Origin of the sequence: Amycolatopsis sp. cmx-8-4 (assembly GCF_046548675.1) — a bacterium.
Taxonomy (GTDB): domain Bacteria; phylum Actinomycetota; class Actinomycetes; order Mycobacteriales; family Pseudonocardiaceae; genus Amycolatopsis.
In genome coordinates this window covers 1-106,956 of the sequence record NZ_JAEBDZ010000030.1, presented here as the reverse complement: position 1 = coordinate 106,956, position 106,956 = coordinate 1, and the positions used below count along the sequence as shown (strand labels likewise).

Sequence of the window (106,956 nt, the reverse complement as noted above, 5' to 3'; positions counted from 1 at the left end):
CCGGTGGACGATGCGGTGGAAGCCAGTGATCAACGCGTTCGCCATCACGTTCGGTGACCGCTGGCCGGGAGCCGAGACCTACTGATCAACAACGCCGGAAACACCGATCACGGGATAGACCCCACCGTTCGGTCCGGAACGTTCACGCCAACGGCAGATCGGGTGCAACCTTCGAGGTTGATCGACAAACTCGTCACCCTGGCCCGTGATCGCACACAGATGTCCGCTCATGCCGCGACCAGTGCGCTCTCGCCTTGATCTGCGTGCTGGCCGCCAGTTGACAGGGCGGCCGGTACGAGCCACTTGGAGTTGACAGACGGACGCCGCGTCGGTGCAGACGGTGCTCTCGGTGGCGAGGGCGGCCGAACGCTGCAGTTGTTTTGCAGCCGAGCGACTGGCCGAACGGGGCAGGCCATCCTGTCCGGCCAGCTGCCGTCGGGCACTCCGCTGCGCGAAGCCACCGTCGTCGCGGACGTCACCGGGCCGGATGTTGCCGACATCCATGTCGCCCGCACCTCCGTGGAGCTGGCCGGAGTCGACGAGCCGCGAGTCGTGACGAGGCCATAGCGCCGCCCTTTACCGGTCATTCCTCCCGTAGGTGTTCCAGGCTTGTCGTCCGCCACAGGGCTGGGAGGGTCACCGCCGTTACGGCCAGTACTGCGATCGCCGCTGTTGCGGTCAGGAACAGGATCGCCGGGATGTCGACCACCATCTCGCGGTGTCCCACCGATCTCAGCAGCAGCCAGTCGAGGGCGATCCCTTCGATCACCGCGATGACCACCCCCACCGCGACCGGGATCGCCATCTGCCACAGCAGCGAGCGGGCCAGTACGCCGCGCCCGACGCCGTTGGCCATCAACGCGGCCAGGCTGCGGCGCCGTTCCCTCAGTTGCTCCCAGGCCGCGATCATCAGGCTGCCCGCGGCGAGCAGCACCACCAGGATCGACCCCACCGACAGCACGCGGGTGATCAGCGCGTAGGTGCCGTCACGTTCCGTGCCGACCGAGGAGACGATCCCGTTCCAGCCCAGCTGCCCGACCGCGTTGCGCAGCTGCTCCACCAGGTCCGGGCCGGCCGCGGGGATCGTGATGTTCGAGATCAGCCCGACGCTTGTCGCCGGGGCCAGTGCGGCCGGGGTGACGAGCAGGCCCGCCGGTCGTTCCGTTGACACCGCGCGGAACCGGTCCACCGGCACCATCCACTGTGGTGGGACGCCCGGATCGGCGCGCCGGGCGCCGTCGAACCAGGTTCGGTCGCCCGGCGCCGGGCGGTAGGCGTTCGCTTCGGGGGTGCCGACGGCGAACACGTCGCCGTCGCGGCAGTCCCCGGGTGCTCCTTCGGACCGCAGTTCGGCGCAGCTGCCGAGGATGAGCGGGATCTTCGCCCCGGCCACGTTCACCAGCGTGCCGGAGGTCGTCACCGGCACGCCACGCGCTCCGGGCAGCTCCTGGAGGGCGGCGGCGAACGCCTGGACGTCGGTGAGGCTCGACGCGAAGTTGGTCGCCAGCACGCGCACGCTCCCCGGGTCGGGCCGGTCGCTCTCGGCGCGGGCGTAAACCCCTTGCAGGGCAATCGATCCGGCCAGCACCACGGCGATGCCGCTCACCAGGCGCGCCGCGGTCGCGCTGTCCACCTGCAGTCGGCGGACGGCCAGCAGCCAAGCGGGCGAACCGCCGCGCAGCCGGCCCGCGACCCGCTCGACCAGCCACGGCAGCACCAGCGGGACGGTCATCAGGAGCAGGACCACCCCGCCGATCACCGCCGGGTCGCCGGCGTCGGCCGACACCTGCTCCCAGCGGGTCGCCAGCAGGACCACGCCCACGACCGCGGGCAGGGGCCGCCACCAGAACTTCCGCGGGGCCTGGATCCCGCGCCGCACCACGCCGAGCGGCTCGATGACGACCCGCCGCAGCGCGAACGCGGCCGCCGCGCAGGCCAGCACCGGCAGCAGCACCGCGATCGGCACGCCGAGCCGCCAGTCGGGAACGACGTCTTCGCCGAAGATGCCGCCGCGGAAGGCGGACACGGTGATCATCGGGACGAGCGCGCGCACCACCAGGAACACCGCCCCGCCCGCCACGAGCCCGGCGAGCGCGCCGAGCAGCGCCTCCCCCGCGGCGATCCGCACCACCTGGCCGCGGTCGGCGCCGACCAGGCGCAGCGCCGCGAGGCGCCGGTCCCGCGACGCCGCGGCGAGCCGGGTGCTGGCGACCACGAAGACGACGACCGGGACGAGGCAGGTCGTCGCCCCGACCACGACCAGCAGCAGCTCCAGCGCGGTCAGGTCGCGGTGTCCGGTGAGCGGCCCGCCGACGCGGTTCACCGCGACCGCGGTCGGCTGCGCGGCGGCGGTCGCGGACCCGAGGTAGAAGTACAGCTCGTTCGGGCCGGTCAGCCCGGCGTCGCCGATGGTGCCGATCACGTGCTGTGGGAACCGCCCCCGCAGCTCCTCCCCCGCCGGGGACGCCAGGAGGTCGGCGAGCGCCGGCGACAGCACCACTTCACCCGGTTTCGGCAGCTCGCCCACCCCGGGGAACGCGGGAGCGCGCGGCCCGGTCGGCTGCACGAGGACGCCCTGCAGGCCCTGGCCGTGGAACTCGTCCACCAGCCTGACGGTGTAGACCGGGTCCACTCCGGGCAGGGATGCGACGCCCACGGCCCCCATCCGCGCGGCCGCCCGGTCCTCCCGGGCGCCGAGCAGGTGCGGCACCGACGTCGCGGTCAGCAGGACGGCGACGCCGAGGCCGACCCCGGCCGCCGTGAGCGCGAGCCGCGTCAGAGCTGTGCGGGCCCCGCCGCCACCGAGCGCGAGCCGCATCCCGAGCCACAGGTCGTCGCACCAGCGCCGGATCATCGGGTCGCCTCGAGCTGGTGGGTGCGGCCGTCGCGGACGACGACCTCGCGGTCCGAGTAGGCCGCGACGCGGGGTTCGTGCGTCACCAGGACGATCGCGGCGTTCCGCTCGCGGGCCGCCGACGTCAGCAGCTGCATGACCTGTTCGCCGTTGAGCGAGTCGAGGGCACCGGTCGGTTCGTCGGCGAAGACGACCCGGGGGCCGGTCACCAGCGCGCGGGCCACGGCGACGCGCTGCCCCTGCCCGCCGGACACCTCCCCCGGCCGCTTCCCGGCGATCTCCAGCAGGCCGAGCTCGCCCAGCAGCTGCCGGCCGCGCTCCGCGGCGACGCGCCCGCGCCGGCCGTTCAGCCGCAGTGGCAGGGAGACGTTCTCCAGGCAGGTCAGCTCCGGGACGAGCTGGCCGAACTGGAAGACGAACCCGAAGTCGGTGCGGCGCAAGGCGGAGCGGGCGCGGTCGGTCAGCCCGGCCAGGTCGGCGCCCTCGTAGCGGACCACCCCGGCGTCGGGCCGGACGATCCCGGCCAGGCAGTGCAGCAGCGTCGACTTGCCGGACCCGGACGGCCCCATCAGGGCGACGACCTCCCCGGCCCGCACCCGCAGGCTCGCCGCCGCGAGCGCTTCCGTCGGGCCGTACGTCTTCCGGAGATCGGTGGCTTCGAGCAGGACGCCGGTCACGCGATCTCCTTCGCCAGCTGGTCGAGCCGGGCGGCGGTCAGTTCCAGCCAGCGGAGGTCGGCCTCCAGGTGGAACAGCGCGTGGTCGCAGATCAGCTGGTCGACGAGGTCGCCCCGGGTCTTGCGCCTGGTCAGCTCGCGCATCGCGTCGAGGTGCGCCGAGCGCTGGACGTCGAGGACCTCCGACGCGGGCCGGCCGGACAGCAGCGCGAGCACGATCTTGGTGTAGAGCGTGTTCTGCAGGTACGCGTCGGGGTTTTCCGCGGTCGCGAGCCAGCCCGCGACGTCGGCGACCCCGGCCTCGGTGATCGCGTACCGCTTCCGCTCGGGCCCGCCGTCGACCTCGACGCCGTCGGCCTCGACGAGCCCCTGTTTGAGCAGCCGCGCGAGGGTCGAATAGACCTGCCCGTAGTGAACCTGACGGTCGTGCCCGAAGCGGTCGTCGTAGGCGCGCTTCAGGTCGTAGCCGTGACGCGGGCCGCCTTCGAGGAGCCCGAGCAGAGTGAGTCCGATCGACATGCCGAGGACTATACACAGTGTGTATGCCGACCGTTTATACACCCCGTTCATAGTGATCAACGACGGCGTTCGGCGTCCTCCGGAGATCGGAAAGCGGCCACGTCGAACACCACGGTCGTCGTCACGACGGCCCGGACGCACCGCTGCGGACCGGGCACGCACGCGGTCCCGATCCGGCGCACCGAGACCGTGCGCCAGGACCACGAGCAGCCGGTCGCGCAGGCCGGCGCCGCCGCCTCGGCCGGCACCGGCGTGTCGAGCGCGAGAACCACCAGAACAGCCGGCAGCAGCGTCCTCCCCCGCACGCGGCGGCGGCGTCGCTCGCGCGTCAGCGGACCGGTGCCCGGCTCGGCGCCCTGCTCATCCCTCGTGCTCGGCCCATCGGAAACCTCCCCGTCCCCGGCTCCGCGGATCGGAGCGCCGGGCCAGGCTGCCGCGAGGACCGTGCGGATTCCTTGCGCTCACCTGCAACGCGCAGGTCAGCGGGCTACCAGGGCTCCGTCCGCCTTGACCGGCTGCTCGGCGGCCGTCCCGACGGCCGGCGCGATCAGGACGGCGCACAGCGGCACCGCCATCGCGATCGCCGCGAGGACGAACACCGGGAACAGGAACGAGAACACCTCGGTGCCCACCGGGTCCGGGGCGGCCATGTCCATCTGCATCCGCACCGCGGCCATGCCCGTGTAGTGCATGCCGGTGACGGCGACGGCCATCACGAACCCGGCGGCCACGCGCAGCACCAGGCGGTTCAGGACGATCGCGAACCAGAGCGCGGCCGTCGCGGCGACCACGGCGATGACCACCGACAGCACCACCAGCGGCGTGTCGTAGGTGAAGCCGCCCTTCACGCGCAGGGCCGACATGCCCGTGTAGTGCATGACGTTGACCGCGAGCCCGGTGATGAGGCCGCCGAGCAGCAGCCGCCAGCCGATCCGGGCCTGGCTGCCGGCCACCAGCAGCCCGACGAACACGGCCGCGACCGCCAGCAGGGCCGACAGCACGGTGCGGAAGACGTCGTAGCGCACCGGCATGCCCGGCGTGCTGAACCCGAGCATGGCGACGAAGTGCATCAGCCAGATGCCGACACCACCGATCGACACCGCCGCCAGTACCAGCCACCGGAGGCGGTGGCGCGGGTCCGCCGCGTGCCGGGCCTGCACGGCGCAGGCGAGGCCGAGCACGCAGCCGACCACCGAGGTGAGGTAGGCGAGCACGAGCAGCCAGCGTCCCAGCGCGAAGTTCTCCGCGTGGTCCATGGTCAGTCCTTCCTCCGGGGCACGGCCGGGGTCAAAGATCCTTCAAACCGTGCAACACGCGTTCCATCAGGTCGTGGCGCTCGCCCCAGGACGACGTGTCCGAAAGGGTGTCGCGGACGATGACCAGCCTGTCCTCCATCAGGTCCGCGACGAGCACGCGGACCACGCCGAGCGGCAGCACCAGCAACGCGGCGATCTCCATCAGCGACCGGGGGCGGGCGCACAGCTCCATGACCTCGGCCAGCGCACTCGACGAGTGGTAGGCCTCGGTCCGGCCGGCGGCCGTCGTCTCCACGAGCGCCTCGACGGCGATCTCGACCACCGGCGCCGTCCGGCCCTCGGTCCAGGAGTAGGGCCGCGCGAGCGACGGGGCGTGGCGCGGCTCCTCTCCGGCCGGGCCGAACGGCGGGTACTCCGTCACAGGCGGTCCTGAGCCACCGGCATCACACGCGCGGGCACGTCCACCTTCTGCCCGACCCGCTCGACCAGCATCGTCATCTCGTAACCGACGAGCCCGATGTCGCAGCCGGTCGTGGCCAGTACGACCAGGTTGGAGCCGTCGCCGACGCTCATCAGCAGCAGGAAACCCTGCTCCATCTCGATCACCGACTGCACCACCCGGCCCGCCGTGAACAGCTCCGCGGTGCCGAGCGACAGGCTGGACAGCCCCGCCGCGATGGCCGCCAGCTGGTCCGCCCGTTCGCGCGGCAGCGTCTCGTCGGCCGCGACGAGCAACCCGTCGGCGGACACCAGCACGGCGTGCGCCACCCCTGAGACGTCCTGCACGAACCCGTTGACCAGCCAGTTCAGCGTGGCCGTCCGCTCGGGTGGCGGCGGCGAGCCGGGGAACACCCCCAGGGTGCCGCTCAGCGTGCGGCTCGCGGCCTCGGCGCCGGGGGCGCGCCGCTGGTGAACCTCGGGCAGTTCCGTCATCGCGGATCCACTTCGTCCTTTCCGGATTCTTCGGCGCGTGTCGCGGTCTGCTGTCGCGCCGCGCGCATTCCCTGGTAGTGCCGGGACAGGCTGTTCCGGACGGCGGAGGCGTCCCGGAACCCGCCGCCGGGCTCTTCACGCACCCGCGGGACGACCGCGCCGGGCGCGAGCTGCGCACCGGGCCGCCGGGTCGGCAACCCGGCGTCGGTCAGCTTCGGCGCCGCCGGCGGTTCGAGAGCGTCTTCCGCGGCGTGACGCGCGTGCTCCGCCGCCGGGGTCGCCCACTCCGCGGCCGGTTTCGGCTTCGGCGTCGGCGTCACGGCCGCCGGGGGCGGCGCGGGCGTCGGCGCGGGAGCGGGGGCCGGCGGCCGTACCGGGGCGGCCGGCAGGCCGGGCAGGGGTTCGATCGGCTCGGTGAACCAGCTCGTGACGACCTGTTCGAAGATCGGCGTCGGCGCCTGCGGCGGCACCAGGACCGGCCGGGCGGACCCGTTGCGGCGCACGACCGGTTCGGCCTGCCTGCCGGCGCCGATCGGCCGGGCCAGGTCGGCGAGGATCAGCGCGCCCGGCACGTGCACGCTGGCGGTGACGCCCCGGTGCCGGCCGCTCGGGCCGGTCGGGCGCAGCCGCACCGTGACGCCGTGCAGCGAGGCGAGCCGGCCGACCACGAACAGCCCCATCCGCCGGGTCGTCTCGGGACCGACGGACCCCGCGGCGGCGAGCCGCTCGTTGACCGACGTGATCTCCTGGGGCGTCATGCCCAGGCCCTGGTCGACGACCTCGATGAGCAGGCCGCCGTCGGCGCCGCGGTCGGCGGTCAGCGCCACCTTGTGCTCCGGCGGCGAGAACCGCGTCGCGTTCTCCAGCAGCTCGGCGAGGATGTGCACCACGTCCGCGGCCGCCTCGGGCTGCACCGAGCTGCGCGGCGCGTTGCCCATCGCCACCCGCCGGTAGTCCTTGACCTCGGACGTCGCGGCCCGCAGCAGGTCGCGCGTGGGCACCGGCTCGCGGCCCTGGCGGACCGGCCGGCCACCGGCGAGCACGTGCAGGTTCTCGCCGTTGCGGCGCAGCCGGGTGGCGATGTGGTCGATCCGGAACAGCTCCTCGAGGCGGGCCGGGTTCTGCTCCCCCGACTCGAGGTCTTCGATGATCGACAGCTGCTGCTCGACCAGCGACTGGCTGCGCCGCGACAGCGTCATGAACATCTCGCTGACCTGCTTGCGTAGCTCGGCCTGCTCGACGGCGAGGCGGACGGCCTGGCGGTGCATGTCGTCGAAGGCGCGAGCCAGCTGCCCGATCTCCTCCTCGGTCTGGACCGGCACGGCCGGCACGGCGCGCCAGTCGACCTCCTTGCCGTCCCGGACCTGCCGGACGGTCTCCGGCAGCTGCTCGTGGGCGGCGTGCAGGGCCGCCGCGCGCAGCCGGCGCACCGGCCCGACGAGCGACCGCACGACCAGCAGGGCGATGGCGAGCGCGCCGAGCAGCGCGCCCAGGACCAGCGCCGTGTCGCGCAGGGCGTCGGCGCGGGCGCGGTCGGCCGCCGACGAGACGTTGTCGGCCAGCTGCGTCCCGACGTCGTTCAGCACGCCGGTCACCCCGGGGACTTCCGCGGTGATGGACGGGAGGAAGGACGACAGGGCCGCCGTCCCGGTGCTCTCGGGGTCCTGCAACGTGCCGAGCCGGTTCGCGGCGGGGCTGGTCGCGGCGGTGAACCGGGTCCGCAGGGCGCCGGTCAGCTGACGGCCGGCCTGCTCGCCGAGCACCGTCTGCTCGGCCGCGGTCAGCACGGCCGCCGGACGCAGGGTCGCGTCGTCCGGGCTGGCCTGCGCCGCCCGCACGTAGGTCTCCTCGGTCGCCAGCTCGGCCCGCAGGTGCACCAGCAGCCGGGCGGTGTCCGCGGCGACGGCGGTGTCGCTGCCGACGTCGGCCGGGACGAGCGCGGGCACGAGGTCGCCGAGCGAGGCGATGATGTCGTTGTACCCCTCGGCCTTGGTGCGCACGTCACCGTTCGCGGCGCCGGCGGCGCGGATCCCGGCGAGCTTGCCGAGCGCGGTGTTCAGCGAGCGGCCGGTGTCCGCGGGCAGCGGCGCGAAACCGGTTTCGCGCTGGATGGCGGACACTTTCGCGTCCACCGCGGCGGTCAGCGTGTTCGGCGCCCCGCCCGGTACCGCGACGGCGGCGACCATCTCCTGGCTCAGCGACGCCGTCAGGTCGATCGTGTCGTGCAGGACCGGCAGCCGGTCGCGCGCCGCGCTGAGCGTGGTGGCCCGGTCGAGCTCACCCTGGATCCGGACCACCGCCAGCGCGACGGCGACCAGGACGGGCAGCAGGAGGACGACGCTGATCTTGGTACGGACGCTCCAGTGCGCCGGCCACCACGGGGCGTCGGCCGGCCGGTGTGGCGTGGACCCTCGTTCAAGCATGGTGGAACCGCTCGATTCCCAGCCGACGCGCGGCTGACGTCGAACCCGGACAGGACGAGATCACCCCAGGGCCGATCACGCACCGTCTCGAACGATCTTGGACACCGGCACCCGAACCGGTGAAATTGCGGCTTTCCATTGACTTGGCGTGACCGAGCCGGGTTGCAGAGAACATCAACTCCGGCGCCCCTGTCAAGCCCGACACCGACATTTTCGACAGCGCGGCGCGAATTCTTTCCGACACGCCCGCACATATCACGCATCGTGTCCCGCCGACTCCGCGTTGCACACCGTACAAGCAGGTTCGCGCAGCTCCGCGCCTTGCTTAGGCTGGCTCACGATGTGCCCGAAGAGATCTTTTCCGGCGTCGGCAGAATTACCCACAACCGTTACACAGTCGCGACATCGGCACAATTTGACAAAGAGCACCGAGCATTGTTCGTTATTAATTTCCGGCACGCACCGCGAGTGCGTCGCACACTCTCGAACATCACAGCCGGTGACGCACACCACACACCCTGATTTCGGGCAAAACACTCACGGCGCGCACCCGATCAGTCGCGCAGTGTCATGCTGGTGGGACGCAGCGATCTTCGGGAGGGTCACGGATGAGCGGGACGCACCAGCAGTGGGACATCGTCACCAGCGTCGGCCTGACCGCGCTCGCGGTCGCGTCCGCGCGGGCGGTCGCGACGGATTCCGCCGGCGGCCTCGTCGACGACCCGTTCGCGGCCGAGTTCGTCCGCGCGGCGAACCCGCCCAAGCCCCTGCCGACCGGCCCGGCCGACGTGGACGGCGACGAGATGTGGAGCGCGATGGCCGCCTACATGGGCCTGCGCTCCCGCTTCTTCGACGAAGTGGTCGTCACGTCCGACGCCCCGCAGGTGGTCATCCTCGCCGCCGGCCTCGACGCCCGCGCCTACCGGCTGGACCTCGACGGCCGCGACGTCTTCGAGGTCGACCAGCCGCGGGTCCTGGCGTTCAAGCAGCAGGTGCTCGACGACGTCGGCGCGCTGCCCCACTGCCACCGCCACCCGGTCGCGGCGGACCTGCGCCACGACTGGCCGGCCGCACTGGAGCAGGCGGGCTTCGACCGCACCCGCCCGACGGTCTGGCTCGCCGAGGGACTCCTGCCGTACCTGCCCGCGCGGGCCGAGGAGGAGCTGTTCGAGGTGGTCCACGCCCGCTCCGCGCCGGGCAGCCGGTTCGGCGTCGAGCAGGTCCCGGGCGGTGACGTCGAGGGCATGAACCGGAGCATGGAGGCGATGCAGGCCGCCGAACGCCTGGGCATCAGCATGGCGGGCCTGCTCAACACCGAGCCGCGCCGCGACCCGGCGGCCTGGCTGGACGGCCAGGGCTGGCGCGTCACCACCGACATCGCCGACGCGCTCGCCACTCGCTTCCGCCGTCCCCTGCCGGTGTACCTCAACGACACGATGGCGAAAGCGGAACTCATCCGCGCCGACCTGCCGTATTCGCAGTAGCCGTCATTGACAGAAGACTGACACATTCCGCGAACTCCGAGTGACGACCCACTCGGCCATTAGCGTGATCTCTTCGGGCCGCGTAACAAATTCGGTGCCGCACCCGACCGTGCCGGAGCACGGGTGCCAAGATGACACCACGGGTCACCGCGGAACGCACGAGGTCATGCATGCCAGAGAGATTCCGGTCCAAAATCGTCGACGCCAGCGCGTTCGACAAAGGGGACACGTTTTCTTTCGAAACGCAGCCGTACCTCACCGAGCTGTTCGAAGCGGTGCGCGACCGCACCCGCCCGCTGACGATCGTGGTCGGCGCGGGCGTCTCGATGAATTCGAGCCTGCCGTCCTGGCCGTCGCTGATCGCGAAGATGACCGAAGCGATCGACGACGAGGACATCCGCAAGATCGCGCTGGCGGACCGGTCCGACCTGATGCGCAAGGCCGAGATCGTGCTGCAGCTCATCAAGGACGCGAACCGCAACATCCAGGACCACGAGGTGATCCGGGACGCGCTCTACCAGCGGGACCTGCGGGTGACCCCCGGCCTGCTGGCGCAGTCGATCGCCCGGCTGGCCTACACCCGGCGCACCGACTGCCGGCTGCTCACCACGAACTTCGACATCATCCTCGAAGAAGCGCTCCTGGCCTATTTCGCCGAAGCCGACGTCAAAGCGTTCTCGATCCGGCCCGGCGGCAAGAAGGACTGGGCCGCGTGGAACAAGAAAGCCGGCCACATCGGCGTGCTGCACCTGCACGGCCTGGTCCGGCAAGCGCGCAACCCCGAGGAACCGATCATCCTCACCGAATCCCAGTTCCTCAAGTACGGCGCGGAAGTCCGGGCGATCCTCACCGATTCGATCAAGGACTCCTGCACGATCTTCATCGGGTTGAGCATGTCCGACCCGAACCTCGTGGGCCCGCTCTACGGAAGCGCGCCCACGAATTCGCTGCGGTTCTCCCTCGTCGTGCCGCCGGCGGTGAAGAACGTCTCCCCGCCCCGCGCCGCGGCGTACGCGATCAACTCCGCTCGCTACCTCGAGCAGACGCTGGGCCTCAAACCCATCTTCCTGAAGTCGTACTCGCAGCTCAACCAGGCGATCTCCGACCTCGCACTCGCCGTCGTGGAGCCCGAGCGGTACCGGCCGGAGAACGAGGTCGAGGACTCCCTGGTCTACAACCGGCGGTTCGCCAAGGCCCTGGACGACTGCTACACGGCCGTCGGCTGCGAGCCGGACGCCGAGATCCCGGCCGGTCAGGCCGCGGAGGACCTGACCACGAAACTGCACGACGCCCTCAGCATCCCCGGTGGCCCGCTGGACGTGCTCGAAAAGCTCTCCCTCGAGTACGACGACCACGTCCTCGGCGGCAACGCGGGCGAGAACTTCGGGCTCTTCCTGTGGCTGCGCAGCCGGCTGCGGGAGAACGGCCGGCGCCGCTACACCATCAACCTCGTCGGCACCTCCGTCTACACGCACCGCGAAGAATGGTCGCTGCGGCACCACGTGACCATCGACCGGGGTTCCGACTTCGCCGCGGCCCAGGCGGTTTTCACCGGAAACCTCCAGGCGGCCAACCTCAGCCCGTCACCGATCGCGCAGATCTGGCGCGGCATTCTCGCGGCGCCCATTCTCGTTTCGGGAACCGGGAGCGAGAAAATGATCGGGCCCGACGCCGCGGACATCCTCTCGGTCGGCGCGATCACGTTGAATTCGACCTACGTCATCAAGGCCAACGGCGAAGAAGTGCCGCCCGAGCACCTGTCGCTGATCAGCAAACTGGATTCCGAGCGCTACAACCATTTGCTCGTCAGCCTCCAGCGGGCCGCGGAGCACGCCATGGACCTCGGCTGAGCGCTACTTCTTCTTGTGCGGCTTGGCCTTGATCACCGGCACCGGGCCGGGCACGGTCACGTAGACGGAACTGCCGACCTTGCGCCGCGGCGACTGGCCGATGATCGGTTCGCCCGGGCTCGACGTCGGCGAGGCTTCCGGCGCGCAGGCCGCTGCATCCGTGCTCATGGCGTCAGCACACCCTTTCGCGCCGCGTACGGGATTCCTCTGCGGGAACGATGACACAATGCCCTGGAGAAAAGCTCGAACCGCTTCCCAGGTTACGCCGACCGGGGGACGAATCCGTCCAGGCGTTCATGCGATCACCCCTCCACGGCGGTGTCACATTCCGCGCCGATGGTGCTACAGGTCGTAGTAGTGCGCGCAACCGCTCAATGCCGGAGTCGCCGGCCCCGAATCCGGCGTTACAAAAACGGCGGATAGCGGATCGCGTGGTCGTCCGGGTCGGGCTCCACCAGCACCGCGCCCGGGTCCTGCGGGTCGTAGCGGACCCGGACCTTGGTGCCGCGCGCCGGGGACTGCATGACCGGGGTGACCATCGTCGTCACCACCGTGCGCTCGCCCGTCTCCGCCGGGAAGCGGACGTGGACCGTGAAGCGCGGGTTGCCCATAGTCCAGACGTTCGTGAACTCGACGTGCGTGACCTGCCCGGTCACCAGGCGGCCGCGCTGGGCCAGGGCCTGCGCGCGGTCGTCCGCCTCCGCCGTGGTGAGGAACGTCCGCAGCAGGACCACGACCATCACCAGCGCCGCGAGCCCGGCCACGGCCGGCACCAGGTACGGCTCGTAGTAGACGACCCAGTCGACGTCCGACCAGGGCTCGGGCGTGCCTTCGAGGAACGGCAGCCGCTGCCCCACCGCCTCCGGCCGTGTCCACGACGGGATCGCCGCGCCGCTGCCCAGCGCGATGCCGAGGAACGCGGCCAGCGAGCTCGCCCGGAAGCCGACGCCCATCCGGCCCAGCGACACCCCGCCGCTCCACAGCATCGCGAAGCCGAGGGACGACGCCGCCGTGACCGAGAGGCTGAAGAACAGCACCAGGGACGCCGCCGGGCCCGCGTCGGCCCCCCACGCGCCGACGCGGTTCAGCGACATCAGCCGGAACGTGTCCAGCAGCCCGAGGGCGCCCGACCAGCCCGCGACCGCCCAGGCGAGCGTCGTGGGCACCCCGAGCAGCCACAGCCGGCGGCCGGTGCGCCGGGGGTTCTCCGGCAGGCCGAATGCGAACACACCCGCCCCCTAGACGATCGGGCCGAACACGGCGACCTTCGCCGGCTCGGCCGGGTCGACGCGGGCTTCGTGGCGGGTGCCGGGCGCGTACTGCTGGATCGTCGCCTGCGGCGCGATCAGCTGCGCGACCGTCCGGTACGGGACGCCGCCGCTGCGGGTGACCTCCAGCGTGGCGGTGTACTGGGCCTGCCCGGCGATCGTCCGGCCGGTCGGCTCCAGCGCGCGGACGACCAGGGTGGCCGGCTCGCACGTGTCGTAGAGCCGGCGCAGCTCGGTGCCGTAGGCCTGCAGCTCCTGCTGCTGGCGCAGCTGCTCCTCCATCGGCAGCGCCAGGAACGCGGCCATGTCCGGGTCGGCGTTCAGGCTCCGGAACGCCTGCGCGGCCGCCTGCGGCGTCGGCAGCTGCGGGGTGATGTCGTACCCCTGGGCGGCGGCCGCCCGCCGGAACTGCTCGGCGTGCTGCTGGAACTCCTGCGCGCCGCGGGCCGCGCCCTGCTGCGTGGCCTCGTTGACCTTGTCGCGGATCTTCTTGAACATCGGGTCCCTGCCTTTCGCTGTGCGGTGTGTGCACAGCTTCGGCGGCCCGCGCTGCTACCGAACCCAAGTTTGCCCGCCCGCGGCGGCGTCGAGGCAGGTCAGGGCCGCCCAGAAGACCGGCGAGCGGGCCGGCTCGGGCCGCTCGCGCCACCGCGCGAGCCGGGTCCGCTGCCACTCGCACAGCTCGGTGACGGGATCTTCGCCGGCGAGCGCGGTGTCCACGGCGACGACCAGCTCGGCCATCGGGTCCGCGCCGGGCACGGCGGCCGACGTCGGCAGCGCCCAGACGGTCGCGGCGACCAGCCCGGCCCCGGCCGCGACGGCGGCGAGCAGCACGCCGAACGGTTCGGCCAGGCCGAAGTCGCTCGCGCTGGCGCAGCCGATCAGCGCCACCCGCGCCGGCATGGCGTCCACTCGCGACAGTGCGAGATCGGCGGCGGTGAACGGCCGGTGGGCCCCGATCGGCGCGGCCGTGCCGGGCAGCTCGGCCGCGCAGGACAGGTGCAGGGCGGTCTGCGCGCCGTGGGCGTCGCGCACCCGGCTGACGTGCCCGACGAACACCAGCCGCGAGCACGGCCGGGCCAGCAGCTCGGCGAGCAGCCGCCGGTCGGTGTCGGTCCGCCGGACGAGATCGAGTCCTCTCTCGACGGACGGCCGCACCGGACCGGCTTCGAGCTGCGCGTCCAGGTGCCGGATCAGCGGCGAGTCCTCGTGTTGCTTGCCGAGCACGGACCCCAGCTCACCGAAGGCGCTCTGGCCCGGAATCCGCGGATCGAGCAGGTAGCCGGGCGGCCCGTCGGCGGCGGGCGGCTTCCGCGGGATCCCGGCGGGCGCGAGCAACGCGACGTCGGCGACGTCGAGGACGCGGTCGTCGCCGTCGAAACACGAGTCGACCTCGTCGATCGTTCCGCGGGTCGGCCGCCGGTCGGGCAAGGCGAGCAGGCCCCACGGAACGCCGGCGAGGCGGGGCGAGGGCTGGATCCGCAGCAGCGGCCGTCGCCCGGACGCCCGCCGGAGCCTTTCGACGAGATCGGCGGGCAGCAGGTTGAGGGCGAGCACCCGGGCCAGCCGCTGTTCCCCGGCGGCGCTGCCGAGAGCGTCGTCGGCCAGCGACCTTCGCACGGCATCGGCGACGCTCTCCCCTTCGTGCGGCGTCGGCGACGCGGCGGCGAGGAAGCCGCGGGCGGTCTCGACGAGGTGGGCGTCGATGGGATGGGCGTGGACGGTGTCGAGGTCCTCGGTGGTCCGCCAGCTGAGGAAGGTGTGCCCGGCATCGGCGAAGCGCAGGACGAAGGTCTCGCGTCCCGGCTCGGCGGCGGGCCAGGTGGCGACGGTCTCGGTGGCCTGGCGGCGCAGGTGGTACCGCTCGGCGGCGAGGTCGAGCCAGTGGTCCAGTTCCATGGGCCGGCCGGGAGACCAGCGCAGGTCGGGTGGCGGGGCGAGCCGGAGGGGCAGGGTGGCGGTGACGGCGCCGAGCGCGGCCAGGGGCAGCCGGTCGTCGGTCTCGGACCCGCTCGGAGCGGCAGTCACGTCCAGCGTCGGCAAAGTGCCGGTCAGGTCGAGGGAACGGTCCTCCGTGTACGCCCCGACCGCGCAGGAGCGCTCGATCAGCTCCGCCGTCAGCCGCGTTTCGCCCAGCTGGGCCAGGACTGTCATCAGCAGCTCCGTCGCCGGGCCCGCGACGCCGCTCGCCCACGCCGTGCGCGCCTCGGGCGCGGCGAACTCGAAGCGGTACTCCTGCGCCGCCAAGGCCACCGGCAGCAGCAGTTCCAGAGCCGCCCGCGGGTCGTCGCCGCGGGCGTGGTCGATCGTCGCCGTCACGAAGTCGGCGCGCAGGCACTCCAGCCACTCCCCCGACGCCCGCGCCGACTCCTGGGCGCGGGCCGCGTGCTCCTTCGCCGCCGGCCAGTCACCCCCGGCGGCCGCGCAGCGGGCCAGCGCCAGGTCCAGCCGGCGCGCGCCCGGGGTGTCGCCGTTGGCCGTCCACAGCTTTCCCGCGTGCTCGAACTGGTCCCTGGCCTGCGCGACGTCGCCGGCGAGCAGCAGGAGCGTGCCCAACGCGTGGCTCGCCTCGGCCACATCACCGGTCAGGCCCACCGACGCGAGCTCGTCCCGGGCCGCGACGATCGCCGCGATCGCGCCCGGGAAATCCCCGTCGAGGGCCCGGGTTTCCGCCAGCTGGACGTCGAACTTCGCCGCCGTCGGGCCGCCGTGGCGGGCGCTCAGGCGCAACAGGTCCGCCGACGCGTCCGCCTCTTCGCCGCCTGCCTGCCGGACGCGGGCGCGTTCGGCGCGCGCCATCGCCTGCAGCGACCCGACCTGCTCGCGCACCTCGTCGACGTCCGCGATGCGCGCCAGCGCCGTCAGAATGTCCTCGAGTGCGGCCCGCGCGCCGGCCGGGTCGCCCGCCGCCACCTGCACGCGCACGTCGAGGATGCGCAGCTCCAGCTCGTCGGCGCCGTGCGGGTCGAGCTGCTCGCGCGGGAACTGCCCCGGCTCGGCCGCCTTCCGGAACGCCGCCCGGCGGCGCTGGTCCGCGAGCAGCTCGCGCGCCCGCGGCAGGTCACCCTCCTCTGTGGACAGTGAGATGAGCACGCGCTCGGCGATCTCGCGCGAACCTTCGATCATCCGCAGCTCGACGTACTGTCCGAAGTGGACGATGGCCTTGGTGATCACGCCGAAGACGGTCAAGACGGCCTCGGCGCACTGCCGCGCGTTGCGCAGATCGCCGGCGGAGTAGCAGACCGTGGCCAGGTCGCTGACCGCGGCGAGGTCGAGATCGGTCCGATCGAGCCGGTGCGCGAGCTGCCGCATCCGGGCGTACTGCCGCTGCGCGCCCGCGCCGTCCCGCGCCACGGCGAGCCGCTTCGCCACACCTTGGACGTCGACGGCTTCGACGAGCAGTGCGTGGTACTCGGCCTCGGTCAGCGAGCACGCGGGAACCTCGCCGTAGTGCGCCGGATCCAGGCCGAAATGCGTGGCCACGCACCGGCAGTTGTAGCCGTGCGCACTCGACCCGGCCAGTTCGGGCGGCAGCGGCCGGTCCGGCGGGGTGAGCGGGGGCGGGAAGCCGCCGAGCACGTCAGAACTCCTCGGCGGCGTCCCCGGCCGCCGCGCGTTCGGCCAGCGTCCACACCCGCGGCGGTCGCGCCCGCACGAGGGAAACCACGGCCGCCCGGTCCTCCGGCGTCGTGCCCGTGACACCCTCCGCCGCCACACCCACGACGAGTCCGATGTGGCCGGCCGGGGTCGCCGCGAGCCGGGTCGCGGCCGCGTCGAGGTCCACGCTCCCGGTGAACTGGCCGACGCCGAGAGCCAAGGGGACTTCCGCGAACGGCTCGCCGTCGTGGGTCGCGACCGCGGTGAGGACGGCGTCGGCGAACGCGCCGGCGACCTCGACCTCGAGCCGGCCGGCGGCGACGATCCGCCAGGTCACGGTGTTTTCGGCGGCGTCGAGAACACCCGGGGGCACGCGCGCCCAGTCGACGCTCGCGCGGCCCTCGGCCAGCACGCCGGCGCCGTGCGAGCCCGGGCCGGTGCCCGCGGCCAGTGCGTAGGCGCGTTGACCGCCGGCGATTTCCGGTCCGGCCGCGGCCTCGGCGCGCTCGACGTCGTCCTGCGCGTCGAACCAGGCCGACAGCCGGGCGCAGAGGTCGCGGACTTCGTCGGCCGGCCCGGTCAGGGCGCCGCCCGCGATCGCCGCGTCGAAGAGTTCCGCCGGGGTGGCTTCGAAGCCGTCGAGCAGCCCTTCGGCGACGTCCTCGACCGCCGCCGTCGCGACGGCCGCTTCGAGGTCCAGCAGGGCCGGGTCCAGCGACGGAACGCCGAGCCGCGGGCCGGCGGGCCACCAGCGGCGCGCCCAGAGCAGCAGTGCGAGAGTGGCGAGTTCCGGCCGGGCGGGGACGTCGGCGTGCCCCTGCTCCAGCGCGCTTCGGGCGGCCTCGGCCCCGACGAGCCGGGTCAGCCACGGTTCCGCGGCACTCGCGTCAGTGAGTTCGATCCGCATGGACGTGGCCGCGCCGGCGAGGAGATCGGCGAGGGCGAAGCGGACGAGACCGCCGTCCGCGGCGACGACGGGCGTGTGCACCGGGTGCGTCACGACGCGGCCTCCAGCTCCGGCAAGCGGGCGACGAGCGCGCGGCGCACCTTCGTCCGCAGGTCCAGAGAGGTCGAGCGGACGACGCCGGTGACGAGATCGCGGACGTCCGCCGCGTCGGCCGGGGTCTCCCCGCGGACGTCGAAGCCGTGCAGCCGGATCCAGAGGCGGCCGAGGAACTGCTTGGCGAACTCTCGTAGCTCGCGGACGAGTTCGGGGTCGGGCCGCGGGGTGAGCGGGGTGCCGCCGGCCAGGGCGCGGCGGGCGTGCAGGACGTACCCCTCGCGCGCGACCTGGGCGTTGAGCCGCCGCGCGAACTCGGGCACGGCCGGGGACGCGGCGCCGTCGAGCGGCCGCAGCGCCGGCGCGACGACGACGCCGAGCGCGAAGCAGCCGGCGAGGGCGGGCAGGCCGAGCCCGAAACCGGCGGCGACCCGGCTCAGTTCGTCGTCGACGAGGTCGGCGACGGGCGCCCGGCCGTCGGCGGGGGTTCGCCGGAGGGTGGCTCGCACCCGCCGTTCGACGCTGCGTTCGAGGAGCTCGGCGCCGGTTTCGTCCCGCCGGCTCAGCGGCGGCACGGCGGTGTGGTCCCCGCGTTGCAGCCCGAGATCGGGGGCGGTCATGCCGGAGATCTCTCGGACGGCCCCCGCGACGGCGGCCGAACCGCCGGGCCGGCGAAGGGCCAGGCCGAGCGCGTGCCCGGCGCCGGATCCGGCGAGCGCGCGCCAGGCGGAGTCCGCGAGGGTCTCGACGAACACCGCGAGCTGCGGGATGTCCTCGGCGGAGCGCAGGTCGCCGGCCGGGGTGCCCGCGTGCCAGCGGCGGTGCAGTTCTTCCGTCAGGTCGGCCGCCACCCGCGGGTCGGCCAGGTAGGCCGCCAGGTCGTCGGCTCCCGTCGCACGCTCGCCGTGCAGATCGCGCAGTGCTGCCGCCGCCGTCTCCGCCGCTTCCGCGCCAGGGGTGCCGAAGCCCGTTGCCAGCTCGTAGGCCAGCGGGAAGCACACGTCCTGGACGTTGCCGGCCGTGATGCGCAGTGCTCGGCGCTGCTTCTTCAAGTGGGTGAACCACTCCGCCGTCGCGTGCAGGCGGGGCGCGTCGGCGAGCAGCAGCTGCGTCAGCTCCGCGGCCGACGCCTCGTCCAGGAGGGGGCGGCCCAGGCGGGGACGGGCCGCGGTGCGGACGACCAGGGGGTCGATGATCTTCTTGACCGTGCGGGTCAGCGGGCCGCCGTCGGGCGCGGACAGGACGGCCACGCCGGGGATCCGCTGCCAGGCCTGAGCCAGCACCGCCGAACGCAGCTGCGGCTTCACGATCACCCTCCCCCTCTCCGATCGCACCCTATCCGAGCCGCAGTGCACAATCTCGGCTGTGACCGAAGAGCAGGACAGCGCCGGGCACGGCAGACGCGTCGGGTGGGTCGAGCTGTACTTCGACCTGATCTTCGTGTTCGCCGTCAGCCAGGTGACGCACGCGATCATCGCCGAGCCGAAGTGGGTGCACGTCGGCGCCTCGCTGGGCCTGTTCGCCACGCTCTGGTGGACGTGGATCGGCTTCGCGCTGCTCTACAACCGCGTCGGCGACGACACCCGCGTCGTCGACCGGCTGTTCGTGCTGGCCGGCACCGTGCCGTGCGCGATCGCGGCCACCCAGGCGCACCACGTCTTCGAGGGGCACCCGGCGGGGTTCGCGGCGGCACTGGCCGGAGTCCGCCTGATCCTGGCCGCGGCCCACCGGTGGTCCGGCCGGAGCAAGGCCGAGGTCCGCCGGATCGCCTGGGGCTACACGGCGTCGGCGGTGCTGTTCACGATCTCGGCGTTCACCCCGCGGCCGTGGGTGTTCGTGCTGTGGGCGTTCGCGCTGATCCAGGAGGCGGGTTTCCTGCTGCTGGACGGCGGGCGCGACCGGCGGCGCGGCGGCCACGACACTCCCCGGCCGTCGCGGGCCGCGAAGATGCGCTCGCTGCTCGCGCCGTCGAGCAACCCGGGGCGGGCGGTCGATTCGGGGCACCTGGCCGAGCGTTTCGGGCTCTTCATGATCCTGCTGCTCGGCGAGCTGGTGATCACGGTCGGCGGCGCGGCGCTGGACCGCCCGGTCGACGACCTCGGCTACTGGCTCGCCCTGATCGGCGGCCTGGTCCTCGCCGGCGCGCTGTGGTGGGTGTACTTCACGTCGGCGGCGGAGATCTACGAGCGCATGCTCGGCCTCTCCGGCGGCAACCCCGCGCTGGCCTACTTCCTGTACGCGGGCGGGCACCTGATCCCGGCGTTCTCGCTGCTGCTCGTCGCGGCCGGGGTGGACCTTTCGCTGCACGAGTCCCCGCCGGTCTCGGCCGCGTGGTTCGTCACGGCCGGCCTGACGGCCTACCTCACCGGGACGCGTGTGTTCTCGATGCAGCCGCGGAAGTGGTACCTGAACCTGCTCCAGATCGCGGCGCTGGCCGCCACGGTCAACCTCGCGCTGCTGCGCCACGTGCTGTCGGCGCCGGCCGTGGTGGCGGTGATCGCGGTGTGGGCGGTCATCAGCGCCGCCATCTCGGCGCGGGTCCGGCACGGAGTGCTGGAGAACCTCTCGGCCGACCCGGCGGGCTTCTTCCACGCCTCGGAACGCGACGCGGGAATCTGACCCCGGGCGGCGCTCACCGGGCGGCACTCGTCGGGCGGCGCTACCCGGACGGCTGCCGGACGCGATCGAAGCGGCGACCTCACGCTGCTCGGTCCGGCATCGCGCCCGCACTCACCCTGGCCGCGGCCGCGACGCACGCATGAACCCGGTCACGACGGCCGGGCCACGATGCAAGCACGAGCCCGGCTGCAGCCCGCTGCACAAGCACGAACCGGCGCGCGAGCGTGACCGGGGCGCCGGTGCGAACGACAGCCCCGCCGTGCCCGTGCGAGCGGCAGCCCGGGCGTGCGTGACCGGGGCGTGCGTGGCCGACTGCGGCGGCGCGAGCGACAGCCCGGGTGCGCGACCGCCGTGCCCGTGCGAGCGGCGGCCCGGGCGTGTGGCCGGCTGCGGCGGTGCGGCTTGGTGGCAGTCGCGACCATCGCCCCGGAGCCATCCGTCGAATGACCCCTCTATCGCGCTTCGGCGTGTCCTCAGCGGTGGTCACCGGCTCCCGCGAGACGTCGTCACTGTGCGCGGTCCCTGGTGAACACAGTGGCATCGCCTTTTCGTCGCCGCCGTCATCGATGCGACATTGCGTCTTCTCGACGGTCGCAACGAGTGCTACTTTTCTCCTGGTGCAGGTCGTTCCGACCCGAGGAGCCGTGATGCCGCTTTCTCCCAGCGCTCACACCGACTCGTTCTGCCGCGATCGGCTGCCGCCCGAGGCGCAGTGGCCGCGGCTGGTGTTCGACCTGCCGGAGCTGCGGTATCCCGATCGGCTCAACGCCGCCACCGCGCTGCTCGACCACACCGTCGCGCGCCTCGGGCCGGATCGGCCGTGCCTGCGGTCGCCGCACGAGACGTGGACCTACGGGGACGTGCTCGCGCGCGCCAACCGGATCGCGCACGTGCTCACCGCCGACCTCGGCGTCGTGCCCGGCAACCGCGTGCTGCTGCGCGGGGCCAACACCCCGTGGCTCGCGGCGTGCTGGCTGGGCGTGCTCAAGGCCGGGGCGGTCGCCGTCACGACCATGCCGATGCTGCGCCGCGGCGAGCTCGACAAGATCGTCGAGCGCGCGGCGCCCAGCGTCGCCCTCTGCGACGAGCGCCTGCTCGACGAGCTGCCGCCCGGCCTGCCGGTGGTCTCCTACGGCACGGAGCTCGCCGAACGCTGCGCACGGCACCCGGCGACCTTCGACGACGTGCCGACGGCCGCCGACGACGTCGCGTTGCTCGCCTTCACCTCCGGCACCACCGGGTCGCCGAAGGCGACCATGCACTTCCACCGCGACCTGCTCGCCATCGCCGACACGTTCTCCCGGCACGTCCTGCGGCCTGCCGCGGACGACCTGTTCTGCGGCACCCCTCCCCTCGCGTTCACCTTCGGCCTCGGTGGCCTCCTCGTGTTCCCGTTGCACGCCGGCGCGTCGGTGTTCCTGCTCGAGCGCGCCACCCCGAAGGAGCTGGCCGCGACCGTCGCCGAGCAGGCGGTGACCGTGCTCTTCACCGCGCCGACGGCCTACCGCGCGATCCTCGGTGCCGGCGACGGCCCGCTGCTGGCCGGCGTCCGGCGCGCCGTGTCCGCCGGCGAGACCCTCCCGGCCGCCGTGGCCGAGCAGTACCGCGACGTCGCCGGACGGCCGCTCATCGACGGCATCGGCAGCACGGAGATGCTGCACGTGTTCATCTCCGCCGCCGACGACGCGGCCCGCCCCGGCTCGACCGGCACCGTCGTGCCCGGGTTCCGCGCCACCGTGCTCGACCTCGACGGCCACCCGGTGCCCGACGGCACGCCGGGGCTGCTCGCCGTGCGGGGCCCCACCGGCTGCCGCTACCTCGGCGACCCCCGGCAGGCCGACTACGTCCGCGACGGCTGGAACCTCACCGGCGACACCTACGTCCGCGACGCCGAGGGCTACTTCCGGTTCGTCGCCCGCAGCGACGACATGATCGTGTCCTCCGGCTACAACATCGCCGCCCCCGAGGTGGAAGAGGTGCTGCTGACCCACCCGGACGTCGCCGACTGCGCTGTCGTCGGTACCCCAGACACGGAGCGCGGGTCGGTCGTGACGGCCTTCGTCGTGCTCCGGCCGGGTGCCGAGCCGGGGCCGGACCTCGCGCACGCGCTGCAGGAGCACGCCAAAGCCGTTGCGGCGCCGTACAAGTACCCGCGCCGGGTGCGGTTCGTGGACGCGCTGCCGCGCAACGCCAGCGGCAAGCTGCAGCGTTTCCTGCTGCGCGAGCGCTGACGCGGGTGGTGAACGGGGTGACGGGCCCGCTGCCGAGGTGGGGTGGCGGTGGGCCCGTCACGTTCGTGGGGTGCCGGGGACATGCCTTCAACCTACCTCAGAATCGAACACCTGTTCGCGTCCATTCAGGTGGATTGCGACTACGCAAAGTCAACGCGCCCCGGTAAAACCGCGCCGTTACACCACTTTCGAGCGACAATCAGTCCTCAGTGGACACTAATGGAGCACCGGAAACGTGACACGCACCCCGGACGGGGGCCACGTCACGCACCCGTTGACCCCCGCCGGGCACCCCGGTGACCGCACGGGCGGCGCGCGGTAGAACTCCTGGCACCGCCCTGACCTGGCCTCCGGGACCATCACCCTGCCGTGCCGCGGAGGCGGTGACCGGCCCCGCGACCCGACCCCATAAAGTCTTCGCGCAGCCATCCGGAGGTGAACGCCAGCGTGCCCGAGGTCGACTACTACGAGGTGCTCGGCGTCCGCCGCGACGCCACGGCGTCCGACGTCAAGACGGCCTACCGCAGGCTCGCCAAGACCATGCACCCGGACGCCGGCGGCACGGTCGGCACGTTCCGGCTGCTCCGCGAGGCCTACGACGTCCTGAGCGACCCCTTCAGCCGCGACCGCTACGACGCGGGCGGCGCCACCGTCGCGCCGGTCCCGGTGCGGCCGCGGCCCCGGCGGCGCTTCGGCGACGAGCCCGGCTTCGTCCCCGACCTGCCCGACCTCGACGCCGAAGACCTGACCTGGTGGCACTTCGCGGGCGAAGACACCCGGATGCGGCACGGCCGCCGCCGCGGCCCCGGGCACACGCCGGTCGTCGTCGCGGTGGGCGGCATGGTGCTGGTGCTGCTGCCGCTGGTCAGCGGGGTCGAGTTCTCGCCGCCGGTGCTGATCGTCTGGCTCATCCTCACCGCCGGCACCGCGCTGCTGGTGCAGCGGCTGGCCCGCGGCTACCTGCGCGCGTCCCGCGCCCGGGACGCCTTCGCCGAGGAGTTCGGCGGCCGCACCGTCTTCGGCGCCCCCGGCACCGAGCGCGACGAGCTGGCCGAACGGCTCACCGCCGAACTGCTGGAGACCTACCTGACCCGGCTGCCCGGCGCCCGGATCTTCCACGGCCTCGCCTGGCCGGGCTCGGTCTTCGCCGACGTCGACCACGCCGTGCTGTGCGGGAAGCGCCTGGTGCTCATCGAGTCGAAGATCTGGCTGCCCGGGCACTACGAAACCGCCGAGGACGGCCGGCTGCTGCGCAACGGGCGGCCGTTCCGCGGCGGCGGCAGCCGGCTCGCCGAGAGCCTCGCCGCCTACCGCGACCTGCTGCCCGGCGTCGCGCTGCGCGGCGCGATGATCGTGTACCCGAGCCGCAGCGGCGACCTGACCACGGCCGACCCGGACGACGTGGCCGCCCCGCCGATGACGCCGGAGACGTTCCTGCACGAGATCGGCGACTGGCTCGCCGCCGAACCGTCCACTGTGGACCACGACGCGCTGCGAGCCGTGCGCGACCAGGTCGTCGGCGGGGGCGGCCGGGCGGCGTGAGCCCCGCCGCCACCCTCGGCACGGTGCTGCTGGCCTACCTCCCCGCGGCCGTCTCCCCCGGCCCCAACTTCGTCCTCATCGCGCACACCGCGGCGGCCGGCACCCGGCGCACCGCCGTGTCGGTCGCGCTCGGCGTCGTCGCCGCGGGCGGCTTGCTCGCCGCGGTCGCCGTCTTCGGGCTGGGTGCCGTGCTGGCACGCACGCCGTGGCTGGCGACGGCCCTGCGCGTCGTCTGCGGCGCCTACCTGGCGTGGCTGGGGATCCGGCTGTGGGTGCGCGCCCGCGCGCCCGAATCCGCCCCACCGGCGGCTCGTGGCGGCGCGTTCCGCCAAGGCGTCGTCAGCAACCTGACCAACCCCAAGGCCGCGGCGTTCTTCGGCAGCGTCCTGACGGCGACGCTCCCGCCGAGCGAACCGGCGGAAATCAAGGTCGCGGCGGTCGCGCTGATCGTCGTGACGTCCGCCGCATGGCACCTGAGCGTGGCGCTGCTGTTCTCGGCCCCGGCCACCCAACGCTGGTACGAACACGCGAAACCGGCCCTCAACCGCGTCGTGGGCACGATCCTCGTCGTCCTCGGCGTCGCCCTGGCCGTAACGCCGTGAAGGCCTCCTTACCAGCCATAAGAGCCGGTAAGGAGGCCTTCACGGACTTCGGGAACTACCGGACGCCGCCCGACGCACGCTGCTTCTGCGCGTGCGCGGACCGGGTGCAGACCTCACCGACGTCGACCGTCTGGCCGCGGTCGGCGAAGACGTCCGCCACACCGACGAGCTGGCCCTTCGGCGACGTGCAGGTCAGCTGGTAGGCCTCCTTCGTCCCGTAGGTCGGCGGGACGGGCGACGAGAACGAGACGTCCCCGGTCCAGTCGTCGACGGCGTTCGGGTCGGCCTGGTCGTAGTTGACCACCACGGCCTTGTAGTCGCCGGCGGGCGGGTCGAACAGCACGGCGTGCTCGGACGTCGTGCCGCCGTTCGCCGACGAGCTGACCAGGTTGCCGGCCGAGTCGTAGATGAACAGGTCCCAGTCGGTTGAAGTACTGGCCCAGTTGATGTTGACGCTGAACTTCCCGTTGTCCACCTTCGGCAGGCCGTCGACGTGGAAGGTGAACGAGTCACCCGCGGTGTCGGCCGGGTAGTTCTGGTTGATCGGCGGCACCCCGGCCGGGTTCGTCACCGCGTAACCCTGCTGCGCCGGGCCCTGCGGGTCCCGCCCGTAGCGGCCGGCGACGTAGGGGCGCGTCGACGGGTTGACCGACCACGCGAACCGCCCGCCCGTGGTCGTGAGCTTCGAGTTCAGGTCGTCGGTGACGTAGATCGGCGGCTTGGTGGTGCCGTCGGCCTGGATCACCGGCGACGTCGGCGTCTGGAACGTCTTGTGCAGCTTGAGCTGGTAACCCTTGGGCGCCGAGCCGATCAGCGTCGAGTGCTGCTGCGGGTCGGCGGTGTTGGCCAGCATGTCGAGCAGCGCGCCGCGGTTGCCGCCCTTGCCCGCCCCGGTCGTCGGGGCCAGCCCGGCGTACTCGGCGACGACGGCGGTCTCGTAGGCCTCGTGGAAGCCGGCGCCGCCGACCTCGATGGTGAAGCCCCAGCCGCCGGTGGCCCAGTACGACCAGTCCTCGGTGGTGCCGGTCGTGTCGTAGAGCGCCCAGCTCGGCTCGCTGGTGTAACCGTTGCGCGAGGCCAGCTTGTCGCCGAGCGCCTTGAAGGCCGGCTCCTCCAGCGGCGGCCGCACGTCGGCCACGCCCGGCGGGCGCAGCACCAGAGCGGCGTTGGTGTGCCAGGTGATCAGGTTGGTGACCTGCCGCGACGAGACGATCGAGCGGACGTTGCGCGACTCCGGCTCGGAGAACGGCGCCGAGCCGCGGAAGGTGTCGCCGCTCCAGGCCACCTCGGCCCCGTTGCCGCCCCAGAACCCGGCGTAGTTGCGGTTCGGGTCGGTGCCGCGGATCCGGCCGGCGGGGTTGGCCTTGCAGACGCCGGTGGCGTACTGCGGCGGCGAGTCGTTGACGTTGCAGTTCTTGCGCTTCATCTCGTAGTCGAACCGGGAGAAGTCGCCCTTGTGCTCGGCCTCGCGGGAGATGTCGAAGCCGTCCGGGTTCACGATCGGCACGATGATGTTGCGCGTCTTGCCGACCAGGCCGCGGATCTGGTTGTCGTGGGCGTAGCCGTTAATCAGCTCGTACGCCCATTCCATGACGTGCTCGCCCGCCGGCCACTCCCGTGCGTGGTGCACGCCCATGGTGAAGTCGACCGGCTTGCCGTCGGTGAGGTTCTTGACGTCGGTGGCGATCTCCAGCCCCATGACGTCGCGGCCTTCCCAGGTCGACTCGGGCATGGTGAACGCCGAGACGAGGTTCGGGTTGGCGCGGGCCAGCTCCTTCATCTCGTACTCGTAGTCGTAGAGGTGGCGGTAGCTGGTCCGGCCCGAAGGCAGCACCGACTTGGGAGTCTTGGCCGCGTACGCGCGGTCGGTCTTCGCGTCGGCGACGGACTTGGCCGACAGGTCGGCCTGGACCACCGTCGACTTGAGCCCGCTGTTCTTGAGCGTCTGACGGTCGGCGTCGTCGGCCAGCACGACCTCGACGCCGGTCGCGTCACCCTTCTCGGTGACGTCGAGGCCGAGGCCGGTGAGCTTGCTCTTGTCGGCGCGGGTGGGGGTCTGGACGCGGACCAGCTGCGCCTTCTGCGCGGAGGTCGGCGTGCCCTGCGGGGTCAGCGCCAGGAAGTCGACGCCGAGCTGGACCTGGCCGGCCGAGCCGCCGTAGCGGCAGCCTTGGACGACGAGCTGCTGGCCCTTCTTCACGAAGCTTTCGGCGAGTTCGTGGGAGCGCAAAGCCGTCGAAGCGGCGACGACGGCCCCGGTCGCCTTGTCGAACACGGCGACGTCCCAGTCGCCCTCGGCGCCCGACGTCGCCTTCAGCCGGGCCTGGACCAGACCGTCCACAGTGGACGTGAGATCCCGGCGATCGGTGCCCGAAGTGCCCTTGGGCTGCAGCTTCGCGAAGCACGAGCGGGGTACTGACTTGTCGGCGCGCAGGATGTTCTGCGCTGCCCCGGCGGTGCCGGTCGGCAGCACGGCGAACGTACCGGCCAGCGCGATGGCCGAAGCCAGCAGCACCAGCCGTCTTGGTGAATTCCCCACGGGTAGAGACCTCCTTGACCGAGGCCGGCACAGCACGGACGTACCGGTAGCGAGTGACCGTAATGGACGAAAACCGGCCGGGGTAACCGCCGTAAGTCGTAGTGCCTTCACCCGTTCTTCACACGGACGGCCGCGCAAAAGGACATTTCACCGGGAGTTCAACCACCGGTCGGCTACTCTCGGTTCATGGTCACGGTCCCTGCGCGACTGACGTCCGTCGCGGTTTCGCTGGCGGGCATAGCCGCGCTCGTGGTGGGTGCCGCGCTGGTGCTGTTGCTGCAGGTCATCCCGCCGACCGACGAGATCAGCGCGACCCGCCGCACGATCAGCGAGTACGGCCTGTCCGACCTCAAGTGGCTGTTCGACATCGCGGTGGTCCTGGTGGCGTTCGGGTCGGCCGCCGGGCTCGCGGTGCTGGTCGACCAGCGCCGGCTGCCCGTGGCCGCGACGATCCTGGGTGCACTGTGGACGATCGGCCTGCTGGTGATCGTGGCGTTCCCGAAGCCGGACTGGGCGACGGTCTCCCGCTCGGACTTCGGCGGCACGCTGCACCGCGTCGCGAGCGTGGTGGCGTTCGTCGCGCTGCCGCGGGCGGTGCTGATCGCCTCACGCACGGCGTTCCCGGCGTCGCCGGGCCGGCGGTGGCTCGCGCGAGTACTGGCGATCGTGTCGCTGGGCTGGTTCGCGGTGATCCTGGGCGCGGTCGTGGTGGCGGCGGCCGAGGACGGGCGCTGGTGGACGTTGATCCCGCTGGGGCTGGTGGAACGCGGGATGGCGCTGACGGAGCTGGTCGCGCTGGGTGCGCTGCTGGCACCGGTGACCGCGCGGGAGTAACCATCGGTCCGGCCGCTTGTCCGGTGCCGGACGGGCGGTGGACAGTGACGAGGTGGACGAAACCGGGCCGACTTCGGTAACCCCACCTCCGTGGTGGGAGCTTGCCGGCTGGGAGCGCGTGGCTGCACTGTTCGCTGCCGTGCGGAGCGGGGACGCAACGGCACGCGTGGAGATGCTGGCCATTGCCTTGCCTGTGACCCGGGTCATCGTCGACGCCTCCGGGCTCGGCGAAACGGACCGGACGACTGTCGTCGAAGCGGTCTCCGACAGACTCGCGCAGGAGATCGACCGGATCCACGATGAAGACTCACTGCTGAACTGGCTCATCCGGGCCGTTGTCCTCGAGGTGCGAGCGCAACACTTGCCGTTCACAGAACTGTCCACCTCCCCGGACTACCTTCCCGTCGCCGAACAGAAAGCGCTCTTCACAGGTCCTCTGTTGTGGCTGACAGTTACAGAGAGACAGTTACTACGATCTTTGATCGCGGCCGGCGAGTCTCGAACGATGGCCGGAGATCTCACCAATCCGGCAAACTCAGCCGGACCGGACCGGATACGCATGCTGGGCAAATTACGCCGGCTCATCGACGCCGGACGGCGTTCCGCTCCTGGTCCGGACCTTGATGCCGGATTGCAAGCACATGCTCGCTCCGACGCCCTCGATTCTCGCGAACCCAAGCGCGGTTTGCTCCACTTCCTCGGTCTGACCACACCGGAGCCCTCCCCAAAGACATGCCCGGGTGACCGAACTATCGCAGCCGTCCGCGACGTCACCGGCGCAGGACGAGACGTCCTCCGTGAACTCGTCGAAGTGATGGCAGTACGCGAGGACGTCACCCACCAGGCGGAGGACCGGAAATGACCGAGCCGGCGCCTTCTCTCACCGACGAGTGGCTCGGCATGCAGGTGCTCCACCACGTCCGCCACCTCTACAAAGACAACCCTGACACCGCGGACCGAGTCCTCGGCCTGATCGAACTTCGGCTGGGGCAACGCCACGACGCCGAGATCGTCGAGAGCCGCCATAGGCGCAGACTCGAATGGGCGTGGTTCGGGTTCCGCGTCGCTTCCGCGCTTCTCGGCTTCGGTGCGCTCGTGGTCTTCGCGCTCGTCGCCGTGCAGTTCATCGGGCACGGCGCGCCCGTCGAAGCCGGGGTGTCGCTCGGTGCCGGGGCGGTGTCCGTCGTAGCGATCTTCGTCACCGGGCGAGCTGCCGGGCCGCTGTTCGCGCCGCGGACTCCGCCGGACAAGGAGTAACGCCTAGCGGATCCGTTCGTGCAACGCGGCCATCCGGGCGTCCAGGTCCGCCGCCGTGGCGGCGGCCGCGGACAGTTCGCCCGCGAAGTCCGGGGGGACGCTGTCGCGGTACTTGTACGACAGCTTGTGCTCGACCGCCGCCCAGAAGTCCATCGCGATGGTGCGGAGCTGGACCTCCACCTTGACCTTCTCCACCCGGTCGGACAGGAACACCGGGATGCGCACGATCAGGTGCAGGCTGCGGTAGCCGTTCGCCTTGGGCCGGGCGATGTAGTCCTTGGTGCGCAGTAGTTCGACGTCGTCCTGGGCGGTGAGCATGCGGGCCACCGCGAAGACGTCGTCGACGAACGGGCAGACCACGCGGATGCCGGCGATGTCGTCGAGCGCGCGGGCGGCGGAGACCCAGTCGCTGCCGAGGCCGCGGCGGTGCACCTTCTCCTTGATCGCCTCCGGTCGCTTGACCCGGCTCGTGATGTGCTCGATCGGGTCGTGCCGGTGGACGAAGTCGAACTCCTCGCTGAGGATCCGCAGTTTCGTCATCAGCTCTTCGATGGCGAACTTGTACATCAGCAGGAAACGCGGGAGCTGCCCGGCGACGGCGAGCTCTTCGGCCGCCTCGCTCAAAGAAGCGTGCTCGGCCGCCGGATCGGTGGTCACTGAACCCTCGTCGTAGGAGTCGTCGGTCATTTCCGCGCGTCACGTTACTGCGCTTCACCCGATCAACGGGCGGCGACGGGCCGGAGTTCCCGCCGGTCACCGGATCGTGGAGTCCCGCCGGTCCCGCGTCAGCACGACCTTGGTCTTCGCGAGGCCCTCCCCCGCGTCGACCCGGCCGTTGTGGTTCTTGTCGGCCCACACCTGGCCCTTGGCGTCGGCCTTCAGCCCGGGCACCTTGGCGTTCGCGAACACGTACGGGGCGCCGGGTGTCTTGCCGTCGTCGAAGTAGCAGTCCCAGACCGGTCCGGCCGTAGTAGCCCGCCGACTGCGGCACCTGGCCCGACACCGTCAGGACGACACGCTGCCCCGCCGCCAGCTGCCCGGCCGGGTGTTCGGGGTCGAAGGTGCCCCACTGGGCGTTCGGGACGGCGATCGCCCGGCCGGAACCGCCCGGGTCGCAGCCGGCGAAGACGCCGGTGAGCGGCCGGTCGCCGATCCTGGCCGAAGGCAGCGTGATCCACTCAGCGCGCGACGTCGAGCAGCGGGTCGAGGTGCTCAACCCGCTGCTCGACGTCGAAGTCGTGCCGCGCACGACCCATGCCCCTCTCACTCCAGCGACCCGAGCTGGTGACCGCGCGGATCCTCGAAGCGGACCGGCGGGTTAGAACTCCGCCAGCTGCGGCACGGCCGGGGCCATGCCGTCGATCCACGCGGCCGGCGCACCCGTGGTCGGGGTGATGATGGCCGTCTGGATGCCGAGCTTCGCGTAGCCGGCCATGCTGCGGACGAAGTCGTCGCGGGTGTCCGGCGTCGGGCGCGGGTTGTTGGCGAGGATCGTCTTGCGGATCTCGTCGTAGTCGCGGCCGACGGCGTCGCAGTGCCCGCGCAGCACGTCCAGCTTGTGCGCGACGTCCTCGGGCGAGGACGCGAACAGGTTGCAGGCGTCGCCGTACTGCGCCACCAGCCGCAGGGTCTTGCGCTCCCCGCTGCCGCCGATGAGCACCTTCGGGCGGTTGATCGGCTGCGGCGAGCAGAGCGTCTCGGCCAGCCGGTAGTGCTTGCCCTCGAACGGCCCGTTGTTCTCCGGGTCCCACATCTGCGCGGCGATGCGCAGGGTCTCCTCCAGCCGCTCGAAGCGCTCGGCGACCGGCGGGTACGGCACGCCCATGCCGTGGTGCTCGCGCTCGAACCACGCGGCACCGATCCCGAGCGCGGCCCGGCCGCCCGAGAGGACGTCGAGGGTCGTGACGATCTTCGCGAGCAGGCCGGGGTGGCGGTAGGTCACGCCGGTGACGAGCAGGCCGAGCTCGATCCGGGACGTGTGGGCGGCGAGGAAGCCGAGGGTGGTGTAGCCCTCGAGCATGTTGGACTCGGCGGGGAGGCCGGTCGGCTCGATCTGGAAGTAGTGGTCCATGAAGGACAACCAGGTCGCACCGGCCTCCTCCGCCGCGGTGCCCACGCGGGCGAGCTCGCCCGCGATGGCGGTCGTCCCGCCTTCGATGTCGAAGATGGGAAGGTGAAAACCGAGCTCCATGAAACTTTCTCCTGACGTGCGGTCGGCGTACCCGTCACGTTAGGACCTGGAGCGCGCTCCAGGGCAAGTCCCGGGTTTCAGCGCAGCCGTTCGACCAGGTCCGTCGCGATCCGCCGTTCGACGGCCGCCGGGACCGGCTGGACCACCGGTGCCAGCCCGCCCGCGCAGACTGCCGCGAGGCTGCGGACCTGCAGCGTCAGGCCGAGATCCATGGCCTGGATGGAGTTCCCGTCGGCGGCGGTCAGGTTGAGCATCCGGCCGTGGTCGAGGACGACGATCTCGCGGCCGCCGGTCAGCACGTGCCCGGTGCGGCGGCCGGGGTCGCCGTACTCGATCGTGCGCACGGTCGCCGTCCGCAGCGCCTCGGCGTCGATCTCCCAGGCGAAGTGGCCGACGCCGGCGAGCACGGCGCCGCCGGGCAGCGCGGCCAGCTCGGCCGCGCCTACGACACCGGGGGCGCCGGTCGCGGTGAAGACGGCTTGGGCGTCTTCGAGCACCTCCTCGGCGACGCCGACGCGGTGACCGTCCAAAATGGCCTGAAGTGCCCGCATCGGGTCGGTGTCGCACACGGCGACGCGCGCGCCGAGCCGCGCGAGGGTGTCGGCGACGCCCTTGCCGCACGGCCCGTAGCCGAGCACCGCGGCGCGCATGCCCGGCACCATCAGGTTGGTGGCGTTGAGAAAGCCCTGCACGACGCTCTGGCCGACACCGAACTCGTTCTCCACCAGCAGCTTCAGCCGCGAGTCGTTGATCACGACGACCGGGTGCGTGACGCCGCCGGGCCGCTCCCGCAGCCGGCGGCCGCCGGTCGTCGTCTCTTCGGTGCCACCGAGACAACCCGCTGGCGTCCCGGATTCGAGCAGCGACAGCGTGAGGTCGGCGCCGTTGTCGAGCGTGAGGTCCGGTTCGTTTTCGAGGACTTTCGCGACGTTGCGGGCGTGGTCGGCGTCGTCGTCAGCGCGGCGGGTGTGCACTTTCACGCCGATCGCGCGCAGGTCGTCGGCGACGTCGTCGTGGGTTGTGCCGGGTGAGCCGGTGAGGGTGACGTCGACCCCGGCGCGGGCCAGGAGCGCGACGAGCGCGGCGGTCTTGGGCTCGACGTGCAGGCACATCGCGAGCCGCCGCCCGGCGAGCAGCGCCCGGTGTTCCTCGACGGCGGCGGTGGTCAGCGGCATGTGCTTGAGCGCCCAGCCGATGGCAGGCAGAGTCATGACTTTCCTTACGGTTGACGAAGAAACCGCGTGACGCGGTGAAGGGGCCCGGAGCGGGGCCGGTCAACCGTAGAAGTCGCAGCGGTAGGAGTGGTCACCGAAGATCGGTGCCACGAGTCCGCGTCCGCTGCTCACGCCGTCAAGCTATCAGCGCAGGGCGGTGACCAGGAAGCCGGTCACTTCGGCCGGGCCACCCTCACCGGTCGTCACCGGGTCGCCCGCCGCGCGCAGGCGGTTCGCGTACTCCGCCGACTTCCGGCCGCCACCGGCGAGCAGGAACGGCGGGGCGCCCGGGCCCGCGTACGTCAGCGGGCTCGCCTCGCGCAGGGTCGCGGGGGCCCGGCCCAGGGCGAGCAGGATCGACGCGCGGGTGACCGCGTCGAGGCCGGTGAAATCCGTGAAGTCCGCCGGGGCGGACACGGCCGCCACCGCGTGGACCGTGCTCGGGACGCCGGCGTACTGGCCGGCGTCGAAACCCGGCGCGGTGCCGAGGAGGGCCGCCAGCGTGCCGCCCGCGCCGGTGCCCCAGGCCGCGATGCGGGCCGGGTCGAGGTGCAACGCCGTCGCGTTGGCCGCGAGGAAGCGGACCGCGCACTTGGCGTCGGTGAGCGGGGCGGGCCACGGCGCCGCGGGCGCGAGGCGGTAGTCGATCGAGGCGACCGCCACGCCGCGGGCCGTCAGCGCGTCGCGGACGGCGGTGAAGCGTGGGCCGTCGAGCAGTGCGCCCGGGCCGGTGGGCTTGCGGTTGCCGAGGAACAGGCCGCCGCCGTGCAGGTAGAGCACGACCGGCGCGGGTGTCGCGGACGGCTGGGGCTGGTAGACGTCCATGGCCAGGGGGATCCCCGCCGGCCGGCAGTACTCGACGGTGCCGGAATCGCTGTCGAGCAGCGTGGAGGCGTTGGTGCCGGTGACACCGTCGCCCGCGGCGACCGCCCCCGCCGTGCCGGTCGCCAGGACCAGCAGGAGCACGGGGAACAGCACGATCCACGCCGACACGCGCCGCAGCGTCGACGGCCGCGGGTGCGCCCGCCGCCGGGCGACGACGAGCAGCCCGAACAGGGCGACGACCTGCAGCGCGGCGACGACGTAGTCGGTGAAACCGACGACCGTGTCCGCCGGCTGCCACGGGTCGAACCGCGCCAGCAACCCGAGCGGCCGGCTGACCACCCACAGCGCGAGCGCCACGGCCGCGGTCACGGCCGCGAAGTGGGCGGTCTTGCGCGTGGGCCAGCCGAGCACGGCGGCCACGGCGACGATTTCGACCGCCGCGAAGACGCCGAACAACATCGCGTAGAGCTGCCAGAGCCGCCAGAGCGCGGGCACCGCGGCGGCCGTCGTCACCGCCCCGCTCAGGGCGGCCAGCGACGCCGTGACCAGCAGCGCACCGCGCCGCAGGGGTGGCGTGGCGTCGTACCGGGAGGTCGCCGACAGCGGACGTGCCCGCTGTCGGTCGACGGCTGTCATGACCCCAGTGTCACCCCGGACGCCGTGCGGCGGCCACCGCGCGGCTCAGGCGTGTCGGCCCTTCGATCACGGGTGATGCATCGTTGATCACGCGAGATGCCCGCAGGATCACGCAAGATGCCCGGTACCGCACACGCGCCGTCGGCAGCCCTGTGATCAGAGAGGCATCACGTGTGATTGGAGGGTCATCACGTGTGCTTGGAGGGTCGACACGCCGGCTTGCGCCGACCCGTCCTCGCGAGCGAGGCATCGTCGAGACGGCGGTTACGCGTAGCAGGCGGCGAGTGCGCCGAACGCGGCTTTCGGTTCCCAGGGCAGGCCCGGGTACGTCTCCCCCGAGCCTTCCTCCAGGACCTTCACCACGCCCCAGCTCGCCATGTCGAGATCCTCGCGAGGCGACGCGCGGTACACCAGGCCGTAGCAGACGAAGGTGCATGCGAACGCCGCGTCGACGCCCTCCTCCGTGAACACCTTCAGCAGCTCGCGGAGGTAGCCCGCCTGTTCTTCTTCGTCGCGGACGTAGTCGCCGTTCAGCCGGACCGGGATGTCGCCGTCGTATTCGAGGATCTCGCCGCTGCGGGCGCCGAGGTCGGCCGCGCCGCGGTAGGTCGTGCAGCCGAACTCCGTGATCGCCACCGGCTTGCCCGCCGCGACCAGGGTGCGGATGCCCTCCTGGTAGACGTGCTCGACCTCCTTCGAGCGGTGCGCGTCGACCGAGACGATGTCGAACGGCGTCCAGTCGACGCGCTCCAGCGGGACCGACGCGTAGGTGATCCGGCCGCCGAACCGCGCGCGGACCGCCTCGACCGCGCGGGCCAGGAAGTCGTTGACACGGGTGGGGAGTTCGGCCAGCGCTCGCAGTGATTCCGGGGATCGCTCGAACAGTCCCGCGGTGCGCTCCGGGAGGGTTTCGCCCGGCAGGAAGCCGTGGTTGAACAGGCTCAGCTCGGCGCCGGTGACGAACACGACCTCGGCACCCGCGACCCGGAGGCGTTCGGCCCGCTCGGCGCCGTCGGCGAGCTGCTCGAGGATCTCCTCCGGCCGCCGGTCCCAGGGGAACGGCGAGAACCACACTTCCAGCCCGAGTGCGGCCGCTTCCCGCGCGGCGAACTCGATCCGGTCCAGGTCGGTGCCGAACAGCCGGACGGCCGTGCAGTGCAGGTCGTCGCGGATGATCGTCAGCTCACGCCGGACCAGCTCGGGTGCGAAGGGACGGCGGATGGTGCCACCGACCGCCATTCCGGTGTCGTAACCGATGCCTTTGGCTCGCATAGAGGTGCCCCCAGGTGAAATAGCGTACGGTACGTACCGTACCCTATTGACAAGGTACGGTGAGTACCGATGACCGAAGCGAAGACCCGGCGGCGCGGCGCCGAACTGGAACGGGCGATCCTGCTGGCCGCCGCCGACGAGCTGGCCGAGTCCGGCTACCCGGGCCTGACCATGGAGCGCGTCGCGCAGCGGGCCAGCACCAACAAGAACACCATCTACCGCCGCTGGCCGAACCGCGCCGCGCTCGGCGTCGCCGCCTACCGGCACCTGGCCGAGGACACCCTGCGCTCGCCCGACACCGGCGACCTGCGCGAAGACGCGCTCGCGTTGCTGCGCGCCGTCAACTGCGGCGCCTCCTCCCCCGCGGCGCAGATCCTGCGCGGCCTGCTGGCCGGCGTGAGCGACGATCCGGACCTGCTGGCGCAGCTGCACGAGCAGGCCGGTGACGGCGGCACCACCGCGTGGCTCACGCTCCTCGACCGCGCCGTGGCCCGGGGCGAGGCACCGCCGGAGTCGCTGCACCCGCGCGTCGCGACCGTGGCGCTCACCTTGCTGCGCAACGAGTACCTCACCCGCGGACTGACCACAGTGGACGACGGCGTCCTCGTGGAGATCGTCGACGAGGTCTACCTGCCGTTGATCCGCGGGCGCCGGGCCGGCGCGTAGAGCGTCAACCGCAGCGCCGGGTCTTCGTTCGCCTGGAACGTCGCGTACTCGTACTCCACCGGCTCCGGGCGGTAAAGCGTCTTCCGGCCGGGTCCACTGTGGACGACGTCGTGGCGCTCCCACCAGCCCGCGAACTCGGGGCAGCCCGCGCGCAGGCGGCCGGCCAGCGCGGTGAACGCCGGGTCCGGCGCCCACAGGTCGTGCGCGGCGTGGAACTGCGCCACCGTGTGCTCGGCCTGCGCCGCCCAGCCGGGCCCGAACAGCCGCCGCCCCCGCTCGTCGAGCAGCAGGAACACCAGCACGTTCCGGTCCGCCTCGGGCAGCTTGCCGAAGTCGGTGAACAGCGAGACGGCCGCGCGGTTCCAGGCCAGCACGTCCCAGCGGCGGCCCGTGACGTAGGCGGGTTGCGTCAGGTTCTCGATCAGCCCCCGCGTCGCGTCGGGGACAGACTCGCGGGTGAACGCCGTCCGCGCCGGGTTGCGGGCCAGTTCACGCAGGTGAGCGCGCTCCGCGTCGTCCAGCCGCAGGGCGCCGGCCAAGGCCTCGATCGTCTCCGTGGACGGGCTGACCGTGCGCCCCTGCTCCAGCCGGATGTACCAGTCGACGCCGATGCCGGCGAGTTCGGCGACTTCCTCGCGACGCAGGCCGGGCGTCCGGCGGCGACGCCGGTCCGGCAGCCCGAGCGCGACCGGATTCAGCCGTTCCCGCCGGGACCGCAGGAACTCCCCCAGCCCGACGCGGGCCACGTCCGCCATCGACGACCTCCAGGTGGCACGCAACAGTCCCAGGATGATACCAGGCCTGGATAGGTCGTCCGGGAACGCGGAAGCTGGCCTCATGAAAGCTGCTGTCCTCGAAGAATTCGGCACGATGCCGTCCGTGCGCGAGCTGCCCGACCCGGTGCTGGGCACCGGCGAGGTGCTCGTCGACGTCGTCGCGGCGCCGGTGCTGCCCTACGCCGGGGAGGTGTTCCGCGGCGAGCGGAACTACCTGCTCACGCTGCCGGTCGTGCCCGGCGCCGGCGCGGTCGGGCGGGTCCGCGCGACCGGCCCGGACGCGACCCGGCTCAAGCCCGGCGACTGGGTGCTGTGCGATCCGACCATCCGCTCCCGCGACGACGCGCGCACGCCGGACATCACGCTGCAGGGCCTGAGCGCGCGCGGCGAAGGCGGCCTGTTCCTGCAACGCCACTTCGGCCACGGCGCCTACGCCGAGCAGGTGCTGGTCCCGACCGAGAACGCCGTCCCGCTCGGCCCGATCGACGCCGCCGACGCCGGGCGGTGGGCCGCGCTCTCCCTCTGTCTCGTGCCGTACGGCGGGCTGCTCGCGGCTCAGCTCCAGCCGGGCGAGACGGTGCTGGTCAGCGGCGCGACCGGCAACTTCGGCAGCGCGGGCGTGGCCGTCGCCCTCGCGATGGGCGCGGCGTGCGTGGTCGCGCCGGGCCGCAACGCCGACGCGCTGGCCGACCTGGAACGCCGGTTCGGCGCGCGCGTCCGGACCGTCCGGCTCACCGAGGACGACGACACCGCGCGGATGCGCGGCACGGCGCCCGGCCCGATCGACGTGGTCCTCGACCTGCTGCCGCCGTCGGCGAGCGCGGCCGTCACGCGGACCGCGGCCATGACGGTGCGCGAGTACGGCCGGGTCGTGCTGATGGGCGGCGTCGGCATGCTCGGCGGCGACGACCTCGCGCTGCCCTACCCGTGGCTGATGCGCAACAACATCACCGTGCGCGGGCAGTGGCTGGCCCCGCGCGAGGCGAACAGCAGCCTGATCGCGCTGGCCCGCGCGGGCCTGCTCGACCTGGGCGGGTTCGCCGTCACGGAGTTCCGCCTCGACGACATCGCCGACGCCGTCGGCCACGCGGCGAAGGAGCAGGCGCGGTTCGCCCTCACCGTCATCCGGCCTTGAGTGCCGACGCCTGACCAGGCTGCTCGGAGGCCGCGCCCAGGATCCAGTTCCGGAACTCGACCGCGAAGTGCTGCAGGTGATGCTCGGTCACCTGCGGGCCACAGCTGACCGGCAGCGTCACCGAGAGGCGGGCGGTGAACCCGCCCTCCTCCTCGGCGAACGCGTTGGCGATGGAGCCGACGACGGTGCCGTCCTCGAGCACGAGGCGCGACCGGCGACCGGCGGACTGCGGCTCCGCTCCCGGCGTCGCGGAGTCGTCCCACTCGCGCATGAAGAACGAGCAGACGTGCTCGCCGAGCGTCTCGACGATGTTCACCCGGCCGCCGGCCGCGTGGATCGAGTAGTGCTCCGGGTGGCCCGCGAGCAGGACGTCCTCACGAGCGAACGCCCGCGAGAGCCATTCGGTGAACTGTGCCGCTGTGATGCCGTGGGCGCGCAACGTCGTCGTGCCGGTCGTCTCCTCCCCGGCGGAAAGCGCGACCTGTTCGCGCAGGAAGGCGCTCCCGGCCGCGATCTCGTCCCGCAGGAGGTCGAGCAGCCGCTCGCGGCCGAGCTTGCCCTTCAGCAGCGCCAAAGCCCGCCGCGCGGCCACCACCTCGAACCGCTCGACGCGCCCGTCGTGGTCGTCGCCGGCCAGGCGCACCCAGGGTGCCGGTTCGGCCGTCGCTCGCCGGACGGGAAGCTGCAGGTAGGAGGCGTGCTCGCCGCCGGTGTGGACGACGTGCTGCCCGCTGTTGGCGCCGGTGTACTCCCGGATGCCGGGCATCATGGTGCCCAGCAGGTTCCGGGAGCTGACGACGAACCGCAGCTGCTGGCCGGCGTGGAACGCGAGCCCGACCGGGAGCAGCTCGATCTCGACGTCGACGACCTCGCCGGCCGAGAGGCGCTCCACCCGGTCGAAGCTGTGGGCCGGCACGTCGGAAGTCGAAAGCGCCTCGTCGAGGTGGCGCGCCGAGACGCGCAGGCGTCCGTCGGAACCCTTGTACCGCAGGATCGTCGCGCCGTGCTCGGTCACGTCGTGGACGATCGCGCCCTGGTTGGGGACGGTGAACGCCTGGAGCGGCGTGCCGTGTGCGTCGAGCTTCTGCACGAGCACGAAGACGTCCATGTCGTCGGCACCGCGCGCTTCGACCCACAGGTGCGCTTTCGGGTGACCGGCCAGCACGGTGTCGCGGTCGAACCGCACGACGAAGGACACCGCGTCCGGGTTCGCGTCGACCTCGTAGGTCACGGCGATCTCGTCGGCGGGGGCCGTGGTCGTCAGCGCGCGCGAGCGGCCGTCGAGGTAGTACTTCGTCGACGTGACGTCCGCCGGGGGAAACTGCTCCGCGGCGACGCCGACCCGGTCACCGCCCTGGAGGTCGAGGATCGCGTAGCGCGCCCGGGGCGTCCGCTCCCAGCCGTTGTCCTCGCCCTTGAGGTAGTGGTCGAAGAAGCGGCGCAGGTCGGCCACGTTCGCTTCGTCGTAGTAGTCGGGCCACTCCTGGCTGTTGTGGACGCGCAACCACTTCTCGGGTGACGCGATCCGCCGCCAGGCGCGGAACGTCCCCGCCGTGTGCAGCGTGTTGGAGTAGCTGGCCACGACGTAGGCCGGCACGGTGATCCGGCCGAAGTCGGGGATCTTGTTCTCCCACAGGTCGTTCACCAGCGGGTAGCGCTGCACTTCGGCGAGGATGTCCTCCTTCCGGTTCTTGCCGAAGAAGCTGCCTCCTGGAGCTGCCGGGCGAACCCGGTGTCGGGCATGCCGCCGCGCATCACCAGGTCGCGGTAGACGTCGCTGACGCCCTCCCACGGGTTGATCGCCGCCAGGTGCGGGGGCTGCTCGGCGGCGGTGAACCACTGGGAGACCGCGAGGTAGGAGGTGCCGCTCATGCCGACCTTGCCGGAGCACCAGGCCTGCTGCGCCAGCCACTCGATCACGTCGTGGCAGTCCCGGCCTTCCTGGCGGTCCCACAGCACGCTGTCGCCCTCGGAGTCGACCACGCCGCGGACGTCCGGGTTGCAGATCGCGTAACCCCGGGCGCACCAGTACGCGGGGTCCGGGCCTTCGAACTTCTCCAGCCCGGACACGATCCCGTTGTCGAGACCGACCATCCCGAAGACGCCCATCGCGCTGGCGGAGGTCCCCTGCCCCTTGCCGTACGGGCTCCACGCCACGATCACCGGCACCGGCTCCGCACCGGCCGGGCGGAAGAGGTCGACGTGGATCGTCACCCCGTCCCGCAGGCGGACCGCCACGTCCTTCTCGAACACGACGTCGACGGGCAGGGCCCGGAACTGCGGCGCGACCCGGAACCCCGCCGCCAGCGTCCGGGTGCCGGGGTCGAACCCGGTCAGCACGCCGGTCCTGGCGGCCGGCAGCGGCCGGGACGGCACGTACACCCTCTGGTCTTCACTCATGATCCCGACCGTACGTCTGTTCTGCTCAAAACTCAACATCCGTTGAGATCGGTGGGCCGACCGCTACATTCGGGTCATGACCACGCAGGAAGACCCCGCGGCGGGGACGCGCCGTGGCCGCCGGCCCGGCAGCGGCAGCACGCGGCAGGTGGTGCTCGACGCGGCCCGGGCACGGTTCGCCCGTGACGGTTTCGCCACGACCACGATCCGGCGCATCGCCGCCGACGCCGGGGTGGACGCGTCGCAGGTGATGCAGTTCTTCGGCTCGAAGGACGAGCTGTTCGCGGCCGTGATGGCCGTCCCCCGGTCCGCGCTCGACCGGTTCGACACCGCCTTCGAGGGCCCCGACGAGCACCTCGGCGAACGGGTGGTCCGCGCGTACCTCGGCGCCTGGGAGGGCGCGGCCGGCGAGTCGGAACCCCTGATGGCGATGCTGCGCGGGGCGATCACCAACGACCACGCGAGCGCGCAGCTGCGCGACTTCATCCAGTCCCGGCTGGTGCACGGCACCCGGGGGCGGGGCGGGGACGACGCGATGCTGCGCGCCGGCCTCGCGGCGGCGATGCTGGTCGGGATCGTCACCAGCAGGCAGATCATCGGCGTGCCGGTGCTCGTCGCCGCCGACACGGAGCAGCTCGTCGCGACCGTCGCCCCCGCGATCCACCAGATCCTCGTGGGCGCCCGCCCGGAGGGAGCGTGACGAGCACCCGGCTCGCCCGCCACGAGCGGATCGCGGCGGAACTGTCCACCTTGGACGTCTTGGCGACGGCGACCCCGCTGGGCAGCGGGATCGGCGGCACGACCTGGCTCGCGCGGGTGGCGGGCGAGCCCGTCTTCGTGAAACGGGTCGCGCTCACCGACGTCGAGCTGCGGCGTGATGGGTCGACCGCCGACCACTACGGCCTGCCGCCTTGGTACCACTACGGCGTCGGCTCCGCGGGCGGCGGGGCGTGGCGGGAGCTGGCGGCCCACCGCGACGCGAGCGAGTGGGTCCGCACCGGCGTGTGCGAGAACTTCCCGCTGCTGCACCACTGGTGCGTCCGCCCCGGCCTGCCGCGCGCGCCGCTGCCCCAAGCCGAGCTGGAGCGGGACGTCGCGTTCTGGCACGACGACCCGGGCGTGCGACGGCGGCTCGAAGCCCTCGACGCGTCGAGCACGGACCTCGTGCTGTTCCTGGAACACCTGCCGCGGACGCTCGCCGAGTGGCCGGACGCGCCGGTCCGGTTCGTCGACGAAGAACTCCGGCGCGTCACGGACTTCCTCGCCGGGCAGGACGTCCAGCACTTCGACGCGCACTTCGCCAACATCGTCACCGACGGCGGACGGCTGTGCCTCACCGACTTCGGCCTCACGCTGTCGTCGCGGTTCGAGCTGTCGGACGCCGAGGCGGAGTTCCTCGCCGAGCACGCCACGCACGACCGGGCCTACGTCCTGGCCCACCTGGTGAACCGGATCGTCCGGCCGTTGCGCGAGTGGCCGCACCCGCGCGTCCGCAACGACTTCGTGCGCGACTGCGCCGCGGGGCGGGCGGTCCCGGAGCTGCCCTCGGACGCGGCCGCGCTCCTGCGCCGGTACGCCCCGCTCGCCACCGTCGTCAACGACTTCTACTTCGCGCTGCACGGCGACAGCCGGAAGACGCCGTATCCGGCGGACGAGATCGCCCGGCTGCTCGGCTCGCTCTGAGCCCCTTCGCGGACTACTCGCGTTTGACTAGACCCTAGTACTCGTGTTTGAGTACTCACATGGGAGCAGTTCGGTTGTTCATCCTCGGCGCCTTGGCGCGGGGCGGTCCGATGCACGGGCACCAGATCCGGCGGGCGGCGCAGGTCGACCGCACCGAGCTCTGGGCGGACGTCAAACCCGGCTCGCTCTACGGCGCGCTGCGGCGGATGGCGGACGAGGGCGTCATCGAGGCACTGCGCACCGAACGCGTGGGGAACATGCCCGAACGGACGGTCTACACGATCACCGAGGAGGGCCGGCGCGAGCTTTCCGTGCTGCGCCACACCATCCTCACCACCACCAAGCTGCGCCCGGATCCGGTCGACCTGGCGCTGGCCTACACCGAGGACCTCGACGAGGCGACGTTGCGGGCGCTGATCGAGGACCGCCGGGCCGCGCTCGTCACGGAACTCGCGTCCTGGAAACACCTTCAGGAACACGCGGGGCCCTACCTCGACGGCCTGGAGCCGCTGGGGTTCGACCACGTGCTCATCCGCCTCGAAGCCGAGGTGACCTGGCACGACCGGGTGCTGGACAAACTGACGGATCTGCTGGCCAACCGGGGAGAACAGACATGAGAGCACTGATCATCGGCGGCGGGATCGGCGGCCTCGCGATGGCCCAATCCCTCACCGCGGCCGGCGTGGACGTCCAGGTCCACGAGCGCAACGGCGAGGCGGCCGACTGGCTGCAGGGCTACCGCATCCACCTCAACCGGTTCGGTTGCCGCGCCCTGCGCCGCTGCCTGCCGGGCCCGCTCTGGGACGCCTTCGCCGCCACCACGGGCGATCCGGGCGCGGGCCTGAGCTTCCAGACCCACCGCCTGCGCGAACTGCTCTTCGTGGAGAAGGAGCTGATGACCGGCGGGACCGGCGAACACCGCGCGGTCAGCCGGATCGCGTTGCGCCGGCTGCTCTTGGCCGGCCTCGGCGAGAACGTCCACTTCGGACGGACGTTCGAGCGTTACGAGACGAACCCGGACGGCACGGTGACGGCGCACTTCGCCGGCGGCGCCACGGCGACCGGCGATCTGCTGATCGGCTCGGACGGCGCCAACTCCCGGGTGCGCGCCCAGCTCCTGCCGCACGCGCACCGGGTGCCGACCGGCGCGGTGGGCGTGGCCGGCCGGCTGGCGCTGACCGACGAAACCCGCGCCTGGCTGCCGCCGCGGATCCGCGGCGGGATGACCATCGTGCTCCCGCCGGTCGGCAGCTTCCTGTTCACCGCGGTGTTCGACGGCCGGACCCGCACCGCCGAAGCGGTCGGCGGCGGCATCGACCTGACGGCGTCCGGCCTGACCGGCACCGATCTCCTCGACGACGTCCAGGACTACGTGCTCTGGGCGTTCGCGGCGAAACGCGCCGGTTATCCGGCCGACGTGGAGTCACTGCCCGGGCCCGCGTTGCAGAACGTCGTGGCCGAGCACATCCGCGGCTGGCACCCGGACCTGCGCCGGATGGTCACCGACTCCGACCCGGCGGGCGTGCACGCGATCGCGTTCAAGTCCGCCACCCCGGTCGAGCCCTGGCCGACCGGCCCGGTGACGCTCATCGGCGACGCCGTGCACAACATGACCCCGGTGATGGGTCTGGGCGCCAACACCGCGCTCCGGGACGCGGCCCTGCTGGCCCACCAGCTCACGGCCGTGCACCGCGGCGAAGCCGGGCTGACCAACGCGGTCGGCGAGTACGAGCGCCGGATGCTGGCCTACGGCTTCGAAGCCGTGAACACGTCACGCTCCTTCGCCGACCGGTTCACCTCGGACAACGTCCTGGCTCGCCAGGGGATGAAGACCTGGCTCCGGGTGTGTTCCGCCGTCCCAGCCGTGAAGCGGAGCAGCTTCACCGACGAGTGGACCGACGATCTCCCCGCCGCGAGCGCCGCCCTGGTCTGAGCTTCCCGCAGCCGCTGGTCACCCGACCCGGCGTAAATGGTGTACGCCCCTGTACACCATTGCTACTGGCTGGTAGGTTACCGATTCACCATTGTGATCCACTTCATGATTCAAAGGGGAGTCATGATCAAGCCTGCCCGCTTGCTGGCCGTCGCCGCGGCCCTCACGCTGACCGTCGCCGCGGCGCCGGCGGCCTCCGCGGCCCCGGCGGCCGATTCCTTCTACACCTACAGCGGCAGCGAACCGCTGTCGTCGTTCGACCCCGGGACCGTGCTCAAGACCCGGACGCTGAGCTACCACATCGTCGGCATTCCCACGCCGCTGACGGCGATCCAGCTGCTCTACCGGACCACCGACGCGCAGGGGAACCCCGCGGCCAACGTCACGTCCGTGGTGCGGAGTCCCAACGGGGACAACAAAAAGGCCATCTCCTACCAGTCTGCCTACGACTCGCTCAACCCGGCGGACAGCCCGTCGCGGGCGATCGCCGGCGACGTCACCCTCGGCGGGCTGCTGCCCAACGGGGAGTCCCTGATCGTCACGCCCGCGCTGTTGCTGGGCTACAACATCCTCATCCCCGACACCGAAGGGCAGGACGCGAACTTCGCCGCGGGGCCGGAATACGGCACCAACACCCTGGACTCGATCCGGGCCGCGACGAAGGCGGCCGAGACGGGCCTGACCGGCACCACCAAGTTCGGCCTCATCGGCTACTCCGGCGGGGCGATCGCGACCGGCTGGGCGGCCGCGCTCGCGCCGAGCTACGCGCCCGACGTCGACAAGAACCTGGTGGGCTTCACCGAGGGCGGCGTGCTCGTCGCGCCGTCGCACAACCTGAAGTACGTCGCCGGCAGCCCGGTGTGGTCCGGCGTCATCCCGATGGCGCTCGTCGGGGTCGCCCGCTCCTACGACATCGACCTCAAGCCCTACGCCAGCGCGTACGGCCTGAAGGTCCTCCAGGAGGTGGAGCAGGCGTCGATCATCAACGCGCTGGGCCGCTACCCGGGGCTGACGTGGGAGAAGCTCGTCAAGCCGCAGTACTCGAACCCGAACTCGGTGCACCCGTTCGTCGACGCCGTCAACAAAATGAACATCGGCTCGGCGCCGACGCCCTCCGTTCCCGGCTTCATCGCGCAGGGGAACAACGGGCTGCTGGAAGGCACCTTCGGCAACCCGCCGGGGATCGGGACGGGTGACGGCGTGATGGTCGCCGGTGACGTGCGGGCGCTGGCCCGGCAGTACTGCGCCGGCGGCAACAGCTCGATCAAGTACGCGCAGTACGACCTGCTCAGCCACGTCGGCGGCGCGGTGCGCTGGGCGCCCGACGCGATCGGCTGGCTGAACGACCGGTTCGCCGGGAAGGCCGCGCCGTCCAGCTGCGGGCACATCCCGGCGGGCAACTCGCTCGCCCCGGAGGTCCCCACGAGCTGACACCGCTGTGCCCGGCCGGAGCACCCGGCCGGGCACAGTACGGTCTGCACGTGACAGCGCACCGGAAGCTGCCGAAGGGCCCGCACAGCCTCAGCCGTGACGAGGTGGCCGGCACCCAGCGCGCCCGGCTGATCGACGCCGTGCTGGAGAACGTCGGCACCCGGGGCTACCTCGGCACCACGGTCGGGCACATCACGGCGACCGCCGGCGTCTCCCGGACGTCGTTCTACCAGCAGTTCGCCGACAAGCAGGACGCCTTTCTCGCCGCATACCGCGTGCTCAGCAACGACTTCATCGACCAAGGCGTCGCCGTGGCCGCCGCGGCCCCGACCCCGCTCGAAGCCGTCGCCGCGTGCGGCGACTTCCTCGTCGACTACGTCCACCGCCGCCCGACGGCCGTCCGCGCCGTCCTGCTCGAGATCTTCGCCCTCGGCGACGCCGGCCTCCAGGCCCGCGAAGAAGTCCTGCGCGCGGGCGAAGCCGTGTTCGACCGGACGGTCCTTTGGTTGCGCAGCACCGATCCCGCACTGCCGGCGCCGCCGCCGTTCACCGCGCGCACCGTCGTCGCCGCCACGATCGAACTGATCACCCAGGCCATCTGGCAGGCCACCGAAGAGGCGTACGACCAGGCCCGGGAAGCCGTCCGCTACACGTGGCTGCTCGGGATGTTCGGGCACCGGAGCCTCAGCTGGTGAGGGCCGCCTCCGCGCACTTGCGGAACGCCGCCACCAACCGGTTCCGGTCCCCCGCGCGGGTCGCCAGCGCCACGTGGCTCGGCTCGACGTCCACCAGCGGGACGGTGGTCAGGTCCGGGCGCAGGCCGGTGGGCGTGGCGGAGCCCGCCGGGACGATCGCCACCGCCTGACCGCTCGCGACCAGCTCGATCTTGTCCTCGATGGCGCTGATGAACGGCCCGTCCGGCGCCGGGCGGCCGTCGGGACGCGGGTCGACGCGCCAGAAGGCGTCCCACTCGGCGTCGGACGCGCGGGGCAGCGGCTCGTCGGCGATGTCGTCGAGCGTCACGGATTCCTTGCCCGCCAAGCGGTGGTCGCTCGGGATCAGCAGGACCCGCGGCTCGTCGCGCAAAATCGTCACGTGCAGCCCGGTGCTGGGCAGCGGCAGCCGGACGATCGCCGCGTCCACGCGGTTCTCGAGCAGCGCCGCGCGGGCGTCGTCCCACTTCAGGTGGAGCGTGCGGACTTCGGCGTCCGGGTGGCGGTGGCGCAGGGCGCGGACGGCCGGGGTGACGATCAGGTTCCCGGTGTAGCCGACGGTGATCCGGCTGGGCCGGGCGACCGCGCGAGCACGGGCCGTCGCCGCGGCCGCCGAGCGCAGGACGTCGGCGGCGAGCGGGAGGAACGCCTCGCCGGCTTCGGTGAGCCGGGTGCCTTGCGGGGTGCGGTCGAGCAGGCGCGCGCCGACCTGCTGTTCCAGCCGGACGATCTGGCGGCTCAGCGACGACTGCGTGAGGTGCAGTTCGGCGGCGGCGCGGCCGAAGTGCCGGTGCTCGGCGACGACGGTGAAGCTGCGCACCAGCCGGAGATCGAGGTCGTCCACGGTCCGAGCGTACCGCCGTGAGCTGTGGTGATGCACAGATCGCGACGCGCGATGCGAAACGTCGATTGGACGCGGCGGGCATGGTGGCCCACGGTGGAGGCATGGACATCACCACGGCTCGCGCCGCGCTCGGCGCGCTCGGCGTCTACCTGCCGATCTCGTTCACCAGCAGCCCCTCGGCCGAGGACCAGCGCGAAGGCGCGCGACGGCTGGAGCGCGCCGGGTACCGCGCCGCCTGGACCAACGAGGTCGTCGGCGGCAAGGACGCCCTGGTGCAGCTGGCCGTGCTGCTCGCCGCGACGGACCGGCTCACGTTCGGCACCGGCATCGCGAACATCTGGGCCCGCGAGCCGCAGACGCTGCACGCGGGCGCGGCCCAGCTGGCCGACGCGTACCCGGGCCGGCTGGTGCTCGGGATCGGCGTCGGCCACGCGCCGCAGGCCGCCGGCGTCGGGCGCGAGTACGGCAGCCCGGTGCGGACCCTGCGCGACTACCTGGAGCGCATGACGGCGGAGACGTGGCCGCCCGCGCCGGACGTGGCGTACCCGCGGATCCTCGGCGCGAACGGCCCGAAGATGCTGGCGCTGGCCGGGGAGCTCGCCGACGGCGCCTACCCCGCCAACCTGCCCCCGGCGTACACGACCGAGGCGCGCAAAGCGCTGGGCGCGGACAAGCTGCTGGTGGTCGGGCTGACGGTCGTCACCGAAGCCGATCCCGCCGCGGCGCGCGCGGCGGCGCGGGAGAAGGTGTCCGCCAGCCTGGGCCTGCCGTGGTACGGGAAAGCCATTGAGCGCTTGGGTTTCGACGTCTCGGACGTCGACGCCTTGGCGGACGCGGTCGTCGCCCACGGCGGCCCGGACGCGATCGCGGCCAAGGCCCAGGAGCACCTGACGGCGGGCGCGGACCACGTCCTGCTGATGCCCCCGACGACCGACGACTTCCTCGCCGACGTCGCGGAGCTGGAACGACTCGCGCCCGCGTTCGGCACCCTCGGGTGAGGGCACCGGACGCGGGCGCGGAGCCTGCCTACAGGTCAGCTCAGACCAGGTCGTACCGGTCGGCATTCATGACCTTGTGCCACGCGGCCACGAAGTCGCGGACGAACTTCTCCTTGGCGTCGTCGCTCGCGTAGACCTCGGCCAGCGCGCGCAGCTCCGAGTTGGAGCCGAACACCAGGTCGGCGCGGGAACCGGTCCACTTGACCTCGCCGGTGGCGCGGTCGCGGCCCTCGAAGGTCTCCTGGTCCTCGGACGTCGACTTCCACTCGGTCTCCATGTCGAGGAGGTTCGCGAAGAAGTCGTTCGTCAGGGCACCCGGCGTCGAGGTCAGCACACCCAGCGACGTCTGCTTGTGGTTCGCACCCAGGACGCGCAGGCCGCCGATGAGGACGGTCAGCTCCGGCGCGCTCAGGTTCAGCAGGTTCGCGCGGTCGATCAGCAGGAACTCCGACGGCAGGCGGTGGCCCTTGCCGCGGTAGTTGCGGAACCCGTCGATCGTCGGCTCGAGCGGCGCGAAGGACTCCGCGTCGGTCTGCTCCTGCGTCGCGTCGGTGCGGCCCGGGGTGAACGGCACCGTGATGTCGACGCCCGCGTCCTTGGCGGCCTTCTCGACGGCCGCCGCGCCACCGAGCACGATCAGGTCGGCCAGCGAGATCTTCTTGCCACCGGCGGAGAAGGACTCCTGGACACCCTCCAGCGTGCGCAGGACCTGCGCGAGCTGGTCGGGCTCGTTGACCTCCCAGCCGCGCTGCGGTTCGAGGCGGATGCGGGCGCCGTTCGCGCCGCCGCGCTTGTCGCTGGCGCGGAACGTCGAAGCCGACGCCCACGCGGTCGAGACGAGCTGGGCGACGGTCAGGCCCGAGTCGAGCAGCTTGGCCTTGAGGTCGGCCACGTCGGCGTCGGAGACCAGCTCGTGGTCGACGGCGGGGACGCGGTCCTGCCAGATCAGGGCTTCCTGCGGCACCAGCGGGCCGAGGTAGCGCTGGATCGGGCCCATGTCGCGGTGGGTGAGCTTGTACCAGGCGCGGGCGAACGCGTCCGCGAACTGGTCCGGGTTCTCGTGGAAGCGCTTGGAGATCTGCGCGTAGACCGGGTCGACGCGCAGCGCCAGGTCGGTCGTCAGCATCGTCGGCTTGCGGGCCGGGTCACCGGCCTCCGGGCCGGGGATGGTGTCCTCGGCGTCCTTCGCCACCCACTGGTGGGCGCCGGCCGGGCTCTTCGACAGCTCCCACTCGTAGCCGAACAGGTTGTCGAAGAACTGGTTGCTCCACCGCGTCGGCGTGGAGGTCCAGGTGACCTCGAGGCCACTGGTGATGGCGTCGCGGCCCTTGCCGGAACCGAAGGTGTTGTTCCAGCCGAGGCCCTGCTCCTCGAGGCCGGCGCCCTCGGGCTCCGGGCCGACGTGCTCGTCGGGGTCGGCCGCGCCGTGCGTCTTGCCGAAGGTGTGGCCACCGGCGATGAGGGCGACGGTCTCCTCGTCGTTCATCGCCATCCGGCCGAACGTCTCGCGGATGTCGCGGGCCGAGGCCAGCGGGTCCGGGTTGCCGTTCGGGCCTTCGGGGTTGACGTAGATGAGGCCCATCTGGACCGCGGCGAGCGGGTTCTCGAGGTCGCGGTCACCGGTGTAGCGCTCGTCGCCCAGCCAGGTGCGCTCCGGGCCCCAGTACACGTCCTCGTCCGGCTCCCACACGTCGGCGCGGCCGCCGGCGAAGCCGAAGGTCTTGAAGCCCATGGTCTCCAGCGCGCGGTTGCCCGTGAAGATCATCAGGTCGGCCCACGAGATCTTCTGGCCGTACTTCTTCTTGACCGGCCACAGCAGGCGGCGGGCCTTGTCCAGGTTCCCGTTGTCCGGCCAGCTGTTCAGCGGCGCGAAGCGCTGCATGCCGGCGCCCGCTCCGCCGCGGCCGTCGTCGATGCGGTAGGTGCCGGCGCTGTGCCACGCCATGCGGATCATGAACGGCCCGTAGTGCCCGAAGTCCGCGGGCCACCAGTCCTTGGACGTGGTCAGCACCGCGTCGACGTCCGCGGCCAGCGCGTCGAGGTCGACGGTCTGGAACGCGGCGGCGTAGTCGAAGTCCTCGCCGAGGGGGTTGGCGACGGCGGGGTGCTTGCGCAGGATCTTCAGGTTGAGCTGGTTCGGCCACCAGTCGCGGTTTCCCGCGCCCTCGGTCGGGTGGTTGCGACGCCCGGCCGAGACCGGGCAGCCGCCCGCGGTCTCCTCGTTCATCTCGCCGACAACGGCGTCAGGACTGTCAGACACAGGAATCCTTCCGGGAAACGGTGTTCAGGAACTGGAACAGTCGGGGCACAGGCCCCGGTAGACGACCTCGGCCTCGTCGATGACGAAACCGTGGGCTTCGGAGGCGGTCAGGCAGGGCGCGCTGCCGACGGCGCAGTCGACGTCGGCGATGGCCCCGCAGGACCGGCAGACGACGTGGTGGTGGTTGTCCCCGACCCGCGCTTCGTAGCGCGCCACGGAACCCGGGGGCTGGATGCGCCGGAGCAGCCCGGCGCCGGTCAGCGCCCGCAGGACGTCGTAGACGGCCTGGTGGGACACTTCACCGAGATCACCCCGGACGACCCCGATGATCGAGTCGGTGTCGGCGTGCGGGTGGCCGTGCACCGCGGTCAGCACCGCCAGCCGTGGACGCGTGACGCGCAGGGACACCCCGCGCAGCATCCGCTCGAACTCCGAAGTCGTGGGCACGGCGGCGAGTCTGCCCGATAATCTGGAATGAATCAAGATTGACTCCGTCGAAGCCACCCATCCGGGTCTTGACCGCTACAGCTCGGCGCGGTGATCGTCGGTCCGGCCGTGCCGCTGACAAGGCGTTCCTGGCTCGCGGGGGCAGAGCACCCACATCTCCGACGCCGTGAACGCGTACAGCCGGTACGCCGACGGCGCCGTGACGTCGTCGAGGCTCACGTCCGCGGCCCCGTCGCTCCGGGGGTAGCCGGCCAAGGCGCGTTCGAGGTCGTCGCCGGCGAGTTCCCGCGCTTCGCCCGCCGCGTACACCGCGCGGCCGTGGTACGGCGCCACCGTTGAGTCGAAGACGACCGCGCTCGCCCGCGGGCGTTCGGCGAGGTTGCGGGAGTGACGGGCGTCGATCGCCGACACCCAGACGAACTCGCGATTGCCCGCTGGAGCGAAGTAGACCGGGGTGAGCCAGGGCGCGCCGTCCGGGTCGGTCGTGCCCAGGGTCAGGTAGCGGTTCGTCTCGATCAGGTCCCGCGCGTGGGCGTTGAGGTCGCTGTCGGTCATCGAGACATCCAACCGTATTCCCCGAACCGGTGAGATGGAGATCACGAGCGCCGGCGTTTACCGGTGCACCGGCCGGGTAACCGGAACCCCGTCCGGGTTGGTTCACTTCTCCCAGGAGTCGTTCGCATGACCAGCGTCCTGACCGGCGGCCGCGAAAACGCCCGCCGGGTCCCCCCGCAGCAGCGTCGGCCGGACGGAGGCGACCCCTCCGCCGAGCTCACGAGGCTCGCGGCCTTGGCCGACCTGGCCCGGCGGTCGACGCCGCCGATCATGCACCGCGCGATCCTCGCCGGCGCCGATCCGGCGGGCGTGGCCGCGGCCGCGCGGCTGAGCGCCGCCCAGGCCCACATCCGCTGGCACGAGTGGGCGGGCACCTCGGTCCCCCTCGACGAGTACCTCCGGGTCCACACCGCGTTCGCCGACGCCATCGGCGCCCACCACGACGTCATCCAGGAGATCTGATGGCCGCCACCACCGACACGCCGACCGCGCCCGGCACCCGCGCGACGCTCGCCGAGCTGGCGGCCCTGGGTGAAGCGGCGACGGGCCTGCTGACGGAGATCACCGAGCACCTGGCGCAGCTGGACCCGCCCGCGAAGGACTGACCGCCCACGTCCACTGTGGACGTGGGTTTCATGTTTCTCACGTGAGCCGGGTCCTCGGCGGCAACGGCCTCTCCGCTGCCGCGAACCCCAGGTGCTCCGAGACCTGAGCCGCTGCCTCCGCCGTGCTCCGGCCGGCCGTCTCCAAGCGGTCCGCCAGCCGCGCCGCCGGCGCGGAGATGTTCAGCGCCGCCACCACCCGGCCGCGGAAGTCGCGGACCGGGGCCGAGACCCCGGCCAGGCCCTCCTCGAACTCCTCGTGGACGCGGGCGAAGCCGTCGCGGCGGCACTCCTGGATCTTCGCCCACAGCTGCGGCAGCGTGCGGACCTCCGAGCGCGGGTCGTCGGCGTCGAAGCCGGGGAACCGGACGTACAGCTCGTCCGGGCTCGCGTCGAGCAGCAGCACCCGCCCCGCCGACGTGCAGTACGCGGGCACCCCGCGCCCCTCCCAGTCGTGGGCGCGGAACGAGTGCCCGGACACCGAGAGCAGCGTCAGCACCTCCTGCTCCCGCAGGACGCACAGGTGGCTGGTCTCCTCCAGCTCCGCCGACAGCGCGTGCATCACCGGCTCGGCGGCGCGCACCAGCCGATCCTCCGCCGTGCGCGCGACCAGGGAGAACAGCCGCCAGCCCAGCCGGTAGCCGAGGGTGTCCGGGTCGCGCTCGACGACACCCTCCTCGGCGAGGGCCTTCAGCGCCCGCGAGACCTGGCTCTTCTCCCGGCCGGTCAGCTGCGCCAGCCGGACGACGCCGAGCCCGCCGGCCCGCTGCGCTTCGGGCGACGCGAGCGCCTCCAGCAGGTCCAGGTCACGGCGCAGACCGTGGCCCGAAGGCCGGGCCGCGTCGTCCGGGAGCGTCATCTCCGGACGTTAACAGTTGGCCTGAGCGCAACGCGCGTTGCGATGTACCGCCGCCCCTTGCCGCCGGTTCCGGGCGCTCCTAACGTCGAGATCGATGAAGATCACCGACATCGTCCTGGACCGGCTGCGGCTCGACCTCGACCCGCCGCTGCGCGCGGCGTGGGACCCGCGGCCGCGGCGCCACTTCGACGCGACGATCGTGCGCGTCCACACCGACGAAGGTGTCACCGGCATCGGGTCCGGCGACACCATGGCCGGGTTCGACGCCGTCAAGGACCTGTTCCTCGGCGAGGACCCGCTCGACATCGTGCGGCACGTGAAGGCCATCGAGACGGCCAACTTCCACGGCGGCCGCTTCTGGCCGCTCGAGGCCGCGCTCTGGGACGTCATCGGCCAGGTCGCCGGGCTCCCCGTCGCGACCCTGTTCGGCAACGCGGCCAAAGCGGTCCCGGCGTACGCGTCTTCGGCCGAATTGAAGCCGCCCGCGGAACGGGTCGAGACCGCGCTGCGGGCCCGTGAAGCCGGGTTCCGGGCCATGAAGATCCGCATCGACCGGGACCACGTCGCCGACGGGATCGCCGCCGTCACCGCGGTGCGCGACGCGCTCGGGCCCGACTTCGCGATCATGGTCGACCTCAACCAGTCCTGGCGGATGGCCGGGGACACGGCCGCCGCGTCCGATCTCGCCAAGACCCGCGGGATCGTGCGGCGGCTGGCCGAGCTGGACGTCTTCTGGGTCGAGGAGCCGCTCCCCTACGAGGACGTCGACGGCTTCCGGACGCTGCGGGCGGAGAACCCCGGCGTCCGGATCGCGGCCGGCGAGATGCACCACTCGGTACCCGAACTGCTGCGCTACCTGGAACACGACGTCCTCGACGTCTACCAGATGGACGTCGTGCTCGCGGTCGGCATGCACCGGGCGCGCACGCTCGCCGAAGTGGCCCAGCTCAAGCACCGGTCCTTCACCCCGCACAGCTGGACCAACGGCATCGGCGTGCTGGCCAACCTGCACGTGGCCGCCGGGGTCGGCGGCGGGCCGTTCTTCGAGTTCCCGTGGGACCCGCCCGGCTGGACGCCGCAGCGACGCGACTTCATGCTGGCGGAGCCGCTCATGATCACCCCCGAAGGCACTCTCGAGGTCCCGCAGCGACCGGGGCTCGGCATCGAACTGGACGAGGAGGCGGTGGCCCGGTGGCGGATCTGACGCACCAGGACTGGCAGGCCCTGGCGGACAAGCTCACCTTCGAGACCCGGCCGTTCATCGGCGGCCGGCCCCTCGAGTCCACTTCGGACACCACGTTCGCCGGCACGTCCCCGCGCGACGGCCGGGAGCTGACGCGCATTCCGGCCGGCAGCGCCGAGGACGTCGACCGGGCGGTCCGCGCGGCGCGGGAGTCGTTCGAGGACGGCCGGTGGCGCGGCCTCGCACCGCGTGAGCGCAAACGGGTGCTCCTGCGCTGGGCCGGGTCCATCATGGACAACGCGGACGAGCTGGCGCTGCTCGACTCCCTCGAGATGGGCAAGCCGGTCGGCGAGGCGCGGCGCGTCGACGTCACCAAGGCCGCCGAGACGATCGCGTGGTACGCCGAGACGATCGACAAGACCTACGACGAGGTCGCGCCCACCCCCGGCGACGCGCTGGCGTGGATCACCCGGGAGCCGCTCGGCGTGATCGGCGTCGTCGTCCCGTGGAACTACGCGTTGCTCATCACGTCCTGGAAGCTGGGCCCGGCGCTGGCCACCGGCAACTCCGTCGTCGTCAAGCCCGCCGAGCAGACGTCGCTGGCCACACTGCTGCTGGCCCGGCTGGCGACCGAGGCGGGGCTGCCCGACGGCGTGCTCAACGTCGTCCCGGGCCGCGGCGAGGTCGTCGGCCAAGCTCTGGGGCGGCACCCGGACGTCGACAAGATCGCGTTCACCGGCTCGGCCGAGGTGGCGCGGCTGTTCCAGGTCTACGCCGGGAAGTCCAACGGCAAGCAGGTCGCCGTCGAGGCGGGCGGCAAGTCACCGCAGCTGGTGCTGCCCGGCGCCGACCTCGCGGCGGCGGCTTCGGCGGTCGCGTGGGGCATCTTCTACAACGCCGGGCAGACCTGCAACGCGGGTTCGCGCCTGGTCGTGCCCGCCGCGCTGAAGGACGAGCTGCTGGCCGAGGTCGTCTCGATCACGGACTCGACGTTCCGGATCGGCGACCCGCTCGACCCGGCGACCGTGCTCGGCCCGCTCGTCGACGACGTCCAGCTGGACCGCGTCCTGGGCTACCTCGACGGCGCCCGGGCCGACGGTGCGACGATCACCCACGGCGGCGAGCGGGTGCTCACCGAGACCGGCGGGACGTACCTCGAACCGACCATCGTGGACGGTGTGCGGCCCGGGATGACCATCGCCCGCGAGGAAGTCTTCGGGCCGGTCCTGTCGGTGCTGACCTACGACGGCGACGTCGGCGAAGGCGTCCGGCTGGCCAACGACAGCGACTTCGGGCTGGTCGCGTCGGTCTGGACGCGGGACGTCACCGCCGCCCACCGTGTCGCGCGGCAGCTGCGCGCCGGGACGGTGTGGATCAACACCTTCGACGCCAGCGACGTGATCACCCCGTTCGGCGGCTTCAAGGCGACCGGCGCCGGCCGGGACAAGTCGTTGCACGCCTTGGACGCCTACACCGCTCTCAAGACCACCTGGCTCGCGCTCCCGGAGGATTAGCGTGCGACTGAGCATCGAACCCACCGGCCGGACGGAATTCGGCCCGGGTGTGGTCGCCGACCTGCCCGCCTACGTCGACACCCTGGGGCGGACCCGCGCGTTCGTGGTCACCGACCGGGGCCTGCGGGCCACCGGGATCGTCGGGCGCGTCGAGCAGATCCTGGCCGCGGCCGGGCTCGAGCACGCCGTCCACGAGGACGTCGGCCCGAACCCGTCGACCGCCGAGGTCGACCGCGGTGCCGTGCGGCTGCGCGAGTTCGGCGACGCCGCCGTGGTCGCCCTCGGCGGCGGCTCGGCGCTGGACGCGGCCAAGGGCATCTCGCTGCTCGCCGGCAACCCCGGCGCGGCGGCCGCGGACGCGGACCGGCTGTGGGACGCGGCGGAAGGACTGCCCCTGATCGCCGTCCCGACGACGTCGGGCACCGGCGCCGAGACCAACGGTTTCGGCGTCACGGAAGACCTTTGCGCCCGCCGGAAGGTCTACATCGGACATCCATCGGTGAAGCCGCGGATCGCGGTGCTGGACCCGGAGCTGACCGTCGGCCTGCCGCCGGCGGTCACCGCGGCCACCGGCCTGGACGCGCTCGTGCACGGCATCGAATCGCTCGCCTCGCGCGGGTCGAGCCCGGTGTCCGCGGCGTACGCGGCCCAGGCGGTCACCTTGGTCGGCCGCTGGCTGCCGGTCGCCCACCGCGACGGCGGTGACCTGGAGGCGCGGTCGCAGCTGATGCTCGGGGCCCACTTGGCGGGCCACGCGCTGACGCTGTCGGGCCTCGGCTTGGTCCACGGCCTCGGCCACGCGCTGACCGCGCACACGGGCACCCCCCACGGCGTCGCGCTGGCCGCGGTACTCGAGGAGGTGATGGCCTTCAGCGCGCCGTCCGCCCAGGCCGCGTACGAAGCGGTGGGCCGCGCGCTTCAGGTCACGCCCGAACCGGACTGGGCGGCGGCGTCGATCGCGGCGGTCCGCGAGGTCTCGGGCGCGCTCGGGATCAAGCGCCCGCTGCGCGACCTCGGCGTCACGGCGGACCTGATCCCGGCGATCGCCGAAGGAGCGCTGGCCGACGCGGTGACCAAGAACGCCCCGCGGCACCCCTCCGAGGCGGAGACCGTGGAACTGCTGCGGTCGGTGTATTGACGCGGGGTAGCACCACACCTCCGGATCCGTACGGGCGATCGGTGGCGCGTGTCCGCGCGTACCGGCCCGACGGTCCCGACGGGCCGGAGTTCGACGTCGGCTTCGTCCTGCACGGCTCCGCCGCGGACGGGACCGCGGGCCCGGCCGCGACCTGGGCGCAGAACTGCGCGCGGGCCGGGATCCCCGAGAACGACGTCATGTTCTGCGGTTACCGGAAGGCGCGCTGAACCCGCGTTCCTGGACGACCCACGTGTTGCCGTCCGGGTCGGCGAAGTCCAGGAAACTCGCGTAGTCCCGCCGCCGCGGATCGGCTCCGGGCGCGAAATCCCCTTGCCAGTCCACGGACTTCTTGTGCCGGACCTCGCTGACGGGGACACCGCGGCCGGCCAGTTCGCGGTGCGCGGCTTCGATGTCGGCCACCACCAGGTAGCCGGCGCGGGCCGAGCCGGGGGCCGCGCCGGTCAGGCCGGTGCCGAGCTGGATCGAGCACGCCGAGCCGGGCGGGGTCAGCTGCACGACGCGGAACCCGTCGTTCGGCCGGTAGTCGACGTCCAAAGCGAAGCCGGCTTGGCCGGTGTAGAACCGGATCGCCCGGTCGACGTCGGCGACCGGCAGGGTGATCACTTCGATCCGGTAGTCCATGGCGAGGGCGCCGTACGGCGTCGGCGTGGACATGTGTTTCTCCGTTCAGACGAGGGGTTCGCCGCCGTCGACGCCGAGCGTGACGCCGGTCAGGAAGGTGTTCGTGAGCGCGAAGACGACCGCGTCGGCGATGTCTCCGGGGTGGCCGATGCGCCGCGCGGGGTTCGTGGCCGTGCGGGTGGCGAACAGCTCGGCTTTCTTCTCCGCGCCGAGGCCGTCGTAGGCGCCGGTGTCGATCGTGCCCGGCGAGACCGCCGTGACGCGGATCGGCGCCAGCTCGACCGCGAGGCCGCGCGTCACCACGTCGACGGCCGCGTTGGTCGCGCCCACCGCGAGCATGCCGGCGGCGGGTTTGCGGGCGGACGAGCCCGAGAAGAAGACGAACGCGCCGTCCTCGGGCATCCGCGGCGCGAGGTACTTGGCCAGCAGGATCGGGCCGAGCACCTTGACCTCGAACGACTTCAGCACGGTGTCGTGGCCGAGGTCGCCGACCGCGCCGCGGGCGCGGGCCGAAGCCGTCGACACGACGTGGTCGATCCGGCCGAGCCGTTCGGCCAGCGCGGCGACGCCGGCTTCGTCGGTGAGATCGGCCCGCTCGGCCGTGACGCCCGGGTCGTCGTACGCCGCGGCGAGGGTTTCCGGGTCGCGGCCGGCGACGACGACCGTCGCGCCCGCCTCCCGGAGGGCCAGGGTGACGGCGCGGGCGATCCCGCTGCCGCGGCCGACGACGAGCACGCGGCGGTCTTTCAGGGTGGCGGACACGGTCACTCCGTTCCGGTGGGTGCGGCCGCGGCGCGGGACCGCAGCTCGTCGGGATCGAGGCCGCGGTCGACGCCGTGCGGGGACACGGTCTGGCCCGGTTCGAGGGCCAGCTTGCGGTCGTCGAGGTGGACGTCGACGAGGTCCGGTTCGAACGAGACGAACCCGGACACGCGCGCCACCTCGGGCCACGCCTCGGGGTACGACCACGCGGCGCGCTTGCGGGAGCCGATGTCGAAGTAGCCGGCCAAACCCTTGTAGGGGCAGAAGGTCTGCCCCTCGACCGGGGTCAGGGCCGCCTGGTCGACGTCTTCGCGCGGCACGTACCAGCGCGGCGCGAAACCGGACTCGTAGAGCACGACCGGGCGATGGGTGTCGGCGACGACACGATCGCCGTCGCGCACCACGAGGTGCCGGGACGTCCGCCGGATGTCGACGCGGTGGTACGGGTCGGCCGCGTGCCCGAGGATCCGCTCGTCCTCCTCGTAGAAGGCGTCCATCGCCCGCCAGGCGAAGGCGACGCGGTCGCGCAGCACGCCGGCGTGGTCCGGGAGCCCGGTGTACTGCCAGGCCGCCCGCGGCGCCTCCCGCTCCCCCGCCCGCACGGTGAACCACGCGGCCGGGCCGAGCTCGCGGTGGGTCGTCGTACGCGGTTCGGTGCCGAGCACGCCGTCGGCGACGTCGGCGCGCGGGAAGTACGCCACCGGGTAGCGGTTCGGCTCGTGCAGCAGCACGACGTCTTCACTGTCGGCCACCCATTGCCCGCCGAAGCGCACGCGCATCCGGCGGCGTAGCGGCTCGGCGAACAGCAGCCGCTCCGGCAGCGGCTGCGGCACCAGGAAGTGCCCGACCGACCGCTCCGAGAGCGGTCCTTGCTGCCATGACAGTCCCATAACCTGCCCCTTTCCGGCTAACCTCTTCGATTAGCTTTACTGGTTAGACACCGAACCACAGGATGATGTAACCTGTCAACTACGAGTTGGGAGGTTAGACCGATGGGCTTCGAGAAACTGCTGATCGACCTGCTGAACAGCACCCCCGTGCGCAACGGCGCACCCGAGGACGACCTGGCCGACGTGGCCGCCGGCCGCGAGTGGCTCGCCGCCCACGGCCAGCCGGCCTCCGAAGAGGAGTGGCACGCGCTGCGCGAGGCGCGTGCCGTGCTGCAGCGGATCGTGCGCGGCGAGGACCCGGCGGCGACGGCCGCGCCGCTCGTCGAAGGCCTGAGCTACCGGGCACACTTCGCGGACGACGAGATCCAGTGGGAGCTCGATCCCGCGCCGGGCCATTCCGCCGCGTCCCGGGCCGTCCTCGCCTGGGCCGACCTCACGAAGGCCGGCGGGAACCGGCTGCGCCCGTGCGCGAACCCGGAGTGCCGGCTGTTCCTGATCGACCACAGCAAACCCAACAGCGCCCGCTGGTGCTCGATGGCGGTCTGCGGCAACCGCATGAAGGCCCGGCGGCACTACCAGCGCTCGCGCGCCGAACCCGCGGAGTGAAACCGTGCCCAGACTGCTGTCCCTCAACGTCGGGAAACCGAAGGACGTGCCCTGGCAGGGCCGGACCGTCCACACCGGAATCTTCAAGTACCCCGTCGACGGCCCGGCGATGGTCCGCCGGCTCAACATCGACGGTGACGGCCAGGGCGACCTGGGCGGCCACGGTGGCGAGAACCGCGCGGTGCTCGTCTACCAGCGCCAGTCCTACGACTTCTGGCGCGCCGAGCTGGGCCGGGACGACCTCGAATACGGCCAGTTCGGCGAGAACTTCACCGTCGACGGCCTGCCCGACGACGAGGTGCACATCGGCGACCGGTACCGGATCGGGGAAGCCGAGCTCGAGGTCACGCAGCCGCGCGTCACGTGCTTCCGGGTGGGGATGCGCCTCGGCGAGCCGCGGATCCCGGCACTGCTCGTCGCGCACCACCGGCCCGGCTTCTACCTGCGGGTGATCCGCGAAGGCCGGGTCCGGGCGGGCGACGAGATCGTCCGCACCCGGACCGGGCGCCACGAGATGAGCGTCGCCGACATCGACGCGCTCCTCTACCTGCCCGGCCGCGACACCGCCGATCTCCGCAAGGCCCTCGACATCCCGGCGCTCAGTCCCGGCTGGCAGGGGTCGTTCCGCGACCTGCTCGCCGGGCACGAACACGAACACAAGCCCGAAACCGTGGCCTGGACCGGGTTCCGCGAGCTGCGCGTGTCCCGCGTCGTGCCGGAGAGCACCACCGTCACGTCGATCCACCTGACGGCCGCGGACGGCGCGCCGCTGCCCCGGCCCGAGCCCGGCCAGTTCCTCACGCTGCGCGTCCCCGGGGCCGGTGACCCGGCGCCGGTCCGCAGCTACTCGCTCTCGGCGATGCCTTCGGACACCGAGTACCGCATCAGCGTCAAGCGGGAGGACCACGGCACGGTGAGCGGCTTCCTGCACACCCGGCTGACCCGCCGGTGCGGTCCTGCCGGTCGCCGCGCCCCGCGGCGACTTCGTCCTGGCCGAAGACGACTCCCCGGTGCTCCTGATCTCCGCCGGCATCGGCGTCACGCCGGTCCTGGCGATGCTGCACACGCTGGCAGCGGCCGGCAGCACCCGCGACGTCCGCTGGCTGCACACCACCCGCTCGGCCGCCGAGCACGCCTTCGCCGCCGAAGCGCACACGCTGCTCGCCGGTCTCCCCCACGCCCGCGAACACGTCTACTACACGGCGGAAACCCCGCCGTCCGGTACCGCGGGCGCCCGGCGGGGCCGGCTCGACCGGGCCGCTTTGTCCACTTTGGACCTGCCGGCCGACGCGACCGCATACGTTTGCGGTCCCGAAGGTTTCATGTCCGCGACGCGGGACGCGCTCGTCGGGCTCGGCCTGGCGCCCGGCCGGGTCCACAGTGAACTGTTCGGCGCATTGCCGGCGATCAACCCCGGGATCGTCGGCGCCGTCCACGCGCCACCCCACCCACCGGCCACGCCGCCGGGCACCGGCCCCCGGGTCACGTTCGCCCGCAGCGGGCTGACGGTGCCGTGGAGCGCGGACTACCCGAACGTCCTGGAGTTCGCCGAGGCGTGCGACGTGCCGACCCGCTGGTCGTGCCGCTCCGGCGTCTGTCAGACGTGCGTGACGCCGGTGCTGTCGGGCGAGGTCGGGTACGAACCCGACCCGCTGGAGGATCCGCCGGCGGGCACGGCGCTGGTGTGCTGCGCCCGGCCGCGGTCGGACCTGGTGCTGGACCTGTGACCGCCCGGACGGCGTACTCGCGAGAGCCGTGGCAGTCTCGGGTCCATGACGTCAGAACGGTTCGAAGTGACCCGCAAGGTCGAGGCGCCGCCGGCGAAGGTGTTCGCCCTGCTGACCGACCCCCAGGGGCACGTCGCCATCGACAGCTCCGGGATGCTGCAGTCCGCGGACGGCGAACCGGTCCGCCGGGTGGGTGACGAGTTCGTCGTGCACATGGACCGCGAGTCCCTCAACGACGTGCCGATGGGCAAGTACGACGTCACGGTGATCATCACCCGGTACGAGCAGGACAGCCGGCTGGAGTGGACGATCTCCGGCACCATCCAGCCGCCGATCCGGCACCTCTACGGCTACCGGCTCGAGGCGGACGGCACCGGCACGCTCGTGACGTCGTACTACGACTGGAGCCAGATCGAGGAGCGGTACCGGGACAAGATCACCTTCCCGATCATCCCCGAAACGGCGTTGCGCGCCACGCTCGGCATCCTCGCCCGGACGGTCGAGTGACCAAGGTCGAGTGACGGCATGGAGTAGCGACTCAGGTCGGGTGCCCGGGGTGATCACGCGGACTAAAGTGAGCTCACCCCGATCACCGGAGGGGCCGTGGAGCTGGAACTGCGTCACCTGCGCGCGCTCGTGGCCGTCGCCGATACGCGCAGTCTCACCCGGGCCGCCCGGGTGCTGCGGGTTTCCCAGCCCGCGCTGTCCGGGCTGCTGCGGCGGGTCGAACGGTCGGTCGGCGGCCTGCTGTTCGTCCGCTCCCCCACCGGCTGCGTGCCGACGCCGCTGGGCGCGGACGTCGTCGCCGAAGCACGCACCGTGCTCGCCGGGGTCTCCGCGCTGACCGAACGGATCGGCGAACAGCGGACGCCCGCCGGGCCGTTGCGCGTCGGCGGGTACTGCGGCTTCCTGCACCTGGCCGTCTCGCGGTGGCTGCGGGACCAGCCGTGGTGCCACGGCGTGAGCGTGCAGGAGGACCAGGACGAGGCCGTCGCGCTGGCGCGGGTCGCCGCGGGCTCGCTCGACCTGGCACTGGTCTACCTCCCGCCGTTGCCGGACGCGGTCGTGCCGGACGGCGTCGGGAGTGTCGTCGTGCACCCGCGGGAGCCGGTGTTCGTGATCCTCGCGCATGACCACCCCCTGGCGCGGAGCCGGACCGTGCCGTTCGCCGGGCTCGCCGAGCACCCGTGGGCGGACGATCCGCCGGGCACCACGCGGTGGTCGGCCTACCTGCAGCGGGTGTGCCGCCGGCACGGCGTCGCGCTCGACCAGCCGCACCGGCCGCAGTGCCTGGCGACGCTGCAGGACCTCGTCCGGGCCGGCATGGCCGTCGCGCCGGCGCTCGCGACGCGCGAGGACCTGCCGGCGACCATCGTCGTGCGGGCCATCGAAGGCGCGCCCCTGTGGCAGGAGCTGCGGCTCTGCTACCGGCCGGGCACGCCGGTGGCGGCGCGGATCGGCGAGATCCACGACGCCGTCGTGCGCGTCTACGCCGGCCGGCAGGGCTGCAGTGCCGCGTTCGACCGCTGGTGGCGCGAACGCGGCCGCGAGCTGCTGCCGGCCGGCTGAGCTCAGACGGTGACGCGCCAGGTGCTGTTCGGCGACGGGACCTCGAACCGCAGCGTCGAGCAGTCGTAGTCGGCGGGCCGCGGGTTCGCGGTGGGCCGCAGCGGCGAGTTCGTCGCCGACGCCGCCACCCACTGCCCGGCGACCCGCAGCCGCAGCGAGCTCGACTCGAACACCGCGCCCCGCGCGTCCGCGCAGTAGTAGGCGTTGCCGGTCGCGGGGTCGCGCGTCGAATAGAGCTCGAAGATGTCCCAGCCCTCGTCGAGCCCGCTCTGGTCGCTGCCGCTCTGGGTGAACAGCGTGTCCCACGCGCCGGTCTTCACGTTGCGGAGCGACGCGGTCCAGCTGTTGGCCGTGGTGTTCGTCCGGACCTCCTGCACGGTGTAGGCCGGGTGCCCGTCGACAGTGCTGGTGTAGTTCGCGAGGAACGCGCTGTCGATCGGCACGACCTTGGCCGGCGACACCGACCGGCACCAGTCCCACGCCCAGATTTGCGCGGCCTGGCCAAGCCCGTAGGCGGTGACCACCTCGACGCACGAGTGCCCGGTGGGTTTCACGGTCGGCGCGTAGACGACGTCCGACGAGTGGGAGATACGCAGGTTCGGCGTGACGCTCTGGGTCACGATCAGGCCGTCGGCGCTGGTGGCCGGCTGGGGCTCCGGGCCCCAGAAGGTGTGCTTCTGGGCGGCGGCCCGGGGCGCCGCGCGGCCGGCCCGCGCCCGGCGGATCTCCAGGAACCGGTCGGCCGCGGGGCCGGCGGCGGCCTTCGCGGCGGCCCCGGTCAGCCCGGGCACGGTCCCGCCCGGCGCGGACATCGGCGCAGCGGCGGCGATGGGGACGGCTGCGGCCGGGACGGCGGCGGCCGGGACGGCGGCGGCCAGGGCGAGCACCGCCACCACGGCGGCGCAGAAGACGGTGGACAGTTTCCGCATCTCGGCATCTCCTCGTCGGCGAAGGAAACCGCGCGGACGGTGGGGAGCGGGAGGACGCCGTCCGCGGGCCACCGGAGGTTAGGCCGGGCTTTCCCTTGTGCGGCAGCGACTTTCGACGGGTCGGAGCGCGTCGTCGCAGGTCACCGGGGTCATACGTTTTGCGATGGCGAGGCGTTATGCCCCGTTCGGCGCAGCACCGCGTCCGGAGTGGACGGACGCGCGTTCGGCGCGGCGGCCCGCGCGGATGGGTGCGGCACCCGTTCGGGCCAGTCCGGTCCCAGGTCATGGGCACGGTTGCGCATGGCCGCATGGAAGGGTCCACTCGGCCGAGCCACTACTACCGCGGAAGGACCACCATGTCGGTCACCGACGACCTCCTGGCCAACAACGCCGAGTACGCCGCGCAGTTCTCCGGGCCGCTGCCGCTGCCGCCCGCCAAGCACGTCGCCGTCCTGGCCTGCATGGACGCCCGCATCAACGTCTACGGCGTCCTCGGCCTCAACGAAGGCGAAGCCCACGTCATCCGCAACGCCGGCGGTGTCGTCACCGAGGACGAGATCCGGTCGCTGGCCATCAGCCAGCGGCTGCTCGGCACCGAGGAGATCATCCTCATCCACCACACCGACTGCGGGATGCTGACCTTCACCGACGACGACTTCAAGAAGTCGATCCAGGAGGACGTCGGCGTCAAGCCCGCGTGGGCCGCCGAAGCCTTCACCGACCTCGACACCGACGTCCGCCAGTCGATCGCGCGGATCAAGAACAGCCCGTACATCCCCAAGAAGGACTCGGTGCGCGGGTTCGTCTTCGACGTCGCGACCGGGAAGCTGAACGAAGTCGCCTGACGGCGTTCAGGCGGTGAACGGCGCGGGACCGAACCGGCCCCACGCCAGGAACGCCGCGAGCGCGAGGTAGGTCAGGTTCAGCGCCACGAACTTGCCGGCACCGTCGTGGCGGAGGTGGGTGATCATCGCGCCGATCATCAGCACCACCCAGCAGGCGGCGGTGACCGGCACCAGCACCGGCGCGACGCCGGCGAGAGCGGGCAGGACCAGGCCGATCGCGGCCAGGAGCTCGAGGACCCCGAGGGTCTTCACGAAGCCGGCACCGAAGTCCCCGGTCCACTGCCCGCCGGGGATCCCGGCCAGTTTCTCCTTGGCCACGAAGGTCTTGCTGACCCCACCGGTCAGCGCGACGACGGCGAGCAGTCCGGCGACGATCCACAGTGCGAGGTTCACGGGGTTCTCCTTGAGGTCTCGGTGATCGACCTCGAGATGCCGCCGGACCGGAATTTGCGACACCTCGCGAGACATTGCGGAAGGTGAGCACGCGACTACGTCGAAGACGTCGAAATCGCACCTTTCGGGCGACGAAGGTGATCTACCCCAACAGGGCGTAACGGATCACCCGCTTGGTCGATAGTCCGTTCGTGTCCGGGACGCCCGGACCTTTACGAGGGGACCCATCGCTCATGTCTCGACTCCGCCTGGGAGCGCTCATCGCCACCGGGGCCGTCGCCGCCCTGATCTCCACCGGGTGCTCCAGCACCTCCGGGACCGCCGAGCCGGCCGGCGCGTCCGCCGCTCCCGCCGCCGCGTCCACCTCCGCCGAGGCCAAGGCCGCGTCGCTCGACGCCAAGCAGGCCGGGACCGCCGTGGTCGCCGCCGCGAAGCAGGCCAAGGCCGTGCACGTCCGGGGCACCGTCTCCGAGGGCGGGAACATCAACCTGGACCTGCAGCTCAACCCGGACAGCGCGAGCGGCACCATCGTGAAGGACGGCCTCGAGGTCCCGGTGCTGCGCGTCGGGGACAAGTACTACTTCCGGTTCAGCGAGTCGCTGATCAAGGAGGCCGGGATCCCGGCGTCGCTGAGCAAGCCGCTCAAGGACAAGTGGGTGCCCTCGACGTCCCAGATCGGCGCCGGCATGGGCGAGGCGTTCAAGCAGTTCCTCGACTACAAGACCTTCACCGACAACACCATCGGCGAGGTGGACTCGGCGACCTTCTCCGGTGGCGAGCAGACGACCGCGGGCGGCGTCCCGGCCCTGAACTTCACCAGCTCCGACGGCTCCGCGACGGTGGCCGCCGCCGAGCCGCACTACCTGTTGCGCATGCAGGAGCCGAAGAGCGGCACGATGGAGTTCAGCGACTGGGACAAGCCGACGACGGTCACCGCACCGAAGGCCTCGGAGATCTACTCCGGCCCGGGCGCCTGACCCGGCCGACCCCCGAGCCCGGCAGCGACGCGCTGCCGGGCTCGGTGTCGTTTCAGGCCTTCAGCGCCGCCAGCTCCACCCGACGACCAGTACGCGACGACGCCAGCCCCGCCTCGGCCAGGTGAATGCCGCGCGCGCCGGCCAGGAAGTCGTACGGGTGCGGCTCGTCCGCGGCGACGTGGCGGACGACCGCGAGCCGGAACGCCGTCTCGAGCACGCCGAGCGTGAGGTCGGCGACCAGCGGCGCGACGACGTCCAGGTCGGGCGCGCCGGCCAGCCGCCCGCGGACGTGTGTCTCGAGCTCGCTCAGCCACCTGATGCGGTTTTCGTAGGCCTGGCCGAGCACCACGCGGGAGCTGACCATGATCCGGGTTTAGGCGGCCGCTTGTGCGAGCGCTTCGGCGTCCATCCCCGCCAGGTAGGCCGACACCGCGGCGTGCAGGCCTTCGAGCAACGGCTTGTTTTCCTTGTCCAGCAAGGCGAAGAGCGCTTCACGTCGCTCGGCGTCGTCCGCGGCGAGGACGTCCTCCTTGGCCGTGAAGTACCGGAAGAAGCTGGCCCGGGAGACGTCGGCGCGCCGCGCGATGTCCTCGACCGTGGTGGCCTCGAAGCCCTGGGTGGTGAAGAGGTCGAACGCGGCCCGGCGGAGGGCCTGCTTCGCGATGGTCTTCTTGCGCTCGCGCAAGAAGACCATCGGGACGTCGCCGGACGAGCTTCCAGTCGGCATGCCGGAAGCCTACCGACGCGCCGGCGTTTCCCCCGGTGGCGCAAGAAAGAATTGGCGCAAAAGAAAGTCCCGCTTCCGCTCGGCGAAGGCTGAGGGGGAGTTGCCTGCGAGCGGAAGCGGGAGTTCGAGGCCGGTACGGGGGTCGCCTCGCGGCGAGTGGCGCGACACGGCTCCGGCGGACCGGACTTCCGTGAAGGCTGGGGTGAGGCCCGGGGACCCACCCGTACCGACACTCCTTACAACGCCAGGGAGAACGCGGTGTTCCCGCGCCGCACGGTGACGTGCGGCACTCGCGCCGGGGTTTGCCCGTTCAGCACCCGGGTATTCCGGTGACCACGCCGAACGAAAGAGCTTCCGTGTCCATGTTGACCGTCCTGTTCGGCGTCGCCGGACTGCTCGCGCTCGCCGCCGCGGTGTTGCCGAAGCTGGTCGCCGAACGACCGTTCTCGACCCCGCTCGTGATGCTCATCGCCGGCATCGGCCTCGGGCTCCTCCCCTTGCCCGCGCCCTACGGCGGCGGCTGGACCGACCCCACCGCGCACCTGGAGAGCGTCGAATCGTTCGCGCAGCTGGGCATCCTGGTGTCCCTGGCCGGCGCCGGGCTGTCCGTGGACCGCCCGTTCGGGTTCCGCGCCTGGGCGTCGACCTGGCGGCTGCTCGGGATCACGATGCCCGCCATGATCGTCGTGGTCGCGGTGCTCGGCTGGTGGTGGCTGGCGCTGCCCGCCAGTGCCGCGCTGCTGCTCGGCTCGGTGCTCGCGCCGACCGACCCGGTGCTGGCCGGGGACGTCGGGGTGCCGTCACCGGACGTCGAGCCGGGACTGGCGCGGGACAACGAGATCCGGTTCACCCTGACCACCGAAGCCGGGCTCAACGACGGGCTCACGATGCCGTTCGTCCTGCTGGCCCTCGCGCTCGCCGGGCAGCGGGCGGGCGTCGACCTGCGGTGGATCCTGGTCGACCTCGTGCTGCCGGTCGCGGTCGGCGTGCTCGTCGGGCTGGCCGCCGGGTGGGTGCTGGGCTGGGCGATGTTCCGGGCGCCGTCGTCACGGCTGCGGCTGGCCGAGTACGCCGACGGGCTCGTGCTGCTCGCCCTGGCGTTCCTGCCGTACGCGGTCGCGGAACTGGTGCACGGCAACGGGTTCGTCGCGGTCTTCGTGGCCGCCGTCGCGGTGCGGACGCAGGAGCGGTCCCACGAGTACCACGGCGTGCTGCACTCGTTCGGCCGGCAGCTGGAACGGCTCTTCGTCGCGATCGCGCTGCTCGGGCTCGGCCTGGCCATCGGCGACGGCCTGCTGCAGGGCATCACGGTGGTCGAGGTGGTGCTGACGGTGGTCGCGGTACTCGTGGTCCGCCCGGTGCTCGGCTGGCTGTCGCTGCTCGGCTCGTCGGCCGGGCGGCACGCCTCCCCCGCCATCGCGTTCTTCGGCGTGCGCGGGATCGGCACGCTGTTCTACCTCGCCTACGCCCTCGACCGGTTCCCGGTGCCGCGGCCGGACGTCCTGTGGCGGATCGGCGCCCTCGCCGTCGCGCTGTCGGTGGTGGTGCACGGCATCCTCGCCGAACCGGCGATCCGCCGGATCGAGTCCCTCGGCGGCCACCTCCCGGTCGGCTGACGCCCGTTTGTCCCCGGCTCCCGCGGGTAGCCCCCGGGCATGAGCCCAGACGAGGACGCCGTCGTCCGGCACCGCCTCCACGCGAAGTTCGCCGGTCCGTCCTGGCTGCAGCCGTGGCTCGAGCGCCACAGCGGCCTCGACCTCGACGCGACCGGGCTGCACGTCCACCTCGGCCCCTGGTCCGTCTCGACGCCGCTGGCCAACCTCGCCGGCGCCGAAGTCAGCGGGCCGTTCAAGCCTTGGCGCGCGCTCGGCGTGCGGCTGTCGCTGGCCGACCGCGGCCTGACGTTCGGCACGAACGCGGCCCGCGGCCTCTGCGTCCGGTTCCGGGAGCCGGTGCCCGGCATCGAGCCGTCCGGGCTGCTGCGGCACCCCTCGCTGACGGCGACGATCGCCGAGCCCGACCTGGTCGCCGACGTCCTCAACCAGGCGATCGGCGCCTGACTCAGCGCCCGGGCAGCCGCTCGAGCAGGTGCCGGACCGGGAGCGTCATCGCGCCCAGGCCCAGCGCCGGCGTGACGCCGTCCTCCGGGGCCGCCAGCCGCCGCTCCAGCTGGGCCAGCAGTTCGCGGCCGCGGTCCAGGTCCACCGGGTGCCCGGTGGTGCCGACGGCGCGGACGACGTCGGCGACGCTCTCGATGAGCTGGGCCAGCGCGTCGCGGGTGTCGGGCCACGGGAGGACGAACGTTCCTCGTGCTCCGATGCCGTCCGGACCGCGCCGATCAGCTGCTCCACCGGAGGCCAGAGCGCGATCAGCGTCTCGGTCCGGCGGTCGTGGTCGTGGCCGGAGCGGGGGTGCCGCCGCCGCAGGTTGAGGACGCGCTCCTCGCGGGTCTGCCGGACGGCGTCCGTGGCCGCGGTGACCAGGCTGCGCAGCTCGCGGGCCTCGCCGAGCCAGTCCTCGACGTCGTCGGGCGGCTCTTCGGCGCGGATCAGCGCGGCCGTGCTGTCGAGGAACGCCGCCATCGCGGTGGCCAGCCGGCCGGCGGCCGCGGCGATGCGCTGCCCGAACAGCGGCGGGTACACCAGCGCGTTGACCGCGGCGCCGATCGCCGCGCCCAGCGCCGTCTCGATGAGCCGGTCGCCGAGCAGAACCGTCGGCGTCCCGTAGGCGATCAGCAGCATGCCCGTGACGCCGACCCAGACCCCGGAGTCGCCGAAGCGGCGCCACGACCCGGCCAGCAGCCCCAGGAACACCACCAGCCCCAGCGCCACCGCGGGCCACGGGATCAGCTGCCCGGCGATCCCGGCCAGGACGACGCCGGCGGCGACCGCGCCGACCTGCTGCGCCCAGCCGCGCACCGACCGGTAGACCGTCGCCTCCACGAGGAACACCGCGGCGTAGGGCGCCAGGAAGGGCTGCGGCAGGTGCAGCACCGCCGTCGCCAGCAGCCACGCCCCGGTGGCCGCGAGGGTCGCCTTCGCCGCCTGCACGAGGACGTGGCGTTCCCGGCCCGGGACGCGGAAGGCGCGCGTCAGCCAGCCCAGCGGCGTCCGGACGCCCTGGCCGAGGACGTCGTCGCCGGCCGCCGATGTCATCTGGTCCACCCGCCGCGACTACCCGGCCCGGCGCCGGTCCACGCATGATCGCCCGGAATCCGGGTACTCGGGACGCATGATCACGTGGGAGGCCAGACCGGCGCACGGTCTGCTGGAAACCGCTCCGCCGAAACCGCTGCCGCTGCCCCGCTCCACCGCTTCGATCGGGTCCGACCTCCGCACGCTGTACGCGGCGGGCGCGCTCGACCTGCCGCAGCCCGGCACCGGCGGGCTCGTCGGCCGCTGGGCCGCGCTGGCGGCGCTCGGCCGGATCGACCTGACGCTCGCGCGGCTGGCCGAGGGGCACACCGACGCCGTCGCGATCCTCGGCGAAGCCGGCCTGATCCCGGTGCCCGGCGCGCTCTACGGCGTCTGGGCGGCGAAGTCCGGCGGCACCGGCGCGACCCTCGAGGACGGCAGGCTGGGCGGCACCGTGCGGTTCTGCTCCGGACTGTCCCTCCTGGACCGGGCGCTCGTCGCGGCGGGCGACCGGCTGGTCGACGTCGACCTCACCGACCCCGGCGTGCAGCGGCACCCGGACACCTGGCAGGCGGTCGGGATGGACGCCTCCGACAGCGGCGACGTCGTCTTCGACAGCATCCTGGTGTCCGCCGACGCGCACATCGGCCCGCCGGACTGGTACATCGGGCGGCCCGGCTTCGCACTGGGCGGCGGCGGGGTCGCCGCCGTCTGGCTCGGCGGCGCGGCCGGCGTCTTCGACGGCGTCGTGGCGTACCTGCGCGAGTCCGGCCGCGCCGACGACCACCAGCTGGCCCACCTGGGCGCGATGCACGCCGCGCTGCGCTCGGCCGAGACGCTGCTGCTGCAGGCGGCCGGCACCATCGAGCAGGCCGCCGACCCGTGGCACGTCGCCAGCACGTGCCGCGCCGGCGTGGAGCACGCCGTTCGCGAGATCCTCGACCACGCGCCCCGGCTGACCGGCGCGAGCCCGCTGGGCCGCGACCGCCGGTTCGCGCAGCGGCTGGCCGACCTGAGCGTCTACGTCCGCCAGCACCACGCCGAGCGCGACCTCGCCGCGCTGGGCCGGCAGGTGCTGGACGCCGTGGAGGACGTGTGACACCCGAGACGGCTTGGACCCGGGAGCTTCCCGGGTGGACGGACGACGCGTTCACCCGCGCGCTGGTCGTCGCCGCCCACCCGGACGACGAGACCCTCGGCGCGAGCGGCCTGCTGCAGCACCTGCACCACGCGGGCACCGCCGTGACGCTCGTCGTCGCCACCGACGGCGAGGCCGCGTTCCCCGACGCCGGGCCCGAGGAACGCCGGGAGCTGGGCCGCACCCGGCGCCGGGAACTGCGGGATTCCCTGCGGGAGCAAGGACTTTCCGACGTCGAACCGGTCTGGCTCGGCCTGCCCGACTCCGGGCTCGCCGAGCACGAGGGCGAGCTGGCCGACGCGCTGCGCGAGCACGCCGAAGGCCGCGACCTCGTGCTGCTGCCGTGGCCGGAGGACCCGCACCCGGACCACCGCGCGGCCGGCCGGGCCGCGCTCGCCGCCGCGCCGGTGAACGCCCACCGCTGGTCCTACCCGATCTGGCTGTGGCACTGGCGGGATCCCGCGGATGAGAAGCTTCCTTGGCCGCGGGCCCGGTCCTACCGGCTGACCGGCGCCGAGCGCACCGCGAAGGCCGCTGCCGTCGCGGCGTTCACCTCCCAGCTCAAGCCCGGGCCCCGGGGTGAGGACCCGATCCTGCCGCCGGAGGTCCTCGCGCACTTCGACCGGCCGGCCGAGACGTTCTTCCGCGAGCCGCCCGCGCGGTCGGCGCCGGTGAGCCGGTTCGCGCAGCTGTACGCCGCCGACGACGACCCGTGGCACGTCGCCGACGGCTGGTACGAGCGGCGCAAGCGCGCGGTGCTGCTCGCTTCCCTGCCGCAGGAGCACTACGGCACGATCGTCGAGCCAGGATGCGGCCTCGGGCTGCTCACCCGGGACCTGGCGGCACGCTGTGACCGGCTGGTCGCGTTCGACCCGGTTCCCGAAGCCGTCACGCGGGCCACTTCGTTGCTCGCCGACTTGTCGCATGTGGACGTCCACAGTGGATCTGTTCCGGGCGGCATCCCGGAGGGACCGGTGGATCTGCTGGTGTACAGCGAACTGCTGTACTACCTGGACGACGCCGACCTCACCGCGACCATCGAAGCGTCGGCGGCGGCGCTGCGGCCGGGCGGGGACCTGGTCGCCGTCCACTGGCGGCCGTGGGCCCCGGAGGCGCCCCGCGACGCCGCCGAAGCGCACGGACGGCTTCTCGCGCACCCGGCGTTCGACCAGGTGGTGGCCCACACGGACGAGGCGTTCCTGCTGCACGTGCTGAGGCGCCGGTGATCACGGCGGTCGGCGTCGTCGTCCCGGCCCGGGACGAGCGGGACCTGATCGAGCCGTGCCTGCGCGCGCTCCGGCAGGCCCTGTGGCGGCTGCCCGCGCGGGTCGAGCGCGCGGTGTGCGTGGTCGCCGACCGGTGCGCGGACGACACCGCCGCCCGCGCCCGCGCCGTGTTCGGCGGCTGGGCGACGGGCCGGGTCGTGGTCACCGGCCGGGAGCGCACCATCGGCGAGGTCCGCGACCTCGGCGCCCACGCGGTGCGGACCGAGCTGGCCGGGCACGCGGCGTCGCAGGTGCTGCTGCTCAACACGGACGCCGACACGCGGGTCGGCTCGGGCTGGGCGCGCGAGCACCTGCGCCGGTTCGAGCGGGGCGCGCACGCGGTCACCGGCCCGGCCGAGCTGGCGGCGCCGTTCCCGGGGTCACCGCACGCGGCCCGCCGCTACCACGGGGTGGTCGCGGGCGGGGTGAACGTCTACGGCGCCAACCTCGGCGTCCGCGCGGACGCGTTCGACGCGGTCGGCGGCTTCGGCGTCTGCCGCACGGGCGAGGACCACGACCTGTGGCGACGCCTCGGCGAAGCCGGGTTCCGCTGCCGGGTCGAGCCCGCGGCGGTGGTCCGCACGAGCGCCCGCCTCGACGGCCGCGCTCCCGAAGGGCTGGCCGCACTGCTTCGTACGTTGCGGGAGGAACCGGTCGCCTGACGATTACCCCGGCCCCCGGTGGGTACGCACGAGGATGACGTCCGAAAGCCTGGTAGTGATCGGCAGTGGCGCGGCCGGGGTGTCGGCCGCCCGTGCGTATCGCGAAGCCGGTGGGAGCGGCGAGGTCCGCCTGCTCACCGCCGACACGGATCCGCCGTACGAGCGGCCGCCGTTGTCCAAGGACTTCCTGCGCGGCGAGACCGAAGACATCGGCATGGAGAGCGAAGAGTTCTTCACCGCGCAGGACATTTCGGTCTCGCTCGGCGACCCGGTCGTCGAACTCGGTGACCACCGCGTCCGCACCGCCGCCGGTCAGGAGCACGCCTTCACCCGCTGTGTGCTCGCGACCGGCGCCGAACCCGTGCGGCCGGACATTCCCGGCGCGGAGCACGTCGACGTGCTGGTGCTGCGTTCGGCGAAGTCGTCGCGCGAGCTGCGGAAGGTCGCGTCCGACGCCCGCAGCGCGATCGTCGTCGGCGCCGGGTTCATCGGCTGCGAGGCCGCGGTTTCGCTCGTGCGCCTCGGGGTGCAGGTGACCGTCGTCTGCCAGGAGAACGTCCCGCAGGAAGCCCGCCTCGGCCGCGACGCCGGGATCCGGATCCTGCGGTGGCTCAAGGCCGAAGGCGTCAGCGTGCTGCGCGGCACGACGCTGGAGTCGATCGAAGCCGGGCACCGGATGCGCTCGGACCTGGTGCCGGTGCTCGACGCCGGGCTCGTCCTGCTCGCCACCGGCATCCGGCCCCGGAGCACGCTCGCCGAGAAGGCCGGGCTGACGATCGAACAGGGCCGCGTCCGCACCGACGCCCGGCTGCGCACCAGCGCGCCCGACGTCTTCGCGGCCGGAGACGTCGCCTTCGCGGACAACACCGCCGCGGGCCGCGCCCTGGCCGTGGAGCACTGGGGCGAGGGCCTGGCCATGGGCGCGATCGCCGGCCGCAACGCCGCCGGCGAGTCCGAGACCTGGGACGACGTCCCGGGCTTCTGGTCCGAGATCGGCGACCGGGTGCTGAAGTACGCCGCCTGGGGCGACGGCTTCGACCACGCCCACCTGGTCGAGCGCGACGGCGGCGGCTTCACGGTCTGGTACGAACGCGCCGGCGCGGCGGTCGGCGTCCTCACCCACGAAGCCGACGACGACTACGAGCGCGGCGAGGAGCTGATCCGGAAGCACGAACCGGTGCCCATCAGGAGCTAGAGCGGATTGAGCGTCACCGCAGCGGCCGGGCCCGATCCCGGATCTCCTCGAACAGCTCGTCGACGCGCTCTCGGACGCAGGGACCGCCGTCGGGGCTCGTCCAGTAGCGGCGGATCGTGCCGACCAGGCGGTAGCAGACGTCGACGGGGACCAGGTAGCAGTCCGTGCCGCACCCGGCGTCGTGGAACAGGATCGCCTCGACCTCGGGCTCGGCCGCCGCGAGCAGCGGGTGGCCGGCGGACAGCTCGGTCCAGAGGTCGAGGGTCACCAGGCTTTCGGCGGCCCCCGCCGGGCCCGGGTGGAACGCCGCGACGCCCGCCCCGCGGCGCAGGAAGAACGCGAAGCCCGCCGGGATGCCGAGGCCGGCCCAGTCGATGGCGGCCACCGGTCGGTCCGGGTCCCACAGGTACCGCTCGGGCACCGCGCGGTACCGGGGGTCACCGCGGCGGCACTCGATGAAGAGCAGGAAGCAGGCCCGGCACGCGCACACCAGGCCGCGGCGGCCGGTGTCGACGAGGTGGCCGTGGCGCGAGGCGACCGGCGTCCCGCACAGCTCGCACTTCTCCAGCCACGCCGAACGTTGCTCCGGCACCGGGCCCGGCTGGTCCGCGCGGTGCGGGAAACCGGTGCGGGAACTCATGAAGCCCGCCCTTCCGCGGCCGGCCCCCAGCCGGGCGGCGGGCCCATGCCGATCTGGAAGAGCGCCGCGGGCTCGGTCAGCTCGACGCCGGCGAGCTCCGGGGCGGCGTCGAGGACCGCCGTTTCGAGGAGCGCGTCGGCCGCCGCGGCACCACAACCGCGGCCGCGGGCCACCCGCACCCGCGCGACGCCGTCGCCGACGCCCAGGAGCTCGGCGTCGGTGCCGAGCCGGTCCAGGGCCCGGCGGACCCGGGTACCCGCGTCGTGCGGGTGCAGGTCGTGCAGCACCAGGAGCCCCGCCAGCAGGCCGTCGCCGGCGAGCTCGTCGAGCAGCGCCGGGTCGCGCACGCGCAGGAGACCGGCGATCCGGGCGAGGCCTTCGCCGTAGAGGTTCATCAGCTCCCGCACGATCTCCTCGGCGGGCTCCCGGCCGGGGCCGCCGAGCAGGACGGCCAGCAGTTCTTCGACGCGGTCGCCGACGGCGCGGACAGAAGGCATCGCCGTCACCAGCTGGTGGCCCGCGACGGCATGCTCTGCGGCTCCTCGGCGCCCGGCTTGGTCCGGATCTCCCGCAGGATGCGGATCGCCGAGCCCGACACGGTGCTCGCCGCGGCCGGGGCGCCGGCGCCCGCCGGGTCCTCCATGAAGGGCATGAACTTGTCGGGGAAGCCCGGCATGGTGCAGCCGATGCAGATGCCGCCGACGTTCGGGCAGCCGCCGACGCCGTTGATCCAGCCGCGCTTGGGCACGTTGCACTTGACGACCTGGCCCCAGCACCCGAGTTTGACCAGGCACTTCGGCGAACCGTGTTGCTCGGCGAACTCGTCCTGCTCGTAGTACCCGGCCCGGTCGCAGCCTTCGTGGACGGTGTTCTGGAACAGCCACTTCGGGCGCAGTGCCTCGTCGACGGCGATCACCGGCGCCCGGCCGGACGCCTGGAAGAGCAGGTGCAGGATGGTCTCCGAGAGGTTGTCGGGCTGGGCGGGGCAGCCGGGGACGCACACGATCGGCAGGCCGGCCTTGGAGCGCCAGTCCCAGCCGAGGTAGTCGGGCACGCCCATCGCGCCGGTCGGGTTGCCCGCCATCGCGTGGATGCCGCCGTAGGCCGCGCAGGTGCCGACGGCCATGACCGCCATCGCCTTGGGGGCCAGCCGGTCGAGCCACTCGCTGGCGGTCACGGGCTGGCCGGTGAGCGGGTCGTTGCCGAACCCGGACCAGAAGCCCTCGGTCTTGTTCGTCTCGTCGGCTATGGAGCCTTCGATCACCAGGATGAACGGCTCGAGTTCACCCCGATCGGCTTTGTGCCACCACCCGATGAAACTGTCCCGGCTCTGTTCGGGACCGCACTGGAAATCGAGGAACGGCCAGTGCATTTCGATCTTCGGCAAGCCGGGAAGACCGCCGAGAACGATCTCTTCGATACTGGGCTGGCTCGCCGCGGTCAACGCCACCGATTCGCCGTCGCAGCTCAGACCGCCATTCATCCAGAGAATGTGGACGGTGGGCGGTTCATTGGGTGAGTCATTGACGGGATCGGCCTGCGGGCCGTTGCCGTGCTGCGGGGCCCTGTCCATCGATGCACACCTCTGAAGGCTCGGGAACTTCAGGAAATCCCCCCTCGGGACGGCCCGACGGACGCCCACCGTAGACCTGTCCGGCAGTGGCGGCAAGAGTGTCCTGGGCCGTCCGCGACAGAACTGGGACGGCTCGCTACTCCGTTCCGGGGTCGGGGAAAGTCCCCCGCCCGGCTACACTCGGAGGACACCGGAAGGGGCACTTCGAGTGGTTGAGTCGGCTGGTCGGTCGCGCGGCGAGGCGATCGAGGTGGTATCGGTCGAGGTCAGCACGAAAGTTTTTCCGGCCCGCCCGTCCGCCGTTCCGCAAATCCGGGAATTCCTCCGCGGCTGTCTCGCGGACTCGCCTCTCGCCGAAGCGGAAGATCGCGAACTCGGAAACACGATCCTCAGCACGCTGCTGGCCGCCGCGGGACCGGCGGGAATGATCGAAATCTCGTGCCGGAAATACCCCGGCCGGGTCGAGTTCGACGTCCTGCCCTCGGCCACCGCGCACCTCGACCCCGCCGTGCCGGAAACGCCGGTTCCGGAGGTTTCCGGCGAAGCCGCGGCGAGCTTCGCCGACTGGATGGCGGAGGCGCTGCGCCGGACGGGCACCACCCGGGAGGCCGCCGCGCAGCGGCTCGAGGTGTCGGTGAAGACGGTGAACCGCTGGATCGGCGGGCAGACCGAGCCGCGGCTGCGCGAGCTGCGCCGGATCCAGGAGCAGTTCGGCGACGTGCAGCTGCGGTGACGCGCGGACACAAGTGTCCCGGCGTCAGTTGTCGCTCGCCCACGACCCCGGCGTCGCCAGCTCGATCGTGCACCCCGAGGCGTCGGAGCTGATGTCGAGCCACTCGCAGATCTGGTCGGTCAGCCACAGCCCGGTGTCGGAGCAGCGCAGGTCCGGCGGCCGCGACCCGAAGAACGCGGGCAGGTCGAGCGGCTCGTCGCTGTGCAGCGTGCACACCACGCGCCCGGCGGCCGGCCGGACCCACACGGCCGCCCGGCCGATGCCGTGCTCGGTCAGGTAGGTGATGGCTTCGCCGACGGCGATGCCGAACATGGCCACGGCGTTCTCGGGGTGCAGCAGCGGGCCGGCCTTCTCGAGCACGTAGCGCCGCACGGCGACCAGGTCGCCCTCGAAGCGGAAGATGTCGGCTGCGTCGCCGGGTGGCGGCGGGGAGGCGGGAAAGCCGTCGACCCGCTCGGGCACGGCGAACTGCGCGGACGGCTCGGCCTTGCCGCCGACGAGCAGCTCCGGGTGCGCGCGCCGGGCGTCTTCGATCGCGCCGGCCTCGAAGATCCTGGTGTCGTACGGGCAGAGCATCCAGATCCCGGTGTCGGCGAGGGCCACGTTGAACCCGGCCTCGGTGTGCCGCCATTCGGCCGCGCCGACGCGGGCCGGTTCGGCGAGCACGCGCACCGCGCCGCCCGGCGCCGTCGACCGGTAGCGCGTCCAGTACCGGTGCAGCGCGGCCGCGAGCTGCGGCGGACGGCGTTCGAAGGAGGCCGGCTCGACGAGGACGATCTTGCCCGCGTCGGCGCCCAGGACGTCGTCGAGCAGCTCCTGGTTGGCCTCGGTCGTGCCGACCAGCACCGGCTCGCCCCGCCGCAGCCCGTCCCGCGCGAAGGGGACCGCCATCGCGAGGAACTCCGCGTCGCTGCCGTAGACGTAGCTCTGGTGCCGAAAGTCTGTCTCGGCGGGGACGGACGTCGGGGTCGCCATACGCGCTTAACCTCCGGGGACCGGTCTTCGAACTCGACCGCAAGATGGTGTCGTTCCGCAGAACGTTCCATGGGAACGAGGGGAGAGTACCCGCGGCGGAGCCTTTTCGGTATCGCCGCCGGAATCCATTCCACCTTTCGGAGCATTCACTCCTGGTCGTTTTGGAACGTCCCGGTAACGCGCCATTTATGTCCCGCGCGTCGATCACCATCAACACAGGTCAGAGCCGTGACGGCCGCAGACGATCCGGTGTCGCGACCATTTATGTCCGAGCGCCGCCGACCGGCTAACACAACTGTCCCGGCGACGGCTGGAAAATACCTCGCGGCAATGCGACCAAGTGCGCGCGTTGTTCGCGAAACACGAATATCCGGAGCCCGGCGGCATTACCCGGCGAGCCGAGCGAGCCGGCACCTTGATCCCACCCGCTAGGGCTTGGTACCACCGACCAGCTCGGCGAGGTAGCCCGCGACCGCCGAGACGTCGCCCGCGTCGGAGATCAGGGCGATGTAGCCGTCGGGGCGGATCAGCACGAGGGTGTGGGCGCCCGCGCCGTAGGCGTCGGCGAGGTGGCCTTCGGGGTCGGCGACGTCGCCGGGGCCGGCCGGTTCTTCGACGACGTGGAGGGTCGTGAGGTCGAGCGCGTCGATCGCCGGCGGGGCCCCGAAACCCAGCAGCGTGAAGCGGTGGCCGCGGGTCAGCTCGAACAGCCGGCGTTCGCCTTCCGGCGTCCTCAGCCCGGTCGCGTCGGGGCCGCGGTCGCCGGCGCGCAGCCGCGCGGTCTCGTCGCGGTCGTCGCGGGCCAGGACGGAGTCGCGGTAGCCGACGCCGAGCTGCTTCGTGCTCGCGTCGCTGCGGACGACGAGGCCCTTCTGCTCGATCGCGTCCTTGAGACGCGCGTTCGACAGCGCGAGCACACCCGCCGCGACCGGCCGGCGCTCGGCCTCGTAGGTGTCGAGCAGCGCCGGTGACGCGCCGTTCGCGACCGCCGCGAGCTTCCAGCCGAGGTTGTACGAGTCCTGGATGCCGGTGTTCATCCCCTGGCCGCCGGCGGGCGAGTGGATGTGCGCCGCGTCGCCGGCGAGGAACACCCGCCCCGCGCGGTAGCGGTCGACGAGGCGGATGTTGGCGCGCCACAACGACGTCCACGCCGGCTCGTGGAGGCGGATGTCCGTGCGGCCGCTGCGCCGGTCGAGGATCGCCTGCATGTTCGCGAGGCCCGGCTCGGGATCCTGCCCCGGCGCGATGCTGGCCTGGTACTGGAAGACGCCGGTCGAGGGCAGCGGGCAGAGGTTGACCATGCCGTCGTCGTGGCGCCACATGTGCCAGGCGTCGCGATCGAGGCCGTCGACCTCGACGTCGGCGACGATCATCCGCACCGCGTCCCGGGTTTCGCCCTCGAACGCGATACCGGCCTGCTTGCGGACGACGCTGTGGCCGCCGTCGCAGCCGACCAGCCAGTGCGCGGTGACCGTCTCGGTCACGCCGTCCCGGACGACGACCGCCGACACGCCGTCGTCCGACTGCTCGAAACTCTCGAGCGCGGTGCCGAACTCGACCGCGCCGCCGAGCTCCGCGAGCCGCAGCCGCAGGGTTTCCTCGATCCGCCACTCGGGCGTGATCAGGCTCGCGGGGTAAGGGATGTCGGGCCGCGCCGCGACCGGCTCGGTGCCGCTCGGCGTCACCCGGCCGTCGGCGGCGGTCGTCTGGATCGGCATCGCCATCCGGCCGTGCGCGAGCACCCGCTCGACGACGCCCAGATCGTCGAACACCTCCAGGCTGCGCGGCTGGACGCCCTTGCCGCGCGAGCCGGGCTGCGGCCCGGGGGCGGCCTCGACCAGGCGGAAGGAGACGCCGCCGCGAGCGAGCACGCAGGCCAGTGTCAACCCGGTCGGGCCCGCGCCGGCGATCAGCACCGTGGTCATCTCGTCCTCCGTCTCAAGAAAGGAATCTCTTTCTAACATCAGAGTAGAGCGACTTGCCAAGAAAGGAAAGCCTTTCTATCGTGGGACGGGTGGTCACCGAGTCAGCCGAACCCGCCCGCCGGCGCCGTCACGGCAAGCAGCTCGAGTCCGCGCTGCTCACCGCCGGGTGGGACGAGCTGGTCGAGGTCGGTTACGGCCGCCTGACGATGGAGTCGATCGCCGTCCGCGCCCGCACCAGCGAGGCCGTGCTCTACCGCCGCTGGGCCAACAAGGACCGGCTCGTGCTCGCCGCGATCGAGCACCACCGGAGCGCCCACCCGGTCGCACTCCCCGACACCGGCACCCTGCGCGGCGACCTGATCGCCCAGCTGACGGCCGCGAGCGAAGCACTGGCCGCGTTCTTCGCCATCGCCGTGGCCACCGCCTTCTCGGGGCTGCTCGCCGACACCGGCCTGACCCCGGCGCAGGTCCGCGACCAGGTCATGGGCGACCAGCCGCTCCCCCACGGCCGGGCCCTCTACCAGCGCGCCCACCACCGCGGCGAGATCGACCTGGCGCGCATCCCCGCCGCGGTGCTCGACATGCCGTTCGACCTGGTCCGCCACGACCTGGTGATGGGCCTCGAACCCCCGAAGCCCGAGCGCATCGAGGCGATCGTCGACGAGCTGTTCCTGCCGCTGGTGCGCGCCACCGCACCGGCCGCCCCGGACGTCTAGAGCGCCTCGCGCAAGGCGAGCCACACCCGGCCTCGGGTCGGCGAGAGCTTCGTGAACCGGAGTTGCCCGGCTTCACGGCGCTGGTCGCGGGCCTGGACGGCGCGCGCGAGTGCCGCGTTGCGCTGCGGGAACACAAAAGGCTCCGCGGCGCACACCTGGTGCGTCGCGGAGCCTTTCGCGCGTACTGCTACTTCTTCGGGCTGTTCTCCGGGCTCGGCGCGGGCTTCGGCGGGGTCACCGCCGGCTTCGGCGGGACGACCGCGGGCTTCACACCGCTGCTCGTCGGCGCCGCCGGGGGCTTCGCCACCGGGGTCTTCGCGCCGTTCTGCGGGGCCGGCGGCGGCGTCGCCGGGGTCACCGGCGGCTTCGGCGCGCTGCCGTTGGCCTGCGCGGCCTCCTTCTCCGCTGCCGCGTCGGCCTCGTGGAGCCGCGGTTCCGCCAGCGGGTTGCCCCGCTTCGCGCGCAGCACCGCCGCCGCCCCCGCGGCGAGGACCGCGATGCCCAGTAGCCACGGCCAGCGGGCCTTCTTCGACCGCTCGCCCTTGGCCGCGCTCTTGGCCTCGGCCAGCGCCGCCGTCAGGTCTCTCTTCGCCGTCGCCACCGTCTTGCGGCGCTTGCGGCTGGAATCACCCGTCGAGCCGACTACGGCCGCGACCGCCTCGGCGGCCTTGCGGCCCGGGTCGCGCAGCTTCACCGCGCGGGCCAGCACCTCGTCGCGTGCCGCGACGGAGTTCACCCGCAGCTCACGGCGGGACGCCTTCGTGCCCTTGTCGAAGTCCTTCGTCGCCTTGCGGCCGACCTGGGCCAGCTCGTCGGCCCCCTCGGCCAGCTTCCGGTCGGTGATCTCCACCGCCCGCGCGGCCGCATCCGCGCCCACTCGCGCGGCCTCGACGGCGAGCTCTCGCACGCCAGCCGCCGCCGTCTTCACTCGTTGCCCGACCGCAGCGTCGCCCATGGCTTCACCTCTCCACTCGTTTCGGCGGACGTCGCCCACCACACCCCCTGGCTACCCACCCGAGGGCCGTCTCGAACATGCCGCCTGACACACGAATGTGAAGAATGAAATACGTGTGTGTAAATCCATTGCCTAGCATCGAACGCGAATTCGATCAATACCGACGTTCGTAGGATATTCCCGCTCACCGGTGACCGGACAGGGAATGGACAACCGGAAGCTCGTTCTTGACCAGCCGGCACTTCTTCCCCGTAATGTGGACCCCGGATGATCGCGGACGCGGGATCCCTTTCACACGAACGAAGGAGGACGTCGGTGAAGCTGATTCGTCTCGTCAAGAAAGCGCTCCCCGCAAAGAGCCTGAAGGCCTACGCCTGGTACGGCTGGATCTGATCCTCACCACCGGATCGGGCCGGTTCCGGACATCCCGGAACCGGCCCTCCGCTTTCCTCGAAGGAGCATGGAAGAGTGGTCATCGCCGCCGGCAACCGGACAAAACGCACCGTCTTCGCGCCCCGGATCGACCGGCTGCTGCGGGAGCACCGGGGCGGCGAGCTCTTCCGGCTCGAACCGGACACCATCGGCGTCGCGGACCCCGATCTGATGAACGCCCTGCTCCTGGCCCGCCCGGCGAACGCCGAGGAACGGCCCACGTTCAAGCCCGTCCTCGGCCGGCGCGTCACCCGGACGGAGTCCGCGAGCCTGATGCAGGCCGTCGGCGCGGACGTCCGGGCCGCCCTGAAGAAGCCCGCCGGCCGGCCCGACCTCACCGGGAAGTGGCCGGCCGTGCCGCACGCTCACCTGCGTGACCTGGTCTTCGGCCCCGAAACCCGCCGGTTCCGGACGCTCGTCGACCGGCGGCTGGAGCTGACCCCGAAGCTGACCTGGTCGGCCGTCACCACCGGGTCCGCGGTGTTCCCGCCGTCCCCCGAGGGCCGGGAGTTGTCCACCCTCGCGCGCCAGGTCCTCGCGGCGGACGACTTCGCCGAGCGGCGCTTCCGGATGTACCTCTACCGGCGCGTCGCCGCCCCGATCTGCTTCACCGTCGCCGCCCTGGTCACCAACGCGGTCTGGCTCGGCGCGCCGTTCGCCGACGACGTCCCGAACGAGCACGTGCTCGACGAAGCCCTCCGGCTGCTGCCGCCGTCGTGGAACATCCTGCGCGTCCGTTCGCCGGAGTACACCGAGGTCGACGCGCGCATCACCCCTGGTGACGACGTCCTGCTGCTGCCGATCGTCAGCCACCGCTCCCCCGCGCTCTGGGACGACCCCGACGAGTTCCGTCCCGAGCGCTGGGCGGACCTGGACGCCGACACCCAGCCGGGCTACCTGCCGTTCGGCCACGTGAGTGAACGCTGCTGGGGCCGTCACATGGTGCTGCCGCTGGCCGGCCGCCTGCTGGACGTCGTCCGCGCGCAAGGGCTGGTGCCGGACCCGCGGCAGCTCAAGGGCCACGTCGACCTCGACGGCCTGCTGGAGGTGGCCGACCTGCGCGTCGTGCGCCGCTGACGATGCCGCGTTGGCCCTTCCGGGCAGCGTGTTGGCCACTCCGGTCGCCGTGTTGGCCACTCCGGTCGCCGTGTTGGCCACTCCCGGCACCATAGTGGTCGTTCGCGAGCGCCCGAACTGCCCACGAACGGCCAACACAGCGCCCGGAACGGCCAACACGACGACCGGAAGGGCCAACACGGGCAACTCTTGACACCCGCCGCCGCTCGCGCGCATCCTGAGTCTTATCAGGTTCCCTGATATCAGGAGGCGTGGCGATGAGCGCGGACTTCGGCCTGGGCAGCTGGCCCGCGCGGCGGGCCCGGATCGACCCGGGCCGCGTCGCGCTGACGCAGGCCGGGCGCACCCTCACCTACGCGCAGCTCGCCGACCGCGTCGACCGGCTGGCCGGCGACCTGACCCGGCGCGGCCTGCGACCCGGCGACCGGGTCGCCTACCTCGGCGTCAACGACATCGCCGTGTTCGAGACGCTCTTCGCCACCGCCCGCTGCGGCGCGATCTTCGTGCCGCTCAACTACCGGCTCTCCCCCGCCGAGATCCGCTACATGCTCGGCGACAGCGGCGCCTCGATCCTCGTGCACAGCCCGGACGCCGACGCCCTCGTCGCGGCGGCCGGACCCCACGAAATCCAGCTCGTGAAAGCCGGCGAAGTCGGAACAGGAACGCCACCCGAGCCCGAGGTCGGCCTCGACGACCCGTGCCTGCTGCTCTACACCTCCGGCACCACCGGCCGGCCGAAGGCGGCGGTCCTCACCCACGGCAACCTGACCTGGAACACCGTCAACCAGCTCGCCCACCTGGACGTCCTCGGCACCGACAAGGCCCTCTGCATCGCGCCGCTGTTCCACTGCGTGGGGCTGGGCCAGATCACGCTGCCGACGCTGTTCAAGGGCGGCAGCGTCGAGCCGGTCGCCAGGTTCGACGCCGGGACGATCCTCGCCCGCATCGCCGAAGCCGGGATCACGAGCTTCTCCGCCGTCCCCACGATGCTGGAGATGATGTGCCGCCACGAAACGTGGGCAGGCACCGACCTCAGCTCGCTGACCTGCGTGCTCTACGGCGGCTCGCCGGTGGCCGAACGCGTCGCGCGGGCGTGGCTCGACCGCGGCGTCCGGCTGCTGCAGGGCTACGGCATGACCGAGGCCTCCCCCGGCGTCTTCATGGCCACCCACGACGGCACGCTCGACCACCCCGTCGCCGCAGGCGTGCCGCACTTCTTCACCGACGTCGCCGCCGACGGCGTCAAACCGCTGGGCGCCGAGCCCGCCGAGCTGCTCGTCCGCGGCCCGCACGTCTTCGACGGCTACTGGAACCGGCCCGAGGAGACGGCCGCGAGCTTCGCCGGCGAGCACTGGTTCCGCACCGGCGACGTCGTCCGCGTCGAGGACGACGGCTGGGCCCACATCGTCGACCGGGTCAAGGACCTCATCATCTCCGGCGGCGAGAACGTCTACCCCGCCGAGATCGAGGCGATCGCCGTCCAGCTCGACACCGTCGACGCCTGTGCCGTGGTCGGGGTCGGCGACGAGCGCTGGGGCGAGGTCGGCGCCGCCTACGTCGTCGCCCGCGACGGCGCGGAGCCGGACGAAGCCGCGTTCCGCGCGCACCTAGAACAGCACCTGGCCCGGTACAAGGTGCCGAAGTACGTCCGGTTCGTCGAAGCGTTGCCACGCAACGCCACCGGCAAGATCCGCCGCGTCGAGCTGCGCAAGCAAGCCGCCCAAACCTACGGAGCCGCATGACCAGCACGCTGCACCTCGAACTGCACGACGACGTCGCGGTGCTGCGGCTGTCGCGGCCGAAAAAGCGCAACGCGCTCGACGACGCCACCGTCCTGGCCCTTGAAACCTTCTTCGGCAACCCGCCGGCCGAGGTGAAAGCCGTCGTGCTCGACGCCGAAGGCGACCACTTCTCCGCCGGGCTCGACCTGTCGGAGCTGACCGAGCGGGACGCGTTCGAGGGCCTGCAGCACTCGATGATGTGGCACCGCGCGTTCGAACGCATCGAGCGCGGCCGCGTCCCGGTCGTCGCGGTGCTCAAGGGCGCGGTCATCGGCGGCGGCCTCGAACTCGCGGCGGCCACGCACATCCGCGTCGCCGAGTCGACGGCGTTCTACGCGCTGCCGGAGGGCCAGCGCGGCCTGTTCGTCGGCGGCGGCGGTTCGGTGCGGGTGCCGCGGCTGATCGGCGCCCACCGGATGACCGACCTGATGCTCACCGGCCGCGTCCTCGACGCCGATGAGGGCCACGCGGCCGGTCTGTCGCACTACCGCGTCGAGCCGGGCGAAGGCCTGGAGCACGCGCTCGGCCTGGCCCGCAAGATCGCCACGACGTCGCCGATCACGACGTTCGCGGTGCTGCAGGCGCTGCCGCGCATCGCCGAGGCCAACCCGGCGGAGGGGTACCTGCTGGAGGCGCTGATGGCGGCCGTCGCCAGCGGCAGCACCGAAGCCCAGGACCGGATGCGGGCATTCCTCGACAAGCGCGCCGCGAAGGTCGCCCGGTGACGCCGCTGCGCCCGGTCGCCGCCGACGTCCGCGGCACCACGGAGATCGGCCGCTACCTCGGCTGGCTGGCCACCCACCGCGGCCTCGGCTTCGAGGACTACGCGAGCCTGCACCGCTGGTCGGTGACCGATCTCGACGGCTTCTGGTCCTCGATCCGCGACTACTTCGGGGTTCGCTTCCACACCGGCGAAACGGCGGTCGTCCCCGATCCGCGGATGCCGGGCACCGAGTGGTTTCCGGGCGCGACGCTCAACTACGCCGAGCACGCACTCAGCCACCGGCCCGACGACGAGGTCGCCGTCATCGCGTATTCGCAGACACGGCCGCGTGTGGAGCTGACCTGGGCGCAGCTGCGTGACCAGGTGGCCCGGGCCCGCGCCGGCCTCAAGCGGCTGGGCGTCGGACGCGGCGACCGCGTCGTCGCTTACCTGCCGAACATCCCGGAAGCCGTCGTCGCGTACCTGGCCGTCGCCAGTCTCGGCGCGGTGTGGGCGTCTTGCGCGCCGGAGTTCGGGGCCCGCGCGGTGCTCGACCGGTTCGGGCAGGTCGAGCCGAAGGTGCTGCTGACCGTCTCGGGGTACCGGTACGGCACCAAGGACGTCGATCGCGGCAGTGAAACTGCGGAGATCGCGGCCGGGCTGCCGACCCTCGAGCACGTCGTCCGGGTCGCGTACGGCGACGACGCCACCGGCTGGACCGAGTTGCTGGACCACCCGGGTGAGCCGGGCTTCGAGCCGGTCGGGTTCGCGCACCCGCTGTGCGTGCTGTTCTCCTCCGGCACCACCGGGAAACCGAAGCCGATCGTGCACGGCCACGGCGGGCTGCTGCTGGAGCACCTCAAGAACCACGGCCTCAGCTGGGACCTGCGCCCCGGCGACCGGCTGCTGTGGTTCTCCACCACCGCCTGGATGATGTGGAACGCGCTCGTGTCGGGGCTGCTGACCGGCGCGTCGATCGTGCTGGTCGACGGCAACCCGCTGCACCCGGACCTGGCCTGGCAGTGGCGTCTCGCCGCCGAGACCCGCGCGACGCTGCTGGGCGCGAGCCCGGGTTTCCTGATGGCGTGCCGGAAAGCGGACCTCGACCCGGCGGCGGACCTGGACCTCTCGGCGTTGCGCCAGATCGGCGCGGCGGGCAGCCCGCTGCCCGCCGAGGGCTACCGGTGGGTCGCCGACCGGTTCCCCGACGTCCTGCTCAACGTCGGCAGTGGCGGCACCGACGTCTGCAGCGGGATCGTCCAGGGCAGTCCGCTGCAACCGGTGTGGGCCGGGGAGATCTCCGGTCCCTGTCTCGGTGTCGACGCGCGGGCGTTCGACGAGCGCGGCGAGCCGGTGGTCGGTGAGCTGGGCGAACTCGTGATCACCGCGCCGATGCCGTCGATGCCGGTCGGGTTCTGGGGCGATCTCCCGGTCACGGACCCGGATTCCCGGTACCGCGCAACGTACTTCGCCGACTATCCCGGCGTCTGGCGGCACGGCGACTGGGTGCGTTTCTCGCCCGGCGGCGGCTGCGTCATCGCCGGGCGCTCGGACGCCACCCTCAACCGCGGCGGCGTCCGGCTCGGCACCGCCGAGTTCTACACGGTCGTCGAGGAGCTGCCGGAGATCGACGACTCGCTCGTCGTGCACCTCGAAGACCCGGCGGGCGGCAACGGCGACCTCCGCCTCTACGTCGTCCTGCGCGACGGTGCGCTGGACGACGACCTGCGCCGCCGCATCAAGACCGCGTTGAAGAGCGCGCTGTCGCCGCGGCACGTGCCCGACGAGATCACCGCCGTCCCGGTGATCCCGCGCAACCGCACCGGGAAGAAACTGGAGCTGCCCGTGAAGAAACTCCTGCTCGGCGCCCGCCCCGAAGACGTCGTCGGCCGGGACGTCCTGGCCGATCCCACCGCTCTCGACCACTTCCGGGCGCGCGCATGAGCACCGTCGCGGTGGTCGGTACCGGCGTGATCGGCGCGAGCTGGGCGGGCCTCTTCCTCGCCCACGGCCACGACGTCGTCGCCACCGATCCGGCGCCGGGCGCCGAAGAACGGCTGCGCAGTGCGCTCGAGGGCGCGTCGACGGATCGGCTGCGGTTCGTCGCCGACGCCGGCGAAGCGGCCGCCGAAGCGGACTTCGTGCAGGAGAACGGTCCGGAGCGCGAGGACGTCAAGCACGCGCTGTTCGGCGTCCTCGACGAGGCCGCCCGGCCGGACGTGATCCTGGCGAGCAGCTCGTCCGGGCTGCTGCCCAGCGTCATCGCCCGCGGCTGCCCGCGCCACCCCGAGCGGGTCGTCGTCGGGCACCCGTTCAACCCGCCGCACCTGATCCCGCTCGTCGAGGTCGTCCCCGGCCGCGACACCGCGCCCGAGGTCGTCGACCGGGCCGTGGAGTTCTACGCCTCGGTCGGCAAACGCCCGATCCGGCTGACGCGCGAGCTGCCCGGGCACGTCGCGAACCGGCTCCAGGCCGCGTTGTGGCAGGAGGCGTATTCGCTGGTCGAACGCGGGGTCGCGACGGTCGCCGACATCGACACGGCGATCGCGTACGGGCCCGGGCTGCGCTGGGCGGTGCTCGGCCCGTTCGTCAACCAGCACCTCTCCGGTGGTCCCGGCGGCCTGGCGCACGTCCTGCGTCACCTCGGCCCGCCCACCGAAGAATGGTGGCGCGACCTCGGCCAGGTGCACCTGACGCCGGAGCTCGCCGAGACGCTCGTCGCCGGGGTCGACGCCGAGCTGGCCGAAACCGACCAAGCCCGCCTCGTCGCCGCGCGCGACGCCGTCCTCGACCAGCTGCTGGCCGCCAAAGCCGCGCAGCCCGACCTGCCCTGATCTGGAGAACCTCGTGGACCTTTCCGCACTGACCGCCCTCGACGTCCACACCCACGTCGAGCAGGACGGCCACGGCTGCTTCGCGCTGGACCAGGAGCTGCTCGACGCGTCCGCGAAGTACTTCCGCGCCGACCAGGACCGGACGCCGACCGTGACCGCGATCGCCGAGCACTACCGCGCCCGCAAGATGGCCGCGGTCGTGTTCACCGTCGAGGCGCCCGCCGCCACCGGGCACCCCGCGCTGTCCAGCGAGGAGATCGCCGACGCGGCCGCCGCGCACCCGGACGTGCTCATCCCGTTCGGCTCGGTCGACCCGCACTCGGGCAAGGCGGCCGTGCACCGCGCGCGCCGGCTCGTCACCGAGCACGGCGTCCGCGGCTTCAAGTTCCACCCCAGCCTGCAGGGCTTCGAGCCGAACGACCCGCGGTTCTACCCGCTCTACGAGGCGATCGGCGAGCTCGGCGTCCCGGCGCTGTTCCACACCGGCCAGACCGGGATCGGCGCGGGCCTGCCCGGCGGGCACGGCATCAAGCTGCGTTACTCGAACCCGATGCTGCTCGACGACGTCGCCGCCGACTTCCCGCACCTGACGATCATCCTGGCGCACCCGTCGGTGCCGTGGCAGGACGAGGCGATCTCGGTGGCGACGCACAAGGCGAACGTGTACATCGACCTGTCCGGCTGGTCGCCGAAGTACTTCCCGCCGCAGCTGGTCCGCGCGGCGAACACGCTGCTGAAGCGCAAGGTCCTGTTCGGCTCGGACTTCCCGGTCATCACGCCGGACCGCTGGCTGGCGGACTTCGCCGAGCTGGACATCAAGGACGAGGTGCGGCCGATGATCCTGAAGGACAACGCGATCCGGCTGCTCGGCCTATCCTGAGCCGGTGGCAGCGATAGCACTCCGGCCGGTCGAGGACGCCGATCTCGACGCGTTGTTCGAGCAGCAGCGGGACCCCGAGGCGGTCCGGATGGCCGCGTTCACCCACAAGGACCCCGACGACCGCGAAGCGTTCGACGCGCACATGGCGAAGGTGCGGTTCTCCGACGGGATCACCCACCGCGCGGTGACCCGCGACGGCGTCCTCGTCGGCAGCATCGCCGCGTTCGTCATGGAGGGCGACACCGAGATCACCTACTGGATCGACCGGGCGGTCTGGGGACAGGGCATCGCCGGTCAGGCGCTCGCCCTGCTGCTCGACGCGGTCACGGTCCGGCCCCTGCACGCGCGGGCCGCCAGTGACAACGCCGGGTCGTTGCGGGTCCTGCGGAGGGCGGGCTTCACCGTCGTCGGGACCGACACCGGGTACGCGAACGCTCGCGGCGCGGAGATCGAGGAAACGATCCTGCGGCTCGACTAGCGCCGCGGGTCGACGTGGACCTTCGGGCCGGGACCGGCGTGGTGCTCCCCCGCGAGGACAGCGCCGACGTCGTCGAGCCCGACGGTCGCCGCGACCAGCGGCCGCGGGTCGACGGCGCCGCTCGCGTACGCGGCGATCGTGTCGGCCAGGCCCGGTGACGCGGACAGGATGCCGACGGCCGTGACGTCCTTCAGGACCAGCTCGCGGGTGTCGATCCGGCTGGGCTGCCCGGCCAGTCCGATGTAGACGATCCGGCCGGCCGGTTCGACCAGGTCGAGGGCCAGCGCGGGCAGCTCGACGGCGTTGGACGCGTCGACGACCGCGTCGAAGGGCCGGTCCGGGAGCGTGTCGCGGGTCCAGGCGTGGGTGAAGCCGAGGGTGCGGGCGAAGGCGAGGGTGGGCTCGTCGCGCCCGAGCAGGTGCACTTCGGCGCCGGCCGCGCGCAGGAAGAGGGCCACGAGCAGCCCGATCGTCCCGGGGCCCAGCACCAGCGCGCGATCGCCGGGCCCGACGCCGGCGGCCTGCGCCGCGCGCCAAGCGTTGCCACCCGGCTCGACCAGGGCGCCGAGGACAGCGTCGACGGCGTCAGGCAGCGCGTGCAGCGACCACGCGGGGACGGCGATCCGTTCGGCCAGCGCGCCGGGCCGCCCGCCGCGGATGCCGACCTCCTCGCGGCGCGCGCAGGTGTGCTGGTGCCCCTTGCGGCAGCGGCGGCACGTCCGGTCGCCGAGCATGGTGTCGCCCATGACGCGGCGCCCGAGCCACGCCGGGTCGACGCCGTCGCCGACGGCCGAGACGGTGCCGGCCCACTCGTGACCCAGCCGCATCGGGTACGCCGAGTGGCCCTGGTGCAGGTAGGCCATCTCGCCGGTGAAGAACTCGACGTCGGTGCCGCAGACGCCGGCGCGTTCGACGTCGACGACCACCTCGCCGGGGACGGCTTCGGGCACCGGGACGTCCCGCACCGAGAACTCCCGCGGGCCGGTGAGCACGAAGGCCCGCATGGTGGTGATCACCCCGGAAGTCTCACCCGGGAGCCGGGTCTCACGCCAGCCGGGTCAGACGGGGATCTCCGTCGCGCGCTCCCAGCCGGCGGGCAGCGGGCTGACGTTGAGCGAGTGGTCGAGCCCGGTGTCGGAGAGGGCCCGGCGCACGACGCGGTTGTCGCCCGTGACGACGCGCAGGGTGGTGCTCTCCCGCTGCGTCCGGGCCTGGATGTCGGCCAGCGCGTCGAGGCCGGCCGCGTCCAGGAGGTCGACCGCCGAGAGGTCGAGCACCAGGACCGGGAACTTGCGGTGGGCCCAGGTGGCCAGGACGGCCTCGAGCTGGGCGGCGCTCTCTTCGGCGAGGGCGCCCCGGATCCGGACCATCACGGCACCGAAGTAGGGGCGGATCACCTTGATATCGAACGCACCGGCGCCCGCGCGGGTCACGGGGATCGCCGTCGCGGGGTGCTGCACAACCAACATCGGCAGACGCCTTCGTTCACAGATTGAAGTGCCGGGCGGGAGTCCCGCTCGGACGCAGACCGGAATGGGGGTAACGGCTGTTGCCTGAACCGTACCCTCGCAGCGTAGCCTCCCGTCCTCCCGGCGCAACCCCGCCCAACGGGCGAGCCGCGCTCCACCGCCTGCCCCATGGCGGAGGGGTACCCACGCCGATCGCCACGGCTGGGTGAAGTACGGAGTGCTCGACAGCGCACGCTCGAAGAAGCGGGTCCACAATGGACGAAAAGGACCCGCTCCCGCTCGGCGAAGGCTGGGGGTACCTGCGAGCAGAAGCGGGAGACGAAGCGTCGGTACGGGGGTCGCCTCGCGGCGAGTGGCGCTACGCGGCTCCAGCCGGACTGGTACTCCGCGAAGGCATTGGGTGAGGCCCGGGGACACCACCGTACCGACAGTCTGTACAACGCACGGCCTGCGGAAATGTTCCCCGCGTGACGCACGTCGCCATGACGGCCGAAGCGACGTTTCGCGGTCGCCCCGCCGGGTACCACCAAAGCGTCCGAAGGAGGGATCGCCATCGCCACCGCTGTGCTCTTCGACGTCGACGGCACGCTCGTCGACTCCAACTACCTGCACGTCCACGCCTGGCAGCGCGCGTTCCGCGAGCTGGGCCGGGACGTCGACTCCTGGCGCGTCCACCGCGCGATCGGGATGGGGTCCGGCAAGCTGCTCGCCGACCTGCTCGGGCAAGCCGACGCCGACGAGCTCGGCAGCCGGCTCGAAGACCTCCACAGCCGCTTCTACCTCGAGACGGCCGAGATGCTCCGGCCCTTCGACCAGGCCGCCGCGCTGATCCGCGTCATCGCCGGGCACGGGGTGCGCGTTCTGCTCGCGACGTCGGCCGGGCCGGACGAGCTGGACGTCATGCGCAAGATCCTCGACGTCGACGACGTCGTCGCGGGCATCGTCGCGGGCGCGGACGTCGAGGCCACCAAGCCCGACCCGGAGCCGGTGTACGCCGCGCTGGAGCGCGCGGGCACCGAGCCGGGCGACACGATCTTCGTCGGCGACTCCGTCTGGGACGTCCACGCCGCCACCAGGGCGGGCGTGCGCACGGTCGCCGTGCTCTCCGGCGGCGTCAGTGCGGCGGAGTTGACCGAAGCCGGCGCGGTGGCCACCTACGACGACCCCGCGGCCCTGCTCGACGGCCTCGACCACAGCCCGCTGGCGGAGCTGTTCACCTAGTGCCAGACCGCGGCCTGTGGTGGCCGTTCCGGTCGCTGTGGTGGCCGTTCCGATGACCGTGTTGGCCGCTGCGGGCGTGGCCAGCTCGGGCTGGGCCCGGGTCGGGTTCTCCAGCGCCGGCCCGCGCTGGGGAACCGCTGGGTCGAGGCCACGGACAGGATCGTCGACTTCCCGGCGCCGTTGGCCCCGGGTGGGGCGTCGGTCATCAGGTCGGCTAGGTCCTCCGCCGCGGATCTGGCCATCCGCAAGAAGAAACCGGCCGGCTCAGCGCCCTGACCGGGCGAGCAGCTTGAGCGTGTTCTCCGAGGCGGAGCCCTCCGCCGTCGTCACGACGACGACGGTCTGCTCCGGCGACCGCGCCGGCGTCAGGATCTGCTGGGCCACCGTCAGCGCGCCCACCAGCGGGTGGCGCAGGACGTAGGAGTCGGCTTCGCACGGCTTGACCCGGTGGTCGCCCCACAGCGCGACGAACTCGGGGCTCTTCATCGACAGCTCCCCCACCAGCGACGCCAGCAGGGCGTCTTCGGGGTACCGCCCGGACGGCCCGCAGGTTGCCGACGACGGCACGCGCCTTGCGCGGCCAGTCCGCGTACAGCTCGCGGACGTGCGGGTCGAGGAACAGCATCCGGGCCGTGTTGGGCCGGTCCGCCGGGCGCTCGGGCGCGGTGGGGTCGACGTGGCCCGCCAGCAGTGCGTGGCCCAGCGGGTTCCACGCCAGGACATCGCTGCGCCGCCCAAGGACCAGCGCGGGCACGTCCCCCAGTGAGCGCAGCAGATCGCGCGCCAGCGGGTCGAGCCGTTCCGGCGGCGGCCGCCGTTGCGCGCGGGGTCGTCGCGCGGCCAGCTCACGCAGGTGTTCGCGCTCGTGCTCGTCGAGCCGCAACGCCCCGGCCAGCGCGTCGAGGATCGCGTCGGACGCGTTCACGGACTGGCCCTGCTCCAGGCGTGTGTAGTACGAGACGCTGACGCCGGCCAGCTGCGCCAGCTCCTCCCGCCGCAGCCCGGCGACGCGCCGCCGTTCACCGAGAGCGGGCAGGCCGACGTCTGCGGGGCGCAGGAGCGACCGGCGCGCCCGCAGGAACTCGCCGAGAACGGCCATATCCCCAGTGAACACGGGATCCGCGTGGCGAGCCTGACCCTGCCGGGGGTACGCAACGGCGGGGCTGGTTGGCCGCGTGAAACCGCCGCAGGCTGGGGGAAACACCAGCGACCCCGGAGCGGACATGCAGGAGATTGTGCTGGGCGACGTCACGGTCACCCGGATCACGGAGTACTACGGCTCGGTCGGGATGACACCCGAGACCTTCTTCCCGGAAAGCCCGGAGGGCGCCTGGGACGCGGACTGGCTCGCGCCCGACTTCCTCGACCGGGAGAACCACGTCTGCGTCTCGGCCATCCAGACCTGGCTGCTGCGCAGCGAAGGCAAGACGATCCTCGTCGACACCGGCGTCGGCAACCACAAGGAACGGCCGTACACGCCGGTGTGGAGCCACCTGAACACCGGCTTCCTCGGCAACCTCGCGGCGGCCGGCGTGCGACCGGAAGACGTCGACCTGGTGGTCAACACCCACCTGCACATCGACCACGTCGGCTGGAACACCTTCCTCGACGACCGCAGCTGGGTCCCGACGTTCCCCAACGCCACCTACCTGATGCCCAAGCCGGACTTCGAGTTCTGGAACCCGGCCAACGGCCACGAGCCGAACCTGGGGCGGGGCAACCAGAACGTCTTCGAGGACAGCGTCGCGCCGGTGCACGAAGCCGGGCAGACGCTGCTGTGGGAGGACAGCCACCGCATCGACGCGAACCTGACGCTCGACCTGGCGCCGGGGCACACGCCGGGGTCGTCGGTGCTCACGCTCGACTCGGGCGGCGACCGCGCGCTGTTCGTCGGCGACCTGCTGCACACCGCGCTGCAGCTGGTCGAGCCCGACACGAACAGCTGCTTCTGCGAGGACCCCGCGCAGGCCCGCGCCACCCGGCGGCGGCTGCTCGGCCAGGCCGCGGACACGAACGCGCTCGTCCTACCCGCCCACCTCGGCGGCCACGGCGGCGCCGAGGTCGTCCGCGACGGCGACCGGTTCGCCATCAAGGACTGGGCCCCGTTCGCCAAGCTCTGAGGAGGACTCCGTTGATCGTCACCACCACCGCGGGCGCCGTCCGCGGCCACGCCGGGGTCTTCCTCGACGTCCCGTACGCCGCACCGCCGATCGGCGCGGGCCGGTTCGCGCCACCCGCACCCCACGAGCCGTGGGCGGGCGTGCGGGACGCGACGCGGCCCGGGCCGACCGCCCCGCAACCGCGCCGGGACGGCTTCGGGGCGCTGGACATGTCGCCGTACTTCGGGACCGGCTGGGTCCGCGGCGACGACTACCTCACGCTCAGCGTCTGGGCGCCGCCGTCGGCCCGGGACCGTCCGGTGCTCGTGTTCGTGCACGGCGGCGGGTTCGTCACCGGCTCGACCCGTTCGCCGCTCTACGACGGGACGGCGTTCGCGCGCGACGGCGTGGTGCTGGTGACGGTCAACTACCGCCTCGGTGTCCCCGGGTTCCTCGACCTGCCCGGCGCGCCGCGCAACCGCGGGCTCCTGGACGTCGTCGCCGCACTGCGGTGGGTGCGCGAGAACATCGCGGCGTTCGGCGGCGACCCCGGCAACGTCACCCTGGCCGGCCAGTCCGCCGGCGCCACCATCACGGCCGGTGTCCTGGCCACGCCCGAGGCCGACGGCTTGTTCCGGCGGGCCGTCGTGCAAAGCGGCAACGGCCTGGGCGCGTTCACCCCCGAGCAGGCGGCCCGGGTCACGCGGGCAGCGGCCGACGCGCTGGGCGTCTCGCCGACGGTGACCGCGTTCGGCGAGGTGCCCGACGAGCAGTTCGTCGCGGCTCAGCCGGCCGGCCTGGACCTGCGAACCGCGACGGACTTCGACCCGCTGCTCGGGCTGAGCGCGTTCAGCCTGGTTCTGGACCGGCAACCCGCCGAGGCACTGGCCACCGCCGTCGACCTGCTCATCGGCACGAACGCCGACGAAGGGGCGCTCTACCTTGCCCCACAGGGAAACCTGGCCAGGTCAACCGAGCAGGATCTGTTCGAGACCGCGGCGCGAGTGTCGGTCGACCCGGCCGCGCTGGTGACGGCCTACCGCGCGAAACGTCCACATGCGACACCGGGCGAGCTGCGGTCGGCGATCATGGGGGACGCGTTGTTCGGCACCGGCAGCCGTCGCCTCGCGGAAGCCAACGGCAATGCGCACACCTACGAGTTCGCGTGGCGATCGTCCGCTGTGGACGGTCAGCTCGGCGCGGCCCACACGGTGGAGCTGCCGTTCGTCTTCGATCGCCTGGACCTCCCGGCCCTGCGCGGCCCGCGCGGCCTGCTGGGCACCGGGGAACCGCCCGCCGAACTGGCGACGCGGATGCACACCGCGTGGGTGGACTTCGCCCGCACCGGCGACCCCGGCTGGACAAGATCGGAAACCTGCCGCTTCACCGCGCGGGCCAGCTCCACCGCATCCCCAGGATCCCCGGCGCCACCCCGGTCCTGAAGACGTGCGCGGGCACGACCGGCGACACGACGACCTCGGCCGACTCGCGCTCGGGGCCGTCCGGTGACTCCAGCCGATACGCGTGACAGGACGACGGCAGGGCCTTCGCGTCGAAGTGGACCTCCTGGAGGTGCTCGGACACCGGGTGCCGGAACCGGCGGTCGTAGCTGGTGTCGGGGACGCCGTCGGTGTACTCGAACTCGTACTCCAGGATCGCCGTCTCGCCCTCGGCCAGCGATCGGCTCAGCACCAGTTCGCTGACGAGGAAACCGTGCTCCGGCAGCACTTCCGTGCGGCCGGGCCCGCAGTACCGGGTGGTGACCAGCCGTGGCGGCGTCCCCGCGACGCACCCGCGCAGTGTCACCACCCGGGCCTGCACGGGTTCCGCCACCGCCCGCACGACCTCGCGCACCCGCAGCCGGGACAGCGAGCGGTCGGCGCGGACGTGCAGGGACTCGTGCAGGCTCAGCACCACCAGCGCCGGGTCGTCGGCGGCTTCGAACGAGTTCAGCACCGGGACGACGCCGTTGCGCGGCCCCCACAGCCGTTCCCACCGGACCAGGCCGACTGGGGAACGGCCGCCGTCCGGGCGGGCGAGCAGGCCGGTCAACGAGCCGGCGGGCAGACCGAGGACGTCTTCGAGCACGGTGACCGCGCGCAGGGACTCGGGGCGCTCGGGCCGGGTGCGGCCGGTGCGCCAGTAGCTGAGCGTCGTCGTGCTGACCGGCGCGCCCGCCGCGGCCAGCCGGTCCTTGAGGCGGGCGAGGCCGAGCCCGCTCAGGTCGACGGCCAGCGACAGCGCCCGGCAGAACGGGCCGTCGGCGAGCGCGCGGGCCAGCTGCTCCCGGCGTCCCGGCGAGTGCACCGCGAACAACGACATGCGGGTCCTTCTCGGGTAGGTCCGTTCGGTCTAACACCCCGAGTGGCCCGTGTCACCCGACGAACGATCCGTCCTGTTCCGTTGATCGGCCCGGATCTTCGGACGGTTACCCGAACCACCCCGGCCGCTTACTTTCGGTGAGTCCCCACCGAAGCCCCGAGGAGTCCCCGATGCGTGAATCCCACGGCCGGTTCGTCCGCGCCGCCGCCCTGCTCGCCGGTTCCTGCGCCGCCCTCGCCACGCTCGCCGCCGCCCCCGCTTCGGCGGGCACCGCGCCGCTCTCCCCCGGCGCGGCGCCGTCGATCATCGGCGGCAGCACGGCCCAGAACCCCGGCTACATCACCCGCTTCAACGGCCACGCCAACGGCTACACGTTCTTCTGCACCAGCACGCTGATCGGCGCGCGCTGGGTGCTGACCGCCAAGCACTGCATGTACGACAACAACGGCCAGCGGCTGTCCGACATCGACCTGTACGTCGGCTCGAACAGCGCGTCCGGCGGCGTGCACGCCAAGGCGTCGTCGACCTACGTGTGGTCCGGCGGCGACCTCGCGCTGATCAAGCTGAACACCAACGGCGGCGCCACGTTCGCCCCGCTGGCCAGCAGCTCCTCGGACGCCGAGGAAGGCGACACCGCGCGCGTCTACGGCTGGGGCTCGACCCAGGCGACCGACGAGGGCAGCCACCAGTCGAGCGTCCTCAAGCGCGCCGATGTCCGGATCTCCGACACCTCGGCGTCCGACAACTACGGCGGCCCGGCGATCTCGGCGTCGACCCCGAACGGCGCGGTCGCCGGCGGCGACTCCGGCGGCCCGATGATCGACGGCGGCGTCCAGGTGGGCGTCTGCTCGACCAGCGACCGCTCCAGCATCACGACGTACGGCAGCGTCGCCGCGGGCCGCAGCTGGATCCGCCAGACCACCGGCGTCTGACCGGCCGGTCAGTGAATATCCCCCAAGGCGTTTGGGCGATCAGGGTACGTTTTCCGCCTTGATGTAACACCTTTCGGACTTCTCGCGGCATACGGGACGCGATCGCGCTCTTCCCGGTCCCCGGCGTTAGGAGTTCGTGTGATGGGTTTTCGACGCCCACTGTTCCCGCGTAGAGCCAGACGTGCGGTGGCGGCGGGGGTGATCGTGCCCCTCACCGTCGCCCTCGCCGCCGCTGTTCCCGCCGCGGCGGCGGTCCCCACCGGGTTCACCGACACCGTGGCGATCGGCGGGCTCAGCTCGCCGACCGCCGCGGCGTTCGCCCCCGACGGCCGGGTGTTCGTCACCGAGAAGAGCGGCCTGGTCAAGGTCTTCGACTCCCTGGCCGACACGACGCCGACGGTGTTCGCGGACCTGCGGACGCAGACCCAGGACTTCTGGGACCGCGGCCTGCTCGGGCTCGCCGTCGACCCGGCGTTCCCCGCGCGGCCGTACGTCTACGTCTCCTACACGCTCGACGCCGTCCCCGGCGGCACGGCGCCGCGCTGGGGTGACACGTGTCCGACGCCGCCGGGCGCGACCGACCAGGGCTGCGTCGTCACTGGCCGCGTCTCACAGCTGACGATGGGCCCGGCGGGCACCGCCGTCAGCGAGAAACCGCTGGTCACCGGCTGGTGCCAGCAGTTCCCCAGCCACTCGATCGGCTCGCTGGCCTTCGGCCCGGACGGCGCCCTCTACGCGGGCGGCGGGGACGGCGCGAGCTTCAACTTCGCCGACTACGGCCAGGTCGGCAACCCGTGCGCCGACCCGCCGTCCCCGGCCGGGACGAACCTCGCACCGCCGTCGGCCGAAGGGGGCGCGCTGCGGTCGCAGTCCCCGCGCCGCGCCGCAGGGCAACCGGTGCTGCTCAACGGAACCCTGCTGCGCCTCGACCCCGACACCGGCGAGGGTGCGCCGGGCAACCCGTTCGCGAGCAGCACTGACGCCAACGCCCGCCGCGTGATCGCCTACGGCGCGCGCAACCAGTTCCGCTTCGGCTTCCGCCCGGGCACTGGTGAGCTGTGGGCCGGCGACGTCGGCTGGAACACCTGGGAGGAGATCAACCGCGTCCCGAACGCAGGGGACGCCGTCGCGGAGAACTTCGGCTGGCCCTGTTTCGAAGGCACCGCGAGGCAGGCCGGGTACGACGGCGCGAACCTCGACCGGTGCGAGTCGCTGTACTCCGCCGGCGGGCAGACCGCGCCGTACTACGCCTACAACCACAACGCGAAGGTCGTCGCGAGCGACCCGTGCCCGACCGGCGGCTCGTCGATCAGCGGGATCGCGTTCGAGTCCGGCAGCAACTACCCGGCCGAGTACGCGGGCACGCTGTTCTTCGCGGACTCGTCGCGGGGCTGCATCTGGGCGATGCAAACGGTTGCGGGCCAGCCGAGCCCGACCAAGCTGGTGCCGTTCGTGACCGGCGTCAACGCACCGGTCCAGGTCCTGAGCGGGCCGGGCGGCGACATCTTCTACGTCGCGCTCGGGAGCGGTGAACTCCACCGCGTCAGCCACCCGGCCGGCACCAACCGCCCGCCGGTCGCGGTCGCCACGGCCACGCCGGCCACCGGCCCGGCCCCCCTCGCCGTGCAGTTCGACGGCACGGGCTCCAGTGACCCCGACGCCGGTGACGCTCTCACCTACGCCTGGGACCTCGACGCGGACGGCGCGTACGACGACTCGACGGGCCCCCGCCCGACGTGGACGTACACGACCGCGGCGGTGGTGGACGCGGGCTTGCGGGTGACGGATTCGCACGGCGCGTCGGCGACGACGACGATCCGGGTGACGGTCGGCAATCCCGCGGGCCTCGACCCGGTCCCGGTGATCGACACGCCGGTTTCGTCGCTGACCTGGTCAGTGGGCCAGCCGATCCCGTTCTCCGGCCGAGCGGTAGACGCCCAGGACGGCACCCTCCCGGCGTCGGCGCTGTCGTGGCGGCTGGCGGTCCGCCACTGCGCGGCCAACGGCACGTGCCACACGCACAACGTCCAGGACTTCACGGGCGTCGCGTCGGGTTCGTTCGTGGCGCCGGACCACGAGTACCCGTCGTACCTGCAGCTGACCTTGACGGCGACCGACTCAACGGGCCGCACGGGTACGCAGACGGTCGAACTGCAGCCGAAGACGGTGACGCTGAACTTCACGTCGAGCCCGAACCAGGTCTTGCTCACGGTGGGCGGCACCCAACAGCGGACGCCGTTCTCCCGCACGGTGATCGCGGGGTCGACGAACTCGATCAGCGCGGACAGCCCCCAGAACGTCCCGCCGTTGAACCTGAAGTACGCGTTCTCGAGCTGGGCCCACGGCGGCGCGCGGGCCCAGAACGTCGTAGCCCCGGCGACGGCCACGACGTACAAGGCGAACTACCGCCTCTGCTGGCTGCTCCAACCCTGCTGACCAAGGTCCGAGAAGGCCTCCTTGAGGGACGTGGGGTCCCTCGATGAGGCCTTCACGGACCTTCCGGCACCCCCGCCGTCAGGTGATCGGGAACGTGGTGCCGATGCCCATTCCGGTGATCCATTCCGGGACCGGCTCGTAGCTCGTCCACACCAATGGCAGTCCCGCCGCCACCTGGCCGATCAGCCAGCAGCGGACCTCGTGGCTGCCCGTGCCCGCCGTGTCCTCCAGTGCCTCGTGGCCCAGCGCCGCCACCGCGTCCGCGTCTCCCGAGGACAGCCGGGACAAGAACCACGAATCCCACTCGGTGTTCACCCGTGCGCCCGGGTCGCCGCCCATCGCGCGGACACGGGGCTCCCGCGCCGCCGCGAAGGCGTGGACGTCCGCTCGGCCGTGGATCAGCGAGTCACGCCGCTCGCCCGCCACCGCCGGGTCGCGCGGGTCGTTCGACGGCAGCCAGTGCGACAGGCCGCCGCTCGCCGCGATCAGGACCCGGCCCGGGAAGTCCGCGGACCGCAGGGCCGCTCCCAGCGCGTGGCCCAGGGAAACGCAGCGGCGCAAGGAAGGCAGCGGCGGTGCGGCCGTGTTGACGACCAGGGGCACCATCGGCAGCGACGTGCCGCCGGTGATCATCTCGTAGCTCTGCACGATGCCGTGGTCGACCGTCAGCGAGTACGACAGCGAGATGTCGAACCCCGAAGAAGTCAGGCCCGCGTGCAGTGGCCACGCCAGCGACGACGCCACCGGCAGCGGGCCCTCCGTGCTGCCGTAGTCCCCGAAACCCGCCGCCTGCTCGACGCCCAGCACGAACGGCGGCATCACGTCGTAGAAGTTGCCGTGGAAGTGGTCCGGGCCGATCACGACGATCGCGTCCGGCGCGAGGTCCTCGACCGCGCGGCGGACGCGCTCGGCGTCGCCGAGGAAGCGGCCGCCCGGACCGTCCACCCGGGACGGTGGCAGCAGTGTCGCGAAAGGACTGTGGGACATCCCGGCGAAGCCCGCGATCTCGGCCATCAGGACGGCTCCTGCCCGGTCAGCAGCCAGGTGCGGTGGACGTCGAGGAACTCGCCGACCTTCTCCCACTGCGGCCAGTGGCCGGCGTCGTCGATGACGTGCAGCAGCGCGTCGGGCAGCCAGCCGAGCAGCAGGTCGGCCTCGTCCAGCCCGCCCGTCGGGTCGTGGCTCGTCCACAGCAGCAACGTCGGCGCCGTCACCTTCGACACCCACGCCGGGTCCCACGCGAAGTCCTTGCGCACTTCCGGGTCCTGCAGCACGAGCGTGTTGGTGATGGCCCGGACGAACCCGGGCCGGGAGTAGATCCGGCGGCGCAGGTTCACCAGCTCGTCGGTGACCATCTCCTTGTGGTGGAACAGGAACTCGACGCGACGACGCACGGTGGCGTCACTCGGGTCGCGCACCGCCGCCATCGTGCTGTCGCGCATCCGCGCCATCACCTCGGGCTTGTTGGCGATGTTGCCCGGGGTGTTCAGCACGAGCCGGTTCACCCGGTCCGGGTGGTGCGCCGCGACCCAGGCGACGACCCAGCCGCCGAGCGACTCGCCGGACAGGTGCGCCCGGTCGATGCCCAGGGTGTCCAAAAGGGACACGAGGTGCGCGGCGAGGACGTCGATCGTGTACGGCCGGTCCGGCAGGTCCGACCAGCCGTGGCCGACCATGTCGTAGACCGTGACGCGGAAGTCGCGGGACAGCCCGGCCAGGTCCCGCGCGTACGCCTCCAGGTGCCCGCCGGTCCCGTGCAGCAGCACGAGTTCCGGGCCGGTCCCCGCCTGCAGCACCCGCGTCCGCACGACCCCGTCGTCCAGCGGGACGTCGACGTAGCGCAAGGTGTGCTCGATTTCGCCCAGCTCGCCCCAGATCCCGGCGTGCTCGGGGATCGGCGGCCCCGACGCTTCGACGCGGGTTTCGTCCACTGTGGTCACTTGTCCTCCGCCTTCCGGGCTTCTTCCATGGTGGCCAGGCCCGCGCTTTCCCGGCGGCCCAGGCCGAACAGGCCGAGCAGCCTCGAGTTCTCGATGGTCAGGAACTCGACCGGGTGCTCGGCCGAGTCGTTGTGGTGCCGGTGCCAGGTCCACGGCGGGGTGTAGACGAACGAGCCCGTCGTCCAGCTGACGACCTCGTCCTCGATCTCGCTGTGGCCGTCGCCGGCGATCACGAAGTGCACGGTCTCGTGGTGGTGGCGCTGCATGTCCGAGCTCTCGCCGGCCGGGATGACCTGCCGGAACAGCTCGAACGTCGTGGTCGGCAGGGTGCCGGCGACGCGCAGCGACGTCGGGTTCGGCACCGCGCCCGGCGGGATCTCGACGAGGTCCTCGTCGTGCACGACCAGCGGGCGCTGCTCGCCGGGGCGCACGACGTGGGCGATGCTCGCGAGGAAGTCGCTCATCGCGAACTCGGGTCCGGACGTGGACATGGGTCTCCTCCCCTTGCTGACGACCACTCAGGCCGGGCATTCCGTGCGGCCGCCGTCGACCGTCAGCACCGTGCCGTTGACGTACCCCGCTTCGGCCGACGCCAGGAACGCCACCGCGGCCGCGACCTCGCCCGGCGCGGCGGCCCGCCCGGCCGGGATGTCGGCGAGGTCCTGGGCCATCGCGGTGGCGACGTCGATGCCCGCGGCGTCGGCCCGGCCGCGCACCACCTCCAGGCGGCGCGGCGTGAGGGTCGCGCCGACGGCGACGCAGTTGACCGTCACGCCCCGGTCGGCGTACTCGCGGGCGGCGAGTTTCACCGCGGATGTCGTCGCCGACCGCAGGACCGTCGACGCGGCGAGCGCCGGTTGGGGCTGCCGCACCGCCGTCGACGTCGTGACGACGACGCGGCCGAACCCGCGTTCGGCCATCGCGGGCAGCGCGGCCCGCATCAGCGCGAGCGGGCCGAGGAGCAGCAGGTCGAGGTCGTGGTGCCACTGCTCGGCGGGGACGTCGAAGACGCCGCCGGGCGCCGGGCCGCCGGTGTTGGCCACGACGACGTCGAGCGAGCCGTACTGCTCGCGCACGCGCGTCACGGCGTCGGCCGCCTCGGCGGGCACGGCCAGGTCGCACACGCGGTAGCCGACGCCGTCGCCGAGCGCCGACGCCGTCTCGGCCAGGGTCTTCTCGGTCCGCCCGGCGAGCACGACCCGGTGCCCGGTGGCGAGCAACGCGGCCGCGGCGGCGGCGCCGATCCCGCCGGCGCCGCCGCCGACGAACGCGACCCGGGGGCTGGGGTGCTGGTTGGTCTTCATGATGTGTCCTACATTCGGTCCATGAGCGAGAGCGGCCAAGGGTGAGTCCCACTGCCCGGGACTCCCGATCGGCTGACGACGGGTCGACGGCCGGCGCGCTCGAACGCGCGGCCGCCATCCTGGACGCCTTCGACGCGACCCACCGCGAGCTGCCGCTGGCCCGGCTGGTCGAGCGCTCGGGGCTGCCGCGCTCGACCGTGCACCGCACGGCGGCCCGGATGATCGAGCTGGGCTGGCTCGACAAGCCCGGGGACAAGTACCGGATCGGCACCCGGCTGTTCGAGCTGGCCGGCCTGGTCCCGGTGCGCCACGAGCTGCGCGAGGCGGTGCTGCCGTACCTGCAGGACCTGTACGCGGCGGCGCGGACCACGGTGCAGCTCGGCGTGCTCGACGGCGTCGACGTGCTGGTCGTCGAGAAGATCACCGGCCACCGGCCGCTGCCGATGCTCTCCCTGGTGGGTGGCCTGATCCCGGCGCACTGCTCCGGCCTCGGCCGGGCGATCCTGGCCTGGTCGGACGCGGCGACCGTCGACGCGGTCGTGGCCGCCGGGCTCACCCGGCGCACCCCCCGCACGATCACCAGCCCCGAGGCGCTGGCGCGGGAGCTGGCCACCGTGCACGAGCAGGGATGGGCCTACGACCGGGAAGAGGGCAACGCCGGCATCAGCTGCGTGGCGGCGCCGATCTTCGACTTCACCGGCAACGTCACCGCGGCGCTATCGGTCACCGGGCCCAGCGCCGCCGTGCTGCCGGACCGGATCGGGCCCGCCGTCCGGATGGCGGCCGCCGCGGCCAGCCGGGCGTACGCGGCCCGCCGGTGGGCGGTGCCGCGGCCCTCCCCCGAGCTGCCGTCCCACTGACCAGGACTCCCGGTTGGCTCTCCGTGGCCGGTTGTTCCACGCTGTGGCCCACGCCGCGCCGGAGCTGCCCGGCACCGGCGCCGGAGGAGGAGAACCAGGCATGCACGTCGCGATCATCGGGGCCGGGCTCGCCGGGCTCACCACGGCCAAGGTGCTGCTGCAGGCGGGCCACGACGTCGCGGTCTTCGACAAGACCCCCGACGTCGGCGGCGTGTGGAGCCGGACCCGCCGCTACCCCGGCCTCACCACGCAGAGCCCCAAGGCCCAGTACTCGTTCTCGGACTTCCCGATGCCGAAGGACTTCCCGGAGTGGCCCGGCGGTGCCCAGATCCAGCAGTACCTCGCGGCCTACGCCGACGTCTACGAGGTCACCCCGCACCTGCGGCTCGAGACCACCGTCGAGTCCGTCGTCCCCGACGGCGCCCGCTGGGTCGTGACCACGGACTCCGGAGTCCCGGAGACGTTCGACCGGGTCGTCGTGGCCAACGGCGTGTTCTGCGAACCGGCGGTCCCGGACTTCCCGGGGCGCGCGGAGTTCGAGGCCGCCGGCGGCCGCGTGCTGGCCGGCAGCGAGTTCACCGACGTCGAAGAGGCACGCGGGAAGCACGCGCTGGTCGTCGGCTACGGGAAGTCGGCCTGCGACGTGACCGTCGCGATCAGCGAGGTCGCCGGGACCACCGACGTCATCGCCCGGCAGCTGCTGTGGAAGGTGCCGCGCAGGATCGCCGGGTTCGTCAACTTCAAGATGCTGCTGCTGACCCGGATGGGCGAGGCGCTGTTCCGCTACCGGTGGCTGCGCGGGTTCGAGAAGTTCCTGCACGGCCCGGGAAACCGGCTGCGCGCGTCGTGCTGAACTCCGTCGGCTCGGTGTCGGTGCGGCAGTTCCGGTTGCGGCAGCACGATCTCCTGCCACCGGGGAAGATGGAGGACATCGTCAAGGGCGCGATCGGCCTGGCGACCGAAGGCTTCTTCGAAGGCGTGGCCGACGGCGCCATCCGCGTCCGCCGCGACCAGGTGATCACCCGGCTGCACGGCGGCGACCGGCCGGGCGCCGAGCTCGCCGACGGCACGGTGCTGCCCGCCGACCTGGTCGTTTGCGCGACCGGGTTCACCCAGGGTGTGCCGTTCCTGGACGAGACCGTACAGAAGCAGCTGTTCGACGAACGCGGGAACTTCCTGCTGTACCGCCAGATCCAGCCGCTGCGGGCGCCGGGGCTCTACTTCAACGGTTACAACTCGTCGTTCTTCAGCCCGCTCAACGCCGAGATGGCGGCGCTGTGGATCGCGGCCGACCTCGCCGGGGCGCTCGCGCTGCCGGACGTCGAGACCCGGCACGCCGACGTCGTCGGGCAGCTCGCGTTCCTGGACGTCGCGACCGGCGCGCACCACTGCCGCGGCACGAAGATCATCCCGTTCTCCATCCACAACGTCGACGAGGTGCTCGGCGACCTCGGCCTGCAGATCCCCCGGTTCACCCGGGCGACGCACTGGCTGAACCCGGTTTCCCCGGCGGCGTACCGGAAGCTGACACCCGAGCTGCTGGCGCGGCTCGCGAAGACCACTCCCGAACCCGCGGCTCTCTAGGAGGACCCGATGGACACCGCACCGAAGACCGGCCACCACGTCATCCACCCGGGCGACGGCACGAACTTCGGCGCGATCGGGCTGGGCATCCACGCCCGGCTCACCGGCGCCGACACGAACGGCGCGTACTCGCTGTTCGAGTACGTCGTCCCGCCGGGCCTCGGCGGGCCGCCGACCCACATCCACAGCCGGGAGGACGAGCTGTTCACCTGCGTCCAGGGGCAGGTCGAGGTCGAACTGGACGGCGAGCGGCACGTCCTCGGCCAGGGCGACTCGCTGCTGATGCCGCGCGGGGTGCCGCACGTGTTCCGCAACCCGTTCGACGAACAGACCCGCATCGTCGCCGTCGTTTCCCCGCCCGGGCTGGAGAACTACTACAAGGAGCTGAGCGAGCTGCCGCCCGGGCGCGACATGAAGCTGGTCGCGCAGGTGATGACCCGCTACGGCCTTTCGCTGCAGAAGTGACCGGCTACGAACAGATGGTGCGCGCGATGTGCGCGGCGGTCGACGCGGGCGACGCCGAGGCGTTCGGCTCGTGGTTCGCCGAAGACGCGACGTACACCTTCGGCAACGGCGAAACCCTGTCGGGCCGCGACGCGATCGTCGCGGCCACGGCGGGTGCCGCGGAAGCGCTTCCGTGGGTCCGGCACACCGTGGACCAGGTGGCTTTCGCCGGAGACGACCAGCTGTTCTGCCGCTTCACGATCGAAACGGAGTCCTCGGCGGGCAAGCCGCTGGCGCTCCCGTGCGTCACGGTCATCTGGCTGGACGGGCCGCGGATCGTCGACTACCGCGTCTACATGGACATCTCCCCGGCCCTGGGGTCGTGAGTGGTAATGAGGGTTAGAACCCTCATTACCACTCACG

Annotated in this window: 109 protein-coding genes and 3 pseudogenes; 59 read left to right on the top strand and 53 right to left on the bottom strand. The window is 72.5% G+C overall.

The genetic code is table 11. The features are described from left to right. Nucleotides 1-78: 78 nt before the first annotated feature. The 9 genes from ACLJQZ_RS40530 to ACLJQZ_RS40490 all read right to left on the bottom strand — a co-directional run bounded on the left by ACLJQZ_RS40530 (nt 79) and on the right by ACLJQZ_RS40490 (nt 8,661). On the bottom strand, nt 79-504 hold the full coding sequence (locus tag ACLJQZ_RS40530; RefSeq protein WP_410626102.1) for a hypothetical protein: 426 nt from the start codon (nt 502-504) through the stop codon (nt 79-81). A 79-nt stretch (nt 505-583) separates the two neighbouring features. Then, the gene (locus tag ACLJQZ_RS40525) at nt 584-2,854 is read right to left on the bottom strand and encodes an FtsX-like permease family protein (protein WP_410626100.1); all 2,271 of its coding nucleotides are present in this window, start codon (nt 2,852-2,854) and stop codon (nt 584-586) included. After that, nucleotides 2,851-3,531: an ABC transporter ATP-binding protein gene (locus ACLJQZ_RS40520; protein ID WP_410626098.1), complete on the bottom strand. Its 681-nt coding sequence runs from the start codon at nt 3,529-3,531 to the stop codon at nt 2,851-2,853. The genes ACLJQZ_RS40525 and ACLJQZ_RS40520 overlap by 4 nt, the downstream gene beginning before the upstream one ends. Next, nucleotides 3,528-4,049, bottom strand: coding sequence for a PadR family transcriptional regulator (locus ACLJQZ_RS40515; protein WP_410626096.1), 522 nt, complete (start codon nt 4,047-4,049; stop codon nt 3,528-3,530). The genes ACLJQZ_RS40520 and ACLJQZ_RS40515 overlap by 4 nt, the downstream gene beginning before the upstream one ends. Nucleotides 4,050-4,105: 56 nt before the next feature. Next, complete coding sequence (locus ACLJQZ_RS40510) at nt 4,106-4,354, bottom strand: hypothetical protein (protein ID WP_410626094.1); 249 nt, start codon at nt 4,352-4,354, stop codon at nt 4,106-4,108. A 174-nt stretch (nt 4,355-4,528) separates the two neighbouring features. Next, complete coding sequence (locus tag ACLJQZ_RS40505; RefSeq protein ID WP_410626092.1) at nt 4,529-5,305, bottom strand: MHYT domain-containing protein; 777 nt, start codon at nt 5,303-5,305, stop codon at nt 4,529-4,531. A gap of 31 nt (nt 5,306-5,336) precedes the next feature. Continuing rightward, nucleotides 5,337-5,726, bottom strand: a complete 390-nt coding sequence (locus ACLJQZ_RS40500) for a DUF742 domain-containing protein (RefSeq protein ID WP_410626090.1) — start codon at nt 5,724-5,726, stop codon at nt 5,337-5,339. Beyond that, nucleotides 5,723-6,229 (bottom strand): roadblock/LC7 domain-containing protein, encoded by a 507-nt coding sequence (locus ACLJQZ_RS40495; protein WP_410626112.1) that lies wholly within the window; start codon nt 6,227-6,229, stop codon nt 5,723-5,725. The genes ACLJQZ_RS40500 and ACLJQZ_RS40495 overlap by 4 nt, the downstream gene beginning before the upstream one ends. Nucleotides 6,230-6,234: 5 nt before the next feature. Further along, nucleotides 6,235-8,661, bottom strand: coding sequence for an ATP-binding protein (locus tag ACLJQZ_RS40490; protein WP_410626088.1), 2,427 nt, complete (start codon nt 8,659-8,661; stop codon nt 6,235-6,237). Nucleotides 8,662-9,269: 608 nt separating this feature from the next. Here ACLJQZ_RS40490 and ACLJQZ_RS40485 point away from each other — a divergent pair. Beyond that, on the top strand, nt 9,270-10,145 hold the full coding sequence (locus tag ACLJQZ_RS40485) for an SAM-dependent methyltransferase (RefSeq protein ID WP_410626086.1): 876 nt from the start codon (nt 9,270-9,272) through the stop codon (nt 10,143-10,145). A gap of 170 nt (nt 10,146-10,315) precedes the next feature. Next, the gene (locus tag ACLJQZ_RS40480; RefSeq protein WP_410626084.1) at nt 10,316-11,995 is read left to right on the top strand and encodes an SIR2 family protein; all 1,680 of its coding nucleotides are present in this window, start codon (nt 10,316-10,318) and stop codon (nt 11,993-11,995) included. A 3-nt stretch (nt 11,996-11,998) separates the two neighbouring features. On the opposite strand, the gene ACLJQZ_RS40475 is transcribed toward ACLJQZ_RS40480, so the two are convergent. The 6 genes from ACLJQZ_RS40475 to ACLJQZ_RS40450 form a co-directional block, all read right to left on the bottom strand. Next, nucleotides 11,999-12,163 (bottom strand): hypothetical protein, encoded by a 165-nt coding sequence (locus ACLJQZ_RS40475; RefSeq protein WP_247049795.1) that lies wholly within the window; start codon nt 12,161-12,163, stop codon nt 11,999-12,001. 236 nt (nt 12,164-12,399) lie between these two features. Then, nucleotides 12,400-13,224, bottom strand: coding sequence for a DUF3592 domain-containing protein (locus ACLJQZ_RS40470; protein WP_410626082.1), 825 nt, complete (start codon nt 13,222-13,224; stop codon nt 12,400-12,402). Nucleotides 13,225-13,233: 9 nt separating this feature from the next. Beyond that, nucleotides 13,234-13,761 (bottom strand): hypothetical protein, encoded by a 528-nt coding sequence (locus ACLJQZ_RS40465; protein ID WP_410626080.1) that lies wholly within the window; start codon nt 13,759-13,761, stop codon nt 13,234-13,236. A gap of 54 nt (nt 13,762-13,815) precedes the next feature. Continuing rightward, on the bottom strand, nt 13,816-16,842 hold the full coding sequence (locus ACLJQZ_RS40460) for a hypothetical protein (protein ID WP_410626078.1): 3,027 nt from the start codon (nt 16,840-16,842) through the stop codon (nt 13,816-13,818). 1 nt (nt 16,843) lies between these two features. Next, entirely contained in the window at nt 16,844-17,860 is a 1,017-nt protein-coding gene (locus ACLJQZ_RS40455; protein WP_410626076.1) for a hypothetical protein, read from the bottom strand. Continuing rightward, nucleotides 17,857-19,167, bottom strand: coding sequence for a hypothetical protein (locus ACLJQZ_RS40450; protein WP_410626074.1), 1,311 nt, complete (start codon nt 19,165-19,167; stop codon nt 17,857-17,859). The genes ACLJQZ_RS40455 and ACLJQZ_RS40450 overlap by 4 nt, the downstream gene beginning before the upstream one ends. 58 nt (nt 19,168-19,225) lie before the next feature. On the opposite strand from ACLJQZ_RS40450, the gene ACLJQZ_RS40445 reads away from it, so the two are divergent. The 4 genes from ACLJQZ_RS40445 (at nt 19,226) to ACLJQZ_RS40430 (ending at nt 24,854) form a co-directional block, all read left to right on the top strand. Further along, nucleotides 19,226-20,479, top strand: coding sequence for a low temperature requirement protein A (locus ACLJQZ_RS40445; RefSeq protein ID WP_410626072.1), 1,254 nt, complete (start codon nt 19,226-19,228; stop codon nt 20,477-20,479). Nucleotides 20,480-21,126: 647 nt separating this feature from the next. After that, a complete protein-coding gene (locus tag ACLJQZ_RS40440) occupies nt 21,127-22,710 on the top strand; it encodes an AMP-binding protein (protein ID WP_410626070.1) in 1,584 nt (527 codons plus the stop codon). Between the two features lie 447 nt (nt 22,711-23,157). Next, nucleotides 23,158-24,252, top strand: a complete 1,095-nt coding sequence (locus ACLJQZ_RS40435; RefSeq protein WP_410626068.1) for a J domain-containing protein — start codon at nt 23,158-23,160, stop codon at nt 24,250-24,252. After that, nucleotides 24,249-24,854, top strand: coding sequence for a LysE family transporter (locus ACLJQZ_RS40430; RefSeq protein ID WP_410626066.1), 606 nt, complete (start codon nt 24,249-24,251; stop codon nt 24,852-24,854). Before ACLJQZ_RS40435 ends, ACLJQZ_RS40430 begins: the two co-directional genes overlap by 4 nt. Before the next feature lie 55 nt (nt 24,855-24,909). On the opposite strand, the gene ACLJQZ_RS40425 is transcribed toward ACLJQZ_RS40430, so the two are convergent. Then, nucleotides 24,910-27,369, bottom strand: a complete 2,460-nt coding sequence (locus tag ACLJQZ_RS40425; protein WP_410626110.1) for a M14 family zinc carboxypeptidase — start codon at nt 27,367-27,369, stop codon at nt 24,910-24,912. Between the two features lie 210 nt (nt 27,370-27,579). Between ACLJQZ_RS40425 and ACLJQZ_RS40420 the strand changes: the two genes are divergently transcribed. From ACLJQZ_RS40420 to ACLJQZ_RS40410, 3 genes are read left to right on the top strand one after another with little or no spacing between them, the layout of a single operon-like run. Beyond that, the gene (locus ACLJQZ_RS40420) at nt 27,580-28,227 is read left to right on the top strand and encodes a DUF998 domain-containing protein (protein WP_410626064.1); all 648 of its coding nucleotides are present in this window, start codon (nt 27,580-27,582) and stop codon (nt 28,225-28,227) included. 52 nt (nt 28,228-28,279) lie between these two features. Further along, on the top strand, nt 28,280-29,089 hold the full coding sequence (locus tag ACLJQZ_RS40415) for a hypothetical protein (RefSeq protein ID WP_410626062.1): 810 nt from the start codon (nt 28,280-28,282) through the stop codon (nt 29,087-29,089). After that, complete coding sequence (locus ACLJQZ_RS40410) at nt 29,086-29,484, top strand: hypothetical protein (RefSeq protein WP_410626061.1); 399 nt, start codon at nt 29,086-29,088, stop codon at nt 29,482-29,484. The genes ACLJQZ_RS40415 and ACLJQZ_RS40410 overlap by 4 nt, the downstream gene beginning before the upstream one ends. 3 nt (nt 29,485-29,487) lie before the next feature. Here the strand turns inward: ACLJQZ_RS40410 and ACLJQZ_RS40405 are convergent, their stop codons facing one another. Beyond that, the gene (locus ACLJQZ_RS40405; protein ID WP_326951492.1) at nt 29,488-30,141 is read right to left on the bottom strand and encodes a GTP pyrophosphokinase family protein; all 654 of its coding nucleotides are present in this window, start codon (nt 30,139-30,141) and stop codon (nt 29,488-29,490) included. Nucleotides 30,142-30,237: 96 nt separating this feature from the next. Next, on the bottom strand, nt 30,238-30,393 hold the full coding sequence (locus ACLJQZ_RS40400) for a hypothetical protein (RefSeq protein ID WP_410626059.1): 156 nt from the start codon (nt 30,391-30,393) through the stop codon (nt 30,238-30,240). Between the two features lie 152 nt (nt 30,394-30,545). On the opposite strand from ACLJQZ_RS40400, the gene ACLJQZ_RS40395 reads away from it, so the two are divergent. Continuing rightward, entirely contained in the window at nt 30,546-30,806 is a 261-nt protein-coding gene (locus tag ACLJQZ_RS40395) for a hypothetical protein (RefSeq protein WP_410626057.1), read from the top strand. Here the strand turns inward: ACLJQZ_RS40395 and ACLJQZ_RS40390 are convergent. From ACLJQZ_RS40390 to ACLJQZ_RS40375, 4 genes are all read right to left on the bottom strand, one after another. Next, a complete protein-coding gene (locus ACLJQZ_RS40390; RefSeq protein WP_410626055.1) occupies nt 30,803-31,675 on the bottom strand; it encodes an LLM class F420-dependent oxidoreductase in 873 nt (290 codons plus the stop codon). The genes ACLJQZ_RS40395 and ACLJQZ_RS40390 overlap by 4 nt on opposite strands. Nucleotides 31,676-31,752: 77 nt before the next feature. Further along, on the bottom strand, nt 31,753-32,886 hold the full coding sequence (locus tag ACLJQZ_RS40385; protein WP_410626053.1) for an adenosylhomocysteinase: 1,134 nt from the start codon (nt 32,884-32,886) through the stop codon (nt 31,753-31,755). 147 nt (nt 32,887-33,033) lie between these two features. After that, nucleotides 33,034-34,350 (bottom strand): alpha/beta hydrolase fold domain-containing protein, encoded by a 1,317-nt coding sequence (locus tag ACLJQZ_RS40380; protein ID WP_410626051.1) that lies wholly within the window; start codon nt 34,348-34,350, stop codon nt 33,034-33,036. A gap of 264 nt (nt 34,351-34,614) precedes the next feature. After that, a complete protein-coding gene (locus ACLJQZ_RS40375; protein ID WP_410626049.1) occupies nt 34,615-35,622 on the bottom strand; it encodes a hypothetical protein in 1,008 nt (335 codons plus the stop codon). A 69-nt stretch (nt 35,623-35,691) separates the two neighbouring features. Between ACLJQZ_RS40375 and ACLJQZ_RS40370 the strand changes: the two genes are divergently transcribed. Next, nucleotides 35,692-36,288, top strand: coding sequence for a TetR/AcrR family transcriptional regulator (locus tag ACLJQZ_RS40370; RefSeq protein ID WP_410626047.1), 597 nt, complete (start codon nt 35,692-35,694; stop codon nt 36,286-36,288). On the opposite strand, the gene ACLJQZ_RS40365 is transcribed toward ACLJQZ_RS40370, so the two are convergent. Continuing rightward, nucleotides 36,249-37,043, bottom strand: coding sequence for a helix-turn-helix transcriptional regulator (locus ACLJQZ_RS40365; RefSeq protein WP_410626045.1), 795 nt, complete (start codon nt 37,041-37,043; stop codon nt 36,249-36,251). The genes ACLJQZ_RS40370 and ACLJQZ_RS40365 overlap by 40 nt on opposite strands. Before the next feature lie 82 nt (nt 37,044-37,125). Here ACLJQZ_RS40365 and ACLJQZ_RS40360 point away from each other — a divergent pair, with 82 nt between their 5' ends. Beyond that, entirely contained in the window at nt 37,126-38,199 is a 1,074-nt protein-coding gene (locus tag ACLJQZ_RS40360) for an alcohol dehydrogenase catalytic domain-containing protein (protein ID WP_410626043.1), read from the top strand. Here the strand turns inward: ACLJQZ_RS40360 and ACLJQZ_RS40355 are convergent. Beyond that, nucleotides 38,186-39,862 (bottom strand): CocE/NonD family hydrolase, encoded by a 1,677-nt coding sequence (locus tag ACLJQZ_RS40355; RefSeq protein WP_410626042.1) that lies wholly within the window; start codon nt 39,860-39,862, stop codon nt 38,186-38,188. The genes ACLJQZ_RS40360 and ACLJQZ_RS40355 overlap by 14 nt on opposite strands. After that, the gene (locus ACLJQZ_RS40350; RefSeq protein ID WP_410626040.1) at nt 39,841-40,599 is read right to left on the bottom strand and encodes a CocE/NonD family hydrolase; all 759 of its coding nucleotides are present in this window, start codon (nt 40,597-40,599) and stop codon (nt 39,841-39,843) included. The genes ACLJQZ_RS40355 and ACLJQZ_RS40350 overlap by 22 nt, the downstream gene beginning before the upstream one ends. Nucleotides 40,600-40,675: 76 nt before the next feature. On the opposite strand from ACLJQZ_RS40350, the gene ACLJQZ_RS40345 reads away from it, so the two are divergent. From ACLJQZ_RS40345 to ACLJQZ_RS40320, 6 genes are all read left to right on the top strand, one after another. Further along, nucleotides 40,676-41,299 (top strand): TetR family transcriptional regulator, encoded by a 624-nt coding sequence (locus ACLJQZ_RS40345; protein WP_410626039.1) that lies wholly within the window; start codon nt 40,676-40,678, stop codon nt 41,297-41,299. Beyond that, a complete protein-coding gene (locus tag ACLJQZ_RS40340) occupies nt 41,296-42,282 on the top strand; it encodes a hypothetical protein (protein ID WP_410626037.1) in 987 nt (328 codons plus the stop codon). Before ACLJQZ_RS40345 ends, ACLJQZ_RS40340 begins: the two co-directional genes overlap by 4 nt. 59 nt (nt 42,283-42,341) lie before the next feature. Next, on the top strand, nt 42,342-42,899 hold the full coding sequence (locus ACLJQZ_RS40335; RefSeq protein ID WP_410626035.1) for a PadR family transcriptional regulator: 558 nt from the start codon (nt 42,342-42,344) through the stop codon (nt 42,897-42,899). Further along, complete coding sequence (locus tag ACLJQZ_RS40330; protein ID WP_410626033.1) at nt 42,896-44,215, top strand: FAD-dependent oxidoreductase; 1,320 nt, start codon at nt 42,896-42,898, stop codon at nt 44,213-44,215. Before ACLJQZ_RS40335 ends, ACLJQZ_RS40330 begins: the two co-directional genes overlap by 4 nt. Nucleotides 44,216-44,338: 123 nt before the next feature. Further along, nucleotides 44,339-45,646 carry a lipase family protein gene (locus ACLJQZ_RS40325; protein ID WP_410626031.1) on the top strand — a complete coding sequence of 436 codons (1,308 nt, stop codon included), beginning with the start codon at nt 44,339-44,341 and terminating at the stop codon, nt 45,644-45,646. Nucleotides 45,647-45,696: 50 nt separating this feature from the next. Further along, nucleotides 45,697-46,341, top strand: a complete 645-nt coding sequence (locus ACLJQZ_RS40320; RefSeq protein WP_410626029.1) for a TetR/AcrR family transcriptional regulator — start codon at nt 45,697-45,699, stop codon at nt 46,339-46,341. Here the strand turns inward: ACLJQZ_RS40320 and ACLJQZ_RS40315 are convergent. Next, nucleotides 46,331-47,203, bottom strand: a complete 873-nt coding sequence (locus ACLJQZ_RS40315; RefSeq protein WP_410626027.1) for a LysR family transcriptional regulator — start codon at nt 47,201-47,203, stop codon at nt 46,331-46,333. The two genes, ACLJQZ_RS40320 and ACLJQZ_RS40315, sit on opposite strands and share 11 nt — an antisense overlap. Before the next feature lie 101 nt (nt 47,204-47,304). Here ACLJQZ_RS40315 and ACLJQZ_RS40310 point away from each other — a divergent pair, with 101 nt between their 5' ends. After that, nucleotides 47,305-48,201, top strand: coding sequence for a TIGR03620 family F420-dependent LLM class oxidoreductase (locus tag ACLJQZ_RS40310; RefSeq protein ID WP_410626025.1), 897 nt, complete (start codon nt 47,305-47,307; stop codon nt 48,199-48,201). 40 nt (nt 48,202-48,241) lie between these two features. Here the strand turns inward: ACLJQZ_RS40310 and katG are convergent, their stop codons facing one another. The 3 genes from katG to ACLJQZ_RS40295 all read right to left on the bottom strand — a co-directional run bounded on the left by katG (nt 48,242) and on the right by ACLJQZ_RS40295 (nt 51,463). Continuing rightward, nucleotides 48,242-50,461 carry a catalase/peroxidase HPI gene (gene katG, locus ACLJQZ_RS40305; RefSeq protein ID WP_410626023.1) on the bottom strand — a complete coding sequence of 740 codons (2,220 nt, stop codon included), beginning with the start codon at nt 50,459-50,461 and terminating at the stop codon, nt 48,242-48,244. 24 nt (nt 50,462-50,485) lie between these two features. Continuing rightward, nucleotides 50,486-50,908, bottom strand: coding sequence for a Fur family transcriptional regulator (locus ACLJQZ_RS40300; RefSeq protein WP_247049742.1), 423 nt, complete (start codon nt 50,906-50,908; stop codon nt 50,486-50,488). Between the two features lie 75 nt (nt 50,909-50,983). Continuing rightward, nucleotides 50,984-51,463 (bottom strand): pyridoxamine 5'-phosphate oxidase family protein, encoded by a 480-nt coding sequence (locus ACLJQZ_RS40295; protein ID WP_410626021.1) that lies wholly within the window; start codon nt 51,461-51,463, stop codon nt 50,984-50,986. Nucleotides 51,464-51,589: 126 nt separating this feature from the next. On the opposite strand from ACLJQZ_RS40295, the gene ACLJQZ_RS40290 reads away from it, so the two are divergent. Both ACLJQZ_RS40290 and ACLJQZ_RS40285 read left to right on the top strand, forming a co-directional pair. After that, nucleotides 51,590-51,925 carry a hypothetical protein gene (locus ACLJQZ_RS40290; RefSeq protein WP_410626019.1) on the top strand — a complete coding sequence of 112 codons (336 nt, stop codon included), beginning with the start codon at nt 51,590-51,592 and terminating at the stop codon, nt 51,923-51,925. After that, a complete protein-coding gene (locus ACLJQZ_RS40285) occupies nt 51,925-52,068 on the top strand; it encodes a hypothetical protein (RefSeq protein WP_410626017.1) in 144 nt (47 codons plus the stop codon). Before ACLJQZ_RS40290 ends, ACLJQZ_RS40285 begins: the two co-directional genes overlap by 1 nt. 37 nt (nt 52,069-52,105) lie before the next feature. On the opposite strand, the gene ACLJQZ_RS40280 is transcribed toward ACLJQZ_RS40285, so the two are convergent. Beyond that, the gene (locus ACLJQZ_RS40280) at nt 52,106-52,924 is read right to left on the bottom strand and encodes an IclR family transcriptional regulator (protein ID WP_410626015.1); all 819 of its coding nucleotides are present in this window, start codon (nt 52,922-52,924) and stop codon (nt 52,106-52,108) included. Nucleotides 52,925-53,018: 94 nt separating this feature from the next. Here ACLJQZ_RS40280 and ACLJQZ_RS40275 point away from each other — a divergent pair, with 94 nt between their 5' ends. From ACLJQZ_RS40275 to ACLJQZ_RS40260, 4 genes are read left to right on the top strand one after another with little or no spacing between them, the layout of a single operon-like run. Next, nucleotides 53,019-54,128: a mandelate racemase/muconate lactonizing enzyme family protein gene (locus ACLJQZ_RS40275; RefSeq protein ID WP_410626014.1), complete on the top strand. Its 1,110-nt coding sequence runs from the start codon at nt 53,019-53,021 to the stop codon at nt 54,126-54,128. Beyond that, nucleotides 54,116-55,621, top strand: a complete 1,506-nt coding sequence (locus ACLJQZ_RS40270) for an aldehyde dehydrogenase family protein (RefSeq protein ID WP_410626012.1) — start codon at nt 54,116-54,118, stop codon at nt 55,619-55,621. Before ACLJQZ_RS40275 ends, ACLJQZ_RS40270 begins: the two co-directional genes overlap by 13 nt. A 1-nt stretch (nt 55,622) precedes the next feature. After that, the gene (locus ACLJQZ_RS40265; RefSeq protein ID WP_410626011.1) at nt 55,623-56,759 is read left to right on the top strand and encodes an iron-containing alcohol dehydrogenase family protein; all 1,137 of its coding nucleotides are present in this window, start codon (nt 55,623-55,625) and stop codon (nt 56,757-56,759) included. 41 nt (nt 56,760-56,800) lie between these two features. Continuing rightward, nucleotides 56,801-56,986, top strand: a complete 186-nt coding sequence (locus ACLJQZ_RS40260) for a hypothetical protein (protein ID WP_410626009.1) — start codon at nt 56,801-56,803, stop codon at nt 56,984-56,986. Here the strand turns inward: ACLJQZ_RS40260 and ACLJQZ_RS40255 are convergent. From ACLJQZ_RS40255 to ACLJQZ_RS40245, 3 genes are read right to left on the bottom strand one after another with little or no spacing between them, the layout of a single operon-like run. Next, nucleotides 56,955-57,434 (bottom strand): VOC family protein, encoded by a 480-nt coding sequence (locus ACLJQZ_RS40255; protein WP_410626007.1) that lies wholly within the window; start codon nt 57,432-57,434, stop codon nt 56,955-56,957. The genes ACLJQZ_RS40260 and ACLJQZ_RS40255 overlap by 32 nt on opposite strands. Nucleotides 57,435-57,446: 12 nt before the next feature. After that, complete coding sequence (locus ACLJQZ_RS40250; protein ID WP_410626005.1) at nt 57,447-58,163, bottom strand: SDR family oxidoreductase; 717 nt, start codon at nt 58,161-58,163, stop codon at nt 57,447-57,449. Between the two features lie 2 nt (nt 58,164-58,165). Next, complete coding sequence (locus ACLJQZ_RS40245) at nt 58,166-59,053, bottom strand: DUF427 domain-containing protein (RefSeq protein WP_410626003.1); 888 nt, start codon at nt 59,051-59,053, stop codon at nt 58,166-58,168. A gap of 102 nt (nt 59,054-59,155) precedes the next feature. On the opposite strand from ACLJQZ_RS40245, the gene ACLJQZ_RS40240 reads away from it, so the two are divergent. The 6 genes and pseudogenes from ACLJQZ_RS40240 (at nt 59,156) to ACLJQZ_RS40215 (ending at nt 62,955) form a co-directional block, all read left to right on the top strand. Beyond that, the gene (locus ACLJQZ_RS40240; protein ID WP_410626001.1) at nt 59,156-59,659 is read left to right on the top strand and encodes a CGNR zinc finger domain-containing protein; all 504 of its coding nucleotides are present in this window, start codon (nt 59,156-59,158) and stop codon (nt 59,657-59,659) included. A gap of 109 nt (nt 59,660-59,768) precedes the next feature. Further along, nucleotides 59,769-60,242, top strand: a pseudogene (locus ACLJQZ_RS40235) (MOSC domain-containing protein); the annotation flags it as partial. Between the two features lie 472 nt (nt 60,243-60,714). Further along, a pseudogene (locus ACLJQZ_RS40230) lies at nt 60,715-60,936 on the top strand (sulfurase); the annotation flags it as partial. Nucleotides 60,937-60,981: 45 nt separating this feature from the next. Continuing rightward, entirely contained in the window at nt 60,982-61,386 is a 405-nt protein-coding gene (locus tag ACLJQZ_RS40225; RefSeq protein WP_410626108.1) for a flavin reductase family protein, read from the top strand. A gap of 45 nt (nt 61,387-61,431) precedes the next feature. Then, on the top strand, nt 61,432-61,893 hold the full coding sequence (locus ACLJQZ_RS40220; protein WP_410626000.1) for an SRPBCC family protein: 462 nt from the start codon (nt 61,432-61,434) through the stop codon (nt 61,891-61,893). 96 nt (nt 61,894-61,989) lie between these two features. Next, nucleotides 61,990-62,955: a LysR family transcriptional regulator gene (locus ACLJQZ_RS40215; protein ID WP_410625998.1), complete on the top strand. Its 966-nt coding sequence runs from the start codon at nt 61,990-61,992 to the stop codon at nt 62,953-62,955. A gap of 2 nt (nt 62,956-62,957) precedes the next feature. Here ACLJQZ_RS40215 and ACLJQZ_RS40210 read toward each other — a convergent pair whose 3' ends face one another. After that, a complete protein-coding gene (locus tag ACLJQZ_RS40210) occupies nt 62,958-63,884 on the bottom strand; it encodes a carbohydrate-binding protein (protein WP_410625996.1) in 927 nt (308 codons plus the stop codon). A 356-nt stretch (nt 63,885-64,240) separates the two neighbouring features. On the opposite strand from ACLJQZ_RS40210, the gene ACLJQZ_RS40205 reads away from it, so the two are divergent. Then, entirely contained in the window at nt 64,241-64,729 is a 489-nt protein-coding gene (locus ACLJQZ_RS40205) for a carbonic anhydrase (RefSeq protein ID WP_326948164.1), read from the top strand. A 6-nt stretch (nt 64,730-64,735) separates the two neighbouring features. Here the strand turns inward: ACLJQZ_RS40205 and ACLJQZ_RS40200 are convergent, their stop codons facing one another. Next, complete coding sequence (locus ACLJQZ_RS40200; RefSeq protein ID WP_410625994.1) at nt 64,736-65,122, bottom strand: DoxX family protein; 387 nt, start codon at nt 65,120-65,122, stop codon at nt 64,736-64,738. Nucleotides 65,123-65,355: 233 nt separating this feature from the next. On the opposite strand from ACLJQZ_RS40200, the gene ACLJQZ_RS40195 reads away from it, so the two are divergent. Further along, complete coding sequence (locus ACLJQZ_RS40195) at nt 65,356-66,099, top strand: hypothetical protein (protein WP_410625992.1); 744 nt, start codon at nt 65,356-65,358, stop codon at nt 66,097-66,099. 52 nt (nt 66,100-66,151) lie between these two features. On the opposite strand, the gene ACLJQZ_RS40190 is transcribed toward ACLJQZ_RS40195, so the two are convergent. Continuing rightward, complete coding sequence (locus ACLJQZ_RS40190; RefSeq protein ID WP_410625990.1) at nt 66,152-66,463, bottom strand: hypothetical protein; 312 nt, start codon at nt 66,461-66,463, stop codon at nt 66,152-66,154. Nucleotides 66,464-66,472: 9 nt separating this feature from the next. Next, complete coding sequence (locus tag ACLJQZ_RS40185) at nt 66,473-66,826, bottom strand: TetR/AcrR family transcriptional regulator (RefSeq protein ID WP_410625988.1); 354 nt, start codon at nt 66,824-66,826, stop codon at nt 66,473-66,475. Nucleotides 66,827-67,188: 362 nt separating this feature from the next. Here ACLJQZ_RS40185 and ACLJQZ_RS40180 point away from each other — a divergent pair, with 362 nt between their 5' ends. After that, entirely contained in the window at nt 67,189-68,442 is a 1,254-nt protein-coding gene (locus tag ACLJQZ_RS40180) for a cation:proton antiporter (protein WP_410626106.1), read from the top strand. Between the two features lie 39 nt (nt 68,443-68,481). Beyond that, nucleotides 68,482-68,886 carry a hypothetical protein gene (locus tag ACLJQZ_RS40175; protein WP_410625987.1) on the top strand — a complete coding sequence of 135 codons (405 nt, stop codon included), beginning with the start codon at nt 68,482-68,484 and terminating at the stop codon, nt 68,884-68,886. Between the two features lie 45 nt (nt 68,887-68,931). On the opposite strand, the gene ACLJQZ_RS40170 is transcribed toward ACLJQZ_RS40175, so the two are convergent. Further along, nucleotides 68,932-69,981 carry an FUSC family protein gene (locus ACLJQZ_RS40170; RefSeq protein WP_410625985.1) on the bottom strand — a complete coding sequence of 350 codons (1,050 nt, stop codon included), beginning with the start codon at nt 69,979-69,981 and terminating at the stop codon, nt 68,932-68,934. 76 nt (nt 69,982-70,057) lie between these two features. On the opposite strand from ACLJQZ_RS40170, the gene ACLJQZ_RS40165 reads away from it, so the two are divergent. From ACLJQZ_RS40165 to ACLJQZ_RS40150, 4 genes are read left to right on the top strand one after another with little or no spacing between them, the layout of a single operon-like run. Beyond that, nucleotides 70,058-71,059, top strand: coding sequence for an acyl-CoA dehydrogenase family protein (locus tag ACLJQZ_RS40165; RefSeq protein WP_410625983.1), 1,002 nt, complete (start codon nt 70,058-70,060; stop codon nt 71,057-71,059). Further along, nucleotides 71,056-72,324: a bifunctional PIG-L family deacetylase/class I SAM-dependent methyltransferase gene (locus ACLJQZ_RS40160; protein WP_410625981.1), complete on the top strand. Its 1,269-nt coding sequence runs from the start codon at nt 71,056-71,058 to the stop codon at nt 72,322-72,324. Before ACLJQZ_RS40165 ends, ACLJQZ_RS40160 begins: the two co-directional genes overlap by 4 nt. After that, nucleotides 72,321-73,025: a glycosyltransferase gene (locus ACLJQZ_RS40155; protein WP_410625980.1), complete on the top strand. Its 705-nt coding sequence runs from the start codon at nt 72,321-72,323 to the stop codon at nt 73,023-73,025. The genes ACLJQZ_RS40160 and ACLJQZ_RS40155 overlap by 4 nt, the downstream gene beginning before the upstream one ends. 34 nt (nt 73,026-73,059) lie before the next feature. Beyond that, complete coding sequence (locus ACLJQZ_RS40150) at nt 73,060-74,220, top strand: NAD(P)/FAD-dependent oxidoreductase (protein ID WP_410625978.1); 1,161 nt, start codon at nt 73,060-73,062, stop codon at nt 74,218-74,220. Between the two features lie 13 nt (nt 74,221-74,233). Here the strand turns inward: ACLJQZ_RS40150 and ACLJQZ_RS40145 are convergent, their stop codons facing one another. From ACLJQZ_RS40145 to ACLJQZ_RS40135, 3 genes are read right to left on the bottom strand one after another with little or no spacing between them, the layout of a single operon-like run. Continuing rightward, the gene (locus ACLJQZ_RS40145; protein ID WP_410625976.1) at nt 74,234-74,860 is read right to left on the bottom strand and encodes a DUF5947 family protein; all 627 of its coding nucleotides are present in this window, start codon (nt 74,858-74,860) and stop codon (nt 74,234-74,236) included. Beyond that, entirely contained in the window at nt 74,857-75,357 is a 501-nt protein-coding gene (locus tag ACLJQZ_RS40140; RefSeq protein WP_410625974.1) for a NifU family protein, read from the bottom strand. Before ACLJQZ_RS40140 ends, ACLJQZ_RS40145 begins: the two co-directional genes overlap by 4 nt. A gap of 5 nt (nt 75,358-75,362) precedes the next feature. Next, on the bottom strand, nt 75,363-76,433 hold the full coding sequence (locus ACLJQZ_RS40135) for a hydrogenase expression protein HypE (RefSeq protein ID WP_410625972.1): 1,071 nt from the start codon (nt 76,431-76,433) through the stop codon (nt 75,363-75,365). Nucleotides 76,434-76,857: 424 nt separating this feature from the next. On the opposite strand from ACLJQZ_RS40135, the gene ACLJQZ_RS40130 reads away from it, so the two are divergent. Beyond that, nucleotides 76,858-77,166, top strand: coding sequence for a helix-turn-helix domain-containing protein (locus tag ACLJQZ_RS40130; protein ID WP_410625970.1), 309 nt, complete (start codon nt 76,858-76,860; stop codon nt 77,164-77,166). 24 nt (nt 77,167-77,190) lie between these two features. Here the strand turns inward: ACLJQZ_RS40130 and ACLJQZ_RS40125 are convergent, their stop codons facing one another. Both ACLJQZ_RS40125 and ACLJQZ_RS40120 read right to left on the bottom strand, forming a co-directional pair. Then, entirely contained in the window at nt 77,191-78,141 is a 951-nt protein-coding gene (locus ACLJQZ_RS40125; protein WP_410625968.1) for an anti-sigma factor RsbA family regulatory protein, read from the bottom strand. Between the two features lie 428 nt (nt 78,142-78,569). Further along, complete coding sequence (locus ACLJQZ_RS40120) at nt 78,570-80,066, bottom strand: FAD-dependent oxidoreductase (protein ID WP_410625966.1); 1,497 nt, start codon at nt 80,064-80,066, stop codon at nt 78,570-78,572. Nucleotides 80,067-80,155: 89 nt separating this feature from the next. Between ACLJQZ_RS40120 and ACLJQZ_RS40115 the strand changes: the two genes are divergently transcribed. After that, nucleotides 80,156-80,782, top strand: a complete 627-nt coding sequence (locus tag ACLJQZ_RS40115; RefSeq protein ID WP_410625964.1) for a TetR/AcrR family transcriptional regulator — start codon at nt 80,156-80,158, stop codon at nt 80,780-80,782. Here the strand turns inward: ACLJQZ_RS40115 and ACLJQZ_RS40110 are convergent. Both ACLJQZ_RS40110 and ACLJQZ_RS40105 read right to left on the bottom strand, forming a co-directional pair. Continuing rightward, nucleotides 80,779-80,916, bottom strand: a complete 138-nt coding sequence (locus ACLJQZ_RS40110; RefSeq protein ID WP_410625962.1) for a hypothetical protein — start codon at nt 80,914-80,916, stop codon at nt 80,779-80,781. The genes ACLJQZ_RS40115 and ACLJQZ_RS40110 overlap by 4 nt on opposite strands. 53 nt (nt 80,917-80,969) lie before the next feature. Then, nucleotides 80,970-81,737, bottom strand: coding sequence for a hypothetical protein (locus ACLJQZ_RS40105; RefSeq protein WP_410625961.1), 768 nt, complete (start codon nt 81,735-81,737; stop codon nt 80,970-80,972). Between the two features lie 267 nt (nt 81,738-82,004). Between ACLJQZ_RS40105 and ACLJQZ_RS40100 the strand changes: the two genes are divergently transcribed. The 8 genes from ACLJQZ_RS40100 to ACLJQZ_RS40065 all read left to right on the top strand — a co-directional run bounded on the left by ACLJQZ_RS40100 (nt 82,005) and on the right by ACLJQZ_RS40065 (nt 89,922). Continuing rightward, a complete protein-coding gene (locus ACLJQZ_RS40100; RefSeq protein ID WP_410625959.1) occupies nt 82,005-82,130 on the top strand; it encodes a tryptorubin family RiPP precursor in 126 nt (41 codons plus the stop codon). A 75-nt stretch (nt 82,131-82,205) separates the two neighbouring features. After that, on the top strand, nt 82,206-83,246 hold the full coding sequence (locus ACLJQZ_RS40095) for a cytochrome P450 (protein WP_410625958.1): 1,041 nt from the start codon (nt 82,206-82,208) through the stop codon (nt 83,244-83,246). A gap of 257 nt (nt 83,247-83,503) precedes the next feature. Further along, nucleotides 83,504-84,988 carry an acyl-CoA synthetase gene (locus tag ACLJQZ_RS40090; protein WP_410625956.1) on the top strand — a complete coding sequence of 495 codons (1,485 nt, stop codon included), beginning with the start codon at nt 83,504-83,506 and terminating at the stop codon, nt 84,986-84,988. After that, a complete protein-coding gene (locus ACLJQZ_RS40085) occupies nt 84,985-85,752 on the top strand; it encodes a crotonase/enoyl-CoA hydratase family protein (RefSeq protein ID WP_410625954.1) in 768 nt (255 codons plus the stop codon). The genes ACLJQZ_RS40090 and ACLJQZ_RS40085 overlap by 4 nt, the downstream gene beginning before the upstream one ends. Then, the gene (locus ACLJQZ_RS40080) at nt 85,749-87,674 is read left to right on the top strand and encodes an acetoacetate--CoA ligase (RefSeq protein WP_410625952.1); all 1,926 of its coding nucleotides are present in this window, start codon (nt 85,749-85,751) and stop codon (nt 87,672-87,674) included. The genes ACLJQZ_RS40085 and ACLJQZ_RS40080 overlap by 4 nt, the downstream gene beginning before the upstream one ends. Beyond that, nucleotides 87,671-88,564 (top strand): 3-hydroxyacyl-CoA dehydrogenase NAD-binding domain-containing protein, encoded by an 894-nt coding sequence (locus ACLJQZ_RS40075; RefSeq protein WP_410625951.1) that lies wholly within the window; start codon nt 87,671-87,673, stop codon nt 88,562-88,564. The genes ACLJQZ_RS40080 and ACLJQZ_RS40075 overlap by 4 nt, the downstream gene beginning before the upstream one ends. A gap of 13 nt (nt 88,565-88,577) precedes the next feature. Further along, the gene (couO, locus tag ACLJQZ_RS40070; RefSeq protein WP_410625949.1) at nt 88,578-89,444 is read left to right on the top strand and encodes a 4-hydroxyphenyl-beta-ketoacyl-CoA hydrolase; all 867 of its coding nucleotides are present in this window, start codon (nt 88,578-88,580) and stop codon (nt 89,442-89,444) included. A gap of 4 nt (nt 89,445-89,448) precedes the next feature. After that, the gene (locus ACLJQZ_RS40065) at nt 89,449-89,922 is read left to right on the top strand and encodes a GNAT family N-acetyltransferase (protein WP_410625947.1); all 474 of its coding nucleotides are present in this window, start codon (nt 89,449-89,451) and stop codon (nt 89,920-89,922) included. On the opposite strand, the gene ACLJQZ_RS40060 is transcribed toward ACLJQZ_RS40065, so the two are convergent. Together ACLJQZ_RS40060 and ACLJQZ_RS40055 are read right to left on the bottom strand one after the other, a co-directional pair. Then, nucleotides 89,919-90,926 carry a zinc-dependent alcohol dehydrogenase gene (locus tag ACLJQZ_RS40060; protein ID WP_410626104.1) on the bottom strand — a complete coding sequence of 336 codons (1,008 nt, stop codon included), beginning with the start codon at nt 90,924-90,926 and terminating at the stop codon, nt 89,919-89,921. The genes ACLJQZ_RS40065 and ACLJQZ_RS40060 overlap by 4 nt on opposite strands. 54 nt (nt 90,927-90,980) lie before the next feature. Continuing rightward, nucleotides 90,981-91,391, bottom strand: coding sequence for an STAS domain-containing protein (locus ACLJQZ_RS40055; RefSeq protein ID WP_410625946.1), 411 nt, complete (start codon nt 91,389-91,391; stop codon nt 90,981-90,983). Nucleotides 91,392-91,955: 564 nt separating this feature from the next. On the opposite strand from ACLJQZ_RS40055, the gene ACLJQZ_RS40050 reads away from it, so the two are divergent. Further along, a complete protein-coding gene (locus ACLJQZ_RS40050; RefSeq protein ID WP_410625944.1) occupies nt 91,956-92,612 on the top strand; it encodes an HAD family hydrolase in 657 nt (218 codons plus the stop codon). A gap of 264 nt (nt 92,613-92,876) precedes the next feature. Here ACLJQZ_RS40050 and ACLJQZ_RS40045 read toward each other — a convergent pair. Beyond that, nucleotides 92,877-93,711, bottom strand: a pseudogene (locus ACLJQZ_RS40045) (helix-turn-helix transcriptional regulator). 124 nt (nt 93,712-93,835) lie between these two features. On the opposite strand from ACLJQZ_RS40045, the gene ACLJQZ_RS40040 reads away from it, so the two are divergent. Both ACLJQZ_RS40040 and ACLJQZ_RS40035 read left to right on the top strand, forming a co-directional pair. Next, nucleotides 93,836-94,732 carry an MBL fold metallo-hydrolase gene (locus ACLJQZ_RS40040; protein ID WP_410625942.1) on the top strand — a complete coding sequence of 299 codons (897 nt, stop codon included), beginning with the start codon at nt 93,836-93,838 and terminating at the stop codon, nt 94,730-94,732. An 11-nt stretch (nt 94,733-94,743) separates the two neighbouring features. Beyond that, nucleotides 94,744-96,153, top strand: a complete 1,410-nt coding sequence (locus tag ACLJQZ_RS40035) for a carboxylesterase/lipase family protein (RefSeq protein WP_410625940.1) — start codon at nt 94,744-94,746, stop codon at nt 96,151-96,153. Here the strand turns inward: ACLJQZ_RS40035 and ACLJQZ_RS40030 are convergent. Next, a complete protein-coding gene (locus ACLJQZ_RS40030; protein WP_410625938.1) occupies nt 96,095-97,033 on the bottom strand; it encodes a hypothetical protein in 939 nt (312 codons plus the stop codon). The genes ACLJQZ_RS40035 and ACLJQZ_RS40030 overlap by 59 nt on opposite strands. Nucleotides 97,034-97,203: 170 nt before the next feature. Here ACLJQZ_RS40030 and ACLJQZ_RS40025 point away from each other — a divergent pair, with 170 nt between their 5' ends. Both ACLJQZ_RS40025 and ACLJQZ_RS40020 read left to right on the top strand, forming a co-directional pair. Next, complete coding sequence (locus ACLJQZ_RS40025; RefSeq protein WP_410625936.1) at nt 97,204-97,965, top strand: S1 family peptidase; 762 nt, start codon at nt 97,204-97,206, stop codon at nt 97,963-97,965. 198 nt (nt 97,966-98,163) lie between these two features. Then, on the top strand, nt 98,164-100,401 hold the full coding sequence (locus ACLJQZ_RS40020) for a PQQ-dependent sugar dehydrogenase (RefSeq protein ID WP_410625934.1): 2,238 nt from the start codon (nt 98,164-98,166) through the stop codon (nt 100,399-100,401). Nucleotides 100,402-100,479: 78 nt separating this feature from the next. Here the strand turns inward: ACLJQZ_RS40020 and ACLJQZ_RS40015 are convergent, their stop codons facing one another. Genes ACLJQZ_RS40015 through ACLJQZ_RS40000 form a run of 4 tightly spaced genes read right to left on the bottom strand, consistent with a single transcriptional unit; the run spans nt 100,480 to nt 103,645 of the window. After that, nucleotides 100,480-101,415, bottom strand: coding sequence for a 2,3-dihydroxyphenylpropionate 1,2-dioxygenase (locus tag ACLJQZ_RS40015; RefSeq protein WP_410625932.1), 936 nt, complete (start codon nt 101,413-101,415; stop codon nt 100,480-100,482). After that, nucleotides 101,415-102,341 carry an alpha/beta fold hydrolase gene (locus tag ACLJQZ_RS40010; RefSeq protein WP_410625930.1) on the bottom strand — a complete coding sequence of 309 codons (927 nt, stop codon included), beginning with the start codon at nt 102,339-102,341 and terminating at the stop codon, nt 101,415-101,417. The genes ACLJQZ_RS40015 and ACLJQZ_RS40010 overlap by 1 nt, the downstream gene beginning before the upstream one ends. After that, nucleotides 102,338-102,832 carry a cupin domain-containing protein gene (locus tag ACLJQZ_RS40005; RefSeq protein WP_410625928.1) on the bottom strand — a complete coding sequence of 165 codons (495 nt, stop codon included), beginning with the start codon at nt 102,830-102,832 and terminating at the stop codon, nt 102,338-102,340. Before ACLJQZ_RS40005 ends, ACLJQZ_RS40010 begins: the two co-directional genes overlap by 4 nt. Nucleotides 102,833-102,859: 27 nt before the next feature. After that, the gene (locus tag ACLJQZ_RS40000; protein ID WP_410625926.1) at nt 102,860-103,645 is read right to left on the bottom strand and encodes an SDR family oxidoreductase; all 786 of its coding nucleotides are present in this window, start codon (nt 103,643-103,645) and stop codon (nt 102,860-102,862) included. A gap of 41 nt (nt 103,646-103,686) precedes the next feature. On the opposite strand from ACLJQZ_RS40000, the gene ACLJQZ_RS39995 reads away from it, so the two are divergent. From ACLJQZ_RS39995 to ACLJQZ_RS39975, 5 genes are all read left to right on the top strand, one after another. Continuing rightward, nucleotides 103,687-104,505, top strand: a complete 819-nt coding sequence (locus ACLJQZ_RS39995) for an IclR family transcriptional regulator (protein ID WP_410625924.1) — start codon at nt 103,687-103,689, stop codon at nt 104,503-104,505. A 100-nt stretch (nt 104,506-104,605) separates the two neighbouring features. After that, nucleotides 104,606-105,358, top strand: coding sequence for a flavin-containing monooxygenase (locus tag ACLJQZ_RS39990; RefSeq protein WP_410625922.1), 753 nt, complete (start codon nt 104,606-104,608; stop codon nt 105,356-105,358). Continuing rightward, nucleotides 105,352-106,089 (top strand): hypothetical protein, encoded by a 738-nt coding sequence (locus ACLJQZ_RS39985; RefSeq protein WP_410625920.1) that lies wholly within the window; start codon nt 105,352-105,354, stop codon nt 106,087-106,089. Before ACLJQZ_RS39990 ends, ACLJQZ_RS39985 begins: the two co-directional genes overlap by 7 nt. A gap of 9 nt (nt 106,090-106,098) precedes the next feature. Beyond that, nucleotides 106,099-106,554, top strand: coding sequence for a cupin domain-containing protein (locus ACLJQZ_RS39980; RefSeq protein WP_410625919.1), 456 nt, complete (start codon nt 106,099-106,101; stop codon nt 106,552-106,554). Then, entirely contained in the window at nt 106,551-106,919 is a 369-nt protein-coding gene (locus ACLJQZ_RS39975; protein ID WP_410625917.1) for a nuclear transport factor 2 family protein, read from the top strand. The genes ACLJQZ_RS39980 and ACLJQZ_RS39975 overlap by 4 nt, the downstream gene beginning before the upstream one ends. Nucleotides 106,920-106,956 lie beyond the last annotated feature (37 nt).

Coding starts and splice junctions, on each gene's coding strand:
- ACLJQZ_RS40515 (WP_410626096.1), bottom strand. CDS start 4,049: ATGTCGATCGGACTCACTCTGCTCGGGCTCCTCGAAGGCGGCCCGCGT.
- ACLJQZ_RS40440 (WP_410626070.1), top strand. CDS start 21,127: ATGCCGCTTTCTCCCAGCGCTCACACCGACTCGTTCTGCCGCGATCGG.
- ACLJQZ_RS40085 (WP_410625954.1), top strand. CDS start 84,985: ATGACCAGCACGCTGCACCTCGAACTGCACGACGACGTCGCGGTGCTG.
- ACLJQZ_RS40310 (WP_410626025.1), top strand. CDS start 47,305: ATGGACATCACCACGGCTCGCGCCGCGCTCGGCGCGCTCGGCGTCTAC.
- ACLJQZ_RS40175 (WP_410625987.1), top strand. CDS start 68,482: ATGAGCCCAGACGAGGACGCCGTCGTCCGGCACCGCCTCCACGCGAAG.
- ACLJQZ_RS40370 (WP_410626047.1), top strand. CDS start 35,692: ATGACCGAAGCGAAGACCCGGCGGCGCGGCGCCGAACTGGAACGGGCG.
- ACLJQZ_RS40125 (WP_410625968.1), bottom strand. CDS start 78,141: ATGGCGACCCCGACGTCCGTCCCCGCCGAGACAGACTTTCGGCACCAG.
- ACLJQZ_RS40530 (WP_410626102.1), bottom strand. CDS start 504: ATGGATGTCGGCAACATCCGGCCCGGTGACGTCCGCGACGACGGTGGC.
- ACLJQZ_RS40210 (WP_410625996.1), bottom strand. CDS start 63,884: ATGCGGAAACTGTCCACCGTCTTCTGCGCCGCCGTGGTGGCGGTGCTC.
- ACLJQZ_RS40205 (WP_326948164.1), top strand. CDS start 64,241: ATGTCGGTCACCGACGACCTCCTGGCCAACAACGCCGAGTACGCCGCG.
- ACLJQZ_RS40485 (WP_410626086.1), top strand. CDS start 9,270: ATGAGCGGGACGCACCAGCAGTGGGACATCGTCACCAGCGTCGGCCTG.
- ACLJQZ_RS40240 (WP_410626001.1), top strand. CDS start 59,156: ATGGGCTTCGAGAAACTGCTGATCGACCTGCTGAACAGCACCCCCGTG.
- ACLJQZ_RS40275 (WP_410626014.1), top strand. CDS start 53,019: ATGAAGATCACCGACATCGTCCTGGACCGGCTGCGGCTCGACCTCGAC.
- ACLJQZ_RS40290 (WP_410626019.1), top strand. CDS start 51,590: ATGACCAGCGTCCTGACCGGCGGCCGCGAAAACGCCCGCCGGGTCCCC.
- ACLJQZ_RS40390 (WP_410626055.1), bottom strand. CDS start 31,675: ATGGAGCTCGGTTTTCACCTTCCCATCTTCGACATCGAAGGCGGGACG.
- ACLJQZ_RS40295 (WP_410626021.1), bottom strand. CDS start 51,463: ATGACCGACAGCGACCTCAACGCCCACGCGCGGGACCTGATCGAGACG.
- ACLJQZ_RS40330 (WP_410626033.1), top strand. CDS start 42,896: ATGAGAGCACTGATCATCGGCGGCGGGATCGGCGGCCTCGCGATGGCC.
- ACLJQZ_RS40480 (WP_410626084.1), top strand. CDS start 10,316: ATGCCAGAGAGATTCCGGTCCAAAATCGTCGACGCCAGCGCGTTCGAC.
- ACLJQZ_RS40360 (WP_410626043.1), top strand. CDS start 37,126: ATGAAAGCTGCTGTCCTCGAAGAATTCGGCACGATGCCGTCCGTGCGC.
- ACLJQZ_RS40170 (WP_410625985.1), bottom strand. CDS start 69,981: ATGACATCGGCGGCCGGCGACGACGTCCTCGGCCAGGGCGTCCGGACG.
- ACLJQZ_RS40120 (WP_410625966.1), bottom strand. CDS start 80,066: ATGACCACGGTGCTGATCGCCGGCGCGGGCCCGACCGGGTTGACACTG.
- ACLJQZ_RS40090 (WP_410625956.1), top strand. CDS start 83,504: ATGAGCGCGGACTTCGGCCTGGGCAGCTGGCCCGCGCGGCGGGCCCGG.
- ACLJQZ_RS40000 (WP_410625926.1), bottom strand. CDS start 103,645: ATGAAGACCAACCAGCACCCCAGCCCCCGGGTCGCGTTCGTCGGCGGC.
- ACLJQZ_RS39990 (WP_410625922.1), top strand. CDS start 104,606: ATGCACGTCGCGATCATCGGGGCCGGGCTCGCCGGGCTCACCACGGCC.
- ACLJQZ_RS40135 (WP_410625972.1), bottom strand. CDS start 76,433: ATGGACAGGGCCCCGCAGCACGGCAACGGCCCGCAGGCCGATCCCGTC.
- ACLJQZ_RS40410 (WP_410626061.1), top strand. CDS start 29,086: ATGACCGAGCCGGCGCCTTCTCTCACCGACGAGTGGCTCGGCATGCAG.
- ACLJQZ_RS40140 (WP_410625974.1), bottom strand. CDS start 75,357: ATGCCTTCTGTCCGCGCCGTCGGCGACCGCGTCGAAGAACTGCTGGCC.
- ACLJQZ_RS40225 (WP_410626108.1), top strand. CDS start 60,982: ATGTCCGCGACGCGGGACGCGCTCGTCGGGCTCGGCCTGGCGCCCGGC.
- ACLJQZ_RS40335 (WP_410626035.1), top strand. CDS start 42,342: ATGGGAGCAGTTCGGTTGTTCATCCTCGGCGCCTTGGCGCGGGGCGGT.
- ACLJQZ_RS40475 (WP_247049795.1), bottom strand. CDS start 12,163: ATGAGCACGGATGCAGCGGCCTGCGCGCCGGAAGCCTCGCCGACGTCG.
- ACLJQZ_RS40220 (WP_410626000.1), top strand. CDS start 61,432: ATGACGTCAGAACGGTTCGAAGTGACCCGCAAGGTCGAGGCGCCGCCG.
- ACLJQZ_RS40030 (WP_410625938.1), bottom strand. CDS start 97,033: ATGTCGTTGTTCGCGGTGCACTCGCCGGGACGCCGGGAGCAGCTGGCC.
- ACLJQZ_RS40190 (WP_410625990.1), bottom strand. CDS start 66,463: ATGGTCAGCTCCCGCGTGGTGCTCGGCCAGGCCTACGAAAACCGCATC.
- ACLJQZ_RS40420 (WP_410626064.1), top strand. CDS start 27,580: ATGGTCACGGTCCCTGCGCGACTGACGTCCGTCGCGGTTTCGCTGGCG.
- ACLJQZ_RS40040 (WP_410625942.1), top strand. CDS start 93,836: ATGCAGGAGATTGTGCTGGGCGACGTCACGGTCACCCGGATCACGGAG.
- ACLJQZ_RS40005 (WP_410625928.1), bottom strand. CDS start 102,832: ATGTCCACGTCCGGACCCGAGTTCGCGATGAGCGACTTCCTCGCGAGC.
- ACLJQZ_RS40075 (WP_410625951.1), top strand. CDS start 87,671: ATGAGCACCGTCGCGGTGGTCGGTACCGGCGTGATCGGCGCGAGCTGG.
- ACLJQZ_RS40285 (WP_410626017.1), top strand. CDS start 51,925: ATGGCCGCCACCACCGACACGCCGACCGCGCCCGGCACCCGCGCGACG.
- ACLJQZ_RS40165 (WP_410625983.1), top strand. CDS start 70,058: ATGATCACGTGGGAGGCCAGACCGGCGCACGGTCTGCTGGAAACCGCT.
- ACLJQZ_RS40380 (WP_410626051.1), bottom strand. CDS start 34,350: ATGACAGCCGTCGACCGACAGCGGGCACGTCCGCTGTCGGCGACCTCC.
- ACLJQZ_RS40025 (WP_410625936.1), top strand. CDS start 97,204: ATGCGTGAATCCCACGGCCGGTTCGTCCGCGCCGCCGCCCTGCTCGCC.
- ACLJQZ_RS40255 (WP_410626007.1), bottom strand. CDS start 57,434: ATGTCCACGCCGACGCCGTACGGCGCCCTCGCCATGGACTACCGGATC.
- ACLJQZ_RS40465 (WP_410626080.1), bottom strand. CDS start 13,761: ATGTTCAAGAAGATCCGCGACAAGGTCAACGAGGCCACGCAGCAGGGC.
- ACLJQZ_RS40350 (WP_410626040.1), bottom strand. CDS start 40,599: ATGAGTGAAGACCAGAGGGTGTACGTGCCGTCCCGGCCGCTGCCGGCC.
- ACLJQZ_RS40345 (WP_410626039.1), top strand. CDS start 40,676: ATGACCACGCAGGAAGACCCCGCGGCGGGGACGCGCCGTGGCCGCCGG.
- ACLJQZ_RS40145 (WP_410625976.1), bottom strand. CDS start 74,860: ATGAGTTCCCGCACCGGTTTCCCGCACCGCGCGGACCAGCCGGGCCCG.
- ACLJQZ_RS40150 (WP_410625978.1), top strand. CDS start 73,060: ATGACGTCCGAAAGCCTGGTAGTGATCGGCAGTGGCGCGGCCGGGGTG.
- ACLJQZ_RS40195 (WP_410625992.1), top strand. CDS start 65,356: ATGTCTCGACTCCGCCTGGGAGCGCTCATCGCCACCGGGGCCGTCGCC.
- ACLJQZ_RS40385 (WP_410626053.1), bottom strand. CDS start 32,886: ATGACTCTGCCTGCCATCGGCTGGGCGCTCAAGCACATGCCGCTGACC.
- ACLJQZ_RS40100 (WP_410625959.1), top strand. CDS start 82,005: ATGATCGCGGACGCGGGATCCCTTTCACACGAACGAAGGAGGACGTCG.
- ACLJQZ_RS40505 (WP_410626092.1), bottom strand. CDS start 5,305: ATGGACCACGCGGAGAACTTCGCGCTGGGACGCTGGCTGCTCGTGCTC.
- ACLJQZ_RS40180 (WP_410626106.1), top strand. CDS start 67,189: ATGTTGACCGTCCTGTTCGGCGTCGCCGGACTGCTCGCGCTCGCCGCC.
- ACLJQZ_RS40490 (WP_410626088.1), bottom strand. CDS start 8,661: ATGCTTGAACGAGGGTCCACGCCACACCGGCCGGCCGACGCCCCGTGG.
- ACLJQZ_RS40375 (WP_410626049.1), bottom strand. CDS start 35,622: ATGCGAGCCAAAGGCATCGGTTACGACACCGGAATGGCGGTCGGTGGC.
- ACLJQZ_RS40185 (WP_410625988.1), bottom strand. CDS start 66,826: ATGCCGACTGGAAGCTCGTCCGGCGACGTCCCGATGGTCTTCTTGCGC.
- ACLJQZ_RS40325 (WP_410626031.1), top strand. CDS start 44,339: ATGATCAAGCCTGCCCGCTTGCTGGCCGTCGCCGCGGCCCTCACGCTG.
- ACLJQZ_RS40280 (WP_410626015.1), bottom strand. CDS start 52,924: ATGACGCTCCCGGACGACGCGGCCCGGCCTTCGGGCCACGGTCTGCGC.
- ACLJQZ_RS40105 (WP_410625961.1), bottom strand. CDS start 81,737: ATGGGCGACGCTGCGGTCGGGCAACGAGTGAAGACGGCGGCGGCTGGC.
- ACLJQZ_RS40245 (WP_410626003.1), bottom strand. CDS start 59,053: ATGGGACTGTCATGGCAGCAAGGACCGCTCTCGGAGCGGTCGGTCGGG.
- ACLJQZ_RS40525 (WP_410626100.1), bottom strand. CDS start 2,854: ATGATCCGGCGCTGGTGCGACGACCTGTGGCTCGGGATGCGGCTCGCG.
- ACLJQZ_RS39980 (WP_410625919.1), top strand. CDS start 106,099: ATGGACACCGCACCGAAGACCGGCCACCACGTCATCCACCCGGGCGAC.
- ACLJQZ_RS40365 (WP_410626045.1), bottom strand. CDS start 37,043: ATGGCGGACGTGGCCCGCGTCGGGCTGGGGGAGTTCCTGCGGTCCCGG.
- ACLJQZ_RS40015 (WP_410625932.1), bottom strand. CDS start 101,415: ATGGCCGAGATCGCGGGCTTCGCCGGGATGTCCCACAGTCCTTTCGCG.
- ACLJQZ_RS40055 (WP_410625946.1), bottom strand. CDS start 91,391: ATGTTGGTTGTGCAGCACCCCGCGACGGCGATCCCCGTGACCCGCGCG.
- ACLJQZ_RS40060 (WP_410626104.1), bottom strand. CDS start 90,926: ATGCGGGCCTTCGTGCTCACCGGCCCGCGGGAGTTCTCGGTGCGGGAC.
- ACLJQZ_RS40130 (WP_410625970.1), top strand. CDS start 76,858: ATGATCGAAATCTCGTGCCGGAAATACCCCGGCCGGGTCGAGTTCGAC.